Genomic DNA, 115,343 nt, shown 5'->3' with positions numbered 1-115,343 from the left:
CAAAAAGCTATTGGATACAGAAGAATACAAGTTTCTAAAGGAACATCCCAGGCTGGGAAACAGAATTATGCTTCTGGGAGTGGGCGGAAGTTATGCTTATGGGACGGATTATGAGAACAGTGATATTGATTTTCGGGGAATTACGTTGAATTTACCGTCGGATCTTCTGGGGCTTACTAAGTTTGAACAGTATGAGGACAGAAAAACGGATACGGTGATTTATTCCTTTAACAAGATGATTCGTCTGCTTTTGGAGTGCAATCCCAATACCTGTGAAATTCTGGGACTTGAGAAAGAGGGATATGTGATTCTCTCTGAGTTAGGGCAGGAACTTCTTGACAACCGCTCTTTGTTTTTGACAAAAAGGGCGGCAAAATCTTTCGGAGGATACGCCCAGGCGCAGATTCGCCGTCTTCAAAATGCCATTGCCAGAGATTCTATGCCTCAGGCACAGCGGGAACAACATATTTTAAACTCAGTTCAGAATTCTCTGGAAGAGTTTCACAGGCATTTTGCTTCCTTTGATAAAGGCAGCATCAGGTTGTACATAGATCGGGCAGAAAATCCGCAGTTTGAGACGGAAATTTTCGTGGACGCTAATTACCGACACCTGCCTTTAAGGGACTATGAAAATATGTGGGGTGTCATGCGCAGTGTGGTGAGCAGTTATGATAAGATAGGAAAACGCGGCAAAAAGGATGACAATCACCTGAATAAACACGCCATGCATACGATACGCCTGTTTATGATGGCCATTGATATTCTGGAAAAGGGAGAGATCTGCACCAGGCGGACGAAGGAACAGGGGCTGCTCCTGAAAATAAGAAACGGTGGTTTTCGGAAGGAAGACGGTGGTTTTTTGCCGGAGTATTTTGATATTTTGTCGGATTATGAACAGCGAATGGAGCGGGCGTCGAAAGAAAGTGCGCTTCCGGAGGAACCGGATATGGAAAAGGTGGAAGCTTTTGTAGAATATGTGAACAGAAAGGCATTGGAGGTGTAGGTGAATTGAGAGATGTGGAAAAAGAAATTGAAGAAAAATTAGAAGAGATTGAACAAAAAGAGCAAGTTAGGATTCTTTATGCGGTTGAATCGGGAAGCCGGGCATGGGGCTTTGCTTCGCCAGACAGTGATTATGATGTGAGGTTTGTTTATGTCCGTCCGCAGGAAGCGTATCTGCGCTTGGAAGGAGTCCGGGATGTCATCGAGTGGCAGCTGGATGAGGTATTGGATATCAACGGATGGGATTTGAAGAAAGCTTTGATACAGTTTCAAAGAGGAAATGTCACATTGTTTGAGTGGGCAGCCTCTCCGATTGTATATCGTACTAGTGAAGCGTGGAAAAAGATTTACGAGACGGCGCAGCATTATTTTTCTGTGAAAACAGCGGTACATCAATATTTGGGGACTGCGAAAAACACTTATATGCAGTATCTTCAGGACGACATGGTAAGATATAAAAAGTATTTTTATGCCATCCGCCCTCTCCTGGCAGTCAGATATATAGAGGAAAATCGTTGTCCGGCCCCGATTTTGTTTGAGGAGTTGATGAAACAGGACTTGCCGGAACGGCTGAGAGCGGCGATTGAGAGTGTGCAGAGGGTGAAAATGATTTCCGATGAAAAGAAATATAATCCCCAGAATCCTGAAATTCAAAAATTTATCGCTGAGGAACTTGTGCGGCAGCAGGAGGCTGCTGAGGAACTTCCCAAGGATCGAAATGATGATTGGGAAACGTTGAATCATATCTTTTTAGAGACTCTTAGAGGGTAAATCCAAGAGAAAAAACACTCTGGAAATATTGAAGGAGATCAATATACGAATCAAGACAGCGTCTACAACTTTCCCATCAATTTTACAGCCAGCGCATGGCTACTTGACAAAGGGAAGTGCAGGTATTAGTATAAATGGTATATTGGTGAGAGAGGTGAAAAGATGAGAAGATAATTTACTTTTGATTACATGAATTCGTTGCGGTGAGCGTATCATTACGTGGACCGCTTTATCATGTTGCCAAAAGTGGATTATGTTCTCATAACCTCTCTTTTTTGTGCGCAAAATATAATGATAAGTAGTGTGGATTTTTTACGCTGTGGGTATGGTATGTAAGGAAACTGTTTGGCAACAAATGGTTTCTATTTTTTTTACTGTATAAGCTTCCGGACAGCGGCTGGTAAACTTGCTTGCCGAGACGTACAGACATTGGACGGGGTAACAGGTATGAGCACGCAGGCGTGTACGACGAAGTGCGAATACCTGTCAGGATTGCGGGAGTGCGATGCACGGAGCAATCTGCAGCTTATACTTATTGGAGGTGCCGTTGACAGGCGGCATGAGAATTTACGTGATAAGCCGGATGTGTTTTCCTAAAGGGGAGGAATGAGTATGTCACAAATTAGCGTGAATAACCTTACATTTTGTTACGAAGGAAGTTTTGACAATATATTTGAAAATGTTTCATTTTCCATTGATACGAATTGGAAATTGGGATTTGTAGGCCGCAATGGCAAAGGGAAGACCACCTTTATGCATCTGCTGCTGGGAAAGTACCTGTACAAAGGAGCGATCAGCACAAATATAAAGTTCGATTATTTTCCATATCGGATAGAGGATGAGCAGAGAAGTTTGGCTGCTGTGGAATTTATTGAGGCACTAAAGCCAGGCTGTGAGACCTGGCGGGTAATCTGTGAACTGGATGAATTAGGTGAAGAAGCGGATATTCTTTACCGAGCTTATGAGAGTTTAAGCCCAGGTGAGCAGGCCAAAATTCTTTTAGCTGTTTTGTTTTCAGGTGAAAATGATTTTTTATTAATAGATGAACCGACGAATCATCTGGACCAAAATGCCAGAGAAAGTGTTAAAAAGTATTTGACTTCGAAAAGGGGATTCATTCTCGTGTCCCATGACAGGGACTTATTGGATGCTTGTATCGACCATGTTTTAGTGCTGAACAGGAAAACAATTGAGGTGCAGAGCGGGAATTTTTCTAGCTGGTGGGAAAATAAGCGGCGCAAAGACCAGTTTGCTGTGACAGAAAATGAAAAGCATTTAAGGGAGATAAAGAAATTAAGGCAGGCAGCGAGACGAACTGCAGAGTGGGCAGATAAAAATGAAAGTACAAAAATCGGTTTTGACCCTGTAAAGGAACATGACCGCTTTTTGTGTACAAGGGCTTATATCGGCTCAAAAACTAAAAAGCTGCAAAGCAGAGCAAAACAGACAGAGAAGAGATTGAATCGGGAAATTGAACAGAAAAAAGGCTTGCTGAACGATCTGGAATCTTCTGTGGACTTAAAGCTGGAACCTCTTTTGCACCATAAGAATACGATCGTAAATGCAAAGGCTTACGGCTTGAAATATGTTGGTTCCGAAAAGCCGCTTTTTGAAAACTTGACATTTGAGATCAACAGAGGGGAACGAATTGCTCTCTGCGGGAAAAATGGGTGCGGCAAATCGACACTGCTTCGTATGGTAATGCAGAAAGCAGGGCTGGGAGACACAGATGGTACTATCTGGGAGAGTGGCGTGTGTGAAACTGCAGCAGGACTTGTGATATCTTATGTTCCTCAGAGTACGGAGAACTTAAAGGGGAGTATGATTGCTTTTTGTAGAGAGTATGATCTGAGCCAGAATTTGTTTTTTACGGTGCTGCGGCAGCTTGATTTTGAGAGGGTTCAATTTTTTAAAAACATGGAAGAGCTGTCGGAAGGACAAAAAAAGAAGGTACTGCTTGCAAGGAGTTTGCTTACCCCAGCCCATTTATATATCTGGGACGAGCCTTTGAATTACATGGATGTGTTTTCGAGAATTCAGATTGAAAAGCTGTTGCTAGAATACCGACCGACGATGCTTTTTGTGGAACATGATCTAAAATTTTGTGGGAAAATAGCGACGAAGATCGTTAAGCTGCAGTAGTTGTAGGCGGCTGTGTTCAGTGCACAAACTCTCATGCTGCCTATCGGCGGAACCTTCCAAAAGTATAAGCTGCGGGTTACTTCGCGCATCGCACTCCCGCACTCCTAACAGGCATTCGCGCTCCGGCGCGTACACCGGCGGCTTATACCTGTTGCCTCGTCCAATGTTTGTGCGTCTCGACAGGCGAGCTTACCAGACGCCCAGACGCTGTCCGGGAGCTTATACAGTAAAGTGAACGGTGTCTCTTAAGATTGAGAGGAAGAAGTGAGCTTGCCTGTTTTGGCTTTTGAAAATTTTGTTGTTTTATGTATTTACAAAATGTATTTTATTATATATAATAATTGTATTGAAACAATACAGAAAGTGAGAAGGATATGGATTACTATTCTAAAATTAATTATATGAATCAGTATATGATCTCCAAATCAGATGTGATGGATTCATTAAGAAACTATATAGTACATTGTGAAGAGACACAGGAAGAGGGCTGGTCAGAGAATAAGAGGAAGGTAATTTTAGAGATACTGAAGAAATTTTCCAGGTGTGTAGAAGAGCTGAGGTTCCCTGAGATTGAATCGGTAGATTGGTTTTATCAGTACATGTGGAAAGGGGATGGAATTGTACTTGAGTTACAGCATTGTGATAAGGCGGAATTTGATGAGGAGCAGGGACTTGTCTCCATGGAAAGCTCAAACAGTATGGTTCTCGCGCAAGTGAAATGTGCTTATCTTACGGTGGAGCAGTATGCAGAAAAATATGACGTGACGGTCACTGCGGTCAGACAATGGATTCGCCGGGGAAAATTGCGCAGTGCTGTGAAAATGGGAAGAGACTGGTTGATTCCTGAACTGGCGGACAGGCCTCAGAGGGGATATGAACCGGTGACTTATAGCTGGCAGTATCTTTCGGATGCTTTGTTGGAGGAATATCCATTTTTAGATCAGTGCTGCGAGCTTCACATTATGCGGAGTGAGAGAGAAAGAGCAATGTTCCAGGCGGTGCTGTTGAACAAATATGGAAAAGTGTATGAAAAATTGCGGATGGGGATAAAAGAAAGAGAGAAACTAGAACTGGCATTGATATCCCAGCCGGAAGTAGAGGCGGAGGAATGGCAGCAGAGTTTAATGTTTGTGCCCAATAAGGAAAAAATATATTATCTAAAAGGAGGAAAAATTATGCTGGAAGAAGAAGTTAGGAAATATGAAGACACAATAAAAATGATGAGAGAGAATAATTTGGAAATTCACACGTCTAATGATCTTTATGATGAAGACGGGATGTATATATGGGGATTTTCAGCATCGATGTCCAGTGTAGATTACGATGAGGAAGGAAATGAGACAGGAGAGGCAGAGGCCGTGAGGCTAGATGGCGGAATTGTGATACCTTCGGAGTCGGAATTTATGATGGAAATGGAAGAAAACGGCTACACGTCTGCAGCGGAATTATGTGACAGTATGTCTGGGGATATGATCAGTACTTATATAACTGTGGCAAATATGAGGGAGGGGATAAAACCAGAAATTTTAAAAGAATTGGATCTTCCAGAAGAAGCAGCTTATGAGTCATCAATCTTATATATTCAAAATATTGAGGCAGAGCATTTGGAAAATCTTAAAATGTTCCTGAAAGCCTTTGACTTTGTGAAGGAAGGGATTCCAGCGTCAAACTGCAGTCTGGCAGTCTGCCTTATGAGCTGGGAGCAAGAGAGCGAAAAGGCTAAAATCTTTCTGGAATGCGGATGGAGAATACGAAGTATAGACCAAAGTGCAGTACTTGTGTACAGACGGCTCTGAAAGAAATCTGTTGGGAGGAGATAATGTATGATGATTCAGAAATATTTGGATAGTTTGCTGAATGAAGGATTAGAAGAGGTGAGGTTTCGATTTCGCCAAAGGATTGCAGAGGATATAAAAAATAGGTTGTGCAGTCTGCTGGCCAGATGGGAGGAAGAAGAGTACAGGGAGACGATTTTGTTTACAACGAAGGAGGAAGCACTGTTTTATGAGCCTTATGCGGAAAAAGGAATCAGAGAATTGGTGGTTGCAGGAATTAGAAACAGTATGCTGGAAGTTGCAGCCAGTGTGAACTGTAAGGATTTTAAGATGCCAGAGCCGCTGTCGGATAAAAAGATAAGAGAATTGACAGCAGAGGCCATCAGATACTTTTCTGACTGTGAACTGCGTGCACTGATACAGGAGGCACAAAACACGGTATATGAGGATGTCTATGAAGCTGCCAAATGTAAGTATCCGTTGGCTTGGACTGTATTGTCTAAAATTGCCTTGCTAGAGGAAAGTGAGTGGGGATTTGATAAAATTCAAGAAGAGAAAAAAAGGGTTTTGACTGAGGAAGAGATGCGGACAGAGCCAAAGATACAAAAAGTGATATGCGATGGGTTTACACTGGAATTTGATGAATATCTGGAAGAAACGATAAGAGAGGTTGTGGGTGGAAAGCAAGATGCCTTTTATGTGGATTCATTTAAGGCATTGTCGAGAAATATTGAAAAGGTTTTGCATGTAATTCAAATCCTACTGGAAAGTGACAGGGCCTTTGTCACATGTAATTATTACATAAGCAATGGATACCTGGAAAAAAGAAAAAAAATTTTGCGCGCGGCACACAACGAAAAGGAAATGTTCATGAATACCCGAATCACAGGCCGTACTCCAAAGAAAATAAAGGAGTTTTTACAGATATTTGTGTAAATTGAAAACTATGGAAGTCGCTCCCCGCCGGCGAAAAATCTGTGGAATAGAGCAGAGATAGTCTTCGGTGAGGAGGGGCCGAAAGTATTTTTATGTGGATAATCAAAAGTCCGTGATTTCGGACGGTTTGAATTTTACCTGGTCACTGTAGGCTACGTGGATTATTACATAAGCAAAAGTGAATGAATATTATTCATTGACAAAAGCAGTACGTTATGTTATAGTTTTTGTGAGCTCAGAGAGGAGGGATACCTATGTCGCGAATCACTAAGGAACCAGAGGTGCGTCGGCAGGAAATTTTGGACACGGCTATGAAGCTGTTTTATGAGAAGGGGTATGAAAAGACTTCTATCACAGATATTGCAAGGGAAATGGGAGTGGCGCAGGGGCTGTGTTACCGTTACTTTTCGTCGAAAGAAATGATTTTTGACTCGGCTTTGGACCAGTATGCAAAGATGCAGGCTGCTCAGCTGACAAGGGGAATGTTGGAATCAGAATATTCTTTAAAACAGATGATCTGTGAAATGCCTACTTTTCTCGATGTGGAAAAGGACGATAATTTTTATTATAAAGTCTGTCACGGAGAAGAAGGAGCGAAGACACATCAACAGCTGTCGATGAAAATATGCGAAAAGATGCTTCCAGTCATAGAACAACTTTTGGATAGAGCGGTCGAGAAAAAGGAGATTGAACCTATGGACACTCACGTAGCTGCGTCCTTCTGTGTATATGGTCAATTGGGTATATTGTTAGACCAGTCAATAAGCGGCGGGGAGCGAGTTATAAAGATCAAGGAATTTCTGCTTAGAATGCTGAATTTGGCTTAGAGATGTATTCCCCTTTTAAATCGTCACGTGATAAAAATCCCCGTTTAAAACGGGGATAAGTTTAAATCTAATAATGAATGAAATTCATTCATATGGAGGCAATGATAATGAACATGAAAATGGATTTTGTAAATGGAAGTACCCCAAAATGTTTTTGGTTTATGTTTTTGCCGGTTATGGCGGCGTTGTTTTTGAATATGGCTTATAACGTGGTTGACAGCTTATGGATAGGAAATTTGCTGGGAGAAAACGCATACGCGGCGCTGACCAGTTCCACACCGATTATTCTGATATTGAATTCCATAGCAATGGGAGCGACAAATGGAGTGGCAATTTTGGTGTCCCAGGCGATCGGAGCTAAGGATGAGGGGGCTGTGGAGAGAGTGATCTCCACGTCTTTGGTTGTAGCGGTGGTGTTTTCCGTGTCTGTAACCTTGCTCTTGGAGCTGTCGCTGCCTTGGCTGTTACGTGTTTTGAATACACCGGATGAGACCTGGGAGATGGCGAAGGACTATCTGTTTATCTATCTTTTGGGATATGTGACCGTATACTTGTATTGTTACTTTACGGCAGTGCTCCGCAGTTTTGGAAATGCAGTTTTCCAGATGGCGGCAATGCTCGTGTGCACGGTGTTGAATGCAGTTTTAGACCCCATCTTTATAAAGAGCATCGGGTTTAGGGGAGCGGCTATTGCCACTTTGCTGTCGCAAAGTATTTGTCTGCTGTTTATGCTGGTCTATATTGCGCGAAAGAAGGTCTTTCGTTTTCGAGCTGCAAAATTTGAGAAACGTATGGTTGGTGAGATTATCGCCAAAGCAGTTCCTTCCGTTTTTCAGCAGAGCATACCGGCAGTCAGCACCGGTTTTTTGACTTCACTGGTCAGCTGGACCGGTATCACTGCGATTGCAGCTTATGGGATTACCGGAAAATTAGAGATTATACTTTTCTATCCTGCAATGGCCCTGAATATGGTATTGACTAATATTATTGGGCAGTGTGCCGGAGCCAAAAGAAGCGACAGGGAGAAGGATTATCTGAAATATTCTATGAAAATAGGAATTGTCCTTTTGACTGTACTCTCTGCGATCGTTGTGGGATTTTCAAAACCATTGTCTGGATTATTCCTGAAGAATGGAGAAATCGCCGAGATTGTAGCCGGGTATTTTATGATTGTGAGCGTAGGCTATGTCTTAAATACTGTTACGAATTGTTTTCTCGGAACATTGAATGGTTTGGGAAAGCCAATCAAAAGTATGCTGCTGATGGTCTTTTATTATATGATTGTCAGAATGCCTCTTGCGTGGTTTTTTAATTATCTGGGTCTGGGATTGAATGGAATATGGGGCGCGGTGCTGATTAGCCATATAGCTGCAAGTGCGGCGGCAGCTGCTGCCGGAAAAAGAGAAATGTTTCGCCAAATCTCTGTTTTATAAAGGAGGCCGAAGGATTTGTGAATGGACGTATAGTAAACGAAGGGAAGATTCGAAAAGAAGGGTGTAAATTGTCTGTGCAAAAGGGATACCAGCCTGTGGCCATTTTTCAATATTCTGCTGTAAATCCATAAGAAATGTATCTTTTTGACGGGGAGACGTTTCCTTAAATTTGACAAATTACATTCTTTCTGTTATGTTTTTCTTACAAGTATGAAAAGTATGACTAAAATAAAAAGTAGGATTGGAGATGTAATGATGTCGATGAAAAAAGGACAGCACATATTTGGAACGGTTAAAGTGGGAGAAAAAGGACAAATTGTTATTCCCAAAGAAGCACGGCAGATTTTTGACATTAAGGCAGGAGACACCTTATTAGTGTTGGGAGACGAAGCACAAGGAATCGCTATTGTGAAGGCAGACGTTATGAAAGATTTAGCTGTGAAAATATTGAAAGGTCTTGGTAAATTAAGCAACGGCATAGAGGATGAAAAATAACGTAATGCTTATCTTACCGATCGTTTTCATTTTGGATTTACTTATTCCTTTTACCTTAGCTCCTGCATATAAAGGATATAATCATTTGACACAGGTTATGAGTGTTCTTGGAAATAGCAAAGTACCGTTGCACAGTGTGTATAATACATGGTTAGTAGTCTTTGGAATTACGTTAGCAGTAACTAATTTTAAGGTATATGCGATTGTCTCGGAGGGTTCAAGGCTGATTGCAGTAATCCTTTTTGTCATATTGCTGGTTTATGCAATCGGTGGCTGTATCCTTTCAGGCTTATTCTCTGTAGGAGAAGGAAAAAGTCTGAATAGTCTTTCCGAAAAAATACATGGTTATGGTTCTGTTATCGGATTTACGTGCTTGACATTTGCGCCGCTTCTATTGGGGATTTATACGTATAAAAGAAACAATATCAAATTTTCAATTTTCAGCATTGGGTGTTTCATATTAGCACTATTATGTTTTTCGTGCTTTGTTATGGGAGATAAACCTAATTGCAAGAATACATTTTTAGCATTTGAGGGTTTATGGCAAAGATTATCTTTATTATTTATGTACCTCCCCTTGGGGTGTCTGGCGTTATTTGAAAAATGAAAGATGGGAGAAGAATATGACAGATTATAAAAAGTTATCAGAGAATACTTTTAATATGCAGGCCAAAACCTATGATACGGATAAAAATGGAAAACACGCAAGGAATTTATATCAAGACATTATAAATACATTATAAATACATTAGCTGCCTTACGATTTTCCAGTGTACTTGATGTGGGATGCGGTACAGGTGAAATTTTGAGTGCTATCAGAAAACGATATCCCACTGCTTCATTATGCGGGATTGATATTTCACAAGAAATGTTAAAACAGGCGGAAGAAAAAAGGATGGCTAATGTAAAGTTATATCTTGGCGATGCTGAACATTTGCCATTCGAAAATGCAGAATTTGATGTACTGATATGTACGGACAGTTTTCATCATTACCCAGAACCACAGCGAGCGATTGAGGAATTTTATAGAGTATTGCAGAAGGATGGATATTTATTATTGGCTGATTTTGTGAAACCATTTCCTGTTCGTCAGTTAATGAATATATTTCTTCCTTTTAGCAGCGAGGGTGACGTAAAAATATATTCTCGAAGAGAAATAATAAGCTTTTTGAGACAGAATGGGTTTCGGGACATCCAGTATCAAAAAATAAACAAGTCCAGTTATTTAACAGTAGCTAAAAAGTAAAATTCGAGTAAACGTATAAAAAAATATGAAAATTTAAAAATTGGGATAAAATAGTGTAAATATAAGAAAGTTTTGAGGGATAAATTTCATATAGACTGACGAATACTGTGAAATTCCTGAGACAGTAAGAAGGAGTAAAGAAAAATATACGCAGCGGTGAAGGCTCGTAATGGAGAGTGCCCCATTTTTACAAGAATTTTTCATAAGATTTACAAACGGATGATTGCGGTGAGCTTACATTACGTATAAGATCTGGTGTAGAAAGAGGTATCATCGGTTGCAGAAGGGATGATAAGCGGTATTGACTGCTGAAAAAGTCATAAGGTGAACAATGGGAAGAAAGAAAAATAATAAGAAATTAAAGCAGATGAGAGAATGCCATGAGAGTGCGCACATGATGTCCAGATACCAATATGTGATGGACAGTCTGCTGTGTAAGTTAAGGTTGATTGATGCGGACTTAAAGAAAGATTTGAAAAGGCCGGTCGTCCAAAAGATTACAGGCAGAATTAAAACTGTTGAGAGTATACGCAAGAAAATAGAGAAGAAAGGTTTAGAACTGAATGGTAACTGTGTGGTCAATGGTCTAAATGACATCGTAGGGGTTCGCGCAATCTGCTTTTTCAGAGACGATATTTATCGTGTGGCCGATGCTGTTCGTGGACAGAAGGATATTAAGATTTTAAAGGAAAAAGATTATGTGGCGAAGCCGAAACGGTCCGGGTATCAGAGTATTCATTTGATTGTTGAGGTTCCCGTTGCCTATTATGAAACGGTGGAATATGTGCGGGCAGAAATTCAAATCCGGTCGTTTGCGATGGATTATTGGGCGGAACTGGACTATCAGATGTGTTATAAGAAAAATGCAGGGGAGGTCGAGGCCATTCGCAAGGAGATCTGTGGTTATTCAGATGTGATGGCTCAGATGGACAGCAAAATGATTGAGCTTCGAAAGAGAATTGAGCAGGAGACGATGAAAGGATGAAAAACAGGATATTGACGTTTTCAGACGCCAATATCCTGTGAGAAAGCTATCCTAGCTCAATTCCCCAAATTTTACAGTCCCTGGTACCCACGACTGCGCAATTGTTGTAGACTGCTGGGGTGGCTTCAATTACTCCTTCACTCAGGGAAAGAGTACTGTGTAATTGACCCGTGATTCCATCCAGCAGGTATACATTTCCATCGCTGCTGCAATATAGGACTTTTCCAGTACCGTCGGTATTATATACGCATACCGGGGAAGACCAGGCATATCCAGCTTTGTGTTCCCAGGCGATTTCTCCGGAGTCCTTTTTTAAGCAGGCCAGGACGCCGGCTGCATTATTTTCTGTCTTGGAGACAGTGACATAGATATAGTCGGACAGGCTATTAGTTCCAGTCGCGATCGTGGATTGAACACCGCCGGATACCCCTTCTTCCGAATGGCATTCGTATTCCGTCTGCCAGAGGATTTCGCCGGTTTCCGCATCAATTTTCCATATGGGAACAGGAGCTGTACCGCTGCTTCTCCATCCGAGATGGAAGGAGGTGCTGACATACAGATAAAGACGCTCATTTTCCACGGAGAGAACTGGTGTAGAGTTCGAGTCGTCGAGAATGTCCTGTACCCAGACTAGGTGCAGAGTATTCAGATTTAGGCACATAAGGTGTCCGCCGTTATCTGCGATGAACAGATGGCTTTTGTACACGGCGGCGCTGTCTTCCATTCCCAGCCAATAGTTTTGGGTATTGGAACGAGCTCCTGAATAGCGCCATTTTACGGTTCTTCCTGGGGCTATGGACAGGGTACCGGCTGTCTGATTGTAAGCAGTATTCAACTTGATCAAATAGAGGATTCCGTTTTCTCCCGGGTAGATCAAAGTGTCCGTGTCAGCGTCTACCAGAGGGGAGGAGTCAAAAAAGCTAAGACTTCCTCTCTGTGAAAAAGTATCGTTATCTCCAAAGGTATACATAGTACTGCAGTCCAGGAGATTGATGACAAAGACTTTGGCGGTGCCCAGATTGCTGTTATAACCAGCTCCCACATATAAAATGGGATATCCGCGGGGGTCCAATGCGCCGGAGCCTTTGAAGGTATAGCCTAGATTCAGAGATTCACGGGTAGGTTCGCCGGATTCCAGATCAAGGAAGTAAACATAGCCGTCCATACAGGCATAGATGACTTCCACAAGATCATCTTTTTCTTTTGCCCAGTCATACATATTCATATGCTGCTTCATCTCTTTTGGCCATTTGCTCATAAGAGGCTGTCCGGTCCAGCCGCTTCCACTCCAGGAATCAGAACCGGAAGTGAGGGAGCCTGTGTTGTGAGACCATTTACCAGTCAGAGTGTAATTTTTCATCTCGGCAGTACCATAGACGGCATTGTCTCTGAAATTATTGCCACGGAAGGTGACGATTCCTTCCGTTTTTGTATAGTCTTTTCCTAATCCGAAGGTGATTTCTGAGTCAGGGGTGTATTCATCTATATTTTCGAGGACAGTGCCGTCGACCTCTATTTCAGTACTGCTGATCATATTTTCAGGAATCGTTGAAGGGACGCAGTGAGGTTCGAAACGGATTTCTTTTTTGGGCGCCGTCTTAGGGGCTTGTGGTTCTTTGGAAACCGGAGGACTCACAGCGATCTCTGGTATCTCCATTTGAGCGGCGGCTTTTCCGAGTGACTTCCTCGGCTGCTCACGAATGCAGCAAATAGCAATGGCCAAGATACAGAGGATTTCTGCGGCGATCAAAATACTTTTGAGCAGCAGACGTTTTCTGTGATGATTTCTGTGTTTCATGATTTTTCTCCTTCAGTTTCTAGTATTGTTTTATACACTTAAAATGTGTTTATAAGGGGAATCGGCGGGTTGCGTCAGCAACTTTTCATTTCCGCCGCAAACCGTTTTTCGGTGAAATTTCTCATTACGACGTGCATCTCCTTAGCGGAGCGTTTGTGTATAGGAAAAGAACTTTCGCGCTTTAGCACGATAATGTTTTTCTTATAACATAAAAAAACCAAGGAAATAAAATCTCCTTGGTCTGTTACTTTTTAGTCGATATGAATGATTTTGATGATTTTTCTCCCTCGCTCATAATATCATAATTTTTTTTCTTTTTCCAGAGAAAATGCCATCAAAAAATAAAATGGACAGATCTGCGTTACAGTTCAGTTCTTCAATATCCCGCAAGGCGTTTTTGTACATTTTGTATAAAAATCCCGAGGCATACTCGCATCAACCGCTGTTTACAGCAGTTTGTGTGCATCGCGAAGCGTGTTACTGCTCACGAACCACGAGTGAACAGTAACAGAGCTGCCGCTGTCGTTCGCAGTAATCATTCTAATTTCATGTAAAAACACTTGGCAGGATAATACTGTGTGGACAAGAATGATCTTTGTATGCACATTCTTTGCGTAATCTACTCCACTTTGTATGTAAAACTATTGAATTTTATGGATGGACATCTGGTAAAAAAGAATTCACAATATAATTGGATAGTGAAAGGCTCATCTTATAAAAGGGCGAACTATCCCAGAGTGACACCGTACTATATTATGTCTGTCCCAGTCAGGGTAAGAGCGGGGCACAGTGTCTCCCTAAAACCATTTTTTGAAGATGAGAATCTCGCACTATCTTTGGGGATTATGAACACACAAAACTGGATTGATGGAGTCAATCCTTTGTAAATGTGATTACGTCGTTGGGCTCACAGGACAAAATCTCACAGAGCTGTTCTAAAGTGAACATGGTTATGCTCTTATTGTGCTTTAAGTTGTTTATGGTCCTTGGATTAATTTCATATTTGTTAATTAAGGTATAAGTAGTAATACCTTGTTTTTTCATCGTTATCCACAGGGGCTTATAGTTAATCAATATTTTTATCTCCTCTTTTGCCTTGGTGTGTTACTGCTCACTTTGCTCACAGTAACTCTTGGGTTACTACCTTGATTATCATTGGCAAAAATTGGATTGAACATCCTGAAAAATGTATCTATAATGGTTAAAGAATATATTGACAGGGGGAAAACTGAGGTGGAAGGGTATAAAAAACTGACAGAACAACACAAAGAATTAATTGATGAGTTCTTGAAAAGTATCTTTCCAGCGCTGGAACAACAGAGGAATTTTAGGGGACATGAGACGGCAATGACTCAGGAATTTTTTGAAAATTGTATGGAACGGTGTATAGAAAAAGGGGATGAAAGGAGCTTCTTCGGACTGCTCTCGAGTTATCCGGAATTTGCAAAAAAGTATGCGGAAAAAATTGAATCGGAAGTGGTGAAGGTAGAGTTGCCTTTGGAACTGATGGAGCAAGAGGAGGAACAGTATGAAAAGTTGATTATGAAGATTAAGGAGCGAAGCAAAGAAGAGTCTTTTGCTGGGCATCTTTAGAGAAATGTTAACACGATATAATGATATGCCTATCATACCACATATAAAAGTTGGATGCACGGTATTTTAGGTTATAGGTTATTCCGCTAAGGATGCGCGCGCTGAAATAAGTGGGGCTTATTGTGCAGCGATATTGCGGCGGTGCGTAAAGTAGAGCGTGTTCTTAAAGACTTACGGGAAAAACGATACGTCGTGAGATGTTCTTGTGGTAGGCATCAGCCAGCTCTTTGTCTCCGCAGATGACTCCGACTGTATTGTGCACCACTCTGTCTGGAAGACGATGTCTCTGTTCTGAAGTATTTTTGCAAGACGAATTTCTTCTTGGCTAGAAGCCTTTGATGGATTGTTTGTGAAACCCCAGATATATTTACATTTCAGCAGCGGGGTTGTCTCATCGGAGAATATTCCTCCGATTGCATAAGGCACTAAAATCTTACATTCAAGAGATGCCTATAAACTCCCGGTGCGTTCCGTGAGCTGCTCTATCTCGGGCGGGTAAAGTGCGCACTACGCACTGTGCATAAATTATATATAGGATTTTTTTGAAATCGTTAATACTTTCTGTAAAAAGTGGAAGGGATAAAATAAAAACTAGCAAAAACACTAAATAGGGCGGAAAATAATGTGCAATTTAACAGACGGCTGTAAGATTGGTGATAGGTACGATTAATCAGAGAATTGGGGAATGTTTTCATGAATCGGAAAAGGAATTTTATTGAGTGTAACGAAGAAATGTGGTAAACTCTGTAAGCGAAACAGACTTTGACTCAGGTCATTGAAGATGAAAGGTGGTTATCTTATGAGACTTACAATGCTGGGAACGGGAAATGCATTGGTGACAGAATGTTATAATACATGTTTTGTTCTAAATGAGAAAGACAGGTATCTTTTGGTGGACGGAGGGGGCGGAAGCGCGCTTCTAGGACAATTGAAACATTCAGGGATAGACTGGAAGGATATAAAAGAGATTTTTGTAACCCATAAGCACATCGATCATCTGACGGGGATTGTCTGGATGATTCGCATGATTTGTCAGCATATGAAGCAAGGACAGTATGAAGGGGAGGCTACAATCTATGCCCATGAGGAAGTTACACGGATACTCTACGATATTTCCCATATGCTGCTGGGTAAAAAGGAGACGAGCTTTATTGGAGAAAGACTTCATTTGGTGACAGTCTCAGATGGAGAGGAACGCACAATTATGGGACGCAGAATGGTGTTTTTTGATATACAGTCCACAAAAGCAAAGCAATATGGATTCACGATGTATCTCGAAGACGGTGAGAAGCTTACCTGCTGTGGGGATGAACCCTATAATGACTATGAGAGGCAGTATGTGGAGAACAGTAAATGGCTGATGCATGAAGCATTTTGCTTGTATTCTCAGGCAGATATCTTTCATCCTTATGAGAAGCATCATTCCACAGTCAGGGAAGCCTGTCAGCTGGCGGAACAGCTGGGGGTGAAAAATTTGCTTCTCTATCACACGGAAGACAAGAATATAAAAAAACGCAAGGAATTATATGAGGCGGAAGGAAGCCAGTATTTCCGCGGGAAGCTCTATGTCCCGGATGATTTAGAACAAATTGAGATATAGATGCTTTTAGGCTGGGAATCAATGGCAGACGGGCAGCTTATGTAGCGCTCTTGTCAATGTGGGAGATTATTTGTTGTTGAAAAATAAAAAAAATAGAGATAATTTGTTCTAAAAGGTGTATGGGAAACATATACATATAGAGAAATAATCTTTATGCCAAATAGAAAAGTAGCTCCTAAAATAAAAAAGAATTTTAGGGGCTATAATTCTTTTTTGTGTCATAGGAAAGATCTTGTCACGCTGAAGCGTGAAGTCCTTTCCTATGATGTAAACGCTCCGCTGAGGATGCGCACGCCGCAATGAGGAATTTTACCGTTTTGCATCGGTGCGTCCCACTTTGTTGAAAAGATTTTACTCTCCTTATTTGATAAAAGAAAATTTGTGTTTGGAAGGAAATTTTAATATAATAATTTCGAGATGAAGAGTTTTTATCTGGGATGAAGACTCCTGAATAACCAAGAAGTTTGTAGTTATTAGGCTGATTTTGAATTTGTGGAACACTGCATGGAGAGGAGGATATTATGAGAATTTTGATAGCAGAGGATGAAAAAGATTTGAATGTCCTTCTGAAAAAACGTCTGGAAAATCAAAAATACAGCGTGGATGCCTGCTGCGATGGGGAGGAAGCGCTGGACTATCTGGCAGTCACGGAGTATGATGCTGTTGTTTTAGATATCATGATGCCAAAGATCAATGGCCTTCAAGTACTTCAAAAAATAAGAAAAGAGGGGACAAGCACACCGGTACTGTTGTTGACGGCCAAGGACAGCATTGAAGACCGAGTGACAGGGTTGGATTTGGGCGCGGATGATTACCTTGTCAAGCCGTTTGCATTTGAAGAATTACTGGCGCGGATTCGGGTGATGCTGAGAAAGTCAGCGGCGGTGGAGACAAACACGAATGTCGTAAAGATTGCGAACCTCACAGTGGATTTGAATACGCACAGGGTATTCCGGGATGAGACAGAGATTGAACTGTCCAATAAGGAATTTTCGATTCTGAGATATATGTGTATGAATAAAGGGGTTGTGTTATCTAGAGATAAGATAGAGGAACATATCTGGAATTATGACTATGCGGGTGCTTCTAATGTGGTGGATGTGTACATTCGTTACCTGCGCAGGAAGATAGATGATTCCTATGAGCCCAAACTGATTCACACGATTCGAGGAGCTGGGTACGTGTTGAGGGAGAGCAAATGAAAAAACTGCCGTTAAAATGGAAATTAACGATACTGTATACAATTTTTATGATGCTTTTGACCGGAGGTATGATCGGAGTCTTGCTCTCGTTGAGTAACAAGGAGATTTTGACATCTATGGAACGGGCATTGGAGGAGAAGGTTTTCTCAGTTTTTGATGATGTGGAGTGGGAGGATGGAAAGTTGGACATCGACTCTGACATTACAGAAGTGGAAGATGGCATCTATCTGTCCGTGTATGATGGGAGCGGCAATCTGCTGAGTGGACGAATACCATATGAGTTTACGGAAAATGTGGGGCTCTCCCAGGGGCTTCAGCGGCTGACAATCGGGGGAACGAAATGGTACGTGATGGATGCGACTTCGAATATTGAAGGTTACGGATTGATTTTTGTGAGGGGAATTGCTTCTGTGACGAAAGCGGAGAGCAGTCTTCAGATTACTTTGCGTCTGTCTATGATATTGTTTCCCATCATGGTAATTTTGTTGGCATGTCTGGGATATTTTTTTATACACCGGACATTGAAGCCGGTAGCAAAGATCACGGCGACTGCTCGTGAGATCTACGAGAAAGAGGATTTGTCGAAGCGTATTGGATTGGAGTCGGGAAAGGATGAGATTCATGAATTGGCGCAGACCTTTGATCGGATGCTCGAGAAGCTAGAAGCGGCGTTTGAGAAAGAAAAGCAGTTCACTTCGGACGCTTCCCATGAGCTTAGAACTCCGGTCACGGTCATTCTTTCTCAGTGTGAATATTTATTGGAAGATGCGGAGCTCTCGAAAGAGGAGAGGGAATCTGTGGAGGTGATTCGCAGAAAAGCTCAGAATATGGCCAGAATGATTTCTCAGCTTTTGTTTTTATCCCGGGCAGATCAAAATAGGCAGACAATCCATAAAGAGTATCTGGATTTGACATTACTGACAGAGATCGCGGTTGAGGAGCAGCAGGAGTTCGCTCAGGCCAGAGGGATACGAATTGAGACAGAGATTCAAGATGGAATACACGGCATGGCGGATGAGACGCTTTTTATCAGAATCTGGATGAACTTGATTGGGAATGCGATCGTATATGGCCGGGATGGTGGCTGGATAAAAGTAGGACTTTCACAAAGAGGCGAAGTAGTGCGAGGATCTGTGCAGGATAATGGTATCGGAATCGCGGAGAAGCATTTGCCACGTATTTGGGAACGCTTTTATCAGGTGGAGTCCTCGAGAAGCGCCAGGGAAGAGACCAGTTCCGGTTTGGGTCTGCCCATGGTGAAATGGATTGTAGAAGCCCATGGAGGTACAATCACAGCAGAGAGTGAGTATGGAAAGGGCACGAAATTTGTCTTTGAGATTCTTTTGCAGGAAAAAAATTAGAAAAACTATACTTTTTTAATCTTCTTTTAATTTTCATTTTTTATAATAACCTCAACAAAGAAAAAATAAGTCATGGAGGTAAATGATTATGAAAAATAAAGGATTAAAAGTTTTAACAGGAGTTTTAGCGGCAGTTTCTATTTTCACGATGGCAGGTGGTCTGGCAGTAGGTGCAGCTGTGGTAAAAGGAGAGAGAGCAGGATACGAAGCCAATTTTAAAGCGAAGCTTACAGAGGACGAGGTTTTAAAGATTGCCAGAGAGGATGCGGACCTCAAGGAAAAGGAGACCGACAGGTCCAGGGTAAAGCTGGACTATGACGATGGAATTTTAAGCTACGATGTGGAATTCTATTCGGGCAATAAAGAATATGACTATGAGATAGATGCAAACAGCGGCGAGATTTTGAAGGTGGACTATGAGATCGAGAGAGAGTTCCAGGAGCCTTATGGCAGTGCGGAAGCGAAGGTATCAATCGAGGAAGCCACAAAGACGGCACTGGCTCAGGTCTCTGGAGCGACAGAGAAGGAATTGCGCATAAAGGCGGATTATGATGATGGAAGGCTTATCTATGAGGGAGACATTCTACATGACAATGTGGAATATGAATTCGAAATCAGTGCAGAGACAGGGAAAATTTTGAGCTGGGAATCAGAGAAACATTCTTTTTGGGATTAATCGGAAATAAAAAGCAGCATAGATTTTATTGACAGTGTAAACCGATAATTCTATAATAACGGGACGAAAGTAAATCGTCCCGTTTTCTGCTATAGGAAAATCTTTTCCTATAGCAGAAAACGCTCCGCTGCGGATGCGCACGCCGCAATGAGGAATATCACCGCAAAGCGGTGTTGCGGCGGCGCGGAAAGTGGGGCGCGCCCTCAAAAAATGAGTGGGATGTGGGAGCTGAAGTGGGACTGGCTGCGTAGTTTACAGGACATAATAGGAGGCTGACATGAGAGAAGAATTTATTGAAAAAATCTATGCGGGATGGCTGGCGAAAATTGTGGGAATACGCCTTGGAGCGCCCGTGGAGGGATGGACGTATGACAGAATACGGAATATCTTTGGCGAGGTAACAGACTACCTGGTGGATTATCATGAATTTGCTGCGGACGATGACAGCAACGGGCCCATTTTTCTGGTGAGGGCGTTGGAGGACAGCGGGCATATCCTAAATTTGACTGCACAGGACGTAGGGGAAGCGCTGCTCAATTATGCACCTTTCGAGCATGGATTTTTTTGGTGGGGCGGTTATGGGGTCGCGACAGAGCATACGGCCTATTTAAATTTGAAAAATGGAATTCCCGCGCCCAGAAGCGGAAGCATCTCACAGAATGGAGAGATGATGGCTGAACAGATCGGCGGGCAGATCTTTATAGATACCTGGGGCCTGGTCACACCCGGAAATCCTGATCTGGCGGCGCAGTATGCGGCAGCTGCAGCCAGTGTAACTCATGATGGAAATGGTATTTATGGCGGTATTTTTGTGGCGGTTTGCATTAGCTGGGCCTTTGTGGAAGCAGATATGAGAAAGATCATAGAGAAAGGCTTATCTTATATTCCGAAGGATTGCGAGTATGCCAGAGTCGTGAACGCAGTTATGGGCTTTTACGAGGCCAACGGTAATGAAGGGTGGAGAGAGTGTTTTCGGTATGTGAAAGAGAATTTTGGCTATGACAGATATCCGGGCAACTGCCATATCATTCCCAATGCTGCGGTGATGGTCTTGGCTTTGCTGTACGGGGAAGGAGACTTTTCTGACACTTTGAATATCTGTAACATGTGCGGATGGGATACCGACTGCAATGTGGGAAATATTGCGACAATCATGGGTGTGCGCAATGGACTGGGAGGCATCGATTACCGAAAATGGAGAGAACCCATCCATGATTTTTTAGCCTGCTCCAGCGTCGTAGGTTCTCTCAATATCACAGATATTCCCAGTGGTGCGCTCTATTTGGCAAAAATGGCCTATAGAATTGCGGGTGAAGAAATGCCTGCCCCATGGAGAGACATCGCAGAAAACCGACCGGAGAGCTGCCATTTTGAATTTCCGGGTTCTACACACGCGATACGTACGAGAGTGGAAGGTCTGGATGAGAGAGCACAGAAGAATCGGGTGTGCCAGGTGAAAAATACCGAGGAGACGGCCCACACAGGCAGAAGAAGTTTGAAGATTTCCGCAGCTTCCGTGTTGGCAGGTGAGAATGTGTATGTGTACAAAAAGACTTATTACACGCCGGAAGACTTTTATGACAGCAGATATGACCCTAGTTTTTCACCGTTGGTGTATCCAGGACAAACTGTTCGCGGGAACGCCTATCTTCCAGAGTATGGGGAACATGCGCAGGTGAGTCTCTATGCCAGAGACATGCGCACAGGCAGGATTTATCAAGGAGAGAGTGCAAAACTAGAGCCGGGGAATTGGACAGAGCTTTGTTTTCAGATTCCAGCTCTCTCAGGTGCGCTGATTGACGAGGTTGGTTTTTGTTTTCACGTTGAGGGGAATCACAATATAGCCCGCAGCTTTGTGGGGATGATTGACGATTTCTATGTGACAGGTAAGGCGGACTATGAAATCGAGTTTGAAAAAGAACGTGTGGAACTTTGGACAGCGCTGCACAGAGAGATTAGTCAGTTTACGAGATTAAAGGGAATTACCTATTTGGAAAAAGGATGTCTGCATCTGTCTTGTTCAGATTTTGGGGAGACCTACACAGGAGGACATGATTGGAAAAATTATCGGGCAAAATTCAGTGTGACACCGATGGTTGGAGAACATCACGGGGTAAATGTGAGAGTCCAGGGGGCGATACGTTCCTATGCAGTAGGATTACTCCCGGACCACAGAGTCGGAATTCTGAAAAATGAGAACGGATACCGGATACTGGCAGAGACAGATTTCGACTGGCACTGTGGTAAGGAATATGAAATTACGGTTTGTGTGGAAGAAAACCATATATTGGCGGACATAGATGGTGAGGTGACGTTAAAGACTCAGGATGAGAAGAACCCGTACCTCACAGGAGGAATCGGGCTTTCCGTACAAAAAGGAAGCCACATGAGTTGCCGAAAAATCACAGTCTCGTGAGAGGGGGTGCGCAAAGAAAGTCTTTCCCTCAAAATCGAGGGGAAGCGGAAGGGTTTACTTACTTTGCCTGAAAAAGTATCTAAAATGCAGGGGATAGTTTTGAGCATTTTGCTGAAAAGAAGAAAAAGTCTTGCAGTCTGGAATGAGAAAGCTTATAATGACAACGTAGGACAAAGGAGGGGGATTTATGAGAAATGTGAAAATGGCAGACATCGCAGAGGCCTGTGGTGTATCCATTAAATCTGTTTCCCGAGTCTTGAATAATAATCCCAATGTGAGCGACGAAATGCGGGAGAGAGTGATGAGTACGATTAAAGAGCAGGGATACCAGGTCAATATGCTGGCCCGGGGACTAAAAGGCAATCGTACAAACATCATCGTAGTTTTCGCGGAGCGGCATCATGAGGAGCATCTGAGTATTTGGCACGATATGATGCTGAAGCATCTGTTTACCTACGCAAAAAAACGTTCGATGAAAATTGTGCTCTCGCCTTCTAACAGCGGACGTTTTGAGGAAGATGAGACAGACGGATTTTATCTGATCGCCAGCGGTATAGCAGATGGAGCCATTCTTCTGGAGAACATACTACAGGATGCCAGAGTGGATTATTTTGAGAAACATGGAATTCCCTATGTAGTGTTTGGGGAGCCGGAGAATGAGGAGATTCCCTCTGTCAGTCTCGACAATTTCGATGTGGGCTACAAGGGAGGCTGCTATCTAGCCGAGAAGGGATTTCAAAAAATTGCGTTTTTTATCGGCGAGGAAAAATTTCTCTCCACGAAGCACCGTATTGAAGGTTTCGAGTCGGCTATGCAAAAATACGGAAGGCAGTACTGTGTTTTTAAAGGTGTAGACACCGTTAAGAAAGCCTACGAGAAAGCCAAAGAGGTACTCAAAGAAGAGAATGATATTGAAGCGTTTTTTGTGTCCGGTGATGAGAGAGCTCTGGGAGTCTATCGGGGAATATATGAACAGGGGCTGAGGATTCCTGAGGATGTGGCAGTGTTGGGAATAGACAAAATTACCTTGGGTGAGTATTATTATCCGCCGATTTCAACAATAGAACAGGACTTCGAGATTCTGGCAAAGTGCTGTATCGACTATGTGATAGACAAGATAGAGAATGCGGATGTTGAGGACAGCAGGTCTTTAAGATTTCCATGTAAAGTGATCGAAAGAAAGTCCACGTGATGGCTTTCTTTCCTAAGTGATAAGCCCGGTAAGTGGCTGTGGTATCGCAGTGGATAGGGAAGGAAGCCTTATCTATGACATAAACACTTCGCGTGGATCGGGCTGTGTCGGAGTGGAATATGGCGTTTTGAGCCCCGCCGCAGGCGGAGAATCCTGCAAGCAGGATTCTTTTTTACTTCAATAATTGACAACGTTGTCATATAGAGTGAAAAATAGAATAAAAAGAAGGAGGATTTTTCTTCGAATTGACAACGTTGTCAATTCGGTAAAATGAAAGATGAAAAAAGAATTAGCAACTAAAGTCAAAGAAAGATTGAGAGCTATCTACGCGGATTCCCAGAAAGAAGAAAAGGCTTTTCGGCTGTTGAGTGAGAAATTAAGTGTTTACGAGGAAGATTCCAGCGGCGGAGAAGTTTTTTCGGAGAGAGACAGTATTTTGATTACTTATGGGGATACGATCGTGGATGGCGCCGAATGTGGTTTGAGGGTGTTAAGCAAATTCCTGAAGGAGTTTGTGAGAGATTCCATTGGAAATGTGCACTTGCTGCCGATGTATCCGTACACTTCAGATGACGGCTTTTCGGTGACGGATTACAGGCAGATTAATCCGGAACTGGGTTCCTGGGAGGATGTGGAAAATCTATCAGCGGAGTATGGATTGATGTTTGACGCTGTGATTAACCATATATCCAAGAGCAGTGATTGGTTCCAGGGATACTTAAAGGGGGAGAGTCCTTACAGGGACTATTTCATCACCTGTGACCCCAAGGCGGATTACAGTGCAGTGACCAGGCCGAGGGCTCTGCCTCTTCTCACAGAATTTGAGACCAGTGAAGGTGTGAAGCACGTCTGGACGACTTTCAGTGAAGACCAGATTGATCTGAACTATGGATGTCCAGAACTTTTGGCACAGATCGCTGATTTGCTGCTGATGTATGCACAAAAAGGCGCAAGGTACATTAGACTAGACGCAGTTGGGTTCATGTGGAAAGAACTGGGAACGACATGTATGCATCTTCCCCAGACCCATGAGATTATCAAGTTGATAAAAGACATTTTCAGAGTGTACTCACCAAAGACATGGATTATCACAGAGACAAATGTTCCTCACGAAGATAACATCAGTTACTTTGGAACAGATGGGGATGAGGCGGATTTGGTATATCAATTCCCTCTTCCGCCCTTGGTAATGTATTCGTTGATTACAGGGAGCGCAAAGACTTTGTCAGATTGGATGAAGACTCTTCAGCTACCCAGTGATAAAGTAACTTATTTTAATTTTTTGAGTTCCCATGATGGAATTGGAGTAAGACCGGTGGAAGGGCTCCTGAGCAAAGAAGAGCTACAGCTTTTGGTGGATACAGCCTTGAAAAATGGTGGCGAGGTATCCTACAAGGACAACGGAGATGGGACGAGGAGCCCTTACGAGCTTAATATTAATTATCAGGATGCGCTGGCCGGGCCGGATGCCTCAGATCATGAGAGAATCGCCAAATTCTTGGCGGCTGAGACGATTTTGCTGTCTTTGCAGGGGGTGCCTGGAATTTATATACATAGTTTGTTGGGTTCTAGGAATGATTATTATGGGAAGACGACTTCTGGGATTCCCAGGAGAATTAACCGGGAGAAGCTAGAATTTACCTACATCAGAGAGCAGCTCCTTGGCGATTCGAACCGCCGCAAGATTTTTGAGGAGATGATAAGAAGGCTGGAGATTCGAAGAGAGGAGAGTGCTTTCTCGCCGCTGTCCAGTCAGCAGGTTTTCCAGTGGAAGCCAGAAGTTCTGACCTTTGTCCGGGAAAACGGACAGACAGGCTCGAAAGTATTGGTAGCAGTCAATGTGTCAGGTAAGACGCAACAAATTGTGTCTTCTGAGTTAAAGGGAATAGACTTGTTAAGCGAAAATAAGATAGATGGAGTTCTAAACTTGAATCCATGGGAATGTGCGTGGATAAAAACAGCCAGTTTGTAACAGGAAGAGAGAGAAACCTGTTCATAATAAAAAACAAAAAAGGAGAGAAAACCATGAAAAGAAAATTGGTATTTGCGGTACTGATTGCGGCAATGACTACTATGGTGGTATCAGGATGCGGCAAAAAAGAAGAAACAAAGTCTGAAGACGGAAAGGTGCATATTCAATTCATGCATCAGCAGGTGGAGCAGGAACGTCAGGACGCCGTACAGGCAATCATTGACGACTTTGAGGCAAAGAACCCGGATATTGTGGTAGAGTCCATTCCTGTCAATGAGGATGACTATGACTCTAAGATTACAGCCCAGGGTGGCAGCGGGGAGCTGGCGGATATCATTGAATACAGCCAGGACCAGGCGAAGACCAGCGTAGCGAACCAGTTTACGGATGTGGATGCTGTAAAAGAGGTCATCGAGGGCAAAGGCGAGGATGCCTTTTATGAAGGAGCTCTGTCTGTGACCAAGACCGAGGACGGAGAGAGTTATGTAGGCGTGCCGATCAGCAGCTGGGTACAGGGTATTTGGGTGAACAAGGCGATGCTGGATGAGAAAGGATTGGAAGTTCCAAAAACTTGGGATGACGTACTGAATGTGGCAAAGGCTTTCTATGACCCAGATAACAGAATGTATGGAATTGCTCTTCCGACTTCTGACAGCGCGTTCACCGAGCAGGTATTCTCACAGTTTGCACTGTCCAATGGGGCAAATATTTTTGACGGTGACAAAAATGTCACAGTAAATACCCCAGAGATGAAAGAAGCGCTGGAATATTACAAAGAGCTGGCTGCTTATTCTATGCCAGGTTCCACAGAGGTTGCGGATGTCAATGACGCGTTTGTAGGTAAGAATGCTCCGATGGCCATGTACTCCACTTATATTCTTGGAAATGTAGAGGAAGCAGGATTTGCCGAGGATTTGGAACTGGTGCTGCCAAATAAGAAATCGGAGGCCGCTTATGGATGCATCACTGTTCTGGGAATCTCAGCGGGCGCGGATGCAGAGAAGACAGAAGCTGCTAAGAAATTTGTGAGCTTCATGCTGGAGGATGAAAACAATGTAAATTGGCTGAACATGGCTCCTGGTGGAATTCAGCCGGTATTGAAATCTGTGGATGAGATGCCAGAATACACAGATCTGGAAGAAAGACAGGCATTTGTCCATCTGAATGATTCCATTGCCAATGCAGTGGACAATCTTCAATTGTTTGGCGTTGTGGATGGAAAGAACTTCACCGAGATGGGTGATGTGACCAACACCGGCGCGATCAGCAAGATGATTAACAACGTGGTTGTTCAGAACGCGGACGTCGACACAGAACTTGAAACTGCTCAGACTTCAGTAGAAGGATTGCTGAAATAAGAAATAGCCGCGGGGGAGGCCCAGCCTCTTCCGCGGTGTGAAAAGGAAGATGAGGATGAAATCAAAAACAAGGAAATTAGGCGGAAGCAGCACAAAGTTTGCATATGCGCTATTGTCTCCCAGTTTAATTCTGCTGGTCCTTTTGATAGGTTATCCGCTTGTATATAATGTCGTCATCAGTTTTCAGGACGTACCACTGAATCCAAATCTGCCGTCGACATTTGTAGGGGTACAAAATTTTGTGGACGTCTTTACGGACGCTTCGTTTTACCACTCCGTATTGATAACCCTGCTGTTTACAGTGATTGTCACAGTGATTAGTACGGTCTTAGGTCTGCTTTTAGCAGTCTTTTTAAACAGAAAATTTTTCGGTAAAAAAATTGTAAACTCGATTATTATATTGTCCTATGTTGTTCCGGCTGTGTGTTTGATTTTTACATGGCGCTATATGTTCAACAACATCTACGGAATCATGAACTATGTGGTTGTGGATCTTCTGAAGCTTACCGATGAGGCTCCGCTGTGGTTTGACCAGCCGACATTCGCGTTTATTCTGGTTAGTATTTTCGCTATTTGGAAATTCTTCCCGTACGCATATATCTCTTTTAACGCGATTCTCCAGTCTATGGACAACAGCTTATACGAGGCTGCGGACATCGACGGGGCAAGCTCCTGGGAAAAGTTCAAGGCGATCACATACCCTGCGATCAAGCCTACTCTGGTGACGGTTGTAAGCCTTAGGACGATCTGGGTGTTCTACATTTACACCGAGGTGTATCTGCTGACGAAGCAGGTGGATGTTCTGGGCGTATATTTGTACGATATGGCCTTTGCGACACATGATTTTGGAAAAGCAGCGGCAATTTCTATTATATTGTTTGTATTTATCTTTGCGTTGATTATGCTGATAAGAAGGAAGGTGCTGAGGGTTGAAGAGGATTAATAAGAAAAAGACAATAAAAGAAGCCTGGTTCTATCTCCGAGTGATTCTTCTAGTGCTCGTATTATTATTTCCATTTATCATCATGCTCAGCATCTCCCTGAAGGCGACTTCTGAGACAATTGGATATCCGCCGACGATTATACCGCACGAGTGGACGCTAGAGCATTTTGTGGATATATTTAATGCCAATATTTTCCCATTTTTGAAGTACTTTAAGAACAGTTTATATATTGCGCTGACGACTTCTGTGGTCGCGGTACTTTTGGGAATTTTAGGAGGCTATGCCCTGTCCAGACTGAAATTCAAGGGTAAGAGTGGGGTGAGCGAGCTGTTTTTCCTGGTGTATATGTTTTCCGGTATTCTGCTGATTGTACCTTTGTTTAAGATGCTTTCAGCTATTGGACTGAGCAACAGCAGGGAGGCGGTTATCATTTGTATGATTGTCCAAACCCTACCAACGGCCATCTATATGACTCGCAGTTATTTTGACACAATTCCAGCCGAGCTGGAAGAGGCGGGGCGAGTAGACGGACTGAGCAGGATGGGGATTATTTTCCGCATTGTAGTTCCTCTTTCCATCTCAGGAATTATCTCCGTCTTTGTCTATGCGTTTATGATTGCATGGAACGATGTGTTGTTTGCGTCGATTTTCATAGATTCGCCGGATTTGATGACGATTCCGATCGGATTGAACTCACTGTTTAACACGCCGGATTATATCTGGGGACGCATGATGGCTGCATCTTTGGTTACTTCCCTTCCAGTAGTTATCATGTATGGCATTAGCCAGCATCTGATTAGAAGTGGAAGTACTGACGGTGGCGTGAAAGGCTAAAAGATAAAAAGGAGAGATTTTTCATGAAAAAGTTAGTAGCAACAGCCCCAAGAGTCGCAGAATTGAAAGACTATGAGGACAGAGAAATTAAGAGCAACGAGGTAAAAGTCAAAGTAGAATTTGCAGCTCCAAAGCACGGAACGGAGCTGGCGGATTTCAGAGGAACTACACCATTTATCGACGGAAAATTTGATGAGGAGTGGAGAGTATTCGCTCAGAGAGGAGCGGACGAGCCGAGGGGAATTGAGTTCGGTGATCTGCCCCTGGGAAATATGTTTGTGGGGACAATTGTTGAGAAAGGCAGCGATGTGACGGAGTATGAGATTGGAGATCGTGTCTGCTCCTATGGACCGATCAAAGAGACTCAGATTGTCAATGCTGTGGACAATTACAAACTGCGCAAGATGAGCAAGACAGCCTCCGCAAAAAATGCAGTTTGCTATGACCCAGCGCAGTTCGCGCTCAGTGGAATCCGTGACGCCGATGTAAGACCTGGCGATAGGGTTGTTGTGATTGGCCTTGGAGCAATCGGTCTGATTGCGCTTCAGTTTGCGGTGAAAATTGGAGCTACCACGGTGATCGGTATTGACCCGATTGAGAAGAGAAGAACGATTGCTACGAAGACGGGTGCGCATTATGTTCTGGACTCTACAGCTTGTGACGCAGGATTAGAGATTAAACGCCTGACAGATAAGAAGGGGGCAGATGTGATTATAGAGACCAGTGGCAATGTACATGCGCTTCAGTCTGCGTTGAAAGGACTGGCTTATAACGGAACCATCGCCTATGTGGCCTTTGCAAAACCGTTTCCAGAAGGGTTGTGGCTGGGACAGGAGGCGCATTTCAACTATGGAAAAATTATTTTCTCCCGTGCCTGCAGTGAGCCGAATCCGGAGTATCCTCGCTGGGATAGACATCGGATTGAGGATGTCTGCTGGGAACTGCTGATGAACGGATATCTGAACTGTGAAGATATCATCGAACCGGTTGTGCCTTTTGAGAAATGTGCGGAAGGCTTTTGCGAGTATGTGGACAGACACCCGGAGGAGAGCATTAAGATGGGCGTAGATTTTACAGGGAGGGAATGACATGTTATTAGGAACTCAGGATAAAGATTTTTTCCCGGAAGATATACTGGAAAAGTTGGAATTTGTGAAATCCATGGGTTTTCAGAGCTTTGAGATCGACGGAAAACTGCTGGTAGAAAACGTGGACAAGGTAAAAGAGGCTGTCGAAAAGACTGGCGTTCCAGTGTTGACAGCCTGCAATGGATACCGCGGATGGATTGGAGATTTTATCGAGGAAAGACGCTTAAACGGTGTGGAGGATTTGAAAGAGATTCTCAGAGCGGTTAAGAAAGTCGGAGGTACTGGAGTCGTGGTTCCTGCGGCCTGGGGAATGTTTACCTTCCGTCTGCCGCCGATGGTATCTCCAAGAAGCCATGAGGGAGATGTAAAAGCAATCCTGGATTCTCTGACAGAATTGGAAAAAGTAGCGGAAGAGACAGGAACCTATATCTATCTGGAGCCTTTGAACAGATACCAGGATCACATGCTAAATACGCTGGAAGATGCGGTCGGCATCATCGACAAAGGCGGTTTTAAGCGGGTGAAGATTACCGCAGACTTCTATCACATGGCCATTGAGGAGGACGATATCTCTGAATCGCTGAGAAAGTATAAGGATTATATCGGACATATTCACATTGCGGAAAACCATCGTTATCAGCCGGGAACCGGTTCTATCGACTGGGCGAGACACATGAAGACTCTCAAAGAGATCGGATATGAAGGGCCTGTGGTAAATGAGGGCAGAATCCGTGGGGAGGACCCCTTAAAGGTATATCAGGAATCTGTAGATTTTATGAAACAGTTTATGTAAATCGAAAATAAGCGGGATGCGGTGAAAGAGATTTTTTGCAGGAGGTGCAGAGTCCTTTTGCGGCATCCCGCTGTGCTATGACAGAGGAGAAGATTATGGAAAAATTGAAAATGGCCATTATCGGCTCAGGGCAGATTGCACAGGTCACACATATTCCCAACTATCAGTCTATGGAGGAAGTAAAGATAGTGGGAATTAGTGACACGCGCCTGGAGGCGGCCAAGTCTGTGGCGGAAAAATTTCAGATCGAAAATTACTATGACTCTCACAAGAAGATGTTAGAGGAGTGCAGGCCAGACGCAGTGACAGTCTGTGTGCCGAACAAGTTTCATTCTTCTATCACCATGGATGCGCTGGAAGCAGGCTGCCATGTATTCTGTGAGAAACCTCCGGCGATCACTGCACAGGAAGCCAGGAATATGGAAGAAAAGGCGAAAGAGAAAAATCTTTTTCTGTCCTACGGTTTTCATTTTCGTGCCAGTGAACAGGTGGCTTTTTTGAAAAAGGCGATTGAGAGCGGGCAGATGGGAGAGATCTATCATGCGGATGTGCAGTGGCACAGAAGGAGGGGAATACCAGGTTGGGGGAGCTTTACCAATAAGGAAATTCAAGGTGGAGGGCCACTGATTGACATCGGCGCGCATATGCTGGACAGTGCACTTTATTTGATGGGATATCCCAAGGTTTCTTATGTCTGTGCTACCTACAGTGACCGGTTAGGAAAAAGTTCCAAAGCAGGACTGATGGGAAGCTGGGATACGGAGCGTTTTACTGTGGAGGATAGCCTGTTTGGTTTTGTACGGTTTGCAGATGGAACCAGTCTCAACCTACAGACCTCCTTTGCGATAAATAGGGCGGAAAAGGATGTCCGCAGCGTGAAACTCTATGGGTCTTGTCAAGGAGCGGATCTCTTTCCACTGAGAGTGTTTGGTGAGGAGAATGGACAGCTTTATGACAAGGATTACCCGTTTATGGAAATGAGGGACTGGCATTTAGATTTGGACAGAAACTTTGTGAAGGCTTGTCTGGGAGAGGAATCGCTGTTGGTGACTGCCAGGCAGGGGACGTATATTCAAGAACTGATCTGCATGCTGTATCAGTCGGCCGAGAGCGGAGAGCCGGTCATGTCTCGGGAAGGGATTTGACAGTCGCACCGTGAGGCGGGGAAATTAAGTGGTTGAAGCGGCAGGTCCGCTTTGAACGAGGATTGGAGAAAGCTTTATGATTCATTATGAGACAGATAGACAGGAAGGCAGATTGTGGCTAAAGGAGTCTGGTTTTTCACCAGATTTTGAATTGAAGACAGAGTCTGTGTTTGCTCAGTGCAATGGGTATATGGGAGTCCGTGCGGCTCATCCGCTGTCCCTGGTCAATGAAAACAGGGGAATGTTTTTAAGCGGAGCATTTAACAGGGCTTATGAAGACGAGGTCACGGAGCTTGTAAATTGTCCGGATGTCACCTGGATGGGATTGATTGTCAACGGGGAGGAGATCTGTCCGGACCGGACAGAATTGGTTTCATGCGAGAGAAAATTGGATCTTATGACAGGAGAGCTACAGATTAACTATCAGTTTCGGTTAAGCTTAGGAAGACTGATTCAGATCCAGAACCGGCGTTTTGCGTCCAGGGATGACAGACACCTTTTTGTCCAGGACTTTAAAGTCAGCTTTTTGGATGAGAAGGCAGGAGAGATTCGCTTAAAGACGGGAATCAATGGACAGGAAACTAACAGCGGAGTATCTCATTTCAATAAGGTGGACTGTCGTGTGTACGACAGAGAGAGGATGGAAATGAGAGGAGAGCTGAAGGACAATTCTGTCACAGTTCTCACACAGTGTAGTGTGAAGAGCGGAACGTTGAGGACGAAAGACTTTAAGCTGTGTCGAAGGGGAATCTATGAATCTTTGACCGTGGCCGTGGATAGAAAAACAGAAGCAGTGTTTGAAAAAATTACATATATGAACCAGATGGAGGATGAGGAGAAGCAGAAGGAGAGAGAGAATATTCTCGCCAATGCATCAAAATCCGGCTATGACATTCTGTTTCAGAAGCATGAGAGAGTGATGCGGGACTTTTGGAGCCGTTCCGGGTTAAAAATAGAAGGAATCAGTCAGGAGGAAGAAGCAGCGATTCGTTTTGCCCAGTACCACATTCAAGGTATGACACCATGGCACACCGACAAGAGCAGTATTGCGGCAAAAGGACTGACCGGTGAAGGATATAAAGGACATGTATTTTGGGACACTGAGATCTTTCTTTTCCCCTCTTTGCTGTATACCTATCCCGAGACTGCCAGAAATCTTTTGAAATTTCGTTACTTGGGGCTGGAAGGGGCCAGAAAGAAGGCCAGAGACTACGGTTTTGCCGGAGCGATGTTTCCGTGGGAGGCAGCCAAGACCGGAGAAGAAGAGACGCCGCTGTATGCTGCTTTAAACATTTATACGGGTAAGGCCAACAAGGTCTGGTCAGGAATCAAGGAGTATCATGTGACCGCGGATATCGTCTATGCGCTGAATCAGTACTATGAGGCGACAAAGGACCAGGAGTTCATGAATCAATATGGTTATGAGATGGCTTTTGAGGCGGCGCAGTTCTGGGCGACCTGTGCTAGATGGGATGAAAAGAAGGAGAAGTTTGGAATTTATGATGTGATTGGCCCGGACGAGTATACGGAACACATTGACAACAATGCGTATACCAACTATATGGCGGCCTATTGTGTCAAGATAGCATACGCCTATGCTGAGGACTTAAAAAAACAAAATCCAAGGTTGTATATGTCCATGGATAGGAAATTTCAGCTTCAAAGAAGGATGAGAGACTGGGAGAGTTTTTTAAAGAATATCTATCTACCTTCTCCTGGGGAGGATGGAATTATTCCCCAGGATGATACGTTCCTGTCAAAGCCTTGTCTAGAAAATATTGAGAAGTATAAAAAGTCACAGATTAAGCAGGCAGTACTGTTGGATTATTCCAGAGATGAGATCGTCAATATGCAGGTTCTGAAGCAGGCAGATGTGGTGATGCTGCTGAATCTGTTTCCCCATCTTGTCGGAGAAGAGTATGTGAGAAAAAATGTCCTGTTCTATGAGAAGAGGACAATTCATGATTCTTCACTGAGCTACTGTGCCCATGCACAGGCTTGTGCGGTGATCGGGGCAATGGATTTGGCGGAGGAATTTTTTGATAAATGTTTGGTAGTCGATCTGGATGACAATCCATATGACAGTACGGATGGAATTCACTCAGCATCCCTGGGTGGTATCTGGAACTGCCTGATCTTCGGATTTGCGGGAGTACATTATGAAGGAGATGTCTTGTACATACAGCCCCACATTCCGGACAGATGGCAGTCCATGGAGTTCCAACTGACGGTGGCAGGCCAGGACATCCGATTTAAAGTCACAAACAAAACAGTGGAACTGCACACGGAAGAACTTTTGTCTTGCCCGTTGCGTGTGAAGGCAGGAGAGCAGGAGTATCTTTTTAAGGACAGCCTGAAAGCGGTTATCAGTTTAGAAATGGAGAGGCAGAAAGAAGTAGTATGAGAGCAGTAATTTTTGATTTGGACGGAGTGGTCGTCAACACGGCGAAGTATCACTATCTGGGCTGGAAGAAGCTGGCAAAGGAGCTGGGGTTTGATTTTGATATCAGTCATAATGAGAGGTTAAAGGGCGTAAGCCGGATGGAGTCCTTGAACATTGTACTGGAAGTGGGCGGTATCACCGGATATTCTGAAGAAGAGAAGCAAAAGCTGGCGGACCGGAAGAACCGCTATTATCTGGAGATGATTGAATCCATCGACGGGTCGGAGATTTTGCCGGGCATCCCGGAGTTTCTGGAAAAATTAAAGAATAAGGGATATCAGACAGCTCTGGGGTCAGCCAGCAAAAGCGGACGGATGATCTTAGAAAAGCTGGGCTTGGATTCCAAATTCGATGTGATTGTGGATGGAAATCTGGTGGAACGGCCAAAACCGGACCCGGAGGTCTTCGTGAAAGCGGCGCAGCTTTTGGGCGTTCCCTGTGAGGAATGTATTGTGGTGGAAGACGCTCAGGCAGGCGTCCAGGCGGCTCATGCCGGAGGCATGAAGTGTATCGGCATCGGAGATGAGAGGATATTGGGAGAGGCGGAAAAAGTCGTGTCGGATACCGAGGAATTGAACCGGGTGGATTTGGAGAGGTTATAGAAGTAAAAGAAGTGCGGACATTAAGGAATGTTCATGTGAAGAGACGCTGCAGCGGTGAGGCCGCGGCGTCTCTTTGCATGTGCGGGACATGGAATTGTACAGGACAGTAATTCTGGCATGGATATCTACATAATCTTACTTCCGCGATGCTATCCGAAATGTGAGATCAAAGATTATGCCAGGACTCTGGCGAGGATAACTAGCAGATACACATGCAGAGGATAGTACACATAGAAGAAATATTTCAGCTTTTTCCCCCGCGTTCCATTGTACAGGAGCATAAACGGCAGGGAGAGAATCAAAACCATTGATCGTTGAGAATAAACAGGTTTTCATAGGTCATTCCTTCGCTGGCCGCCGAAAGAAGGAAAAGCGCTGAAACCAGTATATAGAAAAGAGATAGTCGTACTTTATGGTTTCGGAAAAAATAAAATCCTATTCCTAATATTACCCAGCAAACAGAACCTTCCACAAAAATAGGCGAGGGAGCCAGAATAAGTAGAAGCTGTAGTATAGATGGCAATGATTGGGAAAGCGAACTGCTCATAATTTCTAGGACAGCTATCCCAGAACATACTGGCATCAAGAGCATTGTCATGGGCAGGAGGGCTTTTTTCCATTTTTTCTGCCGGATACTGGCCGCTAACAATTCAATTCCTCATATGTAGAGACCTGTCACAAACAGAGTCGCAAACATACCGTTGATAACCATGGCTCCCTTGGGATGCGGGAGATAGGTATTTATCAGAAGGTTGCCGATGGACATAAGAACCGAGGCGATATAGAGTCTTTTTAAATACGACAGTCTATTGTGCGTATGGGAAAATCCTTCCGCCATGACGAATAGAAAAAGAGGAGCGGAGATTCGGCCAAGCAGAGTAAAGATGTGAGGGGCGGATAAAAGGGCGTCTCCCAGATAAACATAGATGTGATCCAGAGTCATGAGAAACAGTGCCAGTATTTTCAGGGAGCAGGAAGAGAATCCCCATTTTTTGCCAGCAGTCTGATTCTTTTGCAGTGCAATCGTGTTCATTGAAAAACCTCCAATTTTGATTTGTTTTCACAGCAGACATTATAAAAAAAGCAAGAGAAAGTATCCATCGATTTATCTTACATTTCAAAGAGGTTTCTTACATTTCTGTAAGTCAGAGACTTTCCCCAAAATTAGAAGCACACGGTACTGGGAGGAGTTGAGAAACGATAAGATGGTCTGGCAGCCCTGTTAGCTCTATCCACGGGATTAGGAGTAGCCATCCTGTACAGCAGACATTGGAAGAGGAACCGTTAGAGAAAAGAAAACCACGCAAATGAAAGTAAGACAGCCAGAAGGGGCTGCCCCCTGGCCGGACACAAAAAAGGAACCAAAGAGCATTCGGCCCTGCACATTCATCCCTATTTTTGAGGAGGGTACACGGGCCGCCTCTTCGGCTCCTTTTTGTTTACACGATAAGCCCACAAATGGCTGTCAGGCCTGCGGGAGCAGGTCCTCACTCCGCTGCGGGCTGTGCCAGACGCACGTTGCCGGCACACAGTGCCTTTTACCAGGCAGCGGACACAATCAGAGCTCTTTTATCAAAGCTAAAATGGTGGAGAGCTCTTCCTCCAAAGCCTTGGCAATCTCCTCTGGGGAGAGGCCCTTTTGGAGCTTTTTTGGATTTGATTTTTTAAGAGGAGAAATTTGCCTTCTTCCTGTCCGAGCAGACGTCCCTCTTCCCGGGCTTCTTTTTTATCCAACTCACGTTCTTCCCAAGCCTGCATGAATTTCACCCCGATTTCTTCACTGGACTTGATCTGTGATACCTGCCGCTGAAGTTCCCGGACTTTTGGGCTGTCATAGCCATCTGCGGGAGTTTGGTTCGTGTGCTCGATAAAGGAGAGCAGTTCCACCAGCTCCGGGCTTACGTCCTGAGGATTCTGGCCGCGGGTGTTCAGGAAAATCCGCACGGCGCCGTCTTCCAGGGAAATTTCCGGGTTTTCCTTGCAGCGCATCTCGAAGGTATACTGATACCGCCCTTCCCCAAATAGATCAAAGGGAGCGATGATGATAATGTAGGTGTCGCCCAGCGCGTTGAAGTCCACCTGCCCCGGTTCCAGGAGCTTGCTGTCGATCAGTCCTTGGTAGTAGCGGCTTCTCTTACAAAGATTGAAGGTGTTTTGCTTTTGACTTCCACGTCGTAGACGGTCCCTTCCAGGTCCTGACCCCAGACATCCAGGCGGATATGGCGGTACAAAGGAGAACGTCTCTGTTCCTTTTCGGTTTGGGGAAGGCAGCGGAGCAGGACATCCCGTCCCAGAATAATCTCCAGGATTGTCTCGAGATATTTGGGATTCTCCATAACCTCTGAAAAGAGGAAACGGTCTAACAGAGTCAAGTCTTTTAATTGTTTCAATGGTTTCATAGGATTCTCCTTTCATTATAGAACGAGGGTTTGGGGATGTAAAGGATAAAAGAAGCAGGTTTTGGACCTTTCTTTTATTGAAATAGAATTTTAGAAAAACAGTAAGAAAAATCTGCGGCGGAACCGCCGAATAGAAGTGCCTTTATTTTAACACAGAGAAAACCTGGCTACAAGGAAAAGCTTCTGAAGGAAGACACAGGAAAGAGAGGCACTGCCCAAAGAGTCATAAAATTGAAAGGAAAAGTAATTTAGACACATCTGTTTTTTGAGGACTTCCCGTTATAATGAAAACAATTTAGAAGATGTGAGAGGTGGTCTGAGATGATAAGACATGTGATAAGGGAAGTCAGAGCAGATTTGATAGCATCACCAGTACAGACCGGATTTCAGGACGCTACCAGAAAAGTAGAGACTGTGGGAATGTGTGTTATTCGGGTGAACACAGACCAGGGGCTGACGGGAATCGGTGTCACCTACCATGAAGTAGGGGGTGAGGCAATTAAGGAGATGATTGAAAGGTACTATGGTCCAAAGCTGATTGGTCGGGACCCCTTTGAGACAGAAGAGATCTGGGAAGAGCTGTTTCACTATGCCAGAGGAGTAGGACGAAAGGGGCTGTCCTTTTGCGCGCTGAGTGCCGTGGATATTGCTCTGTGGGATTTAAAAGGAAAAATTATGGATTTACCGCTGTATCGCCTGCTTGGAGGAAATAAAAAGAAAGTGCCGGTTTATGCCAGCGGCGGCTGGACCTCCTATGACGATGATGCCTTGGTGGCAGAGGCCTTGGAGATGGTAAGACGCGGTTATAAGATGATTAAGTTGAAGGTGGGCGTTGAGGGTGGAAGGAATATCCGAAGAGATACCCAAAGGTGCCGGAAGGTTAGAGAGGCGATTGGACCGGATATCGGCTTCATGGTAGATGCCAATAATGCCTTTCACAGTGGGGATGCGGTGCGGCTGGCTAATGAAATTCGAGAGTACGACATTTTGTTTTTTGAGGAACCGGTATTTGCAGATGATATACCGGGGCTGCGCAGGTTCCGCCAGGGAACCGATATTCCGCTGGGAACCGGGGAGCATGAGTACACACGGTATGGAGCGAGAGACCTGATCTTAGGTGAAGCCGTGGATTATCTTCAGATGGATGTGACCAGGTGCGGCGGCATCACGGAGATGCTGAAGGTGATTGCACTGTCACAGGCGTGGAATCTGGCTTTTGCTCCTCATGCGATGGAGCATATTCACATGCATTTGGTGAGCGCTGCTGCCAATGGAGCATTTTTGGAGAGATTGTTTTTGTTTGAGGATATCACGGCCATGGTCTTTAAAGACGCTCCAGTACCGGAAGAAGGGATTTTGACGATACCGGATAAGCCGGGATTGGGCTTGGAACTGAACAGTGAATTTTTGAGATAGAAAGGCGGGACTGAAAGATGAAAATGTTTATTCATGGGGAAGAGAGAGATTCCAGGGACAGTGCAGTGATTGAGGTTGTCAATCCATATAATGGAAAATTGCTGGATACGGTTCCGGCGGCCACACGGGAGGATGTAACCGAGTGTATCACTTGGGCTGTGGAAGGGCAAAAAACCTGGAATCAAAAGAATATCCGGGAAAAATCGGAGGTACTCAAAAAATTTGTCGGTCTCGTCAAAGAGAAGAGAGAGGACTTGGCGAGACTGTTGACCATGGAGACCGGAAAACCCATTGGGGATTCCTACGGAGAGGTAGACGAGCTTTGTTATATTTTCGAAGGGTCGATAGAGGTGATGAAGCATCACTATGGAAAGACTATGCCTAGGGGAACACAGCCAGGCTATGACACGGATTTGCAGGTGACAGTCTATGAGCCCCGGGGAGTGATCGTATGTATCATACCCTTTAATTTCCCTTTGGCTCTGTGGGCTTATAAATCAGGTCCGGCGCTGATGGCAGGAAATTCTATTATCACGAAGCCAGCCAGCGTCAATCCTCTATCTGTCATGACGGTCTGTAAGCTTTTGGCAAAAGCAGGAGTGCCGGCTGATGCATGCCAGTGCGTCACAGGCAGCGGCTCAAAGGTGGGAGACTGGCTGGTGGATGACAGCAGAATTGCTCAGGTGAATATGACAGGCAGTGTCCAGGCAGGACTTAGTATTGCAAAGACGGCTGCCAAATATCTGACGGATTATAAATTTGAACTGGGAGGAAATGACCCATTTATCGTACTGGAAGATGCGGACATGGATTTGGCCGTGCGGGAGGCAGTGGATCGGACCAGGAATGCGGGCCAGTGCTGCAGCGGGTCTAAGAGATTTATCATTCACAATTCCCGCAAGGAGGAGTTCGTGAGAAGACTGATTGATGAGGTTTTAGAGAAGGTGGTGATGGGAGACCCACTGGAAGCTGGCACCACCATGGGAACCTTGGTGAGCGAGGAGGCAGCCAAGGGCGTAGAACAGGAAATTGCCCATACAGTCGCGCAGGGGGCAAAACTGATCTATGGCGGGGAGCGAAAGGGAGCGGCCATAAAACCGGCGGTCTTAGTGGATGTGACCAAAGAGATGGACATCGCCAGAGATATGGAGGTGTTTGGTCCGGTATATCCGATTATTGGTTTTGACACCGTTGAGGAAGCCATTGAGATTGCGGAGAGCACAGACTATGGCCTTGGCAGCGGCGTAATCACCAATGATTTAAAGAAAGCTATGAAGGTAGTGAGCGCGCTTCGTGCCGGACATGTGGCTGTAAACGGTGCCGGGAGCTTTCGGGCTGTGGAACTGCCCTTTGGAGGCGGAAAGAAAAACAGCGGCAACAGCAGAGAGTGTCTTTCCTCTGTGCTGGAGGAAGTGATGCAGGTAAAATCCATCGTTTTTCGTTACGCGATGGAAGAGGTTTAGGTTTAAGGAGAAACGATGAAAGAATACAGAGGAATTTTTCCGGCGCTGGTTACACCCTTCGATGAGAAGGGACGAGTAGATGCAGACAGGATGCAAAGACTGGTGGAAAAAAATCTGCGCCAGGGCGTGGCTGGCTTTTATGTGGGAGGCAGCACAGCGGAGTCCTATCTTTTGTCCATGGATGAGAGAAAGTATGCGTTGGAGGCTGTCATGGAGGCAGTACAGGGAACGGAGGCGTCGGTGATTGCGAATGTCGGTGTATTTGCCACAGAACATGGATTAGCACTGGCAGACCACGCCAGGAGAGCGGGGGTTTCTGCGATCTCATCCGTTCCGCCTTTTTACTTTCCTTTTTGTATGGAAGAATACATTCACTATTACAATACGCTGGCCGAGAGAGCACAGATGCCGGTGATTCTCTACAATATCCCTGCTATGTCAGGAGTCACTTTCAAAAAAGAGGACATACAAAGGTTGTTTGAAAATGAAAATATTATTGGGATGAAGCACACCAGCTATGATTTGTTCCAGCTACAGCAGTTGATTCAAGAATATCCTGAGAAAAACATATTTATCGGTCATGACGAGATTCTGCTCTGTGCGTTTTCTGTGGGAGCAGAGGCTGCAATTGGAAGCACGTTTAATTTTATGGCAGAGAAATTTGTACGGCTTGCGAAGCTTATGAATGAAGGAAAACAGCGGGAGGCGCTGAAGCTTCAAGATCAGGCAAACCGTGTCATACAGGTTCTCTGTGAGGTCGGGGTGTTCAAGGGAGTAAAGGCAGCTTTGAAATTTCAGGGATATGACTGCGGTCTGTGCAGAGAACCATTTTTGCCTCTGTCTAAGAGGGAAGAGAGAAGACTTTATGAGACACTTTTGGAGAATGACTGTCTGTGAGTCAAGCTGACGGATGAACAATGAGGGGAGGAGACATTATGAGGAGGCCGAAAATATTAGTTGCGGGCAGCTTTGTGCTGGACCAGATTGCGGTCACAAAGACAGTACCTGGTGAGGGAGAGACGGTGTTAGGCACCACTTTTCGAAAGGCACCGGGAGGCAAAGGGCTGAACCAGGCTGCTCAGGCTGCAAAGCTGGGAGCGGAAGTTACGATGGTGGGAAAGCTGGGCCAGGACGGCAATGGGCGGGAGCTTCTGTCAGCCTGCCAGGAATCCGGGGTAAATTCGGCTCATGTGCTGCTGGATGAGGAACAGCCTTCCGGGTGCGCGTTGATTGTACTAGAAGAGAAGGAAGACGGCTCCGTGCAGAACCGAATTCTCGTGGTTCCAGGTGCAAATCATTCTATCAGACCGCAGGAAATTGAGTTTTTAAAAGAAGAGATCGCAGAATACGACATGGTGCTCTTGCAGTTGGAGATATCCATGGAAATCAATGAACAGATAGCAGCCTATGCCTATGAGAAAGGGGTTCCGGTGATGTTGAATTCCGCTCCAAGTGCTCCGCTGTCAGATACGTTTTTAAGTCACCTGACTTTTATTTCTCCGAACGAGCACGAAGTGGAAGATTTGACAGGAATTAAAATACATCGTCGGGGCGGAGAAATCAACCAGGAGGATGTAAAAAAGGCAGCGGGAAAGCTGCTGGATAAAGGTGTAAAAAATGTGTTGATAACACTTGGCTCTGGGGGAGCAGCGCTTTGTAACAGGAGCGGCTGTTATTATGCTCCCTGTGTGAGAGGAATCACGGCAGTAGACCCCACTGCGGCGGGGGACTCTTTTGTGGGAGCTTTTTGTACAGGGTTTTGTTGTGGGCTGGACTGGGAAGAGCTGCTGACTTTTGCCAATCATGTGGCTGCAATCACGGTCACGGGAATGGGAGCTCTGCCTTCTCTGCCAGAATTGGAGCAGGTGGAACAGCTTTTGAAAAAAGAGGAGATTGTATTTCCAGAGCTGGCAGTCTTAAAAAAACAAAATCTGAAACCAGAGACTGCGGGCATTGAGGAGGTTTGAGATGGAAAAAAATTGTTATGTAGATTACAGCAAATTTTTTCAAGTAGCTGAGAGTGAATTTTCTGAGTTTGTGAAAAATATACGTTATGAAGAAGTGGAACAGGCGGCAGACTTGATTCAGAAGGCGAAAGAGGCAGGAAACCGTCTTCATATCTCAGGAATTGGAAAACCAGCGCATATCGCGGGTTATATTGCGTCTTTGATGTCTTCTACGGGGACCCCAGCATATTTTCTGCACGGGACAGAGGCGGTTCACGGGTCCTGTGGCCAGCTGAAAGAGAATGATGTGGTGATTTTCATCTCTAACAGCGGAGAGACGGCGGAAATGCGTGCGACGGTTCAGGCCATAAAGAACAATGGCTGTAAAGTGATTGGCGTCAGTGGAAATCCGGCTTCCTGGCTGGCGAAACAAAGCGATGTTCATTTGTTTGCAGGTGTGAGAGAAGAAGGCGGCGTTTTGAATCGGGCGCCGAGAATGTCGATCATCATGGAGACGATGGTGCTTCAGGCATTGAGCGTGGTACTTCAGTCTCAGGAGCATGTTACCCCTCAACAGTATGTGCGATGGCATCCCGGAGGAAAATTAGGCGAGCTTAGGGAGGAAGAGAAGGGGACGAAAGTATGCTGAAAGGAAAACTAATTCATCCAGAACTGATTCACCAGCTGGCATTGTGCGGGCATGGGAGTAAAATTCTGATTGCGGATGGAAACTATCCTCTCGAGGAGAAAAGCAGCGGAGTGAAAATTTTTCTCGGGCTTGGGCCGGGAGTTCCATCGGTGATAGAGGTTTTGGCAGCCATACACAGTGTATGTGAGATTGAGAAGGCCCAGGTGATGGTGCCGGAAGACGACAGAGAACCGGAGATTTTCGGAGAATTTCGCAGGGAGCTGCCGGATTTGGAGTTGGAAGAGTTGGTGCGGTATGATTTTTACGCTGCCTGCATGGAAGAGGGAGTTTTGAAGCTTGCGGTCTCCACAGGGGAACAGCGCACATTTGCAAATATTTTGCTCACTGTCGGCTGTGTGGAATAAGAAGTAATTAATTTTAAGGAAACAGTCATGGAATTACATTCCATAAGACTGTCTCAGCCGATATAATTTTCCCAAGTGATAAGAATAGACAAAAGGCGACCGTGTCCGGCGCGCAAAGCAAGACAAGTCCTTCAGGGATACGGGACGTGCTCCGAAAGCATAGGAGGAAAGGAATGAACAGACAGACAATGCATCCGGCAGAGCAGATCTGTACGGTGATGAAGAGAATCTATGCAAGGCAGCTTACCACTTTATCGGGAGGGAATCTTTCGATTCTAGATGAAGAAGGGATTATGTGGGTATCCCCATCGGGAATCGACAAGTCCTCACTGACTCCCAAAGATGTGGTACAGGTTTTGCCGGATGGTTCTTATATAGGACACCACAAACCCACGTCGGAATATTTGATACATAGAGAGATCTATAAGGTGAGAAGAGATATCAAAGCGATTCTGCACGCGCATCCGCCGGCTGTGACCAGTATGAGTACGCTTCATCAGACCGTGGATACCAGCTTATATCCGTTGGCTCATCGGATGAATGGTGATACACAGATAGCAGTTTACGGTCTACCAGGCTCTATGCAGCTGGCCCGTCGGGTGGCGGCGGTTTTTGAGAGTGGAAGTGATACAGCGATTTTGGAAAATCACGGTGTGTTTCTCTCCAGCGAAAAGGATATTTTCGAGGCTTTTGCCAGATTCGACGAGCTAGAGGCCAACGCGGTGACGGAGATGAATGCCTATGTCTTCGGGCAGCCCCAGGGGATGAACGAAGAGCTGCAAAGGAGCTGTAGAGCATATTTCCAGAGACCCTTGAGCAAAGTGGATAGAAATACCGTTATGACCAGTGAAGAGAAAAAGCTGCGCAGAGAATTAAGTGACACAGCAGTGAGGGCTTATGAGAATAAACTGTTTACCGCGGTTTCCGGAGTGGTCTCTGCCAGGATTGATGAGCATTCCTTTTTGATCTCTCCTGGAGAACGGGATAATGCGTATCTGGAACCGGATGATTTTGTGAAGGTGACGGACGGAAAATATGAAGGGGAAAGTTATCCAGATGGATTTGCTAGGTTTGTCAGTCTGGTGTATGACAGAAATCCGAAGATCAGAGGGATGATTTTTTCGACTGCCCCTTATACGATGATGTTTGCTGCGACAGAGGAACCCTATCGGGTAAATTTTATACCGGAGTGTTACGGAGTACTGTTTAGCTGCCGGGAATATTCGGCAGAAGAGTTTTTGGAAGACGGAGAAAGGCTTGCCGCAGAGGCTAGGATTGATGCTCCGTTTGCCCTGATTCGGAATATAGGAGCGGTGTTCACAGCAGTGTCTTTGCATGCAGCCTACGATATGCTGGAGGTATGTGAGAACACGGCGAAATCTATCCACATGGCGAGGCAGACAGGAAAAGAGATTCAGTGGATGACAGAGGAACAGTTAAGAGAAATGGACGGGAAATAGCTATGGTGCGCAGTTATCTTGCAATGGACTATGGAGGCAGCAGCGGGCGGGGAATCCTGGGACATTACGACGGAGAAAAACTTATTTTGGAGGAGGTAAACCGTTTTCCTGATTTTTTTGTGGAGATCAATGGAATTTGCTATTGGGATACTTTCATGATGCTTCAGAATTTAAAGGAATCCCTGAAGACAGCGGGACAAAAATGTCGGAACAAGACAGAGCTGGTCAGCGTGGGAATCGACACCTGGGGGACAGATTATGGACTGCTGGATGGCCAGGGAAATCCTATAGGAACGTCTGTGTGTGAGAGAAATACGCAGGGAGCCGGAAGAAAAGCGGTGACGGAAAAGATCGGGGAGAAGGTGCTCTATGAGAAGACAGGGACCCATTTTCTGGACGGCAATACATTGTTTCAGCTCTATGAGAGAAAACTAAGAGAGGATTCTGGGTTAGAGTATGCGGGAACTTTACTGATGCTGCCGGACCTTCTGGGATATTTTCTGACGGGTGAGTGCTTCAGCGAGTATTCAGATGCGGTGACTTCGATGCTTTTGGATGTGGAGTCTGAGACCTGGAATGTGGATATTTTGGAAAAACTGGGTTTGCCGGCAGATATTTATCCAAAAGTCATTCACGGGGGAGAAAAGTCTTTTTCAGTCAAAAAAGAACTCCTGGAAGAGTTACATTTGAAAGGGATAAACTATACGCCAGTTTTATCTCATGATACTGCTTCAGCAATTGCTGCGGTTCCCCATGTGCCTGGACAGGCTTTTTGTTCTAGCGGGACTTGGTCGATCATGGGAGTGGTGACGAAAGAACCGCCTGCTAAGGACAGGGCGAGGCAATATAATTTTGCCAGTTCCAAATTTGGGAATAGCTTCTATAAGACTCACAGAGATTTTATGGGGATGTGGATGATTACCCAGTGTAAAAGAGAGTGGGAGGCAGAAGGCAGAAAATATTCCTGGGAAGAAATTACAGATGCAGCAGCAAAAGCAGAAGAGTTTGCGGCTGTGATAGACGTGGACAGGTCAGAATTTTTCAATGTGGGAAATATGCACGGAAAAATTGAGAGATACCTGGCAAGGACCGGACAAAGGATGCCGCAGGGAATGGGAGCGCTTAGCAGATGTATTTACGAAAGTCTGGCCCTTCGATATAGACGTACGGCACGACAACTACAAGAGATATCCGGAGAGAAGATTACTTCTCTTTGTATTGTGGGCGGGGGCAGCAGAAACCGTTTTTTAAATCAATTGATAGCGGATGCAGTGGAGGTTCCGGTGATCGCCGGACCTTCGGAGGCAGCGTGTATAGGAAATATTTTGATGCAGATGAAGGCGGATGGTCAGATTCAGACGCTGGAGGAAGGCTGGAAAATTGCGGAAAATTCTTTTGAAAAGGAGGTTTTTCTGCCGGACGGGACACAGGATTGGGAGAGTTATGATAGGAAATATCAATCAATAAAAGAAAGCGTAAAGGAGGAAGGGAAACTATGAAAAAAAGATTATTATCTGTGGCACTGGCGGTATCTATGACGGCGGCAATGCTGACTGGCTGCGGTTCCGGTTCTTCGGATGAGGCAAATTCCAGTGCACAAGAGGGCGGCGAGGGAAAGCCTACGATTAGTGTATTTACCGACTATGTGGAGAGTAACAGTGAAAGTGTCGCGGTGAACTTTAACAAGGCGCTGGAACAGACAAAGGAACATTTTGCTGACAAGTATAATATTGAGTCAGAAGCGGTAGCGATTGAATCTTATAAGGAAAAGATTAAGGCTATGGTGGCAGCGGATGAGACTCCAGATATCTTTATGACCTGGGGAGCTGGATTTATGGAGTCCTTTGTGGATGCAGGGAAAGTAGCGGCCATTGACGACTATATCAGTGAGGAATCGAAAGAGAGTCTGAAGACTGGGGCCCTGGATATGTTTGAGTTTGACGGGAAAGCCTATGGGCTGACCGCCAACAAGTGGGTAGGAGCGCTGTACTGCAATAAGACTTTGTTTGAGGAAAACAATCTGGAAATTCCCACTACCTTCGACGAGCTGATTGAGGTCTGCAAGACTTTCCGTGAAAAGGGAATCCAGCCGATTGCATTGGGCGCCAAAGATCAGTGGCCATGCCAGCAGTATATCAATGAATTCGTCATTCAGTTGGCAGGCACCGACGAGGCGAATAAGATGGCGTTTAAGGAGACATCTTTGGACAATGAGTATGTGGCCCAGGCTTGCGATTATGTGATAGAGATGATTGACGCAGGCGCGTTCAATGACGGCGCGATGGGATTGTCCAACGAGGAGGCGTACGCGGCCTTTACCCGGGGAGAGAATCCGATGATGTATACGAACTCCAATTATTCTGCACAGGCGATCGCGGAGGACAGCGCGATCAAGGACAGCGTCACGGCGGTTCGGTTCCCACTGCTGGATGGGGCAGACCCGAATCAATATTTCGGCGGTGCGATTGATGGTCTGTGTATGAGCAGCAAATGTGAGTACCCGGAGGAGACCTATGAGGTGATGGAGTATCTGGTGCGCGCCTGGGCAGAGGCTGACGGAGGTCTGGTGACTTGGGAGGTATCTGACGAGGCAAAAGCCAATGTGGATTTCTTAAATCAAGAGATCATTGATTATTCCGCGGACGCGACGGGATATTCTCTGGCATGGGATACCCTGTTTGACTCTAATGACGCACAGACATGGCTGGATTTGGTATCGGAGGTATATGCAGGGAACATCACGTCCGGAGAAGAGTTTGCAAAACAGTTGCAGGCAGGAATCGGTGAATAAAGGAGAGAATAAAAAATGGCAGAGAAAAAGATGGCAAAGATGGCGGTTCTGAAAGGGCCGAACCATCTGGATATTGAGAGCTTTCCGCTTCCTGAGGTGAAAGATGACGGGATGTTAATCAAGATAGAAGCGACTTCTATCTGCGGCTCGGATGCCCACTCGATTCGCTCTACGCCGGCACAACCGAGTCCCCTGGGCCATGAGTTCACAGGTAAAATTGTGGAGATGGGAGAGAGAGCCAATGAGACGATCTATTCTTTCAGTGGGCCGTTGAAGGTGGGAGACCGGATTGCGGTGTATCCCTGGATTACCTGTGGGACTTGTCCGGAGTGTATGCGCCATGGAAATGGAGTGTGCATGGTCTGCGAGAATGCCTTTATGTATGGCGGTCAGGAGACCTTTGGTCACAGCAAGTACACGGCTGACGCCTATGAAGTTCCTCACTTTAAAGGCGGGTTTGCAGAGTATGTGTATATTTTCCCTGGAACCTATGTGTGGAAGCTGCCCGAAGATATGCCAAGCGAGATTGCAAGTCTTTTGGACCCTCTGGCTGTGTGCGCGAGGGCAATTGAGATGGCCCAGACAGAACCGGGTGTACTGGGAGAATCACTGAATACGAATACCAATGCAGTGGTAATCGGCGAAGGAGCGATCGGTATCATGACGGCAATGCTGCTGAAGATTATGGGATGCCGGAATGTGATTCTCACGGGGCATAAGGATGAAAAGCTGAAAAAAGCTCAGGAGATTTCCAGATGTGATTATGTAATCAACAGCAACAAGATGGAAAAAGAAGAACGTTTCCGTTATATCCGTGAGATCACAGACGGAGGCCCGGATTTGGTTATCCAGTGTGCCAATAATACCCGTGCGTCCATCGAAGGATTAGAGTTGGTGAGAAAATTGGGAACTTATGTGGAGGTGGGAGTTCCCTTTGGATTCGGTGAAACCTTTGAGGTGGAGCTGCCTCAGTTGATTTTCAGCAAAAATGTGAAAATCAACAGCTTGGCATCCAACAGTCAGAGGGTGTTTGACAAAGCATTTCATCTGTTGGAGCGCTATCAAGAATTTCCGTTTGAGAAGCTCTTGACGCATAAGTTTTACTCTTTGGAGGAACTTATGCCTACCATGCAGAAGATGCGGGATGTAGACTATATCAAAGGTGTTATGATCTTAAAATAAGAAGTGAGGGTGGGGCGTCCGATATGAGGACGCTCCATTTTGGAATGTATGAGCAGACTTAATGAAGGGATTTTGCAGCATGAAGTATTTAAAAAGAAAAATTCAAAATTGGACCTTTCGAAATCAGTTGATTTATTTCTATGGAGCTGTGATGGGAGTTGTATTTTTGGGAATGCTCGTGCTCTTGCTGCAGTTTGAAAACAGCACGGTAAAGGACAAGATGGAGGAGGTCTTAAAGAGAGATGGCTATCGGGTCCAGACGAACTTCAGGTCCTTGATAGAACGTGCTGATGAATACTCAAAGGTAATTATGTTTAACGCGTCCACGCAAAAGATGCTAGTGAATCAGCCGGAAGTTTCCAAACGAACTCAAATGGATGCTTTTTATACGATTGTGGGCAGTACGGTCGTGGATGCAATCTATGTATATGATTTTAAAGGAAATAAATATGCGGCATCCAGCGGCAGCTATATCAGAGAGAAGACAGTGGACATCTCTGAAGCCAGCTGGTATGAAGAGGTGATGAAAGCCCAGGGAGGATACTGTCTGGTCAGAAACATCGGGGGGTTTTTGAAAGAGGAATCTCTAGAAGAGAATTACGTGTCGTTCATTCGGGTAATTAACGATATCGATACACAGCAACCAATAGGCATTTTGTTGATGAATCTTAATACCAGCAGCATTCGTGAGGCTTATACTCAGGTGTTAAAGGAATATGATACATTTTTTTTGATGCAGGATGAAAAAGGAGAAGAGCTCTATTCCACAGAGGACCAGGGAGAAGATTTGTGGAAATTGCTGGAGGACCAGCAGCGAGTCGGCTGGCAGAAGATGAACACAGTGACTTCTCAAAATGAGCGATATGGAGTGATAAAGCTTCCGCTCACAGACGGTTGGAGTGAGACACTGGCATTGGGCTACAACCAAATCAGCAATGAATATAAAAGGTTATTTTTGAAAGTGGGAGTTTTGCTGGGAATCAGCACCACGATGTTGATTTTGGGTACGGCGTATTTTTCGTCAAAAATAAATAGACCTTTAAAGTACATGCTGGCTTCTATGTCAGCTTTAGATGACAAGAAGTTTGTGACTGTCCAGGTAATCAATGTCAACCAAGAAATCAATCAGCTCCAAAGGCGTTATAATGCGATGCTTTATGAGATGCAGGAGATGTTTGAGCGGATGGAGGAAGGAGAAAAGCGCAAACGAAAATATGAGCTGAGTCTTTTGCAGGCTCAGATCAGACCTCATTTTCTCTATAACAGTTTTGATGCGGTCAGTGCGCTTGCGCTGATGAACCGGACAGATGATATTTTTATCATTATGCAGGCTTTGGGAAAGTATTATCGTTTCAGCCTCCACAAAGGAGAAGAAGTAATCTTAATGTCTGAGGAGGTTAAGATTATCGAGAATTATCTGATTATTATGAAATATCGTTTTGACGGAGAATTTCAAGTTGTGTACGACATGGACGAGACCGTTATGGATATTCGGATTTTGAAGCTGACAATCCAGCCGTTCGTGGAAAACGCGATCTTTCATGGAATTAATCAGAAAAAGACAGGGGGAATGATTGCCATTCGTGTAAAAGGTGATGAGAACAGCGTGAGGATACAGATTGAAGATAATGGTGCCGGGATGGACGAAGAACAGATCAGCAAAATGCTGGGAGGGGATGTAAAAAGCCAAGAGAGAGGATTTGGAGTCCGGTCTACGGTGGAGCGGCTTCGACTGTATTACAATACAGAAAATATTATAGAAGTGCAAAGTACACGGGGAGTGGGAACAGTTATAACACTGAAAATCCCAAAGAGGGAAGAGGCAAGTACAGCTCTTCAGACGCCATCGAAGTCATAAATTTAAATGGTTTAGTCATCAGAGTTCATTCAGAAAAAATTACAGGCTTGCTATACTTTTATTAAACAAAATTACTGGTCGAAAAGACAGAAAATGAGAATATACCTAATTGGTTAGGAGGAGAAAAGATGGCGCTTGTAACATTGAGAGAAATTACAAAATATGCAATTCCAGAAAAATATGCAGTTGCAGCAGTTACGGTGTTTGACCCGATGTTTGCGGAGGGAGTTCTGTGTGCAGCGGAGGATATGAGGACACCGATTATTATGATGTTTGGAAATACAAAGGTGGTGAACCGGCCGGATTATTATCCTAATTTTTATAATTATTTAGCAAACCGCTGCCGCCATTCGTCGGTTCCGGTATGCTTGCATCTAGATCATGGTCCCAGCTATGAGGCCTGCGCTTGTGCGCTTCGTGTGGGAGCTACCAGCGTAATGATTGACGGCTCCATGCTGCCCTATGAGGAGAATGTGGCTGTGACCAGAAAAGTGATAGAGATGGCACATGCCTGTGGGGTGGATGTGGAAGCGGAGATTGGTCATGTGGGGGCGAATACGACTTCCCATGAAGCATTGGGAACGGACGACCATTCCATCTATACAGAGCCGTTTATGGCCCAAAAATTTGCAGAGGATACCGATTGTGATGCTCTGGCAGTTGCGATTGGAACTGCTCATGGACTCTATAAGGAACGGCCGGTGCTGAATTTGGATGTGTTGAAAGAGATACGAAAGGAACTGGATATTCCACTGGTGCTCCATGGAGCCTCTGGACTTGGGGAGGAAGATTTTTCAAAGGTTGTGGAGGGAGGAATCAATAAGATCAATATCTGTACGGCATTGGTGGTAAAGACGGCAAAGAACATGCTGTCAACAGCTCAGAATCTGCCAGAGAACTCTCCGCATTTTCCCATTGCGGCCGCGAATTTTCAGACTGCCTACGAGGAGACGAAGAAGCATATCCGGTGGTTTAAGACAAAACAGATTCTGCCGCCGATGACGGAGAAAAGATATTGATTTGGAGGGAATAAGTATGAAGATATTGTTTATGGCGGATTTTTCCATCACGGCCAGTGACATTCTGGAAAATAAAAAGGTGTTTGACTCCTATGAAGATGTCGAGGTGGATGTGATAGAGGTAAACCTAGGAGAGACAAAAGAAGAACGAGCTTCCTATATTTTAAGGACAGAACAGGAAGGACCGGAGTGGACGAGCGTCCCGGAAGAAGTGCTGGAAAAGGTTAAGGACGCGGAAATTCTCATCACAGATTTTGCGGCGGTGGGAAAGGAGATCATGGACGCGGCGAAGAAGCTGAAACTGATCGGAGTACTCAGAAGTGGTGTGGAGAATGTCAATCTAGAGGAAGCGAAAAGAAGAGGCATCGACGTGATTTGTTCCCCTGGCAGGGTGGCAGCTCCGGTGGCCGACTATACGGTGGCATTGATGATTGCGGAGACCAGAAATATTGTGAGAAGCAATCTGGTGTCCAGCCAGGGAGAGTGGAAGATACGGTTCAGAAATTTTCCCTATTCCCATAATATGGCGGGAAAGACCGTGGGCATCATTGGTTTTGGAAACATCGGACAGATGGTGGCGGCGAGGCTAAAACCCTTTGGCGTGAATCTGGTGGCCTATGAGGAATATATGCCGTCAGAGAAGGTGCAAAAGCTGGGAGCACAGCCAGTATCTTTGGACACTCTTCTGAGGATTTCCGATTATGTGACGATTCACGCGAGACTGTGTGAGGCCACCAGAGGGATGATCGGAAAGGAGGAGTTCGCCAAGATGAAAAAAACAGCGATCTTTGTGAACACAGCCAGAGCAGGCCTAGTGGACGAGGATGCGTTGATCTGGGCCCTTCAAAATGACGAGATCGGCGGGGCGGCTCTGGATGTTTTTGCCCAGGAACCCATTTCTAGGGATAACCCGCTTCTGAAGATGGATAATGTAACACTGACTCCACATTTAGCCGGCACGACCAGCAATGTGGGAAGCAATTCTTTTGCGGTAATCATGGAGGATTTGGACCGATATTTTAAAGGTCAGCCGCTGAAAAATAAGAGATGACAGGGGAATGGGATGAGAGATCAAACACTTTTGGTTCTGGATTTTGGGACTTCCAATGTCCGGGCAGTTTTGGTGAAAGCCGGTACAGGTGAGATTGTCAGAAAAGTCTCTGTGAAAAACCATTGGATAGAAGGAAAAGAAGGGCGTTGGGAGATGGAACCGGAAATTTTGTGGGAACATGCCCAGAGCGCCGTGGAAGAACTTTTCCGGCAGCAGGCTGACGAAAAGCTGTTAGGGCTTGGCTTTTCCTTTTTCGGGGATTCTTTGATACCGGTGGATGAAAACTGCAAGCCTCTCTCCAATCTGATTATGGCTTTTGACACCAGAGCTTGGGCGGAGGCCGCTTATCTAAGAGAAGAGATAGGGGAAAGAGCATTTCAGGAAATCGTGGGCGGACCATGCCTGTCTATGCTGGTCTGTTCAAAACTGCTCTGGCTTCGGAAAAATGAACCCCAGATTTTTCAAAAGGCCAGATATTTTCTGCATATACAGGAATACATCTTGGGGAAATTAGGGCTGGGAGTGCACGCAGACTACACGATGGCAAACCGCAAAACGATGTTGGATATCCGAAAGCGGGAGTGGTCAGACAGGCTGATGAAAGCGGTGGGCGTGGAGGCGGAACGCCTGGGCGGGGACATCCAGGCGTCCATCTATACGGCCGGAAAGATTGAGCGGTTCGGTCGGGTGCTTTTCAACCAGGAAGTGCCGGTAGTGCTTGGTGCCCATGACTCTGAGTGTGGCATTTTGGGCTTGGGCGTGGTGCCGGGCAAGGAGGGGATTTTGGGAAACATTTCGGGAACTTATGAGATGCTGGGATGTTTTGCCAATGAGGCTTCCCTAAAACAAAAAGAAGGTGTTTTGGAGTGTGGATGCGGACCGACACGGGACAGTGTGATTCTGAATGGGTCCAGTATTGCAGGCGCTTATGTGACTTGGTATCAACGCCAGATTTGCCGCTGCCCGGAGAAAATGTTTTCGGAGATGGAAGAAAAAGTCTGTTACGATGGAAAGGGAGAGCTTTTTTTTCTGGCAGACGATGACAGACGGGGGAGCATCCTGTGCGGCCTGGATTCTTCCACACAGGCAGAGCAGATCTATCAGGCGGTGATAGAGGGGATTACTTTTAAGCTGAAAACGCTGCTGGATGACTTGGAACGTACGAAAAGAGAAACATTTGAGTCCATTGTCTGCGGCGGAGGCGGTTCTTCCTCAGACCGATGGATGCAGTTCAAGGCAGATTTGTTCCGGAGAAAAGTCGTCCGGGTCGATCAGGCAGAGGTGTCGGCGCTGGGAGCCGCGATGATAGCTGCGATAGGAGTTGGATATTATCAGAATTTTTCTGAGGCGGCGTCCTGTATGGTTCATCCAGGGAAAATTTTTACGCCGGATACAGAGAGGTCAAAACGCTATCAGAAAAAGTACGGAATGTGGAGGGAAAAATATGAACAAAGCTTTTAGCAATAAAAGAAGCATTGTGCTTTTTATGACTCCTGCGGCGCTGGTGTTTCTGGCGGTGATGATTATCCCTATTTTTGCGACTGGCTATTACAGTACGCTGGAATGGGACGGAATCGGGGACGCTACGTTTGTGGGAATAAAGAATTATATTTCGCTTTTACTGGACAATAAATATGAATTTTGGCAGTCGGTGGGACATTCGTTTATCGTACTGTTTCTCTCTGTATTTGTACAGGAGACGATTGCGATGGTGCTGGCTTTGATTTTGGCAAAAGGCGTGAAAGGAGAAAGCTTCTTCCGCACGGCCTTCTTTATACCAATGGTAGTGTCTACCGTTGTGATCGCGCAGTTGTTTTTAAAAATTTATAATCCAAACTATGGACTGCTCAATACGATGCTGGAATCTCTTGGACTGGGACGATGGGCCAATGAATGGCTGGGCGACCCTAAAATTGCGATATGGGCAGTTTTCATACCTTTGATCTGGCAGTACATCGGCTACCATATGCTGTTATTCTATGGAGCGATTAAATCGCTGTCCACGGATATTTTAGAGGCGGCGCGTATCGACGGCGCGAACTATTTCCAGATCAGTACCAGGATTATCCTTCCGCTGATCGTACCGATGATCGAGACTTGTGTTGTGCTGGCTGTGGTGGGAAGCCTGAAAACCTTCGATTTTGTCTATGTGATGACCAATGGCGGGCCAGTGGGCGCTACCGAAGTTCCCAGCACAATTATGTATGACCTTTTAATCAACCGGAGCGTCTACGGGGAAGGAAGCGCAGCAGCAGTATTCATTGTCGTAGAATGTCTATTGTTTACAGTAGTGCTGAGATATGCATTCAAAAAGATCAAGGAAAAGTTCTGAGGAGGGAGAAGATGAGAAAACGAAAAACAGGAAGTGTCTTGACTTATATATTTTTAGTGCTGTTCACAGTTGTGCAGATTTATCCTCTATTCTGGATGTTTTGTTTCTCCCTGAAGAACAATAATGAGATTTTTGGAGAAAATGTAGCAGGTCTTCCGCAGCATTGGCTGTGGTCCAATTACGCGGAGGCATGGACGAACGGCAATGTGGGCAGGTATTTCTTTAACACAGTGGTGGTGACTTTTGCAACGGTGGTATTTACAGTGGTGTTTTCAGCGATGGCCGCCTATGCGATCACAAGGCTGAAATGGAAATTTAGCCGAACTGCACTGACGCTCTTCCTGATGGGGCTGATGATTCCCATCCACTGTGCATTGCTGCCGCTGTTCTTAACCTATGTGAAGCTGAACCTTCTGAATACCTATTTTTGTCTGATTCTTCCATACACGGCATTTGCGCTTCCGCTTGCGATCTATGTGTTTGCCGGATATATGGAAGGAATACCCAGAGAGATGGAAGAGAGTGCATTGTTGGACGGGTGCAACATATATAAATGCTTCTTACATATCATTTTGCCGATGTTGAAGCCAGTGGTGGCGACTGTGACCATTCTCACATTCATCAACACTTGGAATGAGTTTATGTTGGCTTCGATTTTTACCACGAAGACTTCCATGAAGACCCTGACGGTGGGGGTTCAGGAGATGGTGGGACAGTTCACGACGAACTGGGGGCCTGTGGGCGCGTCCTTGGTGCTGGCATCTTTGCCTACACTGGTGATTTATATTCTGATGAGCAAACAGGTACAGAAAAGCTTTATCTCTGGGGCAATGAAAGGATAGAGAGAAAATAGAAGACAAGGAGGAGAAGACAATGGAAAATCGTGCGTTTTATCTGTTGGAGGCAGGAAAATTAGAAGAGAGACCCTGTGAGATGCCGGTGTGCAAGGAGGATGAAGTAGTCATAAAAGTGGAATACTGTGGCGTGTGCGGTTCCGATGTGTATTTTTACAAGTATGGTTCCCCGGATTATCCCAAGCAGAGATTTCCATTTATCTTAGGGCATGAACCCGGAGGAGTCATCATAGAGACAGGCAGTCAAGTGACAGATCTGAAAGTGGGGGACCGCGTCACAGTGGAACCAGGTTATTCCTGCGGGATTTGCGAGTGGTGTAAGCATGGTCTGTACCATCTGTGTCCGGAGACGAAGTTTCTGTCCGTTCCAGCTCCGAACTTTATAGACGGAGCATTTCGAAAGTATTTGGCTCATCCGGCAGAGAGGTGTTTTAAGCTTCCAGATCAAATTTCTACTCTTCAAGGAGCGATGATAGAACCTCTGGCTGTGGGAATGAGTGGGGTGTACCGTTCTGGAATCCGCAGCGGAGATACTGCGGTAGTGCTGGGTTCTGGATGTATCGGCTTGTCGGCTTTGCAGTCTCTGGGGGCGTTTGGAATCACCAGGACGATTGTGGTGGACCTACAGGAAAAACGTCTCGCCAAGGCTAGGGAGCTAGGAGCAGCAGTGACAATCAATGCAAAAGAGACGGATCCTATTAAGGAGATTGAGAGAATTACAGGCGGTAGAGGCGCGGACTATGTATTTGAGACTGCCGGGAGTAAGGTGACGGCAGCCCAGACGCCCTATCTCGCGAAAAGAGGCGGAACGATTGTCATGATTGGAAATACTGGGAAATTTGAGTTTGATTTTCAGCGTCTGATTGACCGGGAGATCATGATTCGGACAAGCTTCCGCTATCACGATATTTATCCTGTGGCACTTGGGCTGGTGGAGGCCGGAAAGATCGACCCAGCCAGTGTTGTGACCGATATCTTTGATTTTAAAGATATAAAGGAAGCGTTTCGGGCCTGCATAGAGCGGCAGGACGAGGTCGTGAAAGCCGTGATTAAAGTCGCAGACTGAAGCCTGAACTGGGATATTCTAAAGAAACGTGAGAGAATGGTGACAGTGTAGAACGAAAGGTGAAGGGGTATGCTGAAAATTTTGATTGTGGATGATGAGCCGCTGGTGAGAAAGCTGATTCGATATTGTATTCCATGGGAAGAATATGGTCTTACAGTGGCAGCAGAGGCGTCCGGCGCCGATGAAGGTATGGAGATGGTAAGGGAAGTAAATCCAGATGTGGTGTTTACAGACATTATGATGCCTACCACAAATGGTCTGGAATTCACCAAAATGATCGGAGAGTATAACCCAGAAATCCGAGTAATCCTTGTCTCAGGCTATGATGAATTTGAATATGCCAGCACGGGTATCAAGCTGAAGGTATTTGACTACATCCTAAAGCCCATTGATCGGGAAATTCTAAAGAAAATCGCGGAGAATGTGAGAGAGGATATCTTAAAGGAACGTCTCCGGGAAACGGAGTTTGAGAAGATCAAAGAAGAACTGAGCGTGAACGCGAAGTATATCATTGAAAAAGCCTTTTATGCCTTGTTGATTGAAGAGGATTGGCAAAACGCGTTGGAATGTCTGAGATACTACGGGATTGTACTAAAAAATGACATGTGCCAGATTGCGGTGATTGAGCTGAGTCAAGTTAAGGAGGATGAGACAGCGGCTTTGGTGCGTGCTACTCACTGCAAGCAGACGGCCAAGGAATATCTAGAAGAAAACCAGGATATCTATCTGTTTGGTGCAGATACGAGGAAGATTATCCTCTTAAATAATAACAAGGATATAGAATTCGAACAATTTTGTGACGGACTGCGTGAACGGCTAGAAGAAACATTAAAGACGAAGTTGTATATCGGAGTGGGAAATGCTTACCAGGATCTTTCGAAATTAAAGCTGTCTTTTCGCGAGGCGACAGAAGCGCTGCAGTACCGGTATGTGATTGGTGAGAGTCATACAGTCTGCTATGAAGATATCTGCTATTTTGAGCAAGACAGCGGTGAGATCACCGAGGAAATTCTGCATAAAATTTCCTTCTTTGTGCGTTCCGGCATGTCCGAGGATGTGAAAAAGCTGATGGAAAGTCTGTTTGATGGGATGAAGCGCAAGAGAGCTGCCAAAGATGAGGTCTTGATGTCCGCAGTGAAAGTGGTCATTGAGATTCTCCCGGTCTTTCACATGGTCGTGGAAAATGGCAGGGAAATGGGACAGGATGTCTCCTCGATTATCACTAAAATTATGGCACTTCAGACTTTGGCGGATTTGGAGAGCTTTTTGACCAATGTACTGATTAACGTGTCCAGAGCGGTGAAAGAGGGAGTCAAAGAGAAGGATCTGGATGTAGTCAGCGCTGTGGTGAAGTATGTGGAAGAGGCCTATAAAGAAAAGGAAATGAGCTTGGCAGGGGTAGCTAAGAAATATTTTATAAATTCCAGCTATTTAAGCCGTGTGTTTAAGGAACGGACAGGCAAGCCGTTCAGCGATTATCTTTTGGAGATTCGGATGGAAAATGCAAAGCGGCTGCTCAGTCAGACCGGCTTAAAAGCCTATGAAATCGCTGAGGAGGTAGGAATCAAAGATCCGCATTATTTCAGTGTGTGTTTTAAAAAGTACACAGGAAAATCTGTAAGTCAATACAGACAGGAACAACAGGAATGAAAGGCTGCCGTAAGCGAGAAAGCGCAGTTTTCAAGTGGAACAAGCGAAAGAGTGTAGGGCCCCTCTTGTCAGAAAAATTCTGGTAAGAGGGGATTTTTCTGTTTGTGTACAAAGCAGGTACCTATGAAAAGGCTCTGCAAAAGAATTTTGCCAAAATTCCAAAGAAATTTGCTCGTTAAAAAGGGGGTTTTTGATATAATGAGGGTACCCTTAATGAAGGAGGGATTATGCGGAAAGGAACCAAAGGCATGTTAGGAGAAAAGTTGATGACGCTGCGGAAGAAGAGTGGTTACAGTCAGCAGGAGCTGGCGGACCGTCTCAAAGTATCGCGGCAGACCATATCGAATTGGGAATTAAACCAGGGAGCTCCATCCATAGGCAAAGCAAAGGAACTGGCGGACATCTATAAGATCAGTCTGGATGATTTGGTGGGAGACGAAGTAGAAGTAGTAGCCAGAAAGAAAAGGGAACCAGATCTGCATGTGCTGAAGAAGCTGGTGGGGAAAATGGTGAAGTTGGAATGTTCAGATATAGATTTGGCTTTAGAGGAAGGGAATGACTTTTTTTCAATAGGAAAAGTAAAAGTGTTGGAAGTAGATGGAGAATGGCTGCGTGTGGAATACCAAAGAACAAAGGAGAAGAGTATTTTTCAGAAAGAGAAAGTGGTTAAATTGATAGAGCTTTCAGCGGTGGAAGCCTTTGAGGTTTTGGAGGAGAAGGAAGTATTATGATAGAATTTTTACTTTTTGTGATGGTGGGACTACTGATCTATCTTGTGACAGACAAGAAAAGGGAGTCAAAGCCTAAGGACCGGAAATCCTATAAGGAGATTCTGCCGGAGTTTTTAGATAAAGAATGTGAGATCAATGTGAACAAACCGCTGTTTTCTATGGATGTTCTGTATACGATGAGAGGTAGGATGGTCGACTTGGATGACGAATGGCTGATGCTGGAACAGGTGAATAAGAAGAAAAAAGTTGTCAGGGTCTTTCGAACTGAATTGGTCTCAGGGATAAAAGAAATCAAGGACTGAGGTTTTATCAGATGGGGAAGACTCCCGCCTCTATAGGCGGTGAGCAAGAAATTAGCATCAGTGGCGGGTGCACCCTCCATCTGATAAACGTTCCGCGAGGATGCGCAGGGATTTGGTGATGAATGATGTCGGTTAATACCGACCCGAATTCCGCACCAAGAATCGCGAGTGAGTCTTGAATTTGGGATTCTCTCAAATTGGTGCAGGAAAAGAGAGGAAGAAAAGGGATAAAAACGCTATTCTTTAATCAGAGGTGATAGAGATGGAATGGATTGACTGTCTGAATCAAGCGATTCGCTATATCGAAGAGCATTTGACAGAAGAGATTGACTATGAGTGCCTGGGAAAAGCTGCGTGTTGTTCGGCTTATCATTTTCAGAGAATGTTTGCTTATATGGCGGAGGTTCCACTGTCGGAATATATACGCCGAAGAAGAATGTCACTGGCAGCAGCAGACTTAAAATGTACGGATGAGAAGGTTGTGGAACTGGCTCTAAAATATGGATATCAGTCACCGACAGCTTTTAACCGGGCATTTCAGAGCGTACACGGAATCACACCTTCAGCAGCGAGAAAAACAGAAGTTCCCGTGAAATCCTATCCTCCTATCAGCTTTAAATTAATGATTAAAGGAGTAGAAGAGATGAATTATCGGTTAGAACAAAAAGAATCTTTGCGGATTGTGGGTGTACGTCGAAAGCTAAGAAAGAAGCTGGAAGAAAATTTTGAGATTGTGCCGAAGATGTGGGAGACAGTGGCAGAAGACGGCACGGTGCCGAGATTAACGGCTTTGATGGACCGGGAGCCGAGTGGTGTCCTGGGGATCAGTTTCTGCCAGGAACCTGAAAACTGGAACTATATGATTGCAGTGTCAAGCGGCCAGGAACCGCCAGAAGGGATGGAAGAGGCTGAGCTTCCGTCTAGAACGTGGGCGATTTTCTCCGGGGAGGGAGAGTGTCCCGGGGCAATTCAGGAACTGGAACGGAGAATCTATACGGAATGGATGACTTCTTCCGGGTACGAATATGACCAGGGACCGGATGTAGAGCTCTATCTCAGTCCGAATCCACAGCAGGCAAAGTTTGAGGTCTGGGTTCCAGTAAAGAAAAAGTAGAAGGATACAAAGTGGGGATGGTGCGCCATCCCCGCTTTGTTTTCCTATCCGATTGCCAAAATGTAGAAAATTGTGCTATATTGTATGCAGACATGGGTGGACGATTTTGAATGAAAAAGCAATGAGGGGGGTGACATGTCCTAATGAAAACCAGGGAAGAAATTATCCGTTATTGCCAGAGTTTTTCGAATGTTTTTGAGGACTATCCATTTGAAGATAAGAACTGGACTTGCATGAGGATACGAAAAAATCACCGGATTTTTGCGTGGATTTATGAGAGGGAAGGATATATTTGGGTGAATGTTAAGTGCGATCCGCAATGGAGAGATTTTTGGAGAACTGCGTATGAGTCTGTAGTGCCAGCGTACCATATGAACAAGGAGCACTGGAATTCCCTGATTTTAGACGGCGAGATACCTGAGGAAGAAGTGAGAAGGATGATAGCGGAGAGCTATGATTTATGTCAGGGCAAGTCCTCCCAAAAGAACGGTTCTCGAGAGTAACCAGGAGGGAGATATATGGGACTGTATACGTGGGATGAGTTGAAATACTTTGTAGAACACTGTAATCGCTGTGATCTGTGCAGGGAACGGCGGAATCCTGTCATGGGGCGTGGGGATTTAAACAGCAGGATTATGCTGATTGCGGAGGCACCCGGCAGGATGGAAGATGAAAAGGGTATACCATTTGTAGGACGGTCGGGAGAAATCCTAGATGAACTGCTGAAATCCGTTTCTCTGAGCAGAGACGAAATTTATATTACAAATATTAATAAATGTCATCCTCCAGGAAACCGTGATCCAGAGGAGGCAGAACAGCAGGCGTGTATGCCTTTTTTGAAATATGAGACGGCTTTGATACGGCCCAAGATCATGGTTTGTCTGGGAAGGATTGCTGCGAGAAAAGTGATTGCCACGGGCTTTCGAATCAGTCGGGAGCACGGTACCTGGATAGAAAGGAAAGGTTTTTTTCTGACGGCTGTATACCATCCTTCTGCTCTGCTTCGGGACCCTTCTAAGGTAGAAGAGACACGGAGGGATTTTCAGGAAATAAAAAGGAAGTTAGAAGAGCTGTCACAGTGATAGAAAAAACTAGCTCCCCAACAACAGTGCGGTAAATTTGCTGCGCTGTAGTTGGGGATTTTTTATGTAATAGGAAAGACCTTGTCACGCTAATGCGTGAAAGCTCTTTCCTATTACATAAACGCTCCGCTAGGGATGCGTACGCCGCAATAAGGTAGTGCACCGCAAGACGGTGTTGCGGTGGCGCGCAAAGTGGGAGTGTACCCCTCAAGATGGAGGGGAAGGAGGAAGATTGCCATTGAATTCTGATAGTAGTATGTGCTTTTCATTCATGTGTCAATATATTTTTTGAGTTTTGAAAAAACAAGAATAATGAGAAATGATATCAGATAATGCCGATTAACAAGCATTATTGGTAAAGATATCTAAAAATATTGAGTTATATTTGTAAAATTGTAAGAATTGACAAAATAAAGAGGTGCGAGTAGTATTATAAATATAATTTATAAATAGTATTTAGAAAAAGAGTTTAGAAATCCTGAATCAGAAAAACATCAAAAATAAAGGCAAAGGAGAGAGTAATTATGGCAAAGAAATTATTCAACACGATCTATGGGCGCAATCTGGTAGGGGAATTGAAGAATATTGTTCAGAGACCTTATCTGGTAGTTACAATGGAAGATCTGTGGGAAACGTTCAAAGAGGAGTTTGACGAGGATTGCATTGTTCATTTTGTGAAGACTCTGGAATATGATGAGATCATGGCGGAAGTGGAGAAGCTTCCAAAATTTGAGGCAGTGATTGGTCTTGGCGGTGGACAGGCTGTAGACTACGCGAAGATGGCAGCTTGGAAGACCCATATGCCGCTGTATCAGGTTCCGACTTCCATTGCCACTAACGCTGTATTTGGTCATCGAGCGGGCGTTCGTTTCAACAGTGTCGTAAAATATGTGGGGTATGTGGAGCCGGTTGCGGTATATGTAGACTACGGTATCATTCAGAGCGGACCGAAAGCGCTGAACAGAAGCGGCGTGTGTGATGTTCTGTGCTACAATAACTCCATGTTTGACTGGAAATACGCGGCAGACCAGGGTAAATGCGAGGAAAAATGGCCGTATGACCAAGAGATGGTGGATGAGGTCAACGAAGTGTTCCAGTCTGTCGTCAATGGTTTGGACGATATCTATGAGCTGAACGAAAAAGGAATCCGTATTCTGACCGAAGGACTCAGATGGGGCGGCGGAGCGTTTCACAACAACGGTTGGAACCCAAGACCAATCGAGGGAAGCGATCACTTCCTGTTCTATACGCTGGAGTACATGACCAAGAAGAAGTTCATCCATGGCCAGCCGGTATGCCTGGGAATTTTCGTGGGCTCTGCGATGGGCAACAATCATCCAGACTGGATTTTAGACATCATTCATAGGGCAGGAGTGGAAATTCGTCCAGAGGGAATGGGATTGACCTGGGACGATGTGTTCGCGGCGATTAAATATGAGAAAGAGTTCCTACCGGCAAACGGCTACTGGTATACGGTAATCAATGATTTTGAGGTGACGGATGAATTCTGTCAGATGATTAAAGATAAAGTGATCGCTAAATATGGAGAATGGGGAAAATAAGAAAGTCTGAATTTTAGAAAGTGATGGGGTAAGTCTATGAAAAGAAATTATGCAAGAGTGTTATTGGCGGCGATGATGGCAGTCAGCTTACTGGGGACGACAGGCTGCGGTGGTGGAGACAAGGAAGCCGAGACAAGTGCAGATACAGCTAGCGAGGATTCTGGTGGAGAAGGAGCAAGAAAATTTGAGGGAACGACTCTTTACATGATTGCTGAGCAACAGAAACCCACAGAGGCACTTCAGAAACAACTGGATGCGTTTACGGAGGAGACCGGTATCACAGTAGATCTGGAGATGGCGCCATACGATAACGTTATTCAAAAAGAGACACTGGCGTTTGAGAGCAAATCTGGCGCTTATGATATCATTGCAGCTCCATATCAGTTCCTAGGAAATCTGGTAGAAAATGAGTATATCCAGCCTCTTAGTACCTTTATGGAAGACGAGTCGCTGAGTATCATCGAAGATTACGACGAGACGGATATCATAGAGAACCTTTGGAACGCATCCGGTGAGTGGGAAGGTGAACTTTATGGCGTACCTTCGAACTCCTGCATAGATATGCTGGCTTACAGAAAAGATCTGTTTGAGAACGAAGAGGAGAGAGCAGCATTCAAAGAAGAATACGGCTATGAGCTGACGGTTCCGGAAGATTGGGATACCTATCGGGATGTGGCAGAATTTTTCACCAGAGAAAAAGGAGAGACCCTGGCAGGTGAAAAACTAAAGACCAATTTCTATGGAGTTTCCATGTGTGGAAAGAGACATGACGCTACCACCTGTGAGTGGCTGAACTATGCTTGGTCTTTCGGTGGCGGGGTGTTTGATGACGAGGGAAATCTGAATATCAATTCTGCGGAATCTGTGGAAGCATTGGAATATTTCTGTGATCTGGCTCAGTTTGCTCCTGAAGGAATTGCAAGCAAGACGTGGGATGAGCAGACAACAGAAATGCAGCAGGGTATCGCGGCTATGTCGGTTTTATTCAATGACAATTACGCGGCTTTGGAGGACCCGGATTCTTCCACGATCGTAGGTAAGGTGGGATATACTACAGTACCTGTGAAAGAAAAAGAAGTTGCTCACTATGGTGGCTGGGGATTCTATATTCCTACAGACTCCAAAAATCCAGAGGTAGCGTGGGTATTTATGCAATGGTTCAACACTCCGGAAGTACAGAAAAATATTGCTCTGGACGGAGGGTTCCCAAACCTACAGTCCTGCTATGAAGATGAAGAATTAAAGGAGATTCCTTATTGGGAGGGCTCTCAGAAAGCATATGAAATCAGTACCACCAGACCGAGAATCGCAGAATGGCCAAAGATGGATGAGATTTTAATGCTTCAGTTATCCAATGCGGTAACCGGTGAATCCACTCCGCAGGAGGCTTTAGATCAGGCTGCGAAAGAGTTCGAAGAGCTGCTGGGCGAAAAGCTGCCCATTCAGTATCAATAATATGACATTGAGGGCGGTGTCACAAAACACCGCTCTTTTTGAAAAAAGGGGGAGACCGACCCATGAAGAAAAAAAGTTTGGAGAATCATTCGCGGTTAGCAGTAGCTTTTCATCTACCGGCATTTTTCGTATTGTCGGTGATTACTTTAGGACCACTGCTTTATACGCTGAAGATTAGTTTCTTTGATTATAAGCTGTCTAGTTCTGGCAGTGAAGATGTGTTTGTGGGACTGCAAAACTATATCAATATGTTCCAGGACGCGGAATTTATGAATTCCATGGCAAAAACGTTTATCTTTATGGCTTGTTCCGTTACTCTGGAAGTCATCATTGGAATCGCTCTGGCCTTGATTTTGAACAGCATACCGAAATTTCGTAGACTGTTCACCTCCTTGACCTTGATTCCTATGATGGTTGCGCCTCTGGTAATCGGTTTGATGTTTAGTTTTTTCCTGAATCCACAGTTCGGGTTGTATGTCTGGCTGGTGGATACCCTGCATCTGCCTTTGCCTACGGTTTTGACAGACGATTCCTTTCTTGCAATGGTGGTTGTGATTCTTATGGATGTCTGGGAATGGGCGCCGTATCTGGGTCTCGTGTTCCTTGCGGGCCTTCAGTCAATCTCAGGAGAATACTATGAAGCTGCGAAAGTAGATGGGGCTACGGCGGGACAGACCTTCCGCTATCTCACGATTCCGCTGATGAAGCCGGTACTGGTCGTGGGAATCCTGCTCAGAGCGATGGAGACATTTAAAGAGTTTGACAAACCATACATTTTGACAGGCGGCGGGCCTGGAAACGCGACGGAAGTCATTGATATCTATACATACCGTCAAGCATTCGTATCTTTTAACTTTAGCTATGCGGCGGCGATCTGTGTCATTTTGTTTATTGTACTTTTGGCCTTCGGTATGATTTACCAGAGAATTGCAATGAGAGGTGATGACTGATGAGAAAAAGTAGAATTCGGAAAAATATAGTGTTATATGTAATTTTGATTATATTTCTGGTCATTACCTTGCTGCCTTATTTCTGGCTGGTTTTGACCTCGTTTAAGACAAGGGTAGACTCCTTTGCGATTCCGCCTAAGATTTTCTTCAGTGCTACGCTAGACAACTACAAAGCGGCCTTTTTGGACAAGGGCTTCTTGATGAATTTAAAGAACAGTATCATCATTATGCTGTTTACCGTAGGGATTGGTCTGGCGCTGGGACTTCCATCATCCTTTGCCTTCTCTAGATTTAAGACCCGAAAAGATCAGGTATTGTTGAACTACTTGTTGGGAACGCGTTTTACACCGGTTGTGGTTCTGGCTCTTCCATTGTATCTTCTGATGAGTAAGATAGGGATGTTAAACAGCTATGTGGGAATTATCGTGGCTCATGTGGCGTTCAATCTTCCGTTTGTAATCTGGATGATGAAGGGATTTTTCGACGCGATTCCTAAGGAGATTGATGAGGCAGCCAGGGTGGAAGGTTACTCTTGGTTCAAAGTTTTCTTAAAGATAGACATTCCCTTGGTGAAAAGTGGACTGGCGGCGACGGCCGTGTTCTGTGCGATCAACTCATGGAATGAGTTCTTGATGGCGTTGATTCTGACAGGGCGTGATACGGTGACTATGCCAGTGGGTGTGCCGGGCTTGCTGACTCCCCAGGGAACTATTTGGGGACAGGTATCCGCAGTAGGAACGGTTATCACAATTCCTGTGCTGATCTTCGCGATTTTAGTACAGAAGCATATGATTGCAGGTATGACGATGGGAGCTGTGAAATAGTAGAAAAGTGCAAAGATACAGTTAAATAAATGGATTGGGCCGGTAAAGCAGCCGAAGGTGTTTGAATGAAGATTTATAAAGTGAAGAATTATGACGAGATGAGTAAAAAGGCAGCGGCCATCCTTGCAGCTCAGGTTGTGATGAATCCTAGGAGTGTTCTGGGGTTGGTGATAGGGTCTACACCTGTAGGAACCTATGAGTATCTGTGAAAATGGTACCATCAGCTAATTTTGGACTTTTCAAAGATCAGGACGATGAGTCTGGACAAGTACAGGAGAATTTCCCGGGATAACGGCCAAAGCTACTACTCTTTTATGAAGGAAAAACTGTTTTACCATGTGAATACAAGGAGGAGAACACATATATTCCGGATGAGGAGGCTCTGTCGAAAGTGGAACTGTAAGGTGAGAAGAGAGAAGAAGGAGATGTTGATATGACAACATTAGAGAGGGATAAGAAGTATTTAATCCAATGCTATACGACGGATGACGTTGTGTTTTCCAAAGGCAAAGGAATATACATGTACGATGAAAACGGAAAGAAATATCTGGATTTTTCAGGACAATTTTCCGCATGTACACTGGGACATGGAAATGAGGAGATGATAGAAGCCCTAAAAGAACAGTTGGAAAAATTAGTCTCGGTGACTTCCTGTTTTGCGACAGAAGAGAGAGCTGCTCTGGCAGAAAAAATGGTGGAGATATCACCGGATGGATTGGATAAGGTGATGTTTGGGTGCACTGGTTCAGATGCCAACGAGTTTGCGTTGAAATTAGCGAAATATTTTAGAGGAGGCGGGAGGATTATCTCCTTTAGAAGAGGATTTCACGGTTCTACGGCGGGGGCTGCTGCCGCCACCGGAAAATCGGAGATGATTCAGGAAAACTCAGGGATTTCTGAGCTGCTTCCCAGAGGATTTGTGCATTCTGCCCCACCTTACTGCTATCACTGCGATTTTGGAAAAGAACCTGATACGTGTGGAATGCAGTGTCTGAAATATCTAGAGCAAACCATGCTACACGAGGGAGGAGACAGGATTGCGGCAGTGATTTCAGAGCCGATTTTCGCGGCGGGCGGCGTCATTGTTCCACCGAAAGGTTTCTGGAAAGGCGTGCGTGAGCTGTGTGACAAATACGGAGCGTTGCTGATCTTTGACGAGGTGGTGACGGGAATCGGCCAGACAGGTTCAATGTTCGCCTGTCAATATGAAGGAGTGACTCCTGACATTTTGGTGACAGGAAAGGGGCTCACGAGCGGTTATGTGCCAGGGTCGGCAATCTTGTGTCGCAGACAGATCGGAGAGGCTATGAGCAAGATCAGTCTGCACGGACATACGCATTCTTGTTATCCCCTGACTTGTCGGAGCGCACTGAAAAATCTAGAGATTATTCAGAGAGAAAATCTGGTGGAGAACAGCCAAGTGGTGGGAGAGTATCTGCATAAGAAACTTCTCGCTCTGAAAGACAAATATGATGTGGTTAAGGATGTACGTGGCCGTGGCCTGCTCCAAGGTATCGAGATAGAAGGCAGCCAAAACACGGACAAATTCGCTCTAGGACAGGAGTTGTATGAGACCATGCTCAGAAACGGACTGATCACGGAACTAGAGAGTCGCAAGAATCTGGAAAATGTGGTTGTGGTCATGCATCCGGCGCTTATCACTTCAAAGGAAAATGTCGATGAGGCAGTCGAAATCATTGACAAGTCTCTGTCAGCTTGTTTAAAATAATTTAGATAAGCGAAAAATGACACAGAAGTGACAAGCTTAGATCGGGGGGAGGTTGATACAATATGGCGACAGAGAAAAAGCAGGTTCTGACAGTAAAGAGTATTCGAAGCGTGAATACGGGAAATATTCTTCAAAGCATTATGGCAAATCGAAATAGCACCAGAAGTATGCTGGCAAAAGAGAATAAAATCAGTCTTATGACAGTGAAACATGTGGTGGATGATCTGATAGCAGCGAAAATTCTGGTAGAGAAAGATTCCTGCAATGCAGATGTGGGGAGAAATCCTAAAGTGTTGGAGATTGCGGAAAATTATGGAAATATTGTGTGCGTGAACCTCACCTCCGAGGATGAAATCAGTTTTCTGATATACGATATTTATGAAAAACTTATAGAAGAGCAAAGCATCTCTCTTACAAGTGGAAAACCTTACAGAGAGGGACTGCTGATGGCTATTGAGGCTGTCAAAGATAAGTTGAAGTCAGTCTCCACGATGACTGTAGGCATTGCGGTGTTTGTGCCAAGTGCCTACGATGAGAAGGTGGATCTGGTCAACTACGATCTGATAGCGGATTTTAAAGAACTGCATATCAGGTCATTGTTTGAAGAAGAATTCGGATTAAAAAATGTATTGATACTTCATGATGTATTTGCGGCGGCGAGATCGGAGTATGACAGTTTGAACCCGGAGATGGAGAGCCAGTTTTATTTTTATTGTGGCTATGGAGTCGGGGGATATTTTATTCATAAAAATGAGGCTGTGGCGGGCTCAGAAAATATGGCCGGGGAAGTGGGAAAGATGTTAGTTTCCATGGAAGGGGAAGGCGGCAGCTGTGTAACTTTGGAGGATGTCGTATCTATTTCTGCTGCAAAGAGAAAGATGAAAGAGTGTGGTATGGACATGCACTTTTCGGAAATGCTGGATATGTATCAGGACAGGGATGAGAGAGCAGTGGAATTACTCACGCCAATTTTAAATACGATATCCAAAGTACTGTACAATCTCTTGTGGGTGTATAATCCAACAAGAATCGTAGTGGACAGCTGCAAGAGTGGTTACAGTGAAATTATTGCAGAGCATTTCAAAAATTTTATGGAAGAGATGAGAAATGATGCAATCCCCATTCACGTGCAGATTAGACAGGCCAGATATAACGAGTATCATATGATGAGGGGCTGTTTTTATATGGTGAGAAATGCGTGGATTGAGGAGATTGCTGATTTTGTGCAGTGATGGCTCGCAGATGCATCAGGAGAAGTAGGAATGGAGTAATATGGAGAGCGTGATTATCGGAATTGACTTAGGAGGGACCAATCTGCGGATTGGGGCTGTGACGTCTGATAATGAGATGATAGCTCCTTTTGTGCTGAAAAGTTCGATTGTTGCGGATGCAGAGAAGCCAGTGGAAAAGATCTGTGAGATCATCGCAGACTACAGTGAAAAAAATAGGATACGAAAGATAGAAGCAATCTCTATTGGGGTGCCTTCTTCTGTGGAAAATGATAAGGAGACGGTAATCTGTACGACGAATATTCGTAATCGTGCAGGAGAGGTGGTTTTTTCCCATATGAATGTGGCAAAAGATATAAAAGAACGCTTTCATGTTCCTGTGTTTATCAATAACGATGTCAATAATATTTTATTGTATGATATCATGGCTAATGGGCTGGAAGAACAGAAGGTTGTGGTGGGAATTTATATCGGGACTGGTGTAGGTGCGTCAGTGGTGATAGACGGCAAGCCGTTAGAAGGCAAAGATGGGGCGGAGCTGGATTTGGGGCACATTCCTTACTTTGGGGGCACGATTTCTTGCAGCTGCGGAAAAGTGGGCTGCTGTGAATGCTACGCTTCCGGGTGGAGGCTCCAGGAAATCCGCAAGGAGTTTTATCCGGAAACTCAGATACAGGATATGTTCACTTTGCACAAGGAAGAAAAACCATTGAAAGAGTTTATACAGGCATGTGCCAATGTATATGCGATTATGGCCACTATCTTTAACCCAAATACAATGGTTGTGGGCGGAGGAGTGATGGAGATGGCGGATTTTCCGAGAGAGGAATTTGAGGCTGCTGTGAACCAGAACACGGGGACAGATGTGATGTCCTATGGATTTGATTATCTGTATTCCAAGGGAGATGTGGGAAAAGGTGTCATCGGTGCGGCTATTTTCGCGAGAAAACGGCTGAAGGATAAACGGTCGGACACATGAAAAAAAGAAGATTTCGGAAAATGTCATGGCGGCACTGGAGTCAGAGAACTTCAGTGCCGTCTTGCGAGATAAGCCCGGCAATTGGCAGTGCTGTGAGCTGGAGATCAAAGAGGAAGGTCTCTCTTGGTGAAATGAATGCCTCCCGCTGCACATAAAAGCAGTCCAAGGAGCCCAAGAATTCCACAGAACAGAAAAGCCTCGCTTTTTCCTGCGGCCAATTCTTCTGTCTTGAGTAGGCTTTCGATGGTAAAGTATTTTAGGAATTTAAGATCGCCTCCCATGTTCGCTAGCATCTGTAAAAAGAAAAACAGGACAGGAATTCCACTGCCGAATATATAATAATATTTGGAATCGCTGAACAGGCAGGCGAAAAAGAAAGCAATTCCTGTCTGGGCCAGCCAGAGCATCAGTGTTCCGATATTGAGGACGAGGTATTTGGATGTATTCAGCTCACCGGGAAACATAGCCTCAGAGGACAAAATTCCCACTGTTGTGACGCAGATCATACAAAAAATCAGATACAAAATCATAGAGATGATCTGTGTACAGATGATTTTTTTCCTGGAATTAGGCGTGGCCAGCAGACAAGCCATAGATCCCCTGTCAATGTATCTCATGACCAGTTTGTTTACCATGATGATGATAAAAATCAAGGGAAATAGTCTCATGATGAATCCGTAGAGATAAATCTGAATCCATTCGATCAGATTTGAGGCAATTCCAGTCATACCTACCGCAGACATCATTTGAGGTATTGCTTCCTGATAGTCGTTCAACATATCGGCTAGTTCAGGGTTATACATATAGATAATCACTGTTGTGTACATCGTAATCAACAGGAAAACGATTGCAAATGGAAGCAGACAGGATGTAAAGTTGCGTCTCATAAGACGAAAACTAAGCATTTTTATGTCCTCCTTCCCCATAATAATGCAGAAATAGCTCTTCCAAGCTCTGTGTCTCGGTCTGAAGATCTGTCGGCTGATAATTCGCCAGCACTCTCAGAGTATTTGGCAATTCCTTTTTTACCCGTATCTGAACTTTTCTTCCACAGACGTTTATGATGTCTAACTGCTCTACGGCAGCCAGTCTTTGTGCAGATTCTTTGTCGTGCAGCGTCACGGTATAGATTCGATTTCTAAGCTTGGACAGCTCTTTCATCTGCACAATGTCTACCAACCGTCCTTCTCGGATGATTGCTGTCCGATTGCAGGTTTTTTCTACTTCTTCAAAAATATGAGAAGACATGAAGACCGTGCTGCCTTTTTTCTTTCTTTCCAGAAGCAGCTCTACAAAACGGTTTTGCATAAGAGGGTCTAGACCGCTAGTGGGCTCATCTAATATCAGAACAGAGGGGTCTCCCATGAAGGCAGCTACCAATCCAATCTTTTGCTTCATTCCTTTTGACATTTTTTTGATTTTTCCTCTAGGATTCAGCTCGAAACGGTACAGGAGATCACGGATGGAGGAACGATCTCGGATTCCTTTCATATCTGCGATAAAATTTAAATAGGAAATCCCCGACATGTCTTCTATAAATGCGATTTCACCGGCCAGATATCCCACAGACTGCTGGATAAGGGCTGCCTGTGAAAAACAGTCTTTTCCCATGATCTGGCAGCTTCCTGATTGCGGCTTCACAAAGCCCATCAGATGTCGAATCGTTGTGCTTTTTCCGGCTCCGTTCGGGCCGAGGAAACCAAAGACCTCTCCCTGTTGGACGCCAAAGGACAGATCAAAAATTCCTTTGCCGTTTCCGAAATTCTTAGTCAAATTAGTCAATTCTATGAATGGTGGTACCATCCTGTATACTCCTCTCCTATTAGGAAGTTTTCATACACCTTTGTTCGGCGGAGAACTTTCTTCTAATTAGCTTTATTTTAATCCGATTTTCTATTTTTTCAAGACTTCTGATACACTTTTATAAATTCTTAATGTACGTGTAAATCCGGCAGACTTTCCTATTTTATACTCTTCCTTTAAAAATCTGGGGGAAATATGGAGAGCAAACGACCTTTATACCATAATATTCCACAATATAGAAATACCCCGGCATCTCAGGAAATGTGTCCTGGCGCCGGGGGGATTTAGACTCGTCTCTTTCTCAGTGTGTGATTCCAGTTTTGGCGAAGTCCTATGAAACTTACAACACCCACGTAACAGCCTACCACAAGGCCGACTACACCGATGTCTACGAAATCCATATTGGTGACTGCTGTCAGAAGCATTATGCATAGACCGGTCATCCCCACAGTGGAAAAGATTGAATTCATAATAGATATTATCTTACGGTACATCCTTCACCCCTCCATTAAAAACAAATGTTCGGAACTTATGTTCTAATCATATCACTGTTTGTTTTAAAATGCAAGAGAAAAAACGAATATATGTTCTGCTGTAGGCGCGCAAAGTGAGTCGTGCCCCTCAAGATTGATATTTTCTGCTCACTATGACATACAATTTTGATAAATTTTTTGCGTACTGAGTCATCAATATGGATAGGTTTTTCTCACCTTCTATGTACCGTTGATACTTCATGCCTTCGATGCTCTTAATTCTTTTTTCTTTTTGCAGATGAAGCATTTCCTGGATAGAATTTAACACGTAATCTGTGTAGCAGATATATTGCATCATATTCTGCCGTGTCTGTGGCTGCCATTTTTTGCGGTTAGACAAAAAGAGCATTTGTTCCATCTCCGACAACATTCTCCAGCAGAGTCCGAGAATTCTCCGATAATAAGGCTGTTCTTCTTGTACTACTTTCGGCAGATATTGTTCAATCTGGTCATAAACCATGTGATATTGAATCTGAGCATCACAGACTCTCCAATAGTCCAGAGAGTTTGTCAGTGTGTTTTCGAGAAATCTCAGATACATGTGGTGCATATGGAAAATCATTTTCCAGTTATAGCGAAACTGTGTTCCCAGACTTGTGGGAAAAAAGAATTGGTTTACCAGCAGAACCAAAAGCACCGCCACGGCTACGTAGATCATTCTCAGCTCCAACGCTAAAGTCTCCTGCATAGCCATTGTCGTCATAGACAGCGCAAAACAGGTGACAAACACCGCATGAATTCTGGTTCCAGGAGTGGCCGTGTACATACAAGCTACCATGATACTCGCCACAATAAAATGGTCAAGTGTACTGTGGCAGAAGGATAAGATAAACATCATTAAAATGCAGCCTGCGGCAGTACCCACGAAACGTGTCTTCATTCGATATTTGCTGTCTTCGTACATCGGTCTTAACAAAAGAAAAGCATTCATTGCCAGCCAATAGCCATGGTCCGCGTCAACCAAGATGTTATAGGACATGCCGACCAATAGGATGATGCTCATCCTAAGTGCAAAGCGCATCTCAAAGGCGTCTAATTTCATCCGGTATAGAAATCTTTCTTTGAGCCGCTGTTTTAGAGGAACCTTCCAGTTTTCATCTAGGATTTGATCTTCGTCCAGGTGGATTTGATCTAAGATCAGGAGAAACATTCTCAGAAAATTGGTGGCTGAGTGATAAAATTCTTCTTTCTGCTGCCGTGTCTTTAAGAGAAGCTTCTTTCCTTTTTTCTTTAATTCCTCTGTGTCCTGGTTCCAGAAATCTATATCTCCAGCCTCTTTCATGTAAGCAGACAGCTGTAACGCCAATGCTTTGGCCGTCTCGTTTTCAGGCAGAAAGTTTTTGTACTGGCCTGAAACGAAGTAGACGCATCGGTGGAAAAGCAGAGCGAACATATAACGCACTTTTCCCTGTGCAGTCACAATGTGTTTTCTTCCCCGCTTTTGATAGGCGTCTTTGTACAGACTCTTCTGAATCTGGAACAACTGTGCCGTCTCTGCCTCTGTGTCTTCTCCCCGCGCCGTTTTTTCCAGAACGTCGGCCAATAGCTGAAGTCCATGCTGCTCTGTGTGGTCTTCTGGTATGACACCGCGTTTTTGTGAGTAGGCGCAGACGATGATGAAGAAAAAGAAAAGACTGTAGAGCATAGCTTCCATCTGCTGGAAAAAGCCACTCCATCCCACAGGCATAAGTTGTAGGAAGGTGAAAGTCATCAGGCTCGAGAAATACCCCAGTTGGTTAAACTGGGAAGCCTTCGAAAAGATCAGCCAAAATGGAACCACCAAATTCAGTGCCAGACAAAGCGGTAGATTTAAGGTGGCAAAGAATGCTAAGATCTCCAATAAAATTTGTTGAAACATCATGGCGAACAAAGACGGGACGGTCGGCTGTTTTTGGTAGGTCACCTGAAATAACACTGTGACCAGAGACACGATCATGACATGTTGAATGCCAAATAGTCCTATTACACTGTAAAATAAGGCTAAAAAAAAGATAATCACCGGCAGTGCTTTCAGAAATTTCTTCTTAATACCTCTGATATATGTACAGACTGCCGGATAGTTTAGTTTTTGCAAGTGCTGTACACCCCCTGTTTGCTACCCTATTTTATGTTATAGGAAAGCGCTTTCATGCATTAGCGTGACAAGTCCTTTCCTATAACATAAATGTTCCGCTAAAGACGCATGCAAAGTGGCGCAGCGCCCCTCAAAACTGAGGGGATAGAAGGAAACTGAAGTGGGCTTGCCTATTTTGTTATTCTAGCATATTTTCGATTGCTAAGAAAGTAGTATGGCTGAATCGCTACAGAATTCTTGCCCAGAGAGGAATGGTCAAAACGGAAACGGCGGTGGAGAATATAACTAGATTCGTGGCGAACTTTTCATCAGAATGGTATTTTAAAGCCAGCATACTCGTTGTCGCTCCCGCAGGCATGCCGGCCAGAAGAGTGCTGACACCGACCACTTTCTCAGGCAGCCCCAGCCAGGTACAGGGCAGATACACCAGCGCAGGGATGATGAGAAGCCGAATCACCGTGTAGATGATAATATCCCGGTCTAGGATTTCTTTTAGGCGGATATCCGATACGATCATACCGATTACCAACATAGACAGAATCGTATTGCAGTCGCCCAGATTTCCCACGAAGGTTTTAACAGCGGTGGGGAGGGGGCACTGAGTCAGCATCAGCAGTAGTCCGATTTCACAGGCTATGATGCAGGGGTGAAGGAGGACTTTCTTTAATATTTGTTTTTTGTCGATTTCTTTGGAGAAAATCGCGAGCCCTTCCGACCACATGACGATTCTCTGCGGTATCAGGTAGATGGATGCCAACGCGAGTCCCATCTGCCCATAGACGCCTTCTGCGACCGGATTTCCCAGAAAGCCGGCGTTTGAACAGATAATACCGAATTGCAGGCTTTTGCTCCTGTCTGTCTGCATTTTTCCATACAGCAGTTTGGCCAGCAAAATGCAGCCAAATTGCAGGAACATAGAGATTAGCAGAATACTTAGAAAGCTGTGAAGTATTTTCGTGTTAAATTCAATCAAAAAAGATTTGATAATATTACAGGGAAGAATCAAGTTTACAACCAGGTCTGTAATCCCTTCTTTTCCTCTGTCTCCCACAAGCCCCAGTCTTCTCACTGCAAATCCTGTGAGAATCAGAAAAAACATTGTCATTTCCAGAGAGATCATATTGTCCATATCGTCACCGTCGCCGTGCATTATTTTCGTATCAAGCTATTTTCTTATTATACTCCCAATACCTATTACATCACAAGCCCTGTAAGGATTTTCGAGCGCCAGGTTGACAATTTAGGAAAAATTGTTTACTCTGTAATTAGTCCAAAAATGGACTATAAAAATGAATCGGCAATAGGGAGGAAGAGATATGAATGATCCACACAGTCAGGTAAAGGAATATTATGAGCTTTGGCGGGAGATGAACTGGATGTATGAGGACTGGGCGAAATCTTTCGGGATATCTTACTATGCCTTTTTGACGCTGGAAGCGGTCTGGGAAGACAGGGAGGAATGCAGCCAGAAAAAAATCTGTCAGAAATGTCTACTGTCTAAGCAGACGGTGAATATGATTTTGAAAGAATTTCAGGAAAAAGGATTTTTATACTGCACTTCTTCGCAGACAGACCGGCGTGTAAAGCTGATTCATTTGACAGAAAAGGGAGAAAAATACGTCGGTAGTATGGTTACTAGGGTGCAGGAGCTGGAAGAAAGCGTGATGAGAAGAATGGGGCCTGACAGAAGTGAAGCGATGCTGGAGAATACACGGCTGTATGTGAGGTATTTCAAAGAAGGCTACGGAGGTATTTAAAATTGAAAAAGAAATTTTTTAGCTATGTTATTCCGTCGATTCTGGGTTTCGCGCTTTCTGGAGTCTATGCGATTGTGGATGGATTTTTTATCGGCAACAGCATCGGTGACGCAGGTCTGGCGGCGATCAGCATCGCCTATCCGATCACGGCTTTTTTACAGGCGATGGGCACGGGAATCGGAATGGGAGGAGCGGTTCACTTTTCCATCAGCTTTGGGAGAAGAGACTACGAGGCTCAGAAGCGATTTTTCAGTGGGACGATTCTGTTGATGCTTTTAGCTAGTATTTTGACAGTGGGTGTATTGCTGCTTTCTAGCGAGCAGATTCTTCGCATGTTTGGAGCAAAAGGAGAACTGCTTATACTGGCGGAGGAATACATAAAGTACATCATATATGGGGCGGTATTTCAGATTCTAGGAACTGGACTTGTACCAATCATCCGCAACACCGGCAGCTCTTTTGGAGCGATGACTGTCATGATTGCTGGATTTTTGACCAATATCATCCTGGATTATCTGCTGGTGTGGGTACTGCCTTACGGCATGGCTGGGGCGGCTGTGGCTACAATCATCGGGCAAGCGGTGACGATGCTTATTTGTATAGCGCTGCTCTTAAGAAAGAGGATTCGTGCCACGGTACATTTTCAAGGGAGGTTTCAGCATACTCTGGTCACCATCTTTAAGACAGGAATCTCTCCTTTTGGATTGACTTTTTTACCGAATATTACCTTAATTTTCATGAATAAAAGCGCCATGATTTTTGGCGGCGAGAGCGCAGTGGCTTGTTATGCAGTGATCGCCTATATCACAGCGATTATTCAGCTTCTGCTTCAGGGAGTCGGGGATGGCAGCCAGCCGTTAATCAGCATTTACTACGGGGAAAAGGTATTTGGACAGATGAGACAGATCTGCAAGATGGCATACGGTTTTGCTACGGCGGTGGCATTGGGATGCATGGCGGCGGTCTTTTTGCTGAGGGGGCAGCTTCCGATTTTATTTGGGACTTCCGAGGATATCTCGCAGATGGTCTACATGGCGCTTCCATTTTTTATTGCAGGTTTTCTCTTTGTGGGAGTTTCCAGAACTACCACGTCTTATTTTTACGCGACGCATGAGAATATTTTCGCAAGTATTCTGATTTATATAGAACCTGCTCTGCTGCTGGCAATTCTCAGCACGGTACCCAGAGTCGTCGGTCTGACTGGTGTCTGGCTTGCCGTTCCCTTGACACAGATGCTGGTCTGCGGCCTAAGTGTGGTCTTGATGAGGCGGAAGCGTACTGTTCACTCATTTGCGGTTCATGAGCAGTAACACGCTTCGCGATTCTGAAAAGGGATAGTGGATTTACTCGAAAAGAATTCTATGTTAGAATTGAGGGATATCAAAGATGCCAAGAGGAGAAAGAGTATGAAACTTTTGATTATCAGACATGGAGATCCGAATTATAGTATCGATTCTCTGACGGAGAAGGGTTGGCGGGAGGCGGAATATCTCTCTGAAAGATTATCGGGTATGGATATAAAGAAATTCTACGTGTCTTCAATGGGACGTGCAAAGGATACTGCGTCTTTTACTTTGAAGAAAATGGGACGTTCCGCAGAAGAATGTAAATGGCTTCGGGAATTCGCGCCCCTGATCTGCCATCCCGGCGAGAAAGAAGAAAAAATTGTCTGGGACTGGCTGCCTCAGGACTGGACAAAAGAAGAGCGGTTTTATCAGAAGGACCATTGGTTTGAGCCGGAACTGCTCCGGGAGGCGAAAGTGCGCGAAGAGTATGAGTGGGTGACCGGTGAGCTGGACCGCCTTTTGGAGAGACACGGTTATGTGCGGGAAGGAAATTACTATCGTGTCAGGGAGGCGAATACGGACACCATCGTATTTTTCTGCCATTTTGGACTGGGATGCGTATTGCTGTCGCATCTTCTGGGAATCTCTCCCATGGTGTTGTGGCATGGTTTTTGCGCGGCTCCCACGTCGATTGCAGAGGTGGTGACCGAGGAGCGCCGAAAAGGAATCGCCAGTTTTCGGATGAGAGCATACGGAGATACTTCACACCTGTACGTGAAGGGGGAAGAGCCTTCAAACTCTGCGCGCTTCTGCGAGTGTTATGATAATGTACAGGAAAGACATGACTGATAAAGGACTGCCGCCGCGGGAATGAGAAACGGCATATAAGAATGGATTTTGGACGGCGGCTGAGAATAGGAGCAAGATGATCGGGAAACCAGAAGAAATATTAAAGAGTATATTCGGTTACGATTCCTTTCGGGAGGGTCAGGAGACCTTAATCAAGAGTACGCTTCAGGGAAGGGACTGTCTGGGGATTATGCCCACCGGAGCCGGGAAATCTGTCTGTTTTCAGGTGCCGGCTCTGCTTTTTTCAGGAATCACACTGGTGATTTCACCGTTGATTTCTCTGATGAAAGACCAGGTGACTTCTCTGAATGATCTGGGAGTCCACGCCGCCTACATCAACAGCTCGCTGACGGAAGGACAGTACCGCAAGGCGATGGAGTACGCCTCTTACGGCAGGTACAAATTGATCTATGTGGCCCCGGAGCGGCTGATGACGGAGTCTTTTTTAGAACTGGCCAGGAAGATAGAAATTTCCATGGTCGCTGTGGATGAGGCGCACTGTATCTCGCAGTGGGGCCAGGATTTTAGGCCCAGCTATCTGAAGATCGTGGACTTCATCGAGCAGCTGCCCAAAAGGCCCGTCATTGCTGCGTATACGGCGACGGCCACCAAGGCAGTCAAGGAGGATATCCTGTGCATTCTGGGTCTGAGGCAGCCGGAAGTGGTTGTCACCGGCTATGACAGAAAAAATCTGTATTTCGCGGTGGAAAAACCAAAAGATAAGCTGGCGGCGCTGTTAGGCTACCTGGGGAAACATTCGGGAAAGAGCGGAATCATCTACTGCAGTACCAGAAAGGCCGTGGAGGAGATTTATGAGGCGCTTTTGGCCCAGGGCTGTCCCGTGGTCAGATATCATGCGGGGCTGAGTGAGGCAGAGCGCAGAAAAAGTCAGGAAGCTTTTCTCTACGACGAGAGACCAGTCATGGTGGCGACGAACGCTTTCGGCATGGGAATTGACAAGTCGAATGTGCGATTCGTGGTGCACTATAATATGCCGAAGGATATCGAGAGCTATTACCAGGAGGCCGGGCGAGCTGGAAGAGACGGTGAGCCGGGGGAATGTGTGCTGTATTATTCCGGAAAAGATGTGAAAATTCAGGAATTTCTGATTGAGCAGCAGCCGGAGAATGAGGAGTTAGGCCGGTCTGAGAACGCCTTGATACGGGAGCGCAGTCACGAACGGTTAAGGAGAATGACTTTTTACTGTTTCACCAATGAGTGCCTCCGAGATTACATTTTGCGGTATTTCGGGGAGTACGGCAGTGCCTATTGCGGAAACTGTAAAAATTGTCTGACAGAATTTGAGTCCATAGATGTGACAGAGGATACAAGAGTTATCCTGGAGTTTGTGCAGTCAAGTGGAGAAAGATATGGGATTCAGGCAGTGGTGGATGGAGTGCACGGGTCAGAGAGTGCAAAAGTGCAGAAGTTCCGATTACAGCAAAACCCTTATTACGGTGTGCTAAGACATAGAAGTCTGGTCCGTTTAAAACAGCTAGTCAATGATCTATTGGTGAAAGGTTGCTTGGACTTGACAGGAGGCAGCTATCCGATTCTGAAGCTGACGGTGTTAGGGCGAGAGATTCTCTACGGGGAGAAGGTACAGACCATTGTCTTAAAGCTGCCAAAAGAACGGGAGGCAGCTCAGAGAAAGAAAAAGACTGCCAAAGACATATCGCAGCCGGGGCGCCCAGAATTGTTTGAGTTGCTGCGCAAAAAGCGGTATGAGATGGCTCAAAAAGCCCATGTGCCGCCGTACATTATTTTTTCTGACAAGACTCTAAGGGAGATGAGTGTTCATCTGCCGGCAGATCAGAATGCTATGCTTCAGATCAATGGGGTAGGCGGCCACAAATTAGCAAAATATGGCGGAGAATTTATGGAAGTGATTCGGGAGTACTGCCAGAAGAATCACAGAGAGAACGGAAGAGGAATGGGAGATGAAGAGTAAAATGACGAAAGAGAAACTGGCGTTGGAGATTATAGATAGACTGAAAAAAGAATATCCAGACGCAGGCTGTACGTTGGACTACGAGGATGCCTGGAAACTGCTGGTGAGCGTTCGGCTGGCCGCGCAGTGTACAGATGCCAGGGTAAATGTGGTGGTACAGGGATTGTATGAGAAATATCCCACGGTACACGATTTGGCCCAGGCGGATGTGGCGGATATCGAAGAGATTGTAAGACCCTGCGGATTGGGAAAGAGTAAAGCACGGGATATCAGCGGCTGTATGAAGATGTTGGAAGAGGAATACGGCGGCCAGGTGCCTGCCGATTTTCAGAAGCTGTTGAAATTGCCTGGGGTGGGAAGAAAGAGCGCGAATTTGATTATGGGAGACGTATTCGGAAAGCCGGCAATTGTCACGGACACACACTGTATTCGGCTGGTGAACCGGATGGGACTCGTAGATCAGATTAAGGAGCCAAAGAAAGTGGAGATGGCTTTATGGAAGCTGATTCCGCCGGAAGAGGGAAGTGATTTTTGCCACCGTCTGGTCTATCATGGAAGAGATGTCTGTACAGCGCGGACGAAGCCTCACTGTGAGAAATGCTGCGTGAGAGATCTCTGCGAGAGAAACGGCGTGGAAGATTAAAATTGGCGAAAATGTGCAGGATAAAAAAGAATAGGGAAAAATACGATAGATTTGGAATATAGACGAAGAGGGAATCGTATGTTTGGATATGTGACCATTTGTGAACCTGAATTGAAAGTAAAAGATCTGAGAAAGTATAAGGCGTATTACTGCGGGCTGTGCCAGGAGCTGAAGGAGGCTTATGGGGCAGTTGGGCAGATGACGCTGACCTATGATATGACCTTTGTGATTGTACTGTTGACTTCCCTGTATGAGAGTCAGACAGAGTTGACGGAACATCGCTGCAAAGTTCATCCGGTGAAGAAGCAGAAGATGCTTCGAAACGAGATCACGCAATACGGCGCGGACATGAATATCTTGCTGACTTACTATAAGTTGGCGGACGACTGGATTGACGAAAAGAGCATCCGAAGCCTGCTGGGAAATGGTTTTCTGCGCAAGAGAGCGAGAGAAGTGATACGCAGATATCCCAGACAGAGCAAGGCGATTCGCCGTTCACTCAGGGAGTTGTCCAAGTGTGAGCAGCAAAACAGCATGGACTTGGATAAGACTGCAGGCTGTTTTGGAGAGCTGATGGCGGAACTTTTTGTCTATAAGCGGGACATGTGGGAAGAGCGTCTGCGAAAAATCGGATTTTATCTGGGGAAATTTATCTATCTGATGGATGCCTATGAGGATTTGGAGGAAGATCTGCAGAAAGATTGTTACAATCCTCTGAGAAAACTCAGCCAAAGGGAAGACTACGAAGAGGAAATAAAGAGAATTCTCTGCATGATGATTGCGGAATGCTGTGCGGAATTTGAGAAGCTTCCCTGCCTATTAGATGTGGACATTTTGCGCAATATCCTGTATGATGGTGTGTGGAATCATTACAAAAATATTCAGAAAAAACTCATGGACGGAAAGGAAAAGAAAGATGTCTAAGAACCCGTATGATGTGTTGGGGATATCCCCGGATGCATCGGATGATGAGATAAAGAGAGCATACAGAGACCTTACCAAAAAATACCACCCAGATGCCAATGTAAACAATCCTCTGGCAGAGCTGGCTGAGGAGAAATTTAAGGAGGTCCAGGAAGCTTATGACGAGATTATGAAGCAAAGAGAGTCTGGCGGCGGATATTCTGCTTACGGTTCTTCTGCTTATGGCGGAGGCGCCTCTTACAATGGCAGCCCGGATGTGGAGATGCAGGCTGTCTTTAACTACATTAACAGCAGACATTACCGGGAGGCATTGAATCTTTTGAATCGTATGCCAAACAGGAATGCGATGTGGTATTATGCCAGCGGCGCGGCGAACGCGGGAATCGGAAACAACGTGGTGGCTAGGGAACACGCGGCCCAAGCCGTAAACATGGAGCCGAATAATCTACAGTTTCGCCAACTTTTGAATCAGTTGGATTGGAACAGCCAAAGATACCAGAACAGTCCGTACGGGGGTGGATATGGGACAGGTGGAAGCTCTTGTGGAACTGGAAATGTCTGCTGCGATTTGTGGTGTGCGGACAGTTTATGTGAGTGTATGGGAGGAGATCTTTGTTCATGCATGTAAGGGCAAGAGCGATAGCCTTCGGCGGCTTGGCTGTGGCGCTTTCCATTGTGTTTATGATCTTGGGCAGCGTCATTGAGTCCAATACGCTGTTTTTGTTGGCCGCTGCCTCATATTTTGTAGGAATTGTAATCCGGGAATTCGGATTGAAGATAGGTGCTGCTTTCTATGCGGCCAATGTGATTTTGGGACTTCTGATTGCGCCGAATAAGTTTTATGTGATTTCTTATGCAGCGATGGGGCTGTATATCTTTCTGGTGGAGGCAGCATGGCAGGTCATGGCGAGAGGACCTCGGAGTGCGCAGAGGAAGAGCTTCTTTTGGGTGGTGAAATACCTAATCTTTAATGCTATGTTTTTACCAGGACTTTTCTTCTTCCAGGATTTCTTCTTTTCTGGGAATCTGTCTTTGGGTATTTTAACCGGTGTGGCTATTGGGGGACAGCTAGGGCTTTGGATTTATGACCAGGCCTATGAATATGTTCAAAGGCATCTCTGGAATAAATATCGAGGGCGTCTGCTGAGATAAAAGGGGCAAAGGCGGCATGGAGCAAGAAGGCTTTCATGTCGTGGCCCAGAGCGGTGTCGGAATCTAATTGTTTGCAAGAAAAGAGCCTTCTGAGAGCTTTATGTAAAATACTCAAAAGTAGTATGCTGAAACTGGATAAAATGTAGAAAATTTAGGGAATACACTAGCTGGGGTTGACTTTTATTATGGGATATGTTACATTTCCCATGTCAATAAGGATAGTGATTGCGTAAGCAAGCTAAACCTATATACAGAGATATGTTTAAAAGCGGGGGCTTTTAAATCTATTTGTGTGTATAGGTTTTTTTATGTAATAGGAAAGACCTTGTCACGATAATGTGTGAAAGCCCTTTCCTATTACATAAACGCTCCGCTAGGGATGCGCACGCCGCAATAAAGTAGTACACCGCAAGGCGGGCTGCGGCGGCGCGCAAAGTGGGACGCGCCCCTCAAAGATTGAGGGGATGGGAGAGTTGAAGTGGGCTTGCCCACTTTGTTATGCCATGTGTCAGGCGGAAGAGGACCTCACAGACGTATAGACAAATCGGAAGGGGAGACAGTCGGTGAAAATTCATAAGGTATTGAATAATAATGTGGCCGTAGTTTTCGATGAGAAGGGCCGGGAAAAGATCGTTATGGGGCGGGGCATCTGCTTTAAAAAGAAGGCAGGAGAGAACGTCAAGGAGAAAGAGATTGATAAGATTTTTTCTTTGCAGGCTTCCGATGCACAGAACAAATTGCAGGTTCTGGTACAGGACCTGCCGATGGAGCATATCACGGTGGGCGAGGAAATTATCTCAGAAGCGAAGCAGCGCCTTGGAAGAGAATTAAACGATATGATTTATATTTCCCTGATCGACCATGTGCATGGCGCAATTTTGCGGCTGCTGGATGGTATGACTGTGAAAAATGCCTTGCTCTGGGATATCCGGAGATTTTACAAAGAAGAATTTCAGATTGGTCTGTGGGCGTTGGACCTGATTGAAAAGAAATGTCATCTGCGTCTTCCAGAGGACGAAGCGGGATTCATTGCCCTGCATCTTGTCAATGCTCAGATGGAACAGAAGTCCATGCAGAATATGTTTGAGATTACGCAGATTATGCAGGAGGTTGTCAATCTCGTAAAATACTATTTTCATGTGGATTTTGACGAGGAAGACGTCTATTATTATCGTTTCATTACGCATTTAAAATTTTTTGCGAAGCGTTTGGTGGATCATAAAACGTACCAGGAGGATGACAGTGATGATCTTTGGAATGTGATCCGAACCAAATATCCGGATGCTTATCAGTGTGTGGAAAAAATTGCACAGTTCATCGAGAAAAAATATAAGCATCGTCTCTCGAAGGAGGAAGAACTGTACTTGACAATTCACATTGAGAGAGTGATTCATAAGACAAACCGCTAGAGAACAGATGCAAGTCTGAACTTTAATATAAATATCAGATATGCCAGGGTGGTGACATTAAGTTGGCCAAACCTTCTATATAAAAATACTTTTTAAAGATGGAGGAAAGACAATGGGAAAGTATGAGAACCTGGCAAAAGATATTGTCAGAAACGTGGGTGGAAAAGAAAATGTCAGCAGCCTAACCCACTGCATCACAAGACTTCGCTTTAAGTTAAAGGATGAAAGCAAAGCCAATGACGAAGTCTTAAAGGACATGGAAGGTGTCGTGACCGTGATGAAAAGCGGCGGCCAGTATCAGGTGGTAATTGGCAACCATGTACCGGAGGTTTACGCGGATGTGATGCCTCTGCTGGGTCTGGAAGAGGGCGAAGCCAGTCAGGAGGATGAAGGAGACGAGAAGTCCAAAAATCTCTTCAATAGGATGATCGACGTGATTTCCGGTATCTTCCAGCCTATCTTGGGAATTATGGCTGCCTGCGGTATGGTAAAGGGCTTCAACGCTCTGTTCGTAGCACTGGGGCTCTATACGGATACCTGCGGCGGATACCTGATTTTAAACGCCATCGGAGACGGGCTGTTTACCTTTATGCCGGTATTCCTGGGCTATACTGCGGCAAAGAAATTCAACATGAAGCCGATGCTGGGACTTGTAATCGGAGCGATCATGTGCTATCCGTCCATTCAGAATTCTGCGCTTTCGGCAGGTGGGGAAGCCTTATATACACTGTTTCAGGGGACGATGTTCGAGTCTCAGGTATACACAGATTTCTTTGGAATTCCGTTGATTGCCATGGACTATACAGGAACCGTCGTGCCGGTAATTTTCGTGGTATACTTTGCGTCAAAATGTGAAAAACTCTTCCAGAAATTCATTCCGGATTTGGTGAAGTTCTTCTTCGTGCCAATGTTGACGCTACTGGTGGCGATTCCGGCGGGACTTTTGATTATTGGACCGCTGGCAACCTTTGGTTCTACCCTGATTGCGGAGGGCGTTATGGCAGTGCGTAACTTCAGTCCTCTGCTGGCAGGCGGTATTGTGGGACTGTTCTGGCAGATTCTGGTAATCTTTGGCCTTCACTGGGGCTTTATTCCGGTGTATATCAACAATATCATGACCAATGGCTTTGACAATGTCATGATGCCGTTTTTCGCCTGCACCTTCGCGACCTCAGCTGTGGTGCTGGCAATCTTCTGTAAGACCAAAAACAGACACTTAAAGGAGATGGCTTTGCCAAACTTCATCTCTGGTATCTTCGGCGTGACGGAGCCGGCCATCTATGGTATTTTGCTGCCTTTGAAGAAACCGTTTATCATCAGCTGTGTGGCAGGCGGAATCGGCGGAGCATTTTACGGAGCCTTTAATTTCCGAAAATTTATGGTAGGCGGTATGGGAATCTTTGAGCTTCCGGCTATGATTGAGCCGGATGGAAGCTGGGGAAACTTTATCGTTGCTTTGGCTGGAATCGGAATTACCATGGTGATTGCGTTTGCGGCGACGATGATCCTGTATAAGGACAAGAAGGAAGAGGCTGTAGAGGTACAGGATGGTGAAGAGACTTTGAAGCAGGTTTCTGAGCCTGAGGCGGCTGTTCAGGAGAAAGAAGAAAAGCAGGAGAGCCTGTTTGTCCAGACGGAAATCGCAAGTCCGATGAAGGGAAAAGTTCTGAAATTGGAGTCTATCAAAGATGACGCGTTTGCTTCTGCGGTTTTGGGAAAAGGAGCAGCAGTGCTTCCAGAGGAAGGCAAGGTTTACGCACCGGCAGATGGCGTGATTTCCACGTTGTTCCCTACGCTTCATGCTTTGGGCATGGAGACGGATGAGGGAGTGGAGCTTCTGATTCATATTGGACTGGATACCGTGCAGTTAAACGGTGAAGGATTTGAAGCGAAGGTAAGCCAGGGCGACCGTGTCAAGAAGGGACAGCTACTAGTGACTTTTGACAAAGAATTCATCGAGAGCAAGGGGTACTGTATGGAGACGCCAGTGATTGTGACGAACACCGACGATTTTCTGGAAGTAGTGGAGATCGGTGAAGGCGAGACTGTTCCTGGCGACGGCCTGCTGAAAGTGCTGAAATAAGGAGAGGACAGATATGGGATTTCGAAAGGATTTTATGTGGGGCGGTGCCACGGCTGCGAATCAGTGTGAGGGAGGCATTTTCGAAGGCAATAGGGGATTGGCCAATGTGGATGTATGTCCTTCAGGCCCAGACCGAAGTGCAGTGATTACGGGGCAAAAGAAGATGTTGAGGATGGACGAAGACCACAGCTACCCGGCCGCGGAGGCCATCGATATGTACCACCATTTTCGGGAAGATATAAAATTGTTTGGAGAGATGGGATTTAAAGTCTATCGGCTGAGTATCGCATGGACCAGGATTTTTCCAAAGGGCGACGAGCAGGAGCCGAACGCTGAGGGACTTCAATTCTACGAAGAGATCTTCAAGGAATGCCGGAAATATCAGATTCAGCCGCTGGTGACGATTTCTCATTTTGACTGTCCGGTTCATCTGATCGAGGCATACGGCGGCTGGCGAAACCGGAAGCTGATCGATTTCTATCTGAGATTGTGTGAGGTTTTGTTCCGCCATTACAAAGACTATGTGACCTATTGGTTGACTTTCAACGAGATCAACATGATTCTTCACGCTCCGTTTATGGGTGCGGGGCTGTGCTTTGAGGAAGGAGAGGACCAGGAAAAGGCGAAGTACCAGGCGGCTCACCACGAGCTGGTAGCCAGTGCATTGGCGACGAAGCTGGCCCACGAAATAAACCCGGAAAATAAAGTGGGATGTATGTTCGCGGCAGGTAGCGCTTATCCTTATTCCTGTAAACCGCAGGATGTATGGGAGGCACTGCTGACCGACCAGGAAAATTACTTTTTTGTGGATGTGCAAGCCAGAGGCTACTATCCGTCCTACGCGGTGAAACGGTTGGAGAAGAAAGGGGTATTTCCCCAGATGGAGCCGGGGGATGAGAAGATGTTACAGAGCTGGCCCGTGGACTTTATCTCATTTTCCTATTACAACAGCCGGTGTGTGGCGGCTCCTGGAGGAGAGCAGGAAGAAGCGGAAGGAAATCTCTTCCGGTCTGTGAAGAACCCTTATCTGAAATTCAGTGAATGGGGCTGGCCCATTGATCCGCTGGGGTTGCGCATTACCTTAAATCAGGTCTATGACCGGTACCAGAAGCCGCTGTTTGTCGTGGAAAATGGTCTGGGGGCTGTGGATACTCCAGATGAGAATGGTTATGTGGAGGATGATTACCGGATTGATTACCTCAGAGAACATATCCGGGCTATGAAGGCTGCGGTAGAAGAGGATGGAGTCGATCTGATCGGCTATACGTCCTGGGGGCCTATTGACTTAATCAGTGCCAGTACCGGGGAGATGAAGAAACGCTATGGCTTCATCTACGTGGATAAACAGGAAGACGGCAGTGGTACGTTGAGACGTTTTAAGAAGAAATCCTTTGAGTGGTACAAGCGTGTGATTGAAACTAACGGTGAAGACCTTGGAGAATCATAAGTAGGGAAAAGTTTAAGGGCTTAATCTAAATGTCTTCTACAGGGAATCGACAGGATATCCTTCGTGGAAGCCAAGGATGTCTTTGTAAAATGCCTCTGAAGATAGTGATTTGCAGTGTCAAAAATATGATATTTTAGAAATTGTCATATTGATTTTGTGCAATACAGACAAAAAATCTGAAATATATTTATGGTATTTTACAGGTTAGATTCACTTGCATGATAATCAGATATTTGATACAATCAACACATAAATTAATAGAGCTCGTTAGAGAAGAAAAGCGAAAAAGATAATGGTGATATTATCTTTTTTGCTTTTCTTTTTTTTGGCAGACGTGTCAAAAAATAAGAATTCAATGATTTCAGGAGGAAAAAGTGATATGCATAATATTGAAGATTTTAGTTTGAATTTATTTTCATTAAAAGGAAAAAACGCTATTGTAACGGGCGGTAATTCAGGTTTAGGCCAGGGGTTCGCGACAGCTCTTGCGAAAGCAGGTGCTAATATTCTTGCGGTAAGCATTATGGATGATGGCGGAGAGACAAAAGAAATTATTGAAAAATGCGGCGTAAAATACAAGTTGGTGATTACAGATATTACAGCAGAGGGAAATTGTAAAAAAGTAGTGGACACTTGTATAGAAACATTTGGCAGTGTTGATATTTTAGTAAACTGCGCAGGAAGAGGAATTAACATTCAGGATGTAACAAAGTTTGGAAAGGATTCTTGGGATAAAGTGGTTGCGTTGAACCTGTCAGCGGCCTTTGAAATGACACATGAGGTATGTAAGCCTATGATTAAGCAGAAGAGTGGAAAGATCATTAATATTGGATCGCTGTTTACGTTTTTGGGCGGCCAGTGGGATCCGGCTTACGCGGCAACAAAGCATGGGATTTCTGGTTTGGCAAAAGCCATGTGTGATGAACTTGGACAATGGAATATTCAGGTAAATACCATCGCACCGGGATACTTTGCTACTAAGCTGACAGCGGATACGAGAGCCAATGAAGATGCAAGCCGCAGGATTTTGGAACATATTCCGGCGAATCGCTGGGGAGAAGTTTATGACTTAATGGGAGCGTGCGTGTTTTTAGCCAGCGACGCGTCGAATTACGTTAATGGAACTGTTCTGACGGTTGATGGGGGTTATCTGGTTCGATAGTAACTGTATGAAAGAGTGTTTGAGATAGGGAGGAATGAAATATGGAAAATAAGAAAAATAAATGGATTACTTTCGCAATTATCTGTCTCACAACAGGAGTGATTACAGAACTTCCGTATATGCGGTGGCAGTTGTATGAGCCGCTCAGAGAATTTTTAGGTCAGAATAATACACAGTTTGGAATGTCTGCGAGCTTATTTGGACTGTTATCGATGATCTTATATATTCCGGGAGGATGGGTTGCGGATAGATTTTCCCATAAAATTTTGTTTACGGTATCTTCTATTGGATGTGGTCTGTTAGGCTTCTGGCTTGCCGCGGCGCCTGGTTTCACAAGCGTTATGATTATTCATGGTTTATGGTCGATTACGAATATCGGTTTATTCTGGCCAACTATGACAAAGGCGATAGCATTGCTGGAAGATAGTCAAGGACAGGGAAAGGTTTTTGGTTATTTCGAAGGCGTCCGAGGTATATTTGTCGTTGTTATGTGGCTGGGCTTGATGCAAGTTTTTGAGCATATGGGCGGAATGAGAATGGTAATTATTGTAATGTCCATTTTAGCCATTCTAAGTGGTATTTTGTCTTTCTTTTTTATGCCAGACAATAAAGATGCTGAAGCTGCAAGTTCTGGTACGATTTTAAAGGATATGGGCGCGGCACTGAAATATCCAGTAACATGGCTGTGCGCGGGAACTATCCTTTGTGTTTATTCTGTTTATAATGCATCTTCTTATATGCAGCCCTATTGTCAGGAAGTACTGGGGATGACAGCCGTAGTTGCCGGATATGTAGGAATTCTCAGGAAAGACATTATTCGTTTAGCAGCGGCTCCATTCAGCGGGTGGCTTTCTAAAAAATGCGGCGGAAGATGTGCGATCTTAATTGGGGCATTTGGGATGATGCTTGTGGCTACCCTGGCGGTGTTGCTTGCATTGCCGTCAGGCGGCAATTTTGTAGTGATGACGATTATTATTATGGTGGTCTCTTCCTTTGCGATTTATGGTATGCGCGGCATGTATTACGCAATTATTGGAGAAGCAGGAACCCCAGCAAAAATCTACGGAACTGTGTCAGGAATTGCCATGTTCATCGGATTTTCACCAGACTTTTTTAATCCGACGTTAATTGGAAGCTGGCTGGATCAATATCCAGGCGCTGCAGGATACAGAATGATCTTTATTTATATGCTGATTACGATGCTTGTGGGTATTGGATTCGTTATCCTATTAGTACGGCATAATAAGAAAAATAAAGTGGAAAACGTAAATGCTGCGGACGAATAAAAAAGACGGAGGTGGGCAAATGAAGTATGTGATCGGAATTGATGGAGGGACACAAAGTACGAAGGTTTCTGTCTTTACATTAGATGGAAAAATTGTCTGTGAGCAGAAGAATGCCTTACGGCCGCTTTATTCACCGGACGCGGATACTGCGGAGCATCCGGATGATGATTTGTGGGATTCTCTGAAGATGACGGGACATCAGGTTATGGAGAAATTTGAAGGAGATCCAGGAGATATTATTGCAATCGGTTTGGGAAGTATTCGATGCTGCCGTACGTACCTGAAAAAAGATGGAACGCTGGCGTACCCAGTTCTGAATTGGATGGATAAACGGCTTGCCAGACCATACCCGGGAGATATTCCAGAGTTTCAGTATCTGAGTACAACTACGGGTTATCTGACAGTGCGCCTTACCGGTCAATTCTACGATACGGCAGCCAATTATGAAGGAGTATATGGTCCATTTGACAAAGAAACCTGGAATTGGAGCGAAAATCCAGAGGATTATGTACCCTATAATATAAAGCGAGAAAACCTATTCGATCTGGTTATGCCAGGAGAAATATTGGGAAAGGTAACCAAAGAAGCTGCTGCAGATACTGGCTTCCCGGAAGGCTGTCCCGTCATTGCGACAGCAAATGACAAAGCGGCGGAAGGACTCGGAGCCGGAATCATTGATGATTCGTCCTGTCTGATTTCTCTCGGAACCTATATAGGCGGGATGGTCAATGGCCATGAGTTTAATGACAGCGCACAGTGCTATTGGTCAAATCTTTCTGCCATTCCTAAACGATATCTGTATGAAGGTATGACAGGAATACGGAGGGGAATGTGGAGCGTATCTTGGTTTAAAGAGATTCTTGGTGAACCATGGGAGAATCTTGCGAAGAAAGAAAAAACCTGTGTAGAACAGCTTCTTGAAAATGAGGCGGTTCATATTCCAGCCGGAAGTGACGGCTTGATTACGGTTCCAGAGTTTTTATGTCCGAATGATATTCCGTACAGAAAGGCTATGATGATAGGTTTCGATGGGAGACATAAACGGTCCCATATGTACCGTTCTATATTGGAAGCCATTGCAATGACGATGCATATGAGCATGGAAGACATGTTTGAAGAAATGGGATATAAGCCGGAACGGTTGATTATTTCTGGTGGAGGGTCAAAATCCAAATTGTTTATGCAGATTTTTGCGGATGTATTTGGAATGCCGGCCGTTCGAAATGAAGTTACGGACGCGGCAGGAGTGGGAGCGGCAATTTGTGCGGCCATGGGTGTAGGAGCTTATGACTCTTATGAAGAGGCAGTGAATAAGATGGTGCGTATTGAGGATGCGTTTCAGCCGGATCTTGAGAATACAGAATTATACGCCCGTGTAGAAAACAATGTATATAGGACAATTAAAAATTATTCGGACCCTGTAAACCGGGAAATTTATCGTATTTTTTTATAAGAAATTAAGAAAGTAAGTGAGGGAGATTAAAATGAGCAGAAGAGATGAAATTGCAGAAAAAATGAAACAGATTGTGGGGGAAGAGAATGTTGTGACAGACAAAGAAGTGCTGGAAGACGCAACTCATGACAGATTTCGTAAATATGAGGGGTATCATAAGGTATACACGAATCCGTTGCCAGCAGCAGTTGTATTTGTGAACAATGCAGAAGAGGTGTCAAGTGTTCTTAGGTATTGTAATGCAAAGAAAATAAATGTCGTGCCAAGAACAGGGCATTCTGCAACAGAAGGCGGACTTGAGACTATCGTAGAAGATTCCATTGTGCTTGACGGATCTCATATGAACAAGATTATTGAGATTGATGAAGTAAACATGCAGGCAACAGCAGAATGTGGCGTTGTACTGGAAGATCTTGAAAATGCAGTGAGAAAACTTGGATATACTACAGGGCATTCTCCCCAGTCCAAACCGATTGCTCAGATGGGCGGTCTGGTAGCAACCCGATCAATCGGCCAGTTTTCTACTTTATACGGTGGAATAGAGGATATGCTAGCGGGAGTGGAGACGGTATTTCCGGACGGAACCATCTGTGATATTAAAGCGGTTCCTCGCAGAAGTGCGGGGCCGGATATTCGCCATGTGGTACTTGGCAACGAAGGGGCGCTGAATTTCATCACAAAAGTAACCGTAAAATTGTGGAAATATTATCCGCAGTTCCATGAATGTATGGGATATACCTTGGATAATATGCATGACGGATTAAATATTATGAGAGAAGTTATGGTAGAGGGATATCGCCCATCCGTCGCGAGATTATATGACGCGGAAGACGGAAAGGAGCATTTTTCACATTTTGCAGCGGACAAATGCGTTCTCTTGTTTGTGACAGAAGGACCGGAACTTATTTCCCATGCTACAGCGGAAGGAATCCGTAAGATTATGGAAAATCATCCGGAGTGTACCCAGGTGGAAACAAAGCTGATTGAAACTTGGTTTGCGAACCTAAACTGGGATGCGGCAAGAATCGAAGAGGAACGAAAAGAAGTTTTGGAGACCAATAATGTCTGCTGCACAACAGAAATTTCAGCGCCATGGAGTGCCGTACATGAAATTTATGATGTCTGTGTTAAAAGAATCATGGAAGAAATCCCAGATATCACTATATTTGGAGCGCATGCATCCCATTGCTATCCAAATGGAATCAATCTCTATTTTGTATATTGGTACAATGTAGTGGACTGTACGCCGGAGAATGAAATTACAAAATATCACCTGCCGATTAAGAAGATTATCTGTGAAGAGACTATCAAGGCAGGCGGTTCCATGTGTCACCACCATGGGGTAGGAAAACACCGCACACACTGGATAGACAAAGAACATGGCTCTGCGCTTTATATGGTGAAAAAGCTGAAGGAAGCGTTTGATCCGAACGGTATTATGAACATGGGAACAATCTTACCTTATAAAGGGGAAAAATTATGAGATTGTTAGTTTCGTTTAAGCTTTGTCCTGATCTTGAACTGCTAAAAAAGGAAGACATTATCGTAACGGAGGAAATGGGGATAGACACCCATTTCCTTCCTAATATTATAAATTGCTATGATGAAAGTGCGTTAGAGTTAGTGCTGCGTCTTCGTGACAAAATAAAAGAAGGCGTTGTTGAATTATCTGCATTTACTGTTGGAGGAAAACAGACAGAGCTCACTTTAAAAGGATTGAGAGCATTGGGGTTTCTTCATACGGTAAGGGCGGACGCTGAACAAGAAGAGATTCAATTTTTTCCAGAACTGGTGGCGGAAACGCTGGCATGTTATGTGAAAGAGCATCCGCAGGATTGTATATTGCTGGGAAGAGAAGCACCTGCTGGAAATCATGGCGTCATGGCTCAGTTGGTATCTGAAAAACTAAACTGTCCTTCTGTTGGTCCGGTTATCGATCTTATGGAAATGGATGAGAAGTCTGTGACAATTCTTGTGTCAGAGGGAGGAAGCATAAAGAAGCAGACCATAAAACTTCCGTGTGTATTATGTGTGGGGAATGCGGTAATCAGTAAATTAAGGATTGCTACTTTACGTGAACGGATGAAGGTATCGAAGACAGAAAGTGATAATATAAGCCTGGTATATCCGGATTCTAGGCAGATGGCGAAACCGGAAAAGATAACTCCGATAAAAGCAAAACGCCGGTGTTATCAAACCTGGAAAACAGGAAAAGAAGCGGTACAGGATGTGTTGCGGAATGGATTGCAGAAAGTGTTGGAGCAAATATGAAAATACTATTCATTATACATGGAATTCATAATCAAATACTTGAGATGGCCCGAAAGAAAAAGCAGGCGTTGAGTGCTAAGCTGGGCTGTACGGTTGACTCCTGCATTTATGGTGAAGAAAAAGAACTTGAGCATTTGAACTTAGCAGTACTGGGCGGAAAGATCTACATTTTACCGTCGGACTCTTCTGGGACAGAAGTTATAGCGAGGTCCTTACATGAGTTGATGAAAGAAACAAAATCTACAGCAGCAGTTGTGGCAGATGGGGAGCAATCTGGAGAACTCGCGGTCGGTCTGGCGAGGCTATTGGAGGTACCATGCGCTGTAGCGGTTACGAAACTATGGATGGACGGAGAAAGTGTTTTTTGTCAAAAAATGGTATACAACAATATGGTATGCGCGGACTACCGGCTGCCGTTAAACTTTGTAATCAGCGAAAGATTTGCTGTGGGAAATCTTGCGAATAAGCAGCCAGAGCCTTCAAAGATTATTGAGCTGGAGCCTTGCGGTCCTTCAGACTATTTTCTGAATAGCATCACTCTGGGAGAACGTAAAGAACGGAAGGCGTCGCCGATTTTGATCGCGGCAGGAATGGGAATTCAAACAAAAGAAGAAATCGTAAAAATCAGAGAATATGCAAAATGTTGTGGATTTTCTTTTGGGGTTTCTCGGCCGGTAGCTATGAGGGGATGGGCGGATATCAGCGAAATTATTGGAGTGTCCGGAGAGATTTACGCGCCTGAGCTGACTGTCGCTATTGGAATATCAGGGGCTGCGGCATTTATGGCGGGGATAGAGCAGAGCCGCTATATATTAGCGGTCAATTCGAATCCGGATGCGGTGATCGCTGAGTTATCCGATGCTATGATTGTTGATGAATATCAGAATGTGTTACCTGAACTATTTGAATATCTGAAACAGTGGAAAAGATAATGAAAGAAAAAGATTGCGAAAGAAATCTTTGCAATCTTTTTCTGTACTTTTACATTTCCCACACATCAGGGTTTGTGGTACATATGGCTATTGCTCCGGCATTTAGATTTTCAATTACAATTTCTTTGTCGCAGACGAGGCCGGAGGAAATAATAGGAGTGGAGAAGCGTTCATGGGTCCATTGAATTACCTTGGTCCAGCCTGGAGCTATGTTGATAATATCCGCCTGACTGATTTCTAATTGGCGGTCAATACTTCTCCAGGAACTTGAATCTAAAATGAAAAAACGATGAATCGTAAAGATCCCCTGTTCTTTTGCGTAACGGAGAATGGTAGGTTTTGAACTGATGATGCCATCTAATTCCATAGTTTTTAGAAAATCAACGACGCTGTTTCTGGGAGAAAATCCATCCACCATGTCGATGTTTACAAACACAAGCTGCTTCATTTTTTTGAGATGATGAATGGTATCGCCAATGTTAGAGATAGTTCCGAACAGAGTAAATACAACCTGCGATTCGGCTTTAGCGGCAAGCTTTAAATCGGACTCTTTATTGATTCCAAGAATAATAGGGTTTTCTTCGATTAGCTGTAGGATTCCTTTTTTGTTCATATCCGATAAATGTCCTTTCCTGATGATTTTATACTAACATATTTTTGGGATTAAAAAGACCGGAAGGGTCCCATTTCTGTTTTAGCTTGATTCGTTTGTTTAATAGATTGATAGGAGCGATGTGTTGAAAAATGTCACGGTATAATTTCCCTACGCCGCATTCAGAGAAAGCATGTCCGCCTGCTTCAAATGCGTCTTTGCCCCATTTTTGGATTAATATCCGGGCATTATGATATTCCTCTGCTGAATGTGAGAGGATATTTACGTAAGGATTTCCAGAACCAATGTGTCCAAAAATTACACCGGACAGATGATTTTCGGCTAAGCTGTCTTGATAGTAGTTTACCAATTCTTGTCTGGTTTTATTAGGAAAGAAGCAGGAGCAGGAAAGTTTTCTTATCAAAACATCTTGCGCGTGAAGAGAGGCAACTTTTAAATTAACGCATTCAGAAACGGCGTGACGCATGGAGCGGAAGGTTTCCACTTCATCCCCGACGACATTCCAGACAGCATCAGGATCTCCATGGTATTCGGCGGCAAGCTCTAAAAGGTCCTCGGCAGTTTCTTCCAGTGTTTCTTCACAATCGCTTTCAAGCTCAAGATAAATGGCAGCTTGGCTGGAAGAAGGCAATTCTGAAATTCGGGAAATGGAACTGATCTGTGAACGGAATTCCTGAAGCAATTCAAAACTTTTGGAATCCAAGAGTTCGAAAACACTTATATGTTCTATGCTTTTCACTGCGTCAGCAAATCCGGCTGCACAGAGACTATCAGGGAAGAAAAACATAAGACCCCATAAAAACTTCGGGATTGGGGATGTACGTATACGCACACCAGTTATGATTCCCAGCATACCTTCACTTCCTAATAAATCATGGAAGTTACTGTCTGAAGCAGAACAAAGATGCAGATTACCATTACAGTCACAATATTCAAGTTCCGTCACAAAATCAGATACACTGCCGTATTTGTAGGAGCGAAGACCACGGGCGCCAAAAGAAAGAGCTCCGCCGATGGTAGCACTTTTTTCTGTAGGAGAAGCTGGAAATTCGCGAGTCATGTTGCTTTCTTTACGGACAGATGTTTCGATTTCAGAGAAAGTTGTTCCGGCCAGCGCCCACAGCGTATTGTCTTTGGCACGGTAAGAAACGCCGGTTAGATGCTGCAGATTCATGCTGTGGTTGTTAGTGGCAGTACCAGCGCCGTTAATTCCGGTTAATCCTCCGTGGGGTGTGATGGTTATTCCATGAGCTGCGCAGCAGAGGATAACCTGTCTTACCTCATCTGCTGTTTCGGGAGAAGAGGCAGAAAAAGCATGCCCTGTAAAGAAAGACTCGTCCCGAACAGAATTAGAATCGCTTAGAGGGTGAATAAGTATTGATTCTTTCATATAAAACGAAAACCTCCTTCATATAATCGCAATGCTGCTGGAAAAAAGAAAAAACGCCCGTTGTTTTAAACAACAAGCGTTTTTCAACTCTAGCGCACAATTTGAATTTAGTTAAACATAGCATATGAATCAGGAATTGTCAATATAGGTGCGGCAAGAGAAAAGAAAATAAAAAGGAGACTGGTTATGAATATTTTAGTGTGTGCAAAGCAAGTACCAGATACGGCAGAAATAAAAATAGACTGGGAAAACCATACATTAATACGGGATAATGTTTCTTGTGTCTTAAATCCCTACGATGGGTACGCGCTTGAGGCAGCGGCAAAAATAAAGGATAGAAATCCAGATACAACCATAACTGTAATATCCATGGGTCCGGTGCGGGCGGAAGAAATGTTGAGGGAGTGCCTTGCCATTGCAGCAGATCAGGCGTATTTGATTACGGACAAAGCGTTTGGAGGATCGGATACCTATGCCACAAGCTATGTTTTGGCCCAGGCGATTCAGCATATACAGAAAAAAAGGGGGATGATATTTGATGCCATTTTTTGCGGAAAGCAGGCGATTGACGGAGATACCGCACAGGTAGGACCAGAACTGGCAGAACATCTGGGATATCCACAGGTTACCAGTTGTCTGAAAGCGGAAGAACGGGAGAAGGAATTCATCGTTCTGCAAGAACGAGACAATAATAAAAAAGTGATCGGGGTAACGTATCCATGTGTTGTGACATTTACAAAACCAGATACGGATCCTAGATTTCCTACATTTAAACGGAAATTGGCGGCGCGTAAAGCAGCTATACCTCACATTTCATCTACAGATATAAAGGGGATAGATCTGCGGTACGCAGGAATCAAAGGGTCTCCCACAAAGGTGCGGAAAACCTATGTCCAGGCAACTAAAACCAAGGGAGTGATGATAGAGTCGGAAAACATAGAGAAAATCATTCAGGAGCTCTGCAATGCGGTGAGCAAAATATGTGAAATCCGGAGGTGAGATATGAAAGATAAGAAGAGTAATGATATATGGGTATTTGTTGAAATCAAAGAAGATGGAAGTGTTCAGCCTTCGAGCTTGGAATTGCTGAATCCAGGTATGCAGATAGCTGAGAAAACTAAGGGAAAATTGGTCGCGGTTTTATTTGGCAGCGAGCTGCAATCTGCAGTGAAAGAAACAGCGGAATATGGAGCAGACCAAATTCTGATGGTGCAAGGCAGCGAATATGAGGAATACTCTACAGATATTTATACAGACGCGCTTTGTATACTGCTGAAGAAATATGCGCCTGCCGCTTTGCTGATTGCTGCGACGAATAATGGACGGGATATGAGTCCGAGAATCGCCTGCCGATTGAAAACAGGTCTGACGGCGGATTGTACAGGTGTAGATGCAGAGGAAGATAGTGGCTGTCTGCTTTGGACAAGACCAACGCTGGGAGGAAATCTAATGGCCTGTATTGTATGTCAGGAACATTGGCCGCAAATGGGAACCATAAGACCAGGGACCTATAAAAAGAAAAAAATTGTGAAAGAGCATGTAGAAGTGAGACGGGAATTTGTGAAACTGGGAGCTAGTAGAAACAGGGTAAGAGTGTATGAAACCATAGAGGAAGAAGGTGTGCCGGCAGATTTGGAAAGTGCGGAAATTATTGTTGCAGGAGGAAAGGGACTTGGAAGTGCTCAAGGGTTTCAGATGCTGCAGAATCTGGCTGATGCTTTGGGAGGCGCAGTTGGAGCAACTCGCGGAGCGGTGGAAGAAGGATGGATTTCACATGCTTTTCAAATTGGACAGACAGGAAAGACAGTCAGTCCCAAACTTTATATAGCATGTGGTATTTCCGGGGCTATTCAGCATATGGTGGGAATGTCTTCGGCTAATATGATTATCGCGATTAACCAAGATCGGGAAGCGCCGATTTTTCAGATCGCAGATTATGGAATTGTAGGGGATATTTATAAGATTATTCCAGAATTTACCAAAAAAATAGTTGATATTGTTTAGAACTGAAGGAGCTTTTTGCAAACTATGAAGTGATAGAAGAGAAAAACAGGTCTATAGTACTTTCGCCAGTATAGCATAGTCCTTGGAGAGAGACTATAAACACTACTACTTTATAATGTGAGAAAGGGAAGACATGAGTGAAAAGAAAAGTACAAAAATCAGAAAAATTGCATTTTGGCCAGCGTTCATTTTATTATTCGGCTCGTTAGTTTACAGTATTGTGGACAAGACAGGTTTCTATGCGATGGCAAGTGCCGCCAATACTTGGGTATTAGACAATTTGGGCTGGACTTATAGTCTTACGAGCTTTTTGTGTTTAGTGGCTATTGTGATTGCGTATTTTTCGCCATTGGGCAACGTAACCCTTGGCGGGAAAAATGCAAAGCCGATTCTGTCTAAAGCAAGCTGGGCAACCATTACCCTATGTACCGCTATGGCGGCAGGAGCTTTGTTCTGGGGTATTGTAGAACCGATTTACCATATGGCGGCGCCTCCGGTTGGAATAGAACCAAATAGCTGGGAGTCTGCGAAATTTGCAATGGAAACTATGGTACTTCACTGGTCTATTCATCCATATGCTTTATACACGCTTCCGGTAATCGCATTCGCGTTCGCGTTTTTTAATATGGGAAAACCTTTTTCTGTCACATCTCAGTTGAGTGTGATAACGGATAAGTTTCATATTAAAACAGGAGATAGGAACTCGTTTCCTCAGATCTTGGACACGATTCTTTTATTCGCTATGGGTCTTGGGATTTTGGGAGTGATATGTACAGGCACTTTAAATATGGGCGGCGCGTTAAAGGAGATTACTGGCATACAGAGCAAAGATACGGCGTGGCTGATTATTTTAACGGTTCTTACTGTCTGTTTTATCACATCTTCGGTGTCTGGCATTCACAAAGGAATTAAACTGTTATCTAATATGAATGTAGTAGTTTATATCGTTCTTTTGGCAACGATGTTTTTTTTAGGGCCAACGGCGTTTATGATAGATGGAACCGTGGAGGCAGTGGGAGGAACCTTGTCTGATCTACCGGAAAAACTTTTGACGACGGGAGCATATGCATCGGATCCATGGGCAAAAAACTGGACGGTATTCTATGCGGGAAGCTGGGGAAGCTGGGCACCGATTTCCGCATGCTTTCTTGCGAGACTTGGAGTTGGATATAAGGTAAAGGATTTAATTAAGATTAATTTTGGAATTCCAATTTTATTCAATATTGTGTGGAGCGGCATTTTTTCAAACTTGGCCATCAATTATCAGCTCAGCGGAAAATTAGATTTAATCAACATTCTGAATACAGAGGGGGCGGAAGCAACGATATATGCCATTTTTCGGGAAATGCCGGGGGCTCAGATTATTATTATCTTATTCTTTGTGGCCTTGCTTCTTTCCATGATTACCGCTATGGATTCCACGACAAATTCCATTGCGGCGCTTTCCACAACCGGGATATCTCCGGAAAAGCAGGAAGCACCGGTATTCTTAAAAGTAATGTGGGGCGTGATGTTTGCTGTACTGTCCTATATCATGCTTACAATCGCGGGAATAGATGGGATTAAAATGGTCTCTAATCTTGGAGGTCTGCCAAATATCTTTATTATTCTCGGAGGAATTATCTGTGTATTGTTTATAGCTGGAAATGTCGATAAATATAATATCGTTGACCGGAAGACGAAAACAGAAGAAAAGAATTGCGAGAGGGAAACGGAGAAAGAATAGAATCAAAGATGCGGCCCGATTGGTACATAGGGGATAGAATGAAAAGAGTATGAGGAAATCCTCCGGTGAGCTACCGGAGGATTTCTTTTGATGTGCCTGACGGTGCATATTTTTTAAGGTGAAAATCCCAAATCCGCCCGGTAGCGTACGAAGAGATAGCCGAAAGCAAGAGTGTTACAAGTGACTGTTCGTCAAGCTGAAGCTGTTTGCTCATTAGAGCATAATATATTCGCATTGTTAAATGACAAGAGCAATATGAAGGGAGACGTTCACGTACAGTTCCATGAGAAGTTTAAGGTGAAAATTCTCTCATTTATTTGACTGAGAGGATGGGAGCTAGTCGCTCCTTCCTGTTTGATTTGTATCATCCTGCTTTTGCTTTTTTACATTTCTATTTTGACTTATGTTGGATAAAAATGCGTGAAAGCGGCAAAATCCAGCCTTTTTTTATATACTAGGAAACCCTTGCCACGCTGACATGTAAAAGTTTATTTTTAGAAATAAGTTTCTTTAGGCTTGGGATGGCATTTTTCTCATATGTTTCATCTCTTTCATAATCAGCAGTGTGGTTACAACAAAAGCAGAGAAATCTGCTACAGGTCCGGCAAAAAGAATCCCGTCCAGACCCCAAAAAAGCGGAAGAATCAAAAGCAGGGGAATCAAAAAGAGCACCTGTCTGGTCAAAGAAAGAACCATGCCTTTCAGGGGCTTTCCGATTGCCGCAAAGAAATTGGAGGAGATCATCTGGACCCCGTTTAGGAGAATCATAAAGAGGAAAATGCGCATGAATCGCACAGCAAACGCCATGTAGGCACTGTCGCCGGAGCCGAAGACGGAGATAATCTGCCGGGGAAAAAACTGGAACATGCAGAAGCCGACTGCGGAGATCAATAGGTCACAGATAATGGCCAGGCGGTAAGCCTTGCGGACCCGGGCATATTTTTTCGCCCCATAGTTAAAGCCGATAATAGGCTGAAGCCCCTGAGAGATTCCAATGATGACGGCCAGAAGTAGGGAATTGGTCTTCATAACGATTCCGCAGGCCGCCAGAGGGATGTCTTTTCCATAGGCGGACATCGCACCATAATAGGTCAGGGAATTATTAAGAACCACTTGTACCAGAGTAATAGCAAGCTGATTCAAACTGCTACTCAGCCCTAGGGTGACATTCGCTCCCCACTGGGAGATATGGACGCCGAAGTGGGACTTTTTCAGTTTTACTTGCTGGAATTTCGGGATATACCGTAACGCCATCAGACAGGAAAAAAACTGGCCAGTGACGGTTGCGATGGCTGCGCCGGTAACTCCCATATGGAAGATGAAGATAAAAATGGGGTCTAAGATTGTGTTGATAATAGCCCCCACCAACATACAGGTCATGGAGTATTTAGGGCTTCCGTCCGCCCTTGCCAGGTTGCTGATACCATTTGTGATAATCAGAAAAGGCATACCGACCGCAGTGATGCGGGTGTAATCCAAAGCATAGGGCATAATCTCTTCCGTGGCGCCGAAGGCAGTCAGAAGAGGGTGCTGGAAAATCTCAATCAAGATTGCATAGAGAATGCCGCAGATCATCATCATGCTGATGCCGTTTCCCACAATCGAAGCGGCCCGGTCTTTTTGGTCAGCACCCAGATAGAGGGAGTAGCGGGAAGCGCTGCCGATGCCGATCAGCAGGGCGATAGCCAGACAGATCGTCGTCAGAGGGTAGGAGACATTGGTAGCGGCGTTTCCCAGATATCCGACGCCTTGACCGATAAAGATCTGGTCCACTACGTTGTATAGAGAGCTGACAAGCATAGCAATGATACTGGGAACAGCAAAGGAGCGCAGCAGACGGGGCAGTTTTTCATAACCTAAAATATTTTCTTGCGTATTCATAGTTTGTATTCCTTTCTCTTACTGTAAATTCATGGATTTCGAAGCAGGATACGGTTCTTCCTGTAAGGATTGTTCACTGTATAACTGCATAGAAGTCTCTCCGATTTGTCTGAGCATTGACAAAAAGAGCTGCTGTTCTTCATCGCAGAAATTTTGAAGAATTTGGTTCTCCCACTGTTCTATAATTTTTTGAATAGGTCCGCAGATCGCTTCTGCTTTTGAAGTGGGGTACAGCATACAGGTACGTTTGTCTGTCGGGTTTGTCTTTCGGATGAGAAATCCCTTTTTTTCAAGAGTCAGAATGGAACGAGTAATATTGCTGGGGTTCAAATGAAAACTGGAAATAAACTGATCTTGGGTAATTCCTGGGGACTGGCAGATTTTTAGAATATACATGTGCTGGCTGCTGTTGATGCCCAGCGGGATAAATTGGCGATCCAGATACATTTTCGTGAAACGGTCTGTGACCGACAGCCACTTAATCATTGGCATGGGATAGTCCTCCTTTATGAAAAGTATATGTGCCCTTGCATGATCAGGCAGAAGATATTATACTGCAAATTATTTGCGTGCGCAAGCAATTTATTCTGTAATGGGTAAGATATTGTCACGCTAATGCGTGAAAGTCCTTTCCTATTACACAAACGCTCCGTGTGGATCGCGCTGCGGCGGAGTGGAAGATGGCGCTTTGTTCTCCGCCGTAGGCGAAGAATCCTGCAAGAGTCATGTGTAAAACATGGAGATCTCTGCTATAATGGTTCTAGAGGAACACCGAGAGTACACTTAGGATAGTGAGGAACGAAAGAAAAGATGGTAGAGAGGAAATTGAAGAATTTTGATTTGGGACAGATTTGCGACTCGGGCCAGTGTTTTCGGATGCGGAGACAGTCGGAGGACACTTTTCAGATTTTGGCGTCTGACAGGGAGATAAAAGTTACGAGGCGGGCAGACCGCTGGTTGTTTCACTGTGAGGAGAAGGAGTTTGCACAATTTTGGGAGCAGTATTTTGATTTGAAGGAAGACTATGAAAGATATAGAGAGCAGATCAACCCCAGGGACCGATATCTTAGAAACGCGGCTGAGTTCGGAATTGGAATTCGTATTTTGAGACAGGATTTATGGGAGATGATAGTGTCTTTTCTGATTTCACAGCAAAACAATATTGTGCGTATTCGGCGCTGTATCGAGAACCTCTGTGAGAGCTACGGAGAGAAAAAAATTGGCGGCGGGGGCGGGGTGTACTATGCTTTTCCGCGCCCGGAGGTGTTGGCAGGGTTACAGGAGGATGCCCTAAAAGGCTGCAACTTGGGATATCGAAGCAAGTATGTGGTGAGAAGCGCCCAGAGCGTGGTGTCAGGGGAGATTGACTTAAACCAGGTCAGGTCCATGCCATATTCTAAAGCTAGGACTGAGCTTCAGAAGCTTTATGGAGTCGGGGAGAAGGTGGCAGACTGTATCTGCCTGTTCGCACTTCATCAGCTAGAAGCATTTCCCATTGACACACATATTCATCAAGTGTTGGAGCGGCACTACAGACGGGGATTTCCGAACCGGAGATACTGGAAGTGCCGTGGAGTGATGCAACAGTATATTTTTTACTATGAGCTGGAAGGCACGAAGGAGAGCGGGAGAACTCCGTGAAGGGGAGACGGCAGTCTGTCTTATTCTTCGTCTGTGAGCATCGAAGAAGGAAAAATAACGACTGCCTCTGTTCCGCCCTGTTCGGGAATCTGATACTGTAGTTTGCCGTGGTATAGGTGTACGATGTCCCGGCAGATTCCCACACCGATTCCAGATCCCTTGATCTGTGAGACGTCTAGATTTTTTCTTTTATTCAGGGCGTCTAGGATTTTGGGGTCTGCTTCCCCGTCATTCCAGACTGAGATTTTGTTTTGGTAGATACGAAGGCGGACACTGTCGCCGCTTTGCAAGGCATTGGAGATCAAGTTGCTGAGTAGAGCTTTTAACAAGGTCTCATCTCCGAAAATATATTTTTCGTGGCTTTCGATGACCAAAGAAGGGTATTGAGTCTGAATATCTCTCAGCAATCGGTCGAGAACGAGCCTTTGATTTAGAATTCTGCCTTCACGGAGATTTCCCATAATCAGGATTTTTTCCACGATTTTTTTGAGATTATCTGTCTGGGCTATGAGCTGATCTTCCGCAAAACAGCGGTCCTCCTCAGTCAAGCAGCCGTCCCGCAGATACTGGGCATACCCTTGGATGACCGTCAAGGGATTGCGCAGTTCATGAGAGATCTGGTTGACGGGCATATAAATTTTTTTCATGGTGATATACAGGCCGAAGCCAACTAAAAAAGTGAGAAGCAGAAAAACCAGGAAAGCAGACGCCAGCCGGATTCTGTGGGAGGCGTACACAGAGGAGAGAGCCTTTCCGTAGTAAAAATCCAAGGTGTTCTGGCCTAAATCCAAGGTGTCTGCAAGAACCAGGTAAGGAACACCTTCATGACGGTATACAGAAGCGGAATCTGGGAACGATTTGAGAGAAAAGGGAAAGGAATTTACCAGTTCTCGGGAGTTCTCAGAGGCAATTAGCAGATATTTTCCGTCATTTTTTAAGTTGTCCGATAAAAAATAGAGACTGCCGTTTTCAGAGAAGGAAGTTTCATCCAGGGAGAGAAGACTGAGCAGCGTATTTTTTTCTGTCATGGTGTTCTGAATTTCCTGTTGATATTCTTCGAAAAATATCAAATTGACCAGGAGGGAAATTCCCACGGATAAGAACAGGGTGAAGACGGCGAGGGTGATCAAATAATTTTTCTTCCAGAGCTGCATGTTAACACTCCAATCTGTAGCCGCGTTTATAGACGGTCTTGATATCGTTTTCCAGATGCAGTTTTTTTCGGATTCTCTGAATGTGAACATCTACAGTACGGGCGTCTCCCAGAAAATCCATTCCCCAGGCCATATCTAAGAGTTGGTCCCTGGAAAGAGCGATGTTTTTGTGAATAATCAGTGTGCGCAGCAGTTCAAATTCCTGGTAAGTCAAAGCCACGGTTTCTCCGTCTACTTTCACCTGACAGGAATCTAAGAATACTTCTGTGCCGTGGAGCCGAAAGAGTTTTTCATCTTTTTGGAAACGCCTCAGAACCACATGTACTCGAGCTACCAGCTCCTCCATGGCGAAAGGCTTGACGATATAGTCCTGGGCGCCGCCGTTTAGGCCCCGGATTTTATCTCCTAGCTCGTCTCTGGCAGTCACGTAGATCACCGGAGTATTGCCCAGAGATTCTTTTACCTTCCAGCCACTGATATCCGGCAGATTCACGTCCAACAAAACCAAATCAAAGGTATGACTTTTACCCATAGAGATCGCCTCCATGCCTTTGTAGGCTTGGAGGCAGCGGTGGCCGGCTGCATTTAAAGTCCGTTTTATCAGTTCATTGATGGAAGCTTCATCTTCCACAATCAAAATCTCAGCCATTTGAAATCCTTTCTTTATGTTTAGCCAATCAGAGCTTACACGGGTCAGTGGGGATGTGGGGAGGTCTCGTATGCCTGTTTCTCAATTTCCATCAGTTGTTTGACGGTAAAATCGCTGATTTTTCCATTTTTTGCGGAGACCTTATATTTTTCACAGGCTTCCTCGATGATCTCTCTGCCGCCGTCGAAAGCGTACACTTCATTTAAGTAAATTTCTAGGGTATCGATATTTGTGCTCTCACCGTCGGACAATAGAGATTTTTTCCCATTTTCCAGCTTTAAGGCCACGGCAGAAGTATAATCGAGCCGATCTCTGTCTGCGAATACTTCGTCGACTGTGACGGTGTCATAGTCCAGATCATACTTGTCGCAGACTGTTTTTACAGTCTCGGCGGAGTAGATGTAGTTTTTAAATAGAGTCTCCTGTGAGCGATCTTGGAAATTAGTGACGGATTGTTCGGCTCGTTGTTGGGCGAATACAGAGAAGCCTCCGAAGACGGCTGCTGCCGCTAACAATATGCAGATGATTGCCATACCGAAAGAGTGGCGTTTCAGTTGATGTTTTAATTTTTTCATAATCATTTTCCTCCTTTTCATTATAACATGGTTGGTTTGGAACAGAAAACAGAAACTTTATCCTTTTTGTCCGGCTCTGGAAGACAGGAGTTACTGTTCAAGCCTTCTATATCCCGCGAAGTATTTTGGCACATTTTGTGCAAAAATTCCGAGACCTGCCCGTGCCAAACTGCTGTTTACAGCAGTTTGTGTGCATTGCGAAGCGTGGTGCTGTTCACGAACTGCAAGGGAGTGAACGGTAACGGATAGGCGGGGTATAAAGAGTTTTCTAACTTAACAATAACAGACAGTTGTTGCGAAGTTGTAACGAACAGGGGGATTGTTCACACGCTATTATCCAGTGAAGAGGGAGGTTCGGATGGTCATCCGATACAGGATGAGATATAATGATTATCAGAAAGAGGTGGGAAGATTAAAAAGGAGGAATTTCATGAGACAGATCAGAATCAAAGAAATCGAAGAGCCAGATTTCGGCTGTGAGGGGAGACCGCAAGGAGAGTCCGTCTTTGTGAAGATATGGGCGGAAGATGCTGGAACTGGAGAAGAGATTGTCTGCCGGATGGAGGAAAAGGCACTCTGGCAAAGCGGAATCGACGAAGGAATGCAGGTGTGGATGGACGAGAGAGGAGAACTGAGAAGAAGAAAATTGGCGGTGTTTTTTCCCGGATGGCGGCACAGCACGGACAGAGCTTTGCTCTATTACCCGGAAAAGTTGTGCAGAAATCTGGGGTATGAGACGGTACTTCTCCACTATGACTACCCTAGAGATAGGAAAACGGAGAATTTCTCTTTTGAGCAGACAGAAGAGCAGGCTTGGAAAACAGTTCAGACAGAGTTGGACAGTCGAAAACTTAACGACTATCAGGAAATTCTATTTGTCTCCAAGAGTATGGGGACTGTGCTGGCAGGAAAAGCGGAGCGAGAATATGGACTGACTGGGGTACGGCATTGTTTTTTGACACCGCTGCCTCAGACGGTGAAATATTTTAAAGAGCAAGGGCAGCTGGTGGTCGCGGGAACCAAAGATCCATATTTTCCAGTGGAGGACCTAGAGTCTGTGTGTGAGAAACGAGAAATGAGATATTATCTTGTGGAGAATGTGGGACATAATTTGGAAGTGGATGAGATACAGGGAACACTTTGGATTTTGACGGAGGTCATGAGACAGATCGAGAATTTTATCAGATGGGAAAGTCGCCCGCCTCTATAGGTGGAGAGCAAAAATCAGTATCCTTGACGGGTGGCAATTCCCATCAGATAAACACTCCGCGAGGATGCGCAGGGATTCGAAGAAGAATGATGTCGGCGAATGCCGACTTGAATCCCGCGCCAAGACTCGCAAGCGAGTCTTGAACAGAGGGGGAAACCCAGTGAGATTTGAATAAGGGATGGAGATGAGAATATTTCAGACAGCCCCGGAATAGGCTAGTGGTAAGTGAATGTACCGGGAGATCGAAGGGTGTCCCGAGTGGAGGAAATATGGAGAAAATCCAATGGAAACCTTTGCTGCTGAGTATTCTCATCAGTCTTGGCACGGGAACTTTGGCAGGGCTTTTGACTTCAGGGAGCATGGAGAAATATCAGACGCTCTATCATCCACCTCTTGCACCACCGGGTTGGGTGTTCCCCGTGGTGTGGACGATACTTTATTTTTTGATGGGAGTTGCCGCGTATCGAGTCTACGTCTCTGGAAACGATGACACCAAACAGGCTCTGTTGATTTACGGGGCACAGCTTTTAGTGAATGCTCTGTGGCCGCTGCTGTTCTTTAAATTGGACGCATACTTTTTTTCTTTTATCTGGTTGCTACTGCTGTTTGATCTGGTATTGTTGACGGCCAGGTGCTTTTCTATGATTGACCAAATTGCAGGAAAACTTTTGATTCCCTATTTGATCTGGCTGGTGTTCGCAGGATACTTAAATTTAGCTTATCTGATACATAACTTATTTAATTAAATGTATATTTAAAATATATATAAAAATTATCTGTTTATTCGGGGGGGGGTATTGTGCATTTAATACATTAAAACGTTGGTGTGCAATATAATCCGGAAAATTTGGAGGAGATGGTCGAAAAATAAAAATAAATTGTTAATTTTATTCATATATGAATGATTTTTTCTAAGATTTGCGCTATAATTATATAAAATATTTTGTGTTATAGAAAGGAGCTTGTCATGCTGATGCGTGAGAGCTCGTTTCTGCAACATAAACGTTCCGTTCTGAATATCAGGTGGACCGTAGACCTATGTAAGTTTGAGATTATTTAGCGGAAGTCGGGGGAATCATTTATGGAAGTATTAGCAATGAAAATTGAGGATTACGATGAGGCGTGGAAAATCTGGGTACATACAAAAGGAATGGGCTTGAATAATCTGGATGATTCTAGGGAGGGAATTCGAAAATTTTTAAGACGAAATCCTTCCACTTGTTTTGTCGCAAAGAATGAAGGAAAGGTGATCGGAGTAATTCTGGCTGGAAATGATGGCAGGAGAGGCTATATCTATCATTTGGCAGTGAAAGAGAGTGAGAGGAGGAAGGGGGTAGCAGATAGGTTGCTTAAAACGGCGATGAAAGCATTGGAGAAAGAAGGAATCAAAAAGATTGCTTCGCTGGTCTATAAGGAAAATAAGATTGGCAATCAGTTCTGGGAAAAAGAAGGCTTTGTTCTGAAAGAGGGGATGAGGTACAGGAGCAAGGCGGTGGCAGATTTGTATGATATCAGCATAGAATAATAAGTGCAGCCGTAAGAATGCAGACCATGTATTCTTGCGGCTGTATGTATCATATGGGGAAGCCACCCGCCTCTATAGGTGGAGAGCAAGAAATTAGTAACAGAGGCAGGGGCCAATCCCCATCGGATAAACGCTCCGCGAGGATGCGCAGGGATTCTGCTGCGCAGCTTATATCACCGCATATGCGGCTAAATCTTCGCTTGTGGATCAGCGCCATATGCCTGATAAGAGTAAAACTCCTCTGCAAGCAAACTTGCTCCGGATTTTTGTTCTTATCAGACGCATGGCTAAATAGTTACCTACAGTGTACGGGAAGCATAAAACATACTTGTAAATTTTTCGAGAACATTATATAATTCAATTATATAAACTATTTATATAATTTATTTATTTGAGAGGAATGGTATCCCGTGCCCAGACAGAGGATTACAAAAGAAATGGTGGTGGAAGCAGCTTTTTCGCTGGCCCGTGAGGGTGGAATGGAGAAGGTGCTGGTCAAAAATATAGCGGAGAGAATTGGGTGTTCGGTGCAGCCTGTGTACTGCTACTGTCGAAATATGGATGGACTGAGAGCGGACGTGGTGGAGTATACGGGAAAATTTATTCAGGAATATGTATCTGAGCGGATAGATTCTTCCTGCCTGTTTGAGAGCGTGGGAAGGGCTCATGCTCTGTTGGCAAAAGAGGAACCTCATTTGTACCGACTGTATTTTTTAAGAAAGAGAAAAAGGGCTCATTCGCTTGAGGAAATTTATCAGGAGGAGACAAATCCCAAGGTATTAGAAGATATCACGCAGAAATTAGGGATGGAAGAGGACAGAGCGAAGAAGCTGCACAAACACATGATGATCTATAATATTGGTCTGTCTTTTATCCTGGCTTGTCTGGGGGAAGAGACAAATACCGAGGAGATGAAAATTATGGCAAATGAGGCGTATGAAGCTTTTCAGGCAAAATTTATGGAGATGGAGGCAGCAAAAAGATGAGAGAGGTCATTATCTACTGTTCTAAGACTGGTTTTACAAAGCGGTATGCTCAGTGGCTTCAAGAGAGTCTAGGATGCAGTTGTATTCCTTGGGAGGAAGTTCAGACTGTGGACTTGGGAAGTTATGACACGGTGATTTTTGCGTCCTGGATTCACGCGGGAAAGATTCAGCAACTTCCCTGGTTTTTGAGTCAGTCTTTAAAAGCCGCGACCAAAATCGTGCTGGTCACAGGGGCGGCGCCGCCGGATAATGAGGAGACGAGACGTACGTTAGAGGCGAACTTTAAGGACTGCCGGCAGGAGGAATATAAAGTTTTCTATCTGCAAAGTGGACTGTGTTATGAGAAGATGGGCTGGAAAGACAGGTTGATGATGAAGGTGTTCAGTAAGATGTTGGACAGAATGAAGGAGAAAGACGGGACAAAAAAGGAGATGGCAGGATTGGTGAAAAACTCCTTTGACTATAGCAAGAGGGAGAACTTACAGCCTGTGATTGAATACGCAGAGAGACATTGTCGGTGAGAGAGAAGAAGCGAAGAGAGGCATTGAGATGAAAGGTTGGATGAGAGAGTACTTTTCGATACCGAATCTGCTGGGATATTTCCGGCTGATATTGGCTGTGGTCTATCTGGCAGTCTGCTTTGAGGCGAGAACACAGCAGGATTATTATATTGCGGCAGGGATTATAGGGATTTCTATGCTGTCAGATTTTCTCGACGGTAAGATAGCCAGACATTTTAACATGATTACGAATTGGGGAAAAATCCTGGACCCAGTGGCAGATAAGGTGACGCTGGGAGTTGTGGCGGTCAGCTTTAGCTTTCGCTATCCGCTGATGCGCACGGTTGTCCTGATTTTTATTTTTAAAGAGCTATTTATGGGTGCGTCTGGACTGCTCCTGATGAGAAAGGGCTGGCGGACAGGAGGTGCCACCTGGCCGGGAAAAATCTGCACGGCGGGACTTTATATCATCAGCTTTGTGCTTCTGCTGTTTCCAGACTTAAAAATTCTTCAAGTGAATTTGTTGATGGTGCTGGAAATTGGGCTGATGTTCTTTGCGCTGGTATCTTACATAGAGCTTTATGCCCGGGTGCTGGGTGAGCTGAGACGAGGTGTACTAGGCGGGGACATCAATATGAAAGCTCTGACGCAGGAATTAAGACAGAGACACAGGAAGTATCGCTGGGCAGTGCCTGTCCTGTTGATTCTCTTTTGCATGTATCTGTTGGTCGGTGCGGTTCTGCCGTTTACGAAGCATCCTGAAGTAAAAAAGCAGACAAAGGGAGGTTTCGATGTGTCTGAGTGCTACGGCAGCGGTATCGGTTCGGACCGGGCTCGGATTTTAGAGGACAACGGTGAGGCGTTGGATGAGAGAATCCGTCTGATTGCAGGGGCAAAGGAGAGGATTATTCTGTCGACCTTTGATTTTCGGGCGGATGATGGCGGGTTGGATATTCTAGCAGCGCTTTTAGATGCCGCAGACAGAGGTGTTCAGGTGGAAGTCTTCGCAGACGGGTTTAACTCCTGGGTGAACATGGAGGGAAATCCTTATTTTTATGCGCTTTCTTCCCACCCAAATGGAAAGATTATCCTGTACAATAAGCTAAACCCTTTGAAGCCTTGGAATATTATGGGGCGGATGCACGATAAATATGTGATTGCGGATGACACGGCATATATTCTGGGAGGAAGGAACACCTTTAACTATTTCCTGGGAGACTATAAAGGCCATAAAAATTATGACAGGGATATTCTGGTGTACCACGCAGGACAGGGGGAGAGTTCTCTAAAGGAAGTGGAAGCTTATTACCGCAGGATTACGTCTCTGGATTATTGTAGTGTCTTCCATGATAAAGAGAAAATTGGAGACTACATAAGTGTTAGGAGAGCGGGGCAAAATCTGCGAGAGAGATTTCAGTGTATCCGGGAGGAGAAGCCTCAGTTGTTCGAGGCAGGTTACGACTATCGAGAACATACCTATGAGACTAGGCAGGTACATCTTTTGTCCAACCCCATACATAGATACGCAAAGGAACCCGTGCTGTTCTATGAGATCATGGCTCTCATCGAAGCGGAGCCGGGGAATTCCGTGATTCATACTCCTTATGCCATCTGCAACGATTATATGTATCAGGAGCTGTCTAAGGCAGGGAAAAAGGTGCGGATGATGCAGAATTCCGCAGCCAACAATGGCAATATGTTTGCGGCGGTGGATTATCTGAGAAACAAAGGGCGGCTGATAGATACGGGAATCCAGCTTTTGGAGTATGAAGGGGGAGTCTCCTATCACGGAAAAAGCGTCGCGGTGGGGGAAGAGCTGTCCCTGTTCGGGTCTTTTAACATGGATATGAGAAGCGCCTACATCGATACTGAGCTGATGCTGGCTGTGGACAGCCCGCAGATTAACCGTCAGCTCAGGAAAAATTTGGAAAGCTATGAAGAGAAGGCGGCTGTGGTAGAGACAGAGAGTGAGTACTCCTATATCCCGGAAGGGATATCCCAAAAGGAGCTGAGCGGAAAGAAAAAGGCATTTCAATTTTTCCTGGGCGGCATTTTAGAACGTCTCAGATTTCTGTTGTGAAGGATGAGAGGCCATGTTAAAATAAAATTTTCAGAGTACATTCTTAATTAGAAAAGTGAGGGCAATATGGAGGAAAAAAATCCAATTCAGGTGGCAGACCGCTTATTTCACACATTGGAGCTACTGAGCAGCCGAGGGGAGATGGGGCTGATCGAGATCAGTAGCGAGCTCTCCCTGCACAAGAGCACCGTTCACAGACTGCTGAACTCCCTTATTTTTTTAGGCTATGCCAGACAGCGGGAGGACGGTAAGTATCAGGCGACTTATAAGATTTTGGATTTGGCCAATCAGCTGGCGTCGAATATTGACGCAGTAAATGTAGTGAGACCGTACCTGCGGGAGCTGGCGCGGAAAACCCAGGAGACCGTACATTTTGTCGAGCTGGACGGGGTAGAGGCTTTCTATGTGGATAAGGTAGAGTCCTATGCGAATTCCATTCAGATGGTCTCGCGGATCGGCAGCAGAATTCCTTTGTACTGTACGGCAGTGGGGAAGGCCATGCTGGCCTGTATGAGCGGCGGCGAGGTCGCAGACATCTGGGAGAACAGTCATATCGTGGCCAGGACATCGAAGACGATCACGAATTTTGAACATTTCTTGGAAGAGCTGGACGCGGTGAAAAATCAGGGCTACGCTTTGGACAATGAGGAGAATGAGGCCGGCGTGAGGTGTATCGCTGTCAGTCTGCGTGACTATCTGGGAAAGGTGCGGTATGCGCTCAGCATCTCTGTGCCTTCTGCGAGGATGGACCAGGAAAGAGTGCGAGAATTGGCCCGCTGTGCGATTGAAATTCAGAAAAGAATCCAAAGGGAAGTGCGCCTTTGAGGGACATATTGTGCGGAACAAGATGAAATACATTGTGAAAAATATACATATTTTTTGGAGATATTATAGTATTAACTAACAAAAAGCCTAAAGAGGCAAAAAGCAATATTGACAAACTCAGATACTGAGAATACAATATGCACAAAGAAACTTATAAGACAACTTACAAGATAGGTGGATTTAGAGTGGCAATTCAGAAGCAGAATATTACCGATCAGGTGGTTTTATTTTTGAAAGAACAGATTGAAAATGGAATATGGCTGCCGGGTGAGAAAATTGACTCCGAAAATAAGCTCACGAAGGAGTTGGAGGTCAGCAGGGCCAGTGTACGCTATGCGATTCAGCAGCTGATTGCTGTGGGTATTCTGGAGAGTCACCAGGGAAAGGGAACTTTTGTGCGTGCTATTCCGGCGAAGGCTATCGCAGGTAAGTTGAACACTCTGTATCAGGAGAACAAAGACATGGAGGATATTTTGGAATTCCGTCAGATTATCGAGACGGAGAGCTGCAAGATTGCCGCGAGAAACATCACTCCAGAGATCTTAAAGAGCATGGAAGAAAACCTGTATGTGATGAAGAAAGATATGCATAAGACAGATGAGTTCGTGAAGAATGATCTTAGCTTTCATAAATCTATCTCTTTGGCTACAGGCAATAAGATGATTATCCGAAGTGTGGAGCTGATCTCTGAGGGGACAGAGCAATTGCAGCGGCAGTTTAACACAGACTATTTGGTGAAAGAGGCGATTTTTTATCACTCTAAAATTTTAGAATGCCTGAAGCAGCGGGATGGAATCGTCGCGGCAGAGTACATGAGACGGCATCTGAATGTGATGATTGATGAATATTATCGCCTGAAAGGAAAGTGACAGGATTTTTTTACTCATAACTTGTAAGACAACATACAAGTTATAGAAAGAGAGGAAAGAGAATGTACGAGAAGAGTTTGGAGACGTTGAGAAGACAAAAGCTAGTTCCGGTGGTGAAGCTGGAACGAGTGCAGGATGCTTTGCCATTGGGAGAGACTCTGTGTGAGGCGGGACTTCCCATTGCAGAAGTGACTTTTCGCACAGATGCAGCCCAGGAAGCCATCGAGAAGCTGACGAAAGAATTTCCAGGTATGACAGTGGGTGCCGGGACAGTCGTCAATAAGGAACAGGCGAAGAGAGCGTTTGCCGCCGGAGCGCAATTTCTGGTATCGCCTGGTGTGAATCGGGAGGTCATTGAGTATGCGCTGGGACAAAACTGTCCAGTCTATCCGGGAACCTGCACGCCGTCAGAGATTATGACAGCCCTGGAATATGGACTTCCCGTAGTGAAATTTTTTCCGGCGAATCAGTATGGGGGCCTGAAGACGATACAGGCGCTAGGGAGTGTATTTAGCCAGCTACAGTTTATGCCGACGGGAGGCATCCATGCGGGGAACTTGCTGGAGTATTTGGA

108 protein-coding genes (2 of these 108 running past the window's edge) are annotated in these 115,343 nt (G+C 44.9%); 89 read left to right on the top strand and 19 right to left on the bottom strand.

Annotated elements, in window-relative coordinates; genetic code table 11:
* From BLHYD_RS16480 to BLHYD_RS16430, 11 genes are all read left to right on the top strand, one after another.
* Window positions 1–1,003, top strand: the 3' portion of a protein-coding gene (locus tag BLHYD_RS16480) for a nucleotidyltransferase domain-containing protein (protein WP_040350898.1). It extends 26 nt beyond the left edge of the window; only the last 1,003 of its 1,029 coding nucleotides appear in the window; its start codon lies off the left edge, out of view; it ends in the stop codon at window positions 1,001–1,003.
* A gap of 14 nt (window positions 1,004–1,017) precedes the next feature.
* Window positions 1,018–1,773 carry a nucleotidyltransferase domain-containing protein gene (locus BLHYD_RS16475; RefSeq protein ID WP_005952006.1) on the top strand — a complete coding sequence of 252 codons (756 nt, stop codon included), beginning with the start codon at window positions 1,018–1,020 and terminating at the stop codon, window positions 1,771–1,773.
* Between the two features lie 612 nt (window positions 1,774–2,385).
* A complete protein-coding gene (gene abc-f, locus BLHYD_RS16470; RefSeq protein ID WP_021844660.1) occupies window positions 2,386–3,915 on the top strand; it encodes a ribosomal protection-like ABC-F family protein in 1,530 nt (509 codons plus the stop codon).
* Between the two features lie 374 nt (window positions 3,916–4,289).
* Window positions 4,290–5,711: a helix-turn-helix domain-containing protein gene (locus tag BLHYD_RS16465; RefSeq protein WP_005952000.1), complete on the top strand. Its 1,422-nt coding sequence runs from the start codon at window positions 4,290–4,292 to the stop codon at window positions 5,709–5,711.
* A gap of 27 nt (window positions 5,712–5,738) precedes the next feature.
* Window positions 5,739–6,626 (top strand): hypothetical protein, encoded by an 888-nt coding sequence (locus tag BLHYD_RS16460; protein WP_005951998.1) that lies wholly within the window; start codon window positions 5,739–5,741, stop codon window positions 6,624–6,626.
* A 254-nt stretch (window positions 6,627–6,880) separates the two neighbouring features.
* Window positions 6,881–7,453, top strand: a complete 573-nt coding sequence (locus BLHYD_RS16455; RefSeq protein ID WP_005953607.1) for a TetR/AcrR family transcriptional regulator — start codon at window positions 6,881–6,883, stop codon at window positions 7,451–7,453.
* A 107-nt stretch (window positions 7,454–7,560) separates the two neighbouring features.
* On the top strand, window positions 7,561–8,886 hold the full coding sequence (locus BLHYD_RS16450; RefSeq protein WP_260784604.1) for an MATE family efflux transporter: 1,326 nt from the start codon (window positions 7,561–7,563) through the stop codon (window positions 8,884–8,886).
* 252 nt (window positions 8,887–9,138) lie between these two features.
* Complete coding sequence (locus BLHYD_RS16445; RefSeq protein WP_021844664.1) at window positions 9,139–9,381, top strand: AbrB/MazE/SpoVT family DNA-binding domain-containing protein; 243 nt, start codon at window positions 9,139–9,141, stop codon at window positions 9,379–9,381.
* Window positions 9,371–9,988 (top strand): DUF998 domain-containing protein, encoded by a 618-nt coding sequence (locus BLHYD_RS16440; RefSeq protein WP_005951992.1) that lies wholly within the window; start codon window positions 9,371–9,373, stop codon window positions 9,986–9,988. Before BLHYD_RS16445 ends, BLHYD_RS16440 begins: the two co-directional genes overlap by 11 nt.
* A 174-nt stretch (window positions 9,989–10,162) precedes the next feature.
* Window positions 10,163–10,627, top strand: a complete 465-nt coding sequence (locus BLHYD_RS16435; protein WP_242648412.1) for a class I SAM-dependent methyltransferase — start codon at window positions 10,163–10,165, stop codon at window positions 10,625–10,627.
* A 331-nt stretch (window positions 10,628–10,958) separates the two neighbouring features.
* Window positions 10,959–11,612, top strand: a complete 654-nt coding sequence (locus tag BLHYD_RS16430; RefSeq protein ID WP_005951985.1) for a GTP pyrophosphokinase — start codon at window positions 10,959–10,961, stop codon at window positions 11,610–11,612.
* A 46-nt stretch (window positions 11,613–11,658) separates the two neighbouring features.
* Here the strand turns inward: BLHYD_RS16430 and BLHYD_RS16425 are convergent, their stop codons facing one another.
* A complete protein-coding gene (locus BLHYD_RS16425) occupies window positions 11,659–13,410 on the bottom strand; it encodes an outer membrane protein assembly factor BamB family protein (RefSeq protein ID WP_005951982.1) in 1,752 nt (583 codons plus the stop codon).
* A 578-nt stretch (window positions 13,411–13,988) separates the two neighbouring features.
* On the opposite strand from BLHYD_RS16425, the gene BLHYD_RS16420 reads away from it, so the two are divergent.
* On the top strand, window positions 13,989–14,297 hold the full coding sequence (locus tag BLHYD_RS16420; protein ID WP_021844668.1) for a hypothetical protein: 309 nt from the start codon (window positions 13,989–13,991) through the stop codon (window positions 14,295–14,297).
* Here BLHYD_RS16420 and BLHYD_RS16415 read toward each other — a convergent pair.
* On the bottom strand, window positions 14,284–14,484 hold the full coding sequence (locus BLHYD_RS16415) for a helix-turn-helix domain-containing protein (RefSeq protein ID WP_021844669.1): 201 nt from the start codon (window positions 14,482–14,484) through the stop codon (window positions 14,284–14,286). The genes BLHYD_RS16420 and BLHYD_RS16415 overlap by 14 nt on opposite strands.
* Before the next feature lie 159 nt (window positions 14,485–14,643).
* Here BLHYD_RS16415 and BLHYD_RS16410 point away from each other — a divergent pair, with 159 nt between their 5' ends.
* From BLHYD_RS16410 to pgmB, 16 genes are all read left to right on the top strand, one after another.
* Window positions 14,644–15,003, top strand: a complete 360-nt coding sequence (locus tag BLHYD_RS16410; RefSeq protein WP_021844670.1) for a hypothetical protein — start codon at window positions 14,644–14,646, stop codon at window positions 15,001–15,003.
* A 799-nt stretch (window positions 15,004–15,802) separates the two neighbouring features.
* A complete protein-coding gene (locus BLHYD_RS16405; RefSeq protein ID WP_021844671.1) occupies window positions 15,803–16,603 on the top strand; it encodes an MBL fold metallo-hydrolase in 801 nt (266 codons plus the stop codon).
* A 521-nt stretch (window positions 16,604–17,124) separates the two neighbouring features.
* The gene (locus BLHYD_RS16400) at window positions 17,125–17,805 is read left to right on the top strand and encodes a response regulator transcription factor (RefSeq protein ID WP_005951970.1); all 681 of its coding nucleotides are present in this window, start codon (window positions 17,125–17,127) and stop codon (window positions 17,803–17,805) included.
* Window positions 17,802–19,166 (top strand): sensor histidine kinase, encoded by a 1,365-nt coding sequence (locus BLHYD_RS16395; RefSeq protein WP_005951968.1) that lies wholly within the window; start codon window positions 17,802–17,804, stop codon window positions 19,164–19,166. Before BLHYD_RS16400 ends, BLHYD_RS16395 begins: the two co-directional genes overlap by 4 nt.
* Before the next feature lie 88 nt (window positions 19,167–19,254).
* Complete coding sequence (locus tag BLHYD_RS16390) at window positions 19,255–19,842, top strand: PepSY domain-containing protein (protein WP_021844673.1); 588 nt, start codon at window positions 19,255–19,257, stop codon at window positions 19,840–19,842.
* A gap of 277 nt (window positions 19,843–20,119) precedes the next feature.
* A complete protein-coding gene (locus tag BLHYD_RS16385; protein ID WP_260784598.1) occupies window positions 20,120–22,258 on the top strand; it encodes an ADP-ribosylglycohydrolase family protein in 2,139 nt (712 codons plus the stop codon).
* 187 nt (window positions 22,259–22,445) lie between these two features.
* The gene (locus BLHYD_RS16380) at window positions 22,446–23,450 is read left to right on the top strand and encodes a LacI family DNA-binding transcriptional regulator (protein WP_005951956.1); all 1,005 of its coding nucleotides are present in this window, start codon (window positions 22,446–22,448) and stop codon (window positions 23,448–23,450) included.
* A 277-nt stretch (window positions 23,451–23,727) separates the two neighbouring features.
* On the top strand, window positions 23,728–25,422 hold the full coding sequence (locus BLHYD_RS16375; RefSeq protein ID WP_005951951.1) for a sugar phosphorylase: 1,695 nt from the start codon (window positions 23,728–23,730) through the stop codon (window positions 25,420–25,422).
* 53 nt (window positions 25,423–25,475) lie between these two features.
* The gene (locus tag BLHYD_RS16370; protein ID WP_021845810.1) at window positions 25,476–26,780 is read left to right on the top strand and encodes an ABC transporter substrate-binding protein; all 1,305 of its coding nucleotides are present in this window, start codon (window positions 25,476–25,478) and stop codon (window positions 26,778–26,780) included.
* A 55-nt stretch (window positions 26,781–26,835) separates the two neighbouring features.
* Window positions 26,836–27,723 (top strand): carbohydrate ABC transporter permease, encoded by an 888-nt coding sequence (locus BLHYD_RS16365; protein ID WP_021845811.1) that lies wholly within the window; start codon window positions 26,836–26,838, stop codon window positions 27,721–27,723.
* Window positions 27,710–28,558: a carbohydrate ABC transporter permease gene (locus tag BLHYD_RS16360; RefSeq protein ID WP_005951946.1), complete on the top strand. Its 849-nt coding sequence runs from the start codon at window positions 27,710–27,712 to the stop codon at window positions 28,556–28,558. The genes BLHYD_RS16365 and BLHYD_RS16360 overlap by 14 nt, the downstream gene beginning before the upstream one ends.
* A 23-nt stretch (window positions 28,559–28,581) precedes the next feature.
* Window positions 28,582–29,646, top strand: a complete 1,065-nt coding sequence (locus BLHYD_RS16355) for a zinc-dependent alcohol dehydrogenase (protein WP_005951944.1) — start codon at window positions 28,582–28,584, stop codon at window positions 29,644–29,646.
* A 1-nt stretch (window position 29,647) separates the two neighbouring features.
* A complete protein-coding gene (locus BLHYD_RS16350) occupies window positions 29,648–30,439 on the top strand; it encodes a sugar phosphate isomerase/epimerase family protein (RefSeq protein WP_005951941.1) in 792 nt (263 codons plus the stop codon).
* Between the two features lie 95 nt (window positions 30,440–30,534).
* A complete protein-coding gene (locus BLHYD_RS16345; RefSeq protein WP_021845812.1) occupies window positions 30,535–31,584 on the top strand; it encodes a Gfo/Idh/MocA family protein in 1,050 nt (349 codons plus the stop codon).
* Between the two features lie 76 nt (window positions 31,585–31,660).
* On the top strand, window positions 31,661–33,988 hold the full coding sequence (locus tag BLHYD_RS16340; protein WP_005951936.1) for a glycoside hydrolase family 65 protein: 2,328 nt from the start codon (window positions 31,661–31,663) through the stop codon (window positions 33,986–33,988).
* Window positions 33,985–34,629, top strand: coding sequence for a beta-phosphoglucomutase (pgmB, locus tag BLHYD_RS16335; RefSeq protein WP_005951934.1), 645 nt, complete (start codon window positions 33,985–33,987; stop codon window positions 34,627–34,629). Before BLHYD_RS16340 ends, pgmB begins: the two co-directional genes overlap by 4 nt.
* A gap of 173 nt (window positions 34,630–34,802) precedes the next feature.
* On the opposite strand, the gene BLHYD_RS17565 is transcribed toward pgmB, so the two are convergent.
* The 5 genes from BLHYD_RS17565 to BLHYD_RS16315 form a co-directional block, all read right to left on the bottom strand.
* The gene (locus BLHYD_RS17565; RefSeq protein ID WP_369124191.1) at window positions 34,803–34,910 is read right to left on the bottom strand and encodes a TraX family protein; all 108 of its coding nucleotides are present in this window, start codon (window positions 34,908–34,910) and stop codon (window positions 34,803–34,805) included.
* A gap of 17 nt (window positions 34,911–34,927) precedes the next feature.
* Window positions 34,928–35,278, bottom strand: a complete 351-nt coding sequence (locus BLHYD_RS16330; protein WP_005951929.1) for a hypothetical protein — start codon at window positions 35,276–35,278, stop codon at window positions 34,928–34,930.
* A gap of 9 nt (window positions 35,279–35,287) precedes the next feature.
* Window positions 35,288–35,662: a TraX family protein gene (locus BLHYD_RS16325; protein WP_005951927.1), complete on the bottom strand. Its 375-nt coding sequence runs from the start codon at window positions 35,660–35,662 to the stop codon at window positions 35,288–35,290.
* Window positions 35,663–36,207: 545 nt separating this feature from the next.
* Window positions 36,208–36,708 carry a hypothetical protein gene (locus tag BLHYD_RS16320; protein ID WP_005951920.1) on the bottom strand — a complete coding sequence of 167 codons (501 nt, stop codon included), beginning with the start codon at window positions 36,706–36,708 and terminating at the stop codon, window positions 36,208–36,210.
* Between the two features lie 29 nt (window positions 36,709–36,737).
* Entirely contained in the window at window positions 36,738–37,028 is a 291-nt protein-coding gene (locus BLHYD_RS16315; RefSeq protein WP_005951918.1) for a hypothetical protein, read from the bottom strand.
* Window positions 37,029–37,349: 321 nt separating this feature from the next.
* On the opposite strand from BLHYD_RS16315, the gene BLHYD_RS16310 reads away from it, so the two are divergent.
* The 31 genes from BLHYD_RS16310 (at window position 37,350) to alsK (ending at window position 70,126) form a co-directional block, all read left to right on the top strand.
* Window positions 37,350–38,444, top strand: coding sequence for a mandelate racemase/muconate lactonizing enzyme family protein (locus BLHYD_RS16310; RefSeq protein WP_005951916.1), 1,095 nt, complete (start codon window positions 37,350–37,352; stop codon window positions 38,442–38,444).
* A 17-nt stretch (window positions 38,445–38,461) separates the two neighbouring features.
* Complete coding sequence (locus tag BLHYD_RS16305; protein WP_005951914.1) at window positions 38,462–39,907, top strand: aldehyde dehydrogenase family protein; 1,446 nt, start codon at window positions 38,462–38,464, stop codon at window positions 39,905–39,907.
* Between the two features lie 15 nt (window positions 39,908–39,922).
* Complete coding sequence (locus BLHYD_RS16300) at window positions 39,923–40,804, top strand: N-acetylneuraminate lyase (RefSeq protein WP_005951912.1); 882 nt, start codon at window positions 39,923–39,925, stop codon at window positions 40,802–40,804.
* Window positions 40,805–40,842: 38 nt separating this feature from the next.
* Window positions 40,843–41,874 (top strand): ribokinase, encoded by a 1,032-nt coding sequence (locus BLHYD_RS16295; RefSeq protein ID WP_313901937.1) that lies wholly within the window; start codon window positions 40,843–40,845, stop codon window positions 41,872–41,874.
* Between the two features lies 1 nt (window position 41,875).
* Complete coding sequence (locus tag BLHYD_RS16290) at window positions 41,876–42,502, top strand: KpsF/GutQ family sugar-phosphate isomerase (protein ID WP_005951907.1); 627 nt, start codon at window positions 41,876–41,878, stop codon at window positions 42,500–42,502.
* Entirely contained in the window at window positions 42,496–42,906 is a 411-nt protein-coding gene (locus BLHYD_RS16285; RefSeq protein WP_005951905.1) for an RbsD/FucU family protein, read from the top strand. The genes BLHYD_RS16290 and BLHYD_RS16285 overlap by 7 nt, the downstream gene beginning before the upstream one ends.
* A 173-nt stretch (window positions 42,907–43,079) precedes the next feature.
* Window positions 43,080–44,366 (top strand): class II aldolase/adducin family protein, encoded by a 1,287-nt coding sequence (locus tag BLHYD_RS16280; protein WP_005951901.1) that lies wholly within the window; start codon window positions 43,080–43,082, stop codon window positions 44,364–44,366.
* Window positions 44,324–45,865, top strand: coding sequence for a rhamnulokinase (locus BLHYD_RS16275; protein ID WP_155799596.1), 1,542 nt, complete (start codon window positions 44,324–44,326; stop codon window positions 45,863–45,865). Before BLHYD_RS16280 ends, BLHYD_RS16275 begins: the two co-directional genes overlap by 43 nt.
* A complete protein-coding gene (locus tag BLHYD_RS16270) occupies window positions 45,862–47,157 on the top strand; it encodes an ABC transporter substrate-binding protein (RefSeq protein WP_005951897.1) in 1,296 nt (431 codons plus the stop codon). The genes BLHYD_RS16275 and BLHYD_RS16270 overlap by 4 nt, the downstream gene beginning before the upstream one ends.
* A gap of 15 nt (window positions 47,158–47,172) precedes the next feature.
* Window positions 47,173–48,339 carry a zinc-dependent alcohol dehydrogenase gene (locus tag BLHYD_RS16265; protein ID WP_005951895.1) on the top strand — a complete coding sequence of 389 codons (1,167 nt, stop codon included), beginning with the start codon at window positions 47,173–47,175 and terminating at the stop codon, window positions 48,337–48,339.
* Between the two features lie 79 nt (window positions 48,340–48,418).
* Complete coding sequence (locus BLHYD_RS16260; protein ID WP_196795186.1) at window positions 48,419–50,197, top strand: cache domain-containing sensor histidine kinase; 1,779 nt, start codon at window positions 48,419–48,421, stop codon at window positions 50,195–50,197.
* A gap of 128 nt (window positions 50,198–50,325) precedes the next feature.
* Complete coding sequence (locus BLHYD_RS16255) at window positions 50,326–51,216, top strand: class II fructose-bisphosphate aldolase (RefSeq protein WP_005951891.1); 891 nt, start codon at window positions 50,326–50,328, stop codon at window positions 51,214–51,216.
* Between the two features lie 16 nt (window positions 51,217–51,232).
* On the top strand, window positions 51,233–52,267 hold the full coding sequence (locus BLHYD_RS16250) for a 2-hydroxyacid dehydrogenase (RefSeq protein WP_005951888.1): 1,035 nt from the start codon (window positions 51,233–51,235) through the stop codon (window positions 52,265–52,267).
* A 12-nt stretch (window positions 52,268–52,279) separates the two neighbouring features.
* The gene (locus BLHYD_RS16245) at window positions 52,280–53,728 is read left to right on the top strand and encodes an FGGY-family carbohydrate kinase (RefSeq protein WP_005951886.1); all 1,449 of its coding nucleotides are present in this window, start codon (window positions 52,280–52,282) and stop codon (window positions 53,726–53,728) included.
* Window positions 53,712–54,599: a carbohydrate ABC transporter permease gene (locus BLHYD_RS16240; RefSeq protein WP_005951884.1), complete on the top strand. Its 888-nt coding sequence runs from the start codon at window positions 53,712–53,714 to the stop codon at window positions 54,597–54,599. The genes BLHYD_RS16245 and BLHYD_RS16240 overlap by 17 nt, the downstream gene beginning before the upstream one ends.
* A gap of 11 nt (window positions 54,600–54,610) precedes the next feature.
* Window positions 54,611–55,441 (top strand): carbohydrate ABC transporter permease, encoded by an 831-nt coding sequence (locus BLHYD_RS16235; protein WP_005951882.1) that lies wholly within the window; start codon window positions 54,611–54,613, stop codon window positions 55,439–55,441.
* Window positions 55,442–55,472: 31 nt separating this feature from the next.
* The gene (locus tag BLHYD_RS16230; RefSeq protein ID WP_005951880.1) at window positions 55,473–56,519 is read left to right on the top strand and encodes an NAD(P)-dependent alcohol dehydrogenase; all 1,047 of its coding nucleotides are present in this window, start codon (window positions 55,473–55,475) and stop codon (window positions 56,517–56,519) included.
* A gap of 69 nt (window positions 56,520–56,588) precedes the next feature.
* Complete coding sequence (locus BLHYD_RS16225) at window positions 56,589–58,169, top strand: response regulator (RefSeq protein WP_005951878.1); 1,581 nt, start codon at window positions 56,589–56,591, stop codon at window positions 58,167–58,169.
* Window positions 58,170–58,396: 227 nt separating this feature from the next.
* Complete coding sequence (locus BLHYD_RS16220) at window positions 58,397–58,900, top strand: helix-turn-helix transcriptional regulator (protein WP_005951876.1); 504 nt, start codon at window positions 58,397–58,399, stop codon at window positions 58,898–58,900.
* Window positions 58,897–59,202 carry a hypothetical protein gene (locus BLHYD_RS16215; protein WP_005951874.1) on the top strand — a complete coding sequence of 102 codons (306 nt, stop codon included), beginning with the start codon at window positions 58,897–58,899 and terminating at the stop codon, window positions 59,200–59,202. The genes BLHYD_RS16220 and BLHYD_RS16215 overlap by 4 nt, the downstream gene beginning before the upstream one ends.
* A 262-nt stretch (window positions 59,203–59,464) precedes the next feature.
* Window positions 59,465–60,316, top strand: coding sequence for an AraC family transcriptional regulator (locus tag BLHYD_RS16210; RefSeq protein WP_005951872.1), 852 nt, complete (start codon window positions 59,465–59,467; stop codon window positions 60,314–60,316).
* Window positions 60,317–60,459: 143 nt separating this feature from the next.
* Window positions 60,460–60,819 (top strand): MmcQ/YjbR family DNA-binding protein, encoded by a 360-nt coding sequence (locus tag BLHYD_RS16205; RefSeq protein ID WP_005951870.1) that lies wholly within the window; start codon window positions 60,460–60,462, stop codon window positions 60,817–60,819.
* Between the two features lie 15 nt (window positions 60,820–60,834).
* Window positions 60,835–61,398, top strand: coding sequence for a uracil-DNA glycosylase (locus tag BLHYD_RS16200; protein WP_040350895.1), 564 nt, complete (start codon window positions 60,835–60,837; stop codon window positions 61,396–61,398).
* Between the two features lie 524 nt (window positions 61,399–61,922).
* Window positions 61,923–62,960 carry an iron-containing alcohol dehydrogenase gene (locus BLHYD_RS16195; RefSeq protein WP_005951866.1) on the top strand — a complete coding sequence of 346 codons (1,038 nt, stop codon included), beginning with the start codon at window positions 61,923–61,925 and terminating at the stop codon, window positions 62,958–62,960.
* Between the two features lie 36 nt (window positions 62,961–62,996).
* The gene (locus BLHYD_RS16190; RefSeq protein WP_005951864.1) at window positions 62,997–64,415 is read left to right on the top strand and encodes an ABC transporter substrate-binding protein; all 1,419 of its coding nucleotides are present in this window, start codon (window positions 62,997–62,999) and stop codon (window positions 64,413–64,415) included.
* A gap of 62 nt (window positions 64,416–64,477) precedes the next feature.
* Window positions 64,478–65,365, top strand: coding sequence for a carbohydrate ABC transporter permease (locus BLHYD_RS16185; protein WP_005951863.1), 888 nt, complete (start codon window positions 64,478–64,480; stop codon window positions 65,363–65,365).
* A complete protein-coding gene (locus BLHYD_RS16180) occupies window positions 65,365–66,189 on the top strand; it encodes a carbohydrate ABC transporter permease (RefSeq protein ID WP_005951861.1) in 825 nt (274 codons plus the stop codon). The genes BLHYD_RS16185 and BLHYD_RS16180 overlap by 1 nt, the downstream gene beginning before the upstream one ends.
* A gap of 65 nt (window positions 66,190–66,254) precedes the next feature.
* On the top strand, window positions 66,255–66,398 hold the full coding sequence (locus tag BLHYD_RS16175) for a hypothetical protein (RefSeq protein ID WP_005951859.1): 144 nt from the start codon (window positions 66,255–66,257) through the stop codon (window positions 66,396–66,398).
* Between the two features lie 224 nt (window positions 66,399–66,622).
* A complete protein-coding gene (locus BLHYD_RS16170; protein WP_005951855.1) occupies window positions 66,623–67,918 on the top strand; it encodes an aminotransferase family protein in 1,296 nt (431 codons plus the stop codon).
* A 62-nt stretch (window positions 67,919–67,980) separates the two neighbouring features.
* Window positions 67,981–69,150, top strand: coding sequence for an ROK family protein (locus tag BLHYD_RS16165; protein ID WP_005951853.1), 1,170 nt, complete (start codon window positions 67,981–67,983; stop codon window positions 69,148–69,150).
* Between the two features lie 40 nt (window positions 69,151–69,190).
* Complete coding sequence (gene alsK, locus BLHYD_RS16160; protein WP_005951851.1) at window positions 69,191–70,126, top strand: allose kinase; 936 nt, start codon at window positions 69,191–69,193, stop codon at window positions 70,124–70,126.
* Between the two features lie 104 nt (window positions 70,127–70,230).
* Here alsK and BLHYD_RS16155 read toward each other — a convergent pair whose 3' ends face one another.
* The 5 genes from BLHYD_RS16155 to BLHYD_RS16135 form a co-directional block, all read right to left on the bottom strand.
* Window positions 70,231–71,031 carry an ABC transporter permease subunit gene (locus BLHYD_RS16155; RefSeq protein WP_021845831.1) on the bottom strand — a complete coding sequence of 267 codons (801 nt, stop codon included), beginning with the start codon at window positions 71,029–71,031 and terminating at the stop codon, window positions 70,231–70,233.
* On the bottom strand, window positions 71,024–71,929 hold the full coding sequence (locus BLHYD_RS16150) for an ABC transporter ATP-binding protein (RefSeq protein ID WP_005951845.1): 906 nt from the start codon (window positions 71,927–71,929) through the stop codon (window positions 71,024–71,026). Before BLHYD_RS16150 ends, BLHYD_RS16155 begins: the two co-directional genes overlap by 8 nt.
* A gap of 284 nt (window positions 71,930–72,213) precedes the next feature.
* Window positions 72,214–72,423 carry a hypothetical protein gene (locus BLHYD_RS16145; RefSeq protein ID WP_005951843.1) on the bottom strand — a complete coding sequence of 70 codons (210 nt, stop codon included), beginning with the start codon at window positions 72,421–72,423 and terminating at the stop codon, window positions 72,214–72,216.
* A 127-nt stretch (window positions 72,424–72,550) separates the two neighbouring features.
* On the bottom strand, window positions 72,551–74,536 hold the full coding sequence (locus BLHYD_RS16140; protein WP_005951841.1) for an FUSC family protein: 1,986 nt from the start codon (window positions 74,534–74,536) through the stop codon (window positions 72,551–72,553).
* Between the two features lie 226 nt (window positions 74,537–74,762).
* Entirely contained in the window at window positions 74,763–75,665 is a 903-nt protein-coding gene (locus BLHYD_RS16135) for an AEC family transporter (RefSeq protein ID WP_050769941.1), read from the bottom strand.
* Window positions 75,666–75,852: 187 nt separating this feature from the next.
* Here BLHYD_RS16135 and BLHYD_RS16130 point away from each other — a divergent pair, with 187 nt between their 5' ends.
* The 17 genes from BLHYD_RS16130 to BLHYD_RS16050 all read left to right on the top strand — a co-directional run bounded on the left by BLHYD_RS16130 (window position 75,853) and on the right by BLHYD_RS16050 (window position 95,141).
* Window positions 75,853–76,293, top strand: a complete 441-nt coding sequence (locus tag BLHYD_RS16130) for a MarR family winged helix-turn-helix transcriptional regulator (RefSeq protein WP_005951837.1) — start codon at window positions 75,853–75,855, stop codon at window positions 76,291–76,293.
* A 2-nt stretch (window positions 76,294–76,295) separates the two neighbouring features.
* Entirely contained in the window at window positions 76,296–77,603 is a 1,308-nt protein-coding gene (locus BLHYD_RS16125) for an MATE family efflux transporter (protein WP_005951833.1), read from the top strand.
* Between the two features lie 96 nt (window positions 77,604–77,699).
* On the top strand, window positions 77,700–78,428 hold the full coding sequence (locus tag BLHYD_RS16120) for a histidine phosphatase family protein (protein ID WP_021845835.1): 729 nt from the start codon (window positions 77,700–77,702) through the stop codon (window positions 78,426–78,428).
* Between the two features lie 76 nt (window positions 78,429–78,504).
* Window positions 78,505–80,379 carry a DNA helicase RecQ gene (gene recQ / locus BLHYD_RS16115; protein ID WP_260784584.1) on the top strand — a complete coding sequence of 625 codons (1,875 nt, stop codon included), beginning with the start codon at window positions 78,505–78,507 and terminating at the stop codon, window positions 80,377–80,379.
* 1 nt (window position 80,380) lies between these two features.
* A complete protein-coding gene (locus BLHYD_RS16110; RefSeq protein WP_040350934.1) occupies window positions 80,381–81,022 on the top strand; it encodes an endonuclease III domain-containing protein in 642 nt (213 codons plus the stop codon).
* A 78-nt stretch (window positions 81,023–81,100) separates the two neighbouring features.
* Window positions 81,101–81,946: a DUF5685 family protein gene (locus tag BLHYD_RS16105; protein WP_005951825.1), complete on the top strand. Its 846-nt coding sequence runs from the start codon at window positions 81,101–81,103 to the stop codon at window positions 81,944–81,946.
* On the top strand, window positions 81,939–82,574 hold the full coding sequence (locus BLHYD_RS16100) for a J domain-containing protein (protein WP_055164741.1): 636 nt from the start codon (window positions 81,939–81,941) through the stop codon (window positions 82,572–82,574). The genes BLHYD_RS16105 and BLHYD_RS16100 overlap by 8 nt, the downstream gene beginning before the upstream one ends.
* Window positions 82,565–83,098, top strand: a complete 534-nt coding sequence (locus BLHYD_RS16095; protein ID WP_005951819.1) for a hypothetical protein — start codon at window positions 82,565–82,567, stop codon at window positions 83,096–83,098. Before BLHYD_RS16100 ends, BLHYD_RS16095 begins: the two co-directional genes overlap by 10 nt.
* 563 nt (window positions 83,099–83,661) lie before the next feature.
* Window positions 83,662–84,507 carry a BglG family transcription antiterminator LicT gene (licT, locus tag BLHYD_RS16090; protein WP_005951817.1) on the top strand — a complete coding sequence of 282 codons (846 nt, stop codon included), beginning with the start codon at window positions 83,662–83,664 and terminating at the stop codon, window positions 84,505–84,507.
* 112 nt (window positions 84,508–84,619) lie between these two features.
* Window positions 84,620–86,590, top strand: coding sequence for a beta-glucoside-specific PTS transporter subunit IIABC (locus BLHYD_RS16085; RefSeq protein ID WP_005951815.1), 1,971 nt, complete (start codon window positions 84,620–84,622; stop codon window positions 86,588–86,590).
* A gap of 13 nt (window positions 86,591–86,603) precedes the next feature.
* Window positions 86,604–88,037 carry a 6-phospho-beta-glucosidase gene (locus BLHYD_RS16080; protein ID WP_005951813.1) on the top strand — a complete coding sequence of 478 codons (1,434 nt, stop codon included), beginning with the start codon at window positions 86,604–86,606 and terminating at the stop codon, window positions 88,035–88,037.
* A 379-nt stretch (window positions 88,038–88,416) separates the two neighbouring features.
* Window positions 88,417–89,199 carry an SDR family oxidoreductase gene (locus tag BLHYD_RS16075; RefSeq protein WP_021845844.1) on the top strand — a complete coding sequence of 261 codons (783 nt, stop codon included), beginning with the start codon at window positions 88,417–88,419 and terminating at the stop codon, window positions 89,197–89,199.
* A 41-nt stretch (window positions 89,200–89,240) separates the two neighbouring features.
* Window positions 89,241–90,485 carry an MFS transporter gene (locus BLHYD_RS16070; protein WP_005951809.1) on the top strand — a complete coding sequence of 415 codons (1,245 nt, stop codon included), beginning with the start codon at window positions 89,241–89,243 and terminating at the stop codon, window positions 90,483–90,485.
* A 19-nt stretch (window positions 90,486–90,504) separates the two neighbouring features.
* A complete protein-coding gene (locus tag BLHYD_RS16065; protein ID WP_040350933.1) occupies window positions 90,505–91,938 on the top strand; it encodes an FGGY-family carbohydrate kinase in 1,434 nt (477 codons plus the stop codon).
* Between the two features lie 31 nt (window positions 91,939–91,969).
* Window positions 91,970–93,421, top strand: coding sequence for an FAD-binding oxidoreductase (locus BLHYD_RS16060; RefSeq protein WP_021845846.1), 1,452 nt, complete (start codon window positions 91,970–91,972; stop codon window positions 93,419–93,421).
* Window positions 93,418–94,209: an electron transfer flavoprotein subunit beta/FixA family protein gene (locus BLHYD_RS16055; RefSeq protein WP_005951801.1), complete on the top strand. Its 792-nt coding sequence runs from the start codon at window positions 93,418–93,420 to the stop codon at window positions 94,207–94,209. Before BLHYD_RS16060 ends, BLHYD_RS16055 begins: the two co-directional genes overlap by 4 nt.
* Window positions 94,206–95,141, top strand: coding sequence for an FAD-binding protein (locus tag BLHYD_RS16050; RefSeq protein WP_260784581.1), 936 nt, complete (start codon window positions 94,206–94,208; stop codon window positions 95,139–95,141). Before BLHYD_RS16055 ends, BLHYD_RS16050 begins: the two co-directional genes overlap by 4 nt.
* Window positions 95,142–95,190: 49 nt before the next feature.
* Here BLHYD_RS16050 and BLHYD_RS16045 read toward each other — a convergent pair whose 3' ends face one another.
* Together BLHYD_RS16045 and BLHYD_RS16040 are read right to left on the bottom strand one after the other, a co-directional pair.
* Window positions 95,191–95,754, bottom strand: a complete 564-nt coding sequence (locus BLHYD_RS16045; RefSeq protein WP_005951795.1) for a glycerol-3-phosphate responsive antiterminator — start codon at window positions 95,752–95,754, stop codon at window positions 95,191–95,193.
* Window positions 95,755–95,782: 28 nt separating this feature from the next.
* Window positions 95,783–97,144: an FAD-binding oxidoreductase gene (locus BLHYD_RS16040; protein ID WP_260784578.1), complete on the bottom strand. Its 1,362-nt coding sequence runs from the start codon at window positions 97,142–97,144 to the stop codon at window positions 95,783–95,785.
* A gap of 186 nt (window positions 97,145–97,330) precedes the next feature.
* Between BLHYD_RS16040 and BLHYD_RS16035 the strand changes: the two genes are divergently transcribed.
* From BLHYD_RS16035 to BLHYD_RS16025, 3 genes are all read left to right on the top strand, one after another.
* Complete coding sequence (locus BLHYD_RS16035) at window positions 97,331–98,143, top strand: electron transfer flavoprotein subunit beta/FixA family protein (RefSeq protein ID WP_005951788.1); 813 nt, start codon at window positions 97,331–97,333, stop codon at window positions 98,141–98,143.
* 3 nt (window positions 98,144–98,146) lie between these two features.
* Entirely contained in the window at window positions 98,147–99,148 is a 1,002-nt protein-coding gene (locus BLHYD_RS16030) for an electron transfer flavoprotein subunit alpha/FixB family protein (RefSeq protein WP_005951786.1), read from the top strand.
* Between the two features lie 133 nt (window positions 99,149–99,281).
* Window positions 99,282–100,874 carry a BCCT family transporter gene (locus tag BLHYD_RS16025; RefSeq protein ID WP_005951784.1) on the top strand — a complete coding sequence of 531 codons (1,593 nt, stop codon included), beginning with the start codon at window positions 99,282–99,284 and terminating at the stop codon, window positions 100,872–100,874.
* A 510-nt stretch (window positions 100,875–101,384) separates the two neighbouring features.
* Here the strand turns inward: BLHYD_RS16025 and BLHYD_RS16020 are convergent.
* On the bottom strand, window positions 101,385–102,755 hold the full coding sequence (locus tag BLHYD_RS16020) for an MATE family efflux transporter (RefSeq protein WP_005951782.1): 1,371 nt from the start codon (window positions 102,753–102,755) through the stop codon (window positions 101,385–101,387).
* A gap of 18 nt (window positions 102,756–102,773) precedes the next feature.
* A complete protein-coding gene (locus BLHYD_RS16015; RefSeq protein WP_005951780.1) occupies window positions 102,774–103,247 on the bottom strand; it encodes a MarR family transcriptional regulator in 474 nt (157 codons plus the stop codon).
* Between the two features lie 318 nt (window positions 103,248–103,565).
* Between BLHYD_RS16015 and BLHYD_RS16010 the strand changes: the two genes are divergently transcribed.
* Entirely contained in the window at window positions 103,566–104,396 is an 831-nt protein-coding gene (locus tag BLHYD_RS16010) for a DNA-3-methyladenine glycosylase family protein (RefSeq protein ID WP_005951778.1), read from the top strand.
* Between the two features lie 20 nt (window positions 104,397–104,416).
* Here BLHYD_RS16010 and BLHYD_RS16005 read toward each other — a convergent pair whose 3' ends face one another.
* Genes BLHYD_RS16005 through BLHYD_RS15995 form a run of 3 tightly spaced genes read right to left on the bottom strand, consistent with a single transcriptional unit; the run spans window position 104,417 to window position 106,774 of the window.
* On the bottom strand, window positions 104,417–105,550 hold the full coding sequence (locus BLHYD_RS16005; protein WP_005951776.1) for a sensor histidine kinase: 1,134 nt from the start codon (window positions 105,548–105,550) through the stop codon (window positions 104,417–104,419).
* 1 nt (window position 105,551) lies between these two features.
* Window positions 105,552–106,199, bottom strand: coding sequence for a response regulator transcription factor (locus BLHYD_RS16000; RefSeq protein ID WP_005951774.1), 648 nt, complete (start codon window positions 106,197–106,199; stop codon window positions 105,552–105,554).
* Between the two features lie 44 nt (window positions 106,200–106,243).
* Complete coding sequence (locus BLHYD_RS15995; protein ID WP_040350893.1) at window positions 106,244–106,774, bottom strand: hypothetical protein; 531 nt, start codon at window positions 106,772–106,774, stop codon at window positions 106,244–106,246.
* 430 nt (window positions 106,775–107,204) lie between these two features.
* On the opposite strand from BLHYD_RS15995, the gene BLHYD_RS15990 reads away from it, so the two are divergent.
* The 9 genes from BLHYD_RS15990 to eda all read left to right on the top strand — a co-directional run.
* Window positions 107,205–107,984 (top strand): alpha/beta fold hydrolase, encoded by a 780-nt coding sequence (locus BLHYD_RS15990; RefSeq protein WP_021845858.1) that lies wholly within the window; start codon window positions 107,205–107,207, stop codon window positions 107,982–107,984.
* Window positions 107,985–108,253: 269 nt separating this feature from the next.
* Window positions 108,254–108,730, top strand: a complete 477-nt coding sequence (locus tag BLHYD_RS15985) for a TspO/MBR family protein (RefSeq protein WP_005951766.1) — start codon at window positions 108,254–108,256, stop codon at window positions 108,728–108,730.
* Between the two features lie 335 nt (window positions 108,731–109,065).
* A complete protein-coding gene (locus BLHYD_RS15980) occupies window positions 109,066–109,509 on the top strand; it encodes a GNAT family N-acetyltransferase (protein ID WP_005951764.1) in 444 nt (147 codons plus the stop codon).
* 410 nt (window positions 109,510–109,919) lie between these two features.
* A complete protein-coding gene (locus tag BLHYD_RS15975) occupies window positions 109,920–110,495 on the top strand; it encodes a TetR/AcrR family transcriptional regulator (protein ID WP_040350891.1) in 576 nt (191 codons plus the stop codon).
* Entirely contained in the window at window positions 110,492–111,016 is a 525-nt protein-coding gene (locus BLHYD_RS15970) for a flavodoxin domain-containing protein (protein WP_005951760.1), read from the top strand. Before BLHYD_RS15975 ends, BLHYD_RS15970 begins: the two co-directional genes overlap by 4 nt.
* A gap of 28 nt (window positions 111,017–111,044) precedes the next feature.
* On the top strand, window positions 111,045–113,075 hold the full coding sequence (locus BLHYD_RS15965) for a CDP-alcohol phosphatidyltransferase family protein (protein ID WP_242648411.1): 2,031 nt from the start codon (window positions 111,045–111,047) through the stop codon (window positions 113,073–113,075).
* A 66-nt stretch (window positions 113,076–113,141) separates the two neighbouring features.
* Window positions 113,142–113,900, top strand: coding sequence for an IclR family transcriptional regulator (locus BLHYD_RS15960; RefSeq protein WP_005951757.1), 759 nt, complete (start codon window positions 113,142–113,144; stop codon window positions 113,898–113,900).
* A gap of 185 nt (window positions 113,901–114,085) precedes the next feature.
* Window positions 114,086–114,769: a FadR/GntR family transcriptional regulator gene (locus BLHYD_RS15955; protein WP_040350890.1), complete on the top strand. Its 684-nt coding sequence runs from the start codon at window positions 114,086–114,088 to the stop codon at window positions 114,767–114,769.
* Between the two features lie 62 nt (window positions 114,770–114,831).
* Window positions 114,832–115,343, top strand: partial view of a bifunctional 4-hydroxy-2-oxoglutarate aldolase/2-dehydro-3-deoxy-phosphogluconate aldolase gene (gene eda / locus BLHYD_RS15950; RefSeq protein ID WP_005951753.1) — the 5' portion only. 133 nt of this gene lie beyond the right edge of the window; the window shows 512 of its 645 coding nt (coding positions 1–512); the start codon lies at window positions 114,832–114,834; its stop codon lies beyond the right edge, outside the window.

Origin of the sequence: Blautia hydrogenotrophica DSM 10507 (genome assembly GCF_034356035.1) — a bacterium.
Taxonomy (GTDB): domain Bacteria; phylum Bacillota; class Clostridia; order Lachnospirales; family Lachnospiraceae; genus Blautia_A; species Blautia_A hydrogenotrophica.
Note: the sequence above shows the minus strand (reverse complement) of the source record. Positions and strands in the feature narration are given on the sequence as shown.

Coding starts and splice junctions, on each gene's coding strand:
- BLHYD_RS16240 (WP_005951884.1), top strand. CDS start 53,712: ATGAACAAAGCTTTTAGCAATAAAAGAAGCATTGTGCTTTTTATGACT.
- recQ (WP_260784584.1), top strand. CDS start 78,505: ATGATCGGGAAACCAGAAGAAATATTAAAGAGTATATTCGGTTACGAT.
- BLHYD_RS16015 (WP_005951780.1), bottom strand. CDS start 103,247: ATGCCAATGATTAAGTGGCTGTCGGTCACAGACCGTTTCACGAAAATG.
- BLHYD_RS16300 (WP_005951912.1), top strand. CDS start 39,923: ATGAAAGAATACAGAGGAATTTTTCCGGCGCTGGTTACACCCTTCGAT.
- BLHYD_RS16120 (WP_021845835.1), top strand. CDS start 77,700: ATGAAACTTTTGATTATCAGACATGGAGATCCGAATTATAGTATCGAT.
- BLHYD_RS16340 (WP_005951936.1), top strand. CDS start 31,661: ATGATTCATTATGAGACAGATAGACAGGAAGGCAGATTGTGGCTAAAG.
- BLHYD_RS16080 (WP_005951813.1), top strand. CDS start 86,604: ATGGGATTTCGAAAGGATTTTATGTGGGGCGGTGCCACGGCTGCGAAT.
- BLHYD_RS16060 (WP_021845846.1), top strand. CDS start 91,970: ATGAGCAGAAGAGATGAAATTGCAGAAAAAATGAAACAGATTGTGGGG.
- BLHYD_RS16285 (WP_005951905.1), top strand. CDS start 42,496: ATGCTGAAAGGAAAACTAATTCATCCAGAACTGATTCACCAGCTGGCA.
- BLHYD_RS16075 (WP_021845844.1), top strand. CDS start 88,417: ATGCATAATATTGAAGATTTTAGTTTGAATTTATTTTCATTAAAAGGA.
- BLHYD_RS16365 (WP_021845811.1), top strand. CDS start 26,836: ATGAAATCAAAAACAAGGAAATTAGGCGGAAGCAGCACAAAGTTTGCA.
- BLHYD_RS16010 (WP_005951778.1), top strand. CDS start 103,566: ATGGTAGAGAGGAAATTGAAGAATTTTGATTTGGGACAGATTTGCGAC.
- BLHYD_RS16260 (WP_196795186.1), top strand. CDS start 48,419: ATGAAGTATTTAAAAAGAAAAATTCAAAATTGGACCTTTCGAAATCAG.
- BLHYD_RS16315 (WP_005951918.1), bottom strand. CDS start 37,028: ATGAAACCATTGAAACAATTAAAAGACTTGACTCTGTTAGACCGTTTC.
- BLHYD_RS16170 (WP_005951855.1), top strand. CDS start 66,623: ATGACAACATTAGAGAGGGATAAGAAGTATTTAATCCAATGCTATACG.
- BLHYD_RS16370 (WP_021845810.1), top strand. CDS start 25,476: ATGAAAAGAAAATTGGTATTTGCGGTACTGATTGCGGCAATGACTACT.
- BLHYD_RS16350 (WP_005951941.1), top strand. CDS start 29,648: ATGTTATTAGGAACTCAGGATAAAGATTTTTTCCCGGAAGATATACTG.
- BLHYD_RS16165 (WP_005951853.1), top strand. CDS start 67,981: ATGGCGACAGAGAAAAAGCAGGTTCTGACAGTAAAGAGTATTCGAAGC.
- BLHYD_RS16265 (WP_005951895.1), top strand. CDS start 47,173: ATGGCAGAGAAAAAGATGGCAAAGATGGCGGTTCTGAAAGGGCCGAAC.
- BLHYD_RS16180 (WP_005951861.1), top strand. CDS start 65,365: ATGAGAAAAAGTAGAATTCGGAAAAATATAGTGTTATATGTAATTTTG.
- BLHYD_RS15980 (WP_005951764.1), top strand. CDS start 109,066: ATGGAAGTATTAGCAATGAAAATTGAGGATTACGATGAGGCGTGGAAA.
- BLHYD_RS16030 (WP_005951786.1), top strand. CDS start 98,147: ATGAAAGATAAGAAGAGTAATGATATATGGGTATTTGTTGAAATCAAA.
- BLHYD_RS16305 (WP_005951914.1), top strand. CDS start 38,462: ATGAAAATGTTTATTCATGGGGAAGAGAGAGATTCCAGGGACAGTGCA.
- BLHYD_RS16345 (WP_021845812.1), top strand. CDS start 30,535: ATGGAAAAATTGAAAATGGCCATTATCGGCTCAGGGCAGATTGCACAG.
- BLHYD_RS16105 (WP_005951825.1), top strand. CDS start 81,101: ATGTTTGGATATGTGACCATTTGTGAACCTGAATTGAAAGTAAAAGAT.
- BLHYD_RS16230 (WP_005951880.1), top strand. CDS start 55,473: ATGGAAAATCGTGCGTTTTATCTGTTGGAGGCAGGAAAATTAGAAGAG.
- BLHYD_RS16400 (WP_005951970.1), top strand. CDS start 17,125: ATGAGAATTTTGATAGCAGAGGATGAAAAAGATTTGAATGTCCTTCTG.
- BLHYD_RS16280 (WP_005951901.1), top strand. CDS start 43,080: ATGAACAGACAGACAATGCATCCGGCAGAGCAGATCTGTACGGTGATG.
- BLHYD_RS16040 (WP_260784578.1), bottom strand. CDS start 97,144: ATGAAAGAATCAATACTTATTCACCCTCTAAGCGATTCTAATTCTGTT.
- BLHYD_RS16065 (WP_040350933.1), top strand. CDS start 90,505: ATGAAGTATGTGATCGGAATTGATGGAGGGACACAAAGTACGAAGGTT.
- BLHYD_RS17565 (WP_369124191.1), bottom strand. CDS start 34,910: ATGCTCCTGTACAATGGAACGCGGGGGAAAAAGCTGAAATATTTCTTC.
- BLHYD_RS16375 (WP_005951951.1), top strand. CDS start 23,728: ATGAAAAAAGAATTAGCAACTAAAGTCAAAGAAAGATTGAGAGCTATC.
- BLHYD_RS16220 (WP_005951876.1), top strand. CDS start 58,397: ATGCGGAAAGGAACCAAAGGCATGTTAGGAGAAAAGTTGATGACGCTG.
- BLHYD_RS16205 (WP_005951870.1), top strand. CDS start 60,460: ATGAAAACCAGGGAAGAAATTATCCGTTATTGCCAGAGTTTTTCGAAT.
- BLHYD_RS16405 (WP_021844671.1), top strand. CDS start 15,803: ATGAGACTTACAATGCTGGGAACGGGAAATGCATTGGTGACAGAATGT.
- BLHYD_RS16245 (WP_005951886.1), top strand. CDS start 52,280: ATGAGAGATCAAACACTTTTGGTTCTGGATTTTGGGACTTCCAATGTC.
- BLHYD_RS16045 (WP_005951795.1), bottom strand. CDS start 95,754: ATGAACAAAAAAGGAATCCTACAGCTAATCGAAGAAAACCCTATTATT.
- BLHYD_RS15990 (WP_021845858.1), top strand. CDS start 107,205: ATGAGACAGATCAGAATCAAAGAAATCGAAGAGCCAGATTTCGGCTGT.
- BLHYD_RS16440 (WP_005951992.1), top strand. CDS start 9,371: ATGAAAAATAACGTAATGCTTATCTTACCGATCGTTTTCATTTTGGAT.
- BLHYD_RS16135 (WP_050769941.1), bottom strand. CDS start 75,665: ATGGACAATATGATCTCTCTGGAAATGACAATGTTTTTTCTGATTCTC.
- BLHYD_RS16385 (WP_260784598.1), top strand. CDS start 20,120: ATGAGAGAAGAATTTATTGAAAAAATCTATGCGGGATGGCTGGCGAAA.
- BLHYD_RS16085 (WP_005951815.1), top strand. CDS start 84,620: ATGGGAAAGTATGAGAACCTGGCAAAAGATATTGTCAGAAACGTGGGT.
- BLHYD_RS16110 (WP_040350934.1), top strand. CDS start 80,381: ATGACGAAAGAGAAACTGGCGTTGGAGATTATAGATAGACTGAAAAAA.
- BLHYD_RS15985 (WP_005951766.1), top strand. CDS start 108,254: ATGGAGAAAATCCAATGGAAACCTTTGCTGCTGAGTATTCTCATCAGT.
- BLHYD_RS16005 (WP_005951776.1), bottom strand. CDS start 105,550: ATGCAGCTCTGGAAGAAAAATTATTTGATCACCCTCGCCGTCTTCACC.
- BLHYD_RS16050 (WP_260784581.1), top strand. CDS start 94,206: ATGAAAATACTATTCATTATACATGGAATTCATAATCAAATACTTGAG.
- BLHYD_RS16035 (WP_005951788.1), top strand. CDS start 97,331: ATGAATATTTTAGTGTGTGCAAAGCAAGTACCAGATACGGCAGAAATA.
- BLHYD_RS16185 (WP_005951863.1), top strand. CDS start 64,478: ATGAAGAAAAAAAGTTTGGAGAATCATTCGCGGTTAGCAGTAGCTTTT.
- BLHYD_RS16175 (WP_005951859.1), top strand. CDS start 66,255: ATGAAGATTTATAAAGTGAAGAATTATGACGAGATGAGTAAAAAGGCA.
- BLHYD_RS16095 (WP_005951819.1), top strand. CDS start 82,565: ATGCATGTAAGGGCAAGAGCGATAGCCTTCGGCGGCTTGGCTGTGGCG.
- BLHYD_RS15965 (WP_242648411.1), top strand. CDS start 111,045: ATGAAAGGTTGGATGAGAGAGTACTTTTCGATACCGAATCTGCTGGGA.
- BLHYD_RS16100 (WP_055164741.1), top strand. CDS start 81,939: ATGTCTAAGAACCCGTATGATGTGTTGGGGATATCCCCGGATGCATCG.
- BLHYD_RS16225 (WP_005951878.1), top strand. CDS start 56,589: ATGCTGAAAATTTTGATTGTGGATGATGAGCCGCTGGTGAGAAAGCTG.
- BLHYD_RS16380 (WP_005951956.1), top strand. CDS start 22,446: ATGAGAAATGTGAAAATGGCAGACATCGCAGAGGCCTGTGGTGTATCC.
- BLHYD_RS16195 (WP_005951866.1), top strand. CDS start 61,923: ATGGCAAAGAAATTATTCAACACGATCTATGGGCGCAATCTGGTAGGG.
- BLHYD_RS16460 (WP_005951998.1), top strand. CDS start 5,739: ATGATGATTCAGAAATATTTGGATAGTTTGCTGAATGAAGGATTAGAA.
- alsK (WP_005951851.1), top strand. CDS start 69,191: ATGGAGAGCGTGATTATCGGAATTGACTTAGGAGGGACCAATCTGCGG.
- BLHYD_RS16150 (WP_005951845.1), bottom strand. CDS start 71,929: ATGGTACCACCATTCATAGAATTGACTAATTTGACTAAGAATTTCGGA.
- BLHYD_RS16465 (WP_005952000.1), top strand. CDS start 4,290: ATGGATTACTATTCTAAAATTAATTATATGAATCAGTATATGATCTCC.
- BLHYD_RS16155 (WP_021845831.1), bottom strand. CDS start 71,031: ATGCTTAGTTTTCGTCTTATGAGACGCAACTTTACATCCTGTCTGCTT.
- BLHYD_RS16200 (WP_040350895.1), top strand. CDS start 60,835: ATGGGACTGTATACGTGGGATGAGTTGAAATACTTTGTAGAACACTGT.
- BLHYD_RS16235 (WP_005951882.1), top strand. CDS start 54,611: ATGAGAAAACGAAAAACAGGAAGTGTCTTGACTTATATATTTTTAGTG.
- BLHYD_RS15970 (WP_005951760.1), top strand. CDS start 110,492: ATGAGAGAGGTCATTATCTACTGTTCTAAGACTGGTTTTACAAAGCGG.
- BLHYD_RS16270 (WP_005951897.1), top strand. CDS start 45,862: ATGAAAAAAAGATTATTATCTGTGGCACTGGCGGTATCTATGACGGCG.
- BLHYD_RS16020 (WP_005951782.1), bottom strand. CDS start 102,755: ATGAATACGCAAGAAAATATTTTAGGTTATGAAAAACTGCCCCGTCTG.
- BLHYD_RS16210 (WP_005951872.1), top strand. CDS start 59,465: ATGGAATGGATTGACTGTCTGAATCAAGCGATTCGCTATATCGAAGAG.
- BLHYD_RS16145 (WP_005951843.1), bottom strand. CDS start 72,423: ATGTACCGTAAGATAATATCTATTATGAATTCAATCTTTTCCACTGTG.
- BLHYD_RS16390 (WP_021844673.1), top strand. CDS start 19,255: ATGAAAAATAAAGGATTAAAAGTTTTAACAGGAGTTTTAGCGGCAGTT.
- BLHYD_RS16425 (WP_005951982.1), bottom strand. CDS start 13,410: ATGAAACACAGAAATCATCACAGAAAACGTCTGCTGCTCAAAAGTATT.
- BLHYD_RS16025 (WP_005951784.1), top strand. CDS start 99,282: ATGAGTGAAAAGAAAAGTACAAAAATCAGAAAAATTGCATTTTGGCCA.
- BLHYD_RS16455 (WP_005953607.1), top strand. CDS start 6,881: ATGTCGCGAATCACTAAGGAACCAGAGGTGCGTCGGCAGGAAATTTTG.
- BLHYD_RS16295 (WP_313901937.1), top strand. CDS start 40,843: ATGAGGAGGCCGAAAATATTAGTTGCGGGCAGCTTTGTGCTGGACCAG.
- pgmB (WP_005951934.1), top strand. CDS start 33,985: ATGAGAGCAGTAATTTTTGATTTGGACGGAGTGGTCGTCAACACGGCG.
- BLHYD_RS16290 (WP_005951907.1), top strand. CDS start 41,876: ATGGAAAAAAATTGTTATGTAGATTACAGCAAATTTTTTCAAGTAGCT.
- BLHYD_RS16445 (WP_021844664.1), top strand. CDS start 9,139: ATGATGTCGATGAAAAAAGGACAGCACATATTTGGAACGGTTAAAGTG.
- BLHYD_RS15960 (WP_005951757.1), top strand. CDS start 113,142: ATGGAGGAAAAAAATCCAATTCAGGTGGCAGACCGCTTATTTCACACA.
- BLHYD_RS16450 (WP_260784604.1), top strand. CDS start 7,561: ATGAACATGAAAATGGATTTTGTAAATGGAAGTACCCCAAAATGTTTT.
- BLHYD_RS16310 (WP_005951916.1), top strand. CDS start 37,350: ATGATAAGACATGTGATAAGGGAAGTCAGAGCAGATTTGATAGCATCA.
- BLHYD_RS16000 (WP_005951774.1), bottom strand. CDS start 106,199: ATGGCTGAGATTTTGATTGTGGAAGATGAAGCTTCCATCAATGAACTG.
- BLHYD_RS16190 (WP_005951864.1), top strand. CDS start 62,997: ATGAAAAGAAATTATGCAAGAGTGTTATTGGCGGCGATGATGGCAGTC.
- BLHYD_RS16130 (WP_005951837.1), top strand. CDS start 75,853: ATGAATGATCCACACAGTCAGGTAAAGGAATATTATGAGCTTTGGCGG.
- BLHYD_RS16055 (WP_005951801.1), top strand. CDS start 93,418: ATGAGATTGTTAGTTTCGTTTAAGCTTTGTCCTGATCTTGAACTGCTA.
- BLHYD_RS16215 (WP_005951874.1), top strand. CDS start 58,897: ATGATAGAATTTTTACTTTTTGTGATGGTGGGACTACTGATCTATCTT.
- BLHYD_RS16250 (WP_005951888.1), top strand. CDS start 51,233: ATGAAGATATTGTTTATGGCGGATTTTTCCATCACGGCCAGTGACATT.
- BLHYD_RS15995 (WP_040350893.1), bottom strand. CDS start 106,774: ATGAAAAAATTAAAACATCAACTGAAACGCCACTCTTTCGGTATGGCA.
- BLHYD_RS16395 (WP_005951968.1), top strand. CDS start 17,802: ATGAAAAAACTGCCGTTAAAATGGAAATTAACGATACTGTATACAATT.
- BLHYD_RS16355 (WP_005951944.1), top strand. CDS start 28,582: ATGAAAAAGTTAGTAGCAACAGCCCCAAGAGTCGCAGAATTGAAAGAC.
- abc-f (WP_021844660.1), top strand. CDS start 2,386: ATGTCACAAATTAGCGTGAATAACCTTACATTTTGTTACGAAGGAAGT.
- BLHYD_RS16430 (WP_005951985.1), top strand. CDS start 10,959: ATGGGAAGAAAGAAAAATAATAAGAAATTAAAGCAGATGAGAGAATGC.
- BLHYD_RS16325 (WP_005951927.1), bottom strand. CDS start 35,662: ATGAACACGATTGCACTGCAAAAGAATCAGACTGCTGGCAAAAAATGG.
- BLHYD_RS16070 (WP_005951809.1), top strand. CDS start 89,241: ATGGAAAATAAGAAAAATAAATGGATTACTTTCGCAATTATCTGTCTC.
- BLHYD_RS16255 (WP_005951891.1), top strand. CDS start 50,326: ATGGCGCTTGTAACATTGAGAGAAATTACAAAATATGCAATTCCAGAA.